The following is an 84,788-nucleotide window of genomic DNA, read 5'->3' as shown; positions in this document are numbered from 1 at the left end:
CCTCTCAGCCAGCCCCCTCCCCTGCAGCACCCCGCACGCCCAAACAAGTGGGCGTGGTTTTTGGCTGTATCGCTCTGATTGGAGGATTATGTGGTGCGGGCGTATGGTATTACTTTGCGCACAAAAATGATCTGCCGCAGAATATTGTCGTTAGTAACGGTCGGCTGGAAATGACCCGTCTGGATGTTGCCGTAAAATATCCCGGTCGCATCGCGGAAATCACATTCCATGAAGGAGACAGCGTTCAAGCTGGGCAGCCCCTAGCCTACGAAGATAATGCTGAACTCAAAACACAACTTGATGGCGCCCATGCAAATTTTGCACAGGCACAAGAAACCGTAAGTCGTGCCAAAGCGGAGCAGGCAGCCGCACAGGCAGCGGCCATTCTTGCCAGTCAGGAATTGCGCCATGCCAGACAAATGGCGGCGCAACATCTGGTATCAGATATGGAAGTGCAGGAACGCCAGACCGCTTATACAACTCGCAGCCTTTCGGCACAGGCGGCAGAACATGCAGCAGCCTCTGCCCAGGCTGCAACACAGGCCGCTGCATCGCAGATAGCCCGACTTGAAACCATTCTGAACGACATGACGGTCAAAGCTCCTGTCAGTGGCTTGATCGAATACAAAATTGCTGAACAGGGGGCCGTGTTGGCAGGCGGGGGGCGTATTGCGTCCCTGCTTGACCCTTCTGATACCTATCTGACAGTCTTCTTTCCGTCTGAAACCGCTGGCAAGCTGCATGTGGGAGATGAAGCCCGCATTCAGCTAGACGCTCTCGGCAAGGACTTGATCGCGGCCCGCATCTCTTTTGTTTCTCCAGAAGCACAGTTTACGCCCAAATATGTGGAAACCGCCACCGAACGGGAAAAACTGGTCTACCGTGTCAAATTGCGGATCATGCCAGATACGGCCCAAAAACTGACCGGCGCACTTAAAGCGGGCATGACAGGAGAAGGCTATGTACGCACCAGCACGTCTGCCCTCTGGCCCTCTCCCGCACAGGAACAGGACTGATGTCTCCGTCCGCCCCCCTGCTCGCCAATGCAGATCACGCAGACATCCTGATACAGTCCCTCACGCATCGCTATGGCCAAACAGAAGCATTACGGGATGTTTCCCTCTCGCTCCCTGCGGGCACTACCATTGGGCTCGTCGGCCCTGATGGGGTGGGCAAATCAACCCTTCTGGGTCTGATTGCCGGGGTCCGCCGCATTCAAAGCGGCATGGTTACAACCCTTGGGGCAGATATGCGAAACACCCGCCAGCGTGAGGGCATCCTGCCGCAGGTCGCCTTCATGCCGCAGGGGTTGGGTCACAATCTTTATCCAACGCTTTCCGTGCGTGAAAATATCGATTTCTTTGCCCGTCTGTTCGGGCTCGACGCAGCCTACCGCGAAGCGCGGATCAAACAACTGCTGGAAGCCACGGGGCTTGCCCCTTTTCCTGATCGACCAGCCGGGAAACTGTCTGGCGGCATGAAGCAGAAAGTCAGCCTGTGTTGCGCCCTGGTGCATGACCCTGATCTGCTGATTCTGGACGAACCCACCACCGGCGTAGATCCCCTGTCACGTCAACAGTTCTGGACACTGGTGGATACACTCCGCGCTGCTCGTCCTTCGATGACTGTTCTTGTTTCCACAGCGTACATGGAAGAAGCCGCCCGCTTTTCCTGGCTAGTGGCAATGGACGATGGGAAAGTTCTGGTCAGCGCCCCTACAGCCGATATTCTCAAGCAGACCGGACAGTCTACGGTTGAAAAGGCCTATATTTCCCTTCTGCCCGAAGAAAAACGTTCACGCGCCAGCGGGTTTTCCATTCCCCCGTATCAGGACCCTGGCGGAGAACCCGCGATTGAGGCTACCGGACTCACACGGCAGTTTGGATCCTTTGTCGCGGTAGATCATGTCAGCTTCAGAATAGGCCGGGGAGAAATTTTCGGTTTTCTGGGCTCCAATGGCTGTGGCAAATCCACAACCATGAAAATGCTGACCGGCCTGCTGGATGCTACCAGCGGCACAGCCAAACTGTTTGGCAAACCGGTCTCCGCCAATGATATCAATGCCCGCATGCGCATTGGCTATATGTCGCAGTCATTCTCTCTTTATGAAGAATTGACTGTCCGGCAAAATCTGGTTCTACAAGCCAGACTCTACCGTGTTCCCGCAGCAGAGGCAGAAACACGGGTCGAACAGGCGCTGGATGACTTTGAACTCCGCCCCTTCGCCAGTGCCAGCCCTGCTGATCTCCCGCTTGGCATCCGCCAACGCCTGCAACTGGCCGCTGCGTGCATCAACACGCCTGATATCCTTATTCTGGATGAACCAACCTCAGGCGTGGACCCTGCCGCGCGGGACATGTTCTGGCGGCATCTGATTGACCTCTCCCGCAACAAGCATGTCACCATCTTCGTTTCTACACACTTCATGAACGAAGCCGCCTGTTGTGACCGTATTTCCCTTATGCATCGGGGTCGCGTTCTGGCCGTTGGCACGCCGGCAGATCTGACACGCAAACGCGGAGAAACATCTCTGGAAGCGGCCTTCATTGACTATCTACGCGATGAAGAAGCCCGCACAGACCCACAGCCGCCCACCGCTGCGTCCACTTCTCAGGCAGCAAGTGTGACACAGCATGCTGCATCGTCTTCAAAACTGGTGACATGGCTTGCGCGCACGTGGGCATTTGCGCGCCGTGAAACCATAGAACTCCTGCGCGACCGCCTGCGGCTGGCCTTCGCCATTATGGGGCCGGTCGTTCTGCTGCTGGTGTCAGCTTACAGTATTTCCTTCGATGTCAACAAAATCAGTTACACCGTCCGCGATCATGACCACACCCATCACAGTCGGGAATTGATCGAAGTTTTCCAGGGTTCAAGTTACTTTACTGAAACTGCGCCCGCTACCAGCGATGCCGACATGGCACAGCGGCTCCAGAAGGGAACAGTGCAGATGACACTGGATATCCCGCCTGATTTTGGGCGTGACCTTGATGCCGGGCGCCATCCCTCCGTTGGTATTGGCATCAGCGGCGCCATGCCCTTTCTGGGGGCCAATATACGGGCCTACGCAACGGGTGCCCTGCTTCAATATGCGTCTTCTGCCGGAAAATCCCTGCCACGCGGAATGCTGCCCGCATCTCCTATCAGCATAGAGCCCCGATTTGTCTATAATCAGGAATTCCGCAGTATTTACGCCATGACGCCGGGCACCATCATGCTGGCGCTCATTCTTATCCCCACCATGCTGACAGCCCTGGGTGTCGTGCGGGAGAAGGAAATCGGCTCCATTGTCAATCTATACGCCTCCCCTGCCTCGGTTGGAGAATACCTGATTGGCAAGCAGACCCCTTACGTTGCCCTCGCCACGCTTTCCTATCTGGCGCTGGTTGTGCTCTCGGTTGTTGTCATGGGCGTACCACTCAAAGGGTCTTTTCTGGCGCTGTCTCTCGGGGCCATCCTCTATATTTTCGCCTCAACCGGTTTCGGGCTGCTGATCTCGGTTTTTGTGCAGTCTCAGGTTGCGGCCATATTTGGCACAGCCATTCTTTGCCTGATCCCCGCCGTCAATTTCTCAGGGCTTCTTTACCCGGTTTCCACCCTTACCGGTATTTCCTACCAGGTGGGCAAGTTGTTCCCCGCCTCATGGTTTCAGCTTATCAGTCTGGGCAGCTTTACCAAGGGGGTGGGCTTTTCCGGGTTTCTCCCCATGTATGCGGCGTTGGCGGCTTTTGCCGCGAGCTACATGGTTCTGGCCCGCCTGCTGCTCCGTAAACAGGAGCGCTGAGGCATGAAAAACTGGCTTACAAATATTGGCCTTCTCTGCGGCAAGGAAATACGCAGCCTGTTGCAGGACCGTGTGCTGATAGCCCTGATTGTGTTTGCATTCACCGCAGGTGTTCTGGCTGTGGCCAATGGGGTCAAGGTCGAAGTGTCAAATGCAACGGTTGCCTTCATTGATCATGACCATTCCACGCTTTCCCTTAAACTGCGTGATGCCGTCTTACCGCCCTACTTCAAACCACCGGCTCTCACCACGCCAGAGGCCGCAGAAAGCGGTATGGACAAAGGGGACTTCATTTTTGTTGTTGATATCCCGCCATCTTTTGAACGGGACGTTCTGGCCGGTCGTTCCCCTGCGCTGCAAATCCGGGTAGATGCCACAGCCATGACACAGGCCGGACTTGGCACATCCTACCTGACACAGATTTTCATGAACGAGGTGCAGGCCGCAACACATGCCCCCGCTTTGACTGACTTCATGCCCTTTCAGATCAAAAGCAGGGTTTATTACAACCCGAACAGTGAATCCTTCCCGTTCATGTCGGTCATGCAGATTGTCACCAACATCACCATTCTCTCCATCATTCTCGTTGGGGCCGCCATTATCCGTGAGCGGGAACATGGCACGATCGAACATCTGCTCGTCCTCCCTGTTACCGCCAGTGAAATTGCACTCGCCAAGATCATCACCAACGGGTTGGCCATTTTCATCGCGGCCATGCTGTCTCTCTGGCTGGTTGTGCATGTCTGGTTAGGCGTGCATCTGGCCGGCTCCATTCCATTGTTTGCCTGCTGCACCCTGCTCTACCTTTTCTCCGCCACGGCGCTGGGGGTTATGCTGGCAACAGTTGCCCCCACCATGCCGCAGTTTGGCCTATTGGCGGTTCCGGTTTACGCCGTGGCATATCTGCTGTCCGGGGCAGCAACGCCGGTTGAAAACATGCCCACGCTTATTCAGAATATTGTCCGCTTTTTCCCCACAACTCAATTTGTCACGCTGTCCCAGGCCATTCTTTATCGGGGTGCCGGGCTGGATGCGATCATAATCCCGCTCCTTGCCATTACAGCAGCGGGCATCGTCTTTCTTGCCCTCGCCCTTATGCGCTTCCGTTCCATGCTGACGAGCCAGTCCTGATGCCAATGCACCTTTTCACGCCCCACAGGTTCCTCCGGCCCAAGCCTTTATTGACCTTTGTTCTGCTGCTTGCTGGATGTTCTCCCTTCTCCACCCACGCGCCACCCTCCAGGGTGGCAGTCCCTGCCCATTTCACACAGGATCCTGCCGGGGAACCGTCTGACCTGTCAGCATGGTGGCGCGCATGGCATGATCCCGCCCTGACATGGGCTATTGAAAACGCGCTGAAAGCCAATCCGGACCTTCGCATCGCCCGTGATCGCATTCTGCAGGCAGAGGCTACTCAAGCAGTCGCACGTTCCACCTTAGGACCGACGCTTGGCATTACGGGCAATATTGCAGGTGGCGGGATGGACTGGCGTAATCCCTACGATATTCCTGCGCGGGATGCCGGAACAGATGGCCACCTTGCAGGGCTTGCCGCCACTTGGGAACCTGATCTGTTTGGCGGGCGTCATGCTGAAACCAAGGCCGCGCATGCCGTGGTTCTGGCTGAACAAGAAAAACTACACGGCGTCCAGATGGCCATAGCGGCAGATGTGGCAACACACTATGTACAGGTTCAGTCCCTCCGCAAGCAACTCACTCTTCTGAAGGAGAGCCTTGCCACACTCAACCGTCTGAAAACGTATGCACAGGCACGCTTTGCAGCCGGACAGGCTGTTTTATCCGATATTCAAAGTGTGGACGAAAAGATCAACACGCTTCAGGCCCGTCGTCCTCTCCTGCAAACCGCACTCAATGCATCCTTGCGGCGCATGGCCATTCTGGCCGGGCAACCGCCCGAAAGCGCGACCGTTCCGGTCTCCACCACATTCCTTATAACTCCCCCTGCCCCCGCAGGAGAACTCCCCGATACCGTCCTGCGCCGTCGCCCGGATGTTGCTGCTGCGGAAGACCTTGTCTCGGCCCGTCTCTATCATCTGAGAAGCACCAAGACTGATCTACTCCCCCGCTTTGGGCTACAATTTTTTGGAGGAGATGGCCGCCTGCGTTTTGATGGCATTCCAGGCCTTTCCGGCACAGGAGGCCTTGTAGCGCTGACCAGCTATTTACCCATTTTCACATCAGGCCGTATTCACGCCCGTATTGCGGCTGCCGATGCGCAGCTTGATGAGGCCGTTGCCACTTACGACAAAACCCTGCTTTCCGCTCTCGCAGATGTAGAAAACGCCTATGAGGCACGAACCAGCCAGGATCAGCGTATTCGGGACCTTTCAGCCGCCCTCAGCCAATCACGCTCCAATGAAACCGCCGCTCGCGGGCTGTACGAAGGTGGGCAGCGCACCTTGCGTGATATTCTGGATGCCAAACTGGATACACTCTCCGTAGAAAATGCCCTCACGCAGGCCGTAGCCCAACAGCAGATTGCTACGGTTACGTTGTCTTACGCTCTTGGTGGCGGTTGGCATTAAACTTTCGCGGCTTGCAATAAAAAAGGGGATGCTTGTGCGCCCCCTTCTCTCCAGACATTCAGTCTGACTGACAATACCACGAGGGTACCATCCTCTTGGCGGCTGCTTTCTTTAACTGCTTTGCTCTGTTTCAACATGATCAAGAGTGCGGGGAAAAGCGCCGGGATTAAACGCCGCCAGCATGATCCCCACAAGAGTGATGATAACGGCCGCCGGACACAAAACGGCAAAGCCCAAAGTGCTCAGCAAATGCCCACCCACGGCAGAACCGAGTAAAATGCCAAAATTGCTGGCACTGTTAATGGCAGCACCCGCCACATCTGCACTGGTCGCACGGGCACGAATGGCCCCAGACATCACAAAGGGAATAACGCCAGCATACCCCGCACACCATATCCCTACAGCCGCTACGGCGGCCCAGGCAGAAAGCAGATGCCCATATACCAGCCCCATGCCAACAAGCATGGCCAGCCCCCCACCAAACAAGCCTGCCGCAGGCCAGCGATCCACCACTTGCCCTGCACCCCATAGGCCCAGAACACTTACCCCGCCTGTCAGAAGCAAGGCTACACTCAACATGCTTTCCGACAGACCATGCTGAAGCAGGAGCGGAGAGACATACGTATAAAGGAGGTTATGGGCAAAAAAGAATACGGCATCCACCGCCACAACCACTAGAAAAATACGCATGGCGTAGCGTGATCTTACCGTTGGAAGCTGCGGGCTGCCGCCAGCAGGTGCCCGGACGCGCGGAAGGTAGAGCGCAATAAAAAGCGTCAACAGCAGGGAAAGCCCGGTCATGATATAAAGTGCCACGCGCCAGCCCGCAAAATGCCCGATGGCCGCAGCCCCCGGTACGCCCAGCACAGACCCCAGGGACGTACCTCCATACACAAAGGAAATGGCGCGCCCGGTCATTTTCTCCGGCACCAGATAAGCGGCATAGGCTGAGGCAATGGACATCAGCAACGCATGGGCGGCTCCACCAAGCGCCCGGCCAAGGCACAGCACCAGAAATGAGGGAGCCAGAGCCGAGATAAGATTGGAGACAACATACCCAATCAGGCACAGGAGCATCAGAAACTTACGGTCCATCCGCCCTGTCAGGATCGTCAAAGGCACGGCGCCAAACGCAACCAGAAGCGCATAAGCGCTCACGGCCAGTCCGGCATGTCCTTCACTGATCTGAAATGCCTGTGACATATCAATCAGAAGTCCCACAGGCGCGACTTCTGTTGTTACGGCAATAAAAGTCGAGGCAAAAAGTGCGCACAGTCCCGCAATGGCTTGCCCTGAAAGCGTTTTAAACAGCATGAATGTCCTGACAGAAACAATGACCTTATCCGGCCAGATGAGCAGGGGCTTTTGGCATGTTTAAAAGCTGACGGGAAGCCAGAAGAAATCAAGTTTTCCGGCTGCCCTCAAGATCACATCAGAAAATAATGCGCTCTATTTTTTATGGAACGTCTTTACCTGATCTGCCGTCACGTGGGGGTTACCGCTGCCATACTGCGCCATCACGTAATTGACCACATCGGCAACTTCACCATCGCTCAGACGCTGCACATCCGAGCCCCCATCAAATCCGGGCATGAAAGCCTCTGTCTTGCCTACTGTACGATGCACACCATACAGTACCGTCATAATCAGGTTATCCGGGCGGGAAGCCCCCACGACTGAATTAGCAAACAGAGACGGTACATACTTGTTGCGGGCCCCTGCTCCATCATCCCCATGGCAGGCCGCACAATTTGCACCGTAAACCGCGCCACCTTTAAACGCAGTTACATCATCAATTCGCGTAAGATCACCACGGCGAATATCCGGCTGGACCGTGGCTTCGCCAAAGCTGTCTCTTGGCTTGTGTGCCGTGTCCTCATCATAAGGAGAAACCTGCAAGATATAGGCAGCAATAGCGTGAAGATCAGCGTCTGTCAGATGGCTGGTACTGTGCTCCACGGCCTCAGCCATTGGCCCCGCGGCCTGACTGCGGCCCGAAACTGCGCCGGTTTGCAGATAGCGCACCAAATCATCCTCGCTCCAGTCTCCAATCCCGCTTGTTTTGCTGGATGTAATATTGGGCGCATACCAGCCGTCAAGCGGTCCGCCCCCCAGATACTGGTCCTGCTTTTCGCTCAGAATGAAGTTTCGCGGTGTATGGCAGGTGCCGCAATGTTCCAACGCGTTTGCCAGATAACGCCCTCGGCGCATTTTATCAAAGCTGGCGGAATCCCCAGTCTCAGCCTGATTATGATTGGCCAGCATATTCCAGCCTGCCATGGCAGTTCTGACACTAGCCGGAAAGGAGAGAGATGTTTGGGGTGGTGTTTCCGCTACTGGTTTCACCGCATGCATGAACCATGCATACAGGGCCTTCACATCCCCATCTGTCAAACCCGAATAAGAAACGTAGGGCATGGCGGGGTAAAGATAGGAACCATCTTTACGGATGCCGTGCCGCACACTTTTTTCAAAGTCTTCTTCAGTATAAGCACCAATCCCATGCTCAGGGTCCGGCGTAATGTTAGTGGAAACAATATCCCCCATTGGTGTGGCAATTTTCAAACCACCGGCAAAGGGCTTGCCTCCCGGCTTGGTATGGCACGCAACACAATCTGCCGCCGTGGCCAGATACCCACCGCGCTCAATCAAAGCAGCATCTGGCGTATCCGCCGCTTTACTGCGAGAAGGAACGCCTGCCAGAACAGTGCCTGCAACCAAAAGGGAGACAAAAACTTTACGGACGGTATCAGGCATGTGTCAGTTCTTTTTTAAGCGTATCCGCAACGCGAAGAGCAAGCGCCGCAACCGTTAACGTAATATTGCCTGTTCCCACTGATGAAAAAACGGAAGAACTGGCAATAAACAGGTTTTCATGATCATGCGTACGGCACTCACCATCCACGACAGAATCCTTGGGGTCCACCCCCATGATTGTGCTGCCTGCGGGATGATCCTGCGGAAAATAACCCGGTGTCCATTGCTCATCCCGGCCATGCATCAAGCCGATCAGATCCTTGAAAAGCCCGCGCGTATGATCACAGCTTTTTACGGTATACTCTGGCAGTTTGTAATATACTTCCGGATGCGGAATCCCCAGAATATCCTTATAGGTTTTGCTGAGTGTCAGCCTGTTTTCAGGGTCCGCCAGTCCTTCATTGTGGCTGAACAACCTTACGGTATGAGACGCAAGATACCGGATCTGCTCTTCCAGTTCCTTGCCCACATATCCTTTTGAAATTGCCAGAGAAGTCGCCAGATCAACCTGATTGTCATCCACCATATGCACAAGATAGGCACCGCGTTCCGAACGCCAGTCTCCATCTCGGAAATTGTCAATCACATTGGTTTCCAAAGGCCCACGGCCCGGCCACAACGCTTCATCGCCACTGATAAACGTTACCTGTACGCCCGTATGGTCCATCATGTTGCGGCCAACGTGGCCGGAACTGTTCGCCACGCCATCCGGGCTTTTATCATCTGCTGAAACCAGAAGCAGTTTTGCGGTTTCAATGCAGTGCGCCGCAATAACAAAATATTTGCCCGTTACACGATGAGATCCTTTATCAGGATCAAAGTAATGCACGGCGGTTACGCGCTTGTTGGCATCATCACGTTCTATTTTGTACACAACGGCGTTTGGCACAAACTGCGCACCCGCAGCCTCTGCATGATAGACGGAATAACTGCCGTTATACATGGCCCCGATAGGGCAAATGGGCATGCAGTTGTTATGGCCCTCGCATGTAGGCCGGTTATCATACGGGCGTGTATTCCGGGCCTGCGGTTCATGCACAACCCGTAACGGTGTCTTCTCGGAAATCAGTTTCCGGAACTGCTGGGCGGCATAGGAAATGGGCAACGCGTCCATGGGGTAAGGCTGCTTGCGCGGAGAACCCAAATCTTCCTTAGCCGGATCAGGACCGCACACCCCCATCATGACCTCGGCCTGATAGTAAAACGGCTCAAGATCATCATATTTTAGGGCCCAGTCCCGCCCCTGCCCATAACGTGACCGCAGTTCGAAATCAGAGGGGAGATATCGCCATGCACACCCAGCCCAATGCCACGTGGTTCCACCCATCATCCGTAGATAGACCTGCTGATAGGCTTCAGCATCCGGCCCAGTCGTATGCAGATACTCATTCGGCGTCATCTGGTTAGGGGGATGTCTGGCCCACGGCACAGCCGGAAACGGCCCCTGATAGGACGGCTTGTTTTCCAGGTTGCGAAAATTTTCCACAAAATGCTGACGATCCACCCGAGGACCGGCTTCCAGCACAATCACGGAAATACCCGCCCGCGCCAGTTCATTCGCGATGGAACTTCCCGCAACACCGGAGCCGACAATCACCACATCGGCGCTAAGAGTCTGTTCAGAAGACATATTTCAAATCCGGTTTATCAGGTTGGTTCCACAACAAATTTGGACGGAGAAAGCCCCGGCTCACCCGTGGGAAGCGGCACTTCAGGCGGCTTTGATGTCCAATAGAACGGCCCACCCGTTGCGTAGGTCTTGGGGTAGACGGCATCTTTCGTAATGTCGAACATCAGGGCGGACCGATAGACAACCACCTTCTGGGCTGCCACCCCGCGATACCATCCTGTCATGATATCGTGAATCACATTCTTAAAGACAGGATCAGCCTGTTCGGCTGCTTTCGCCAGTGCCTGCGCACTCTCAAAGTGCTTTTGCTGTAAAAGCGCGTGCAATCTGCTGATCTGCTCTTTTCTCTCCGGCACAGCTTGCACAATGCGGGCATAAAGAGCGTTGCCAATAGCAGGAGAAAGCGTTTCCCGGTCTGTCAAACGGAGGGAAAGCGTAAGAAACTGCGCAGCATCGGCCACACCCGGCGCAGATGCCTCTGGGGGCTCGGCAGCGTGCGCAGTTACGGAGACCACAGCCGCCCCCATTCCCGCCAGAAGAACATCCCGACGAGACATCCTCAGCATACGGTTCATCCGCATACCGTTGGGGGAACTGTGATGCACATCCACCGGGAAACTATATCGCTCTGCCGCCACGTAGCACGCCTTCTCTCAAGTGATGTGCCCGTTAACAGCGTTTTCGACGACTGGACACAATACAAGCCCCCTCGTTACCCTCGTTCAGGGGCATGCGACAAGAAGGGCAGTGAGATTGTTGCTATACGGAAAGGTCATATATGCTTGAAAAGCGCACTCTACTGCGCCTTATCAGGCATAAAAAACAGAAAATGTCTGATTCTAAAAATATAGACAAGCCAGTTCAGGCACCAACAATACGAAGAATGCTCTCTACATTAAATTCAATTCGTTTTTCCAGCATTTCAGGCGCCATAAGATCACATCTAAAAACAATGGACCCCGTATATCTGTTTGTCAGGTAATAATAGCCAAGTGCCGCTATGGAAATATGCAACTGCATGGCATCTATGCCTTTGCGGAACACACCACTTTTCTGCCCTCGGGCCAACAGGTTTTCCAACATGTGCAGCCGGTTTCTGCTCACACTTTTCAGAACACCGGAACTACCCAGATGCACTCCCTTATGCAGGTTCTCACTATTTACAAGCGTAATAAAATCCGGGTTTTCTAGGTAATAAGTCCATGTAAATCTTACAAAACGCTCCAACGCCACTCTGGGTTCAAGATGATCCAGCTTCAGCTTGCGTTCCGCCTCATACAAATCACTATAAGCTTCTTCAAGAACCTTGGTAAAAAGCGCTTCCTTGCTACCAAAGTAGTGGTAAATCATCCGCTTGTTGGCTTCAGCTTTCTCAGCAATGACATCAACCCGGGCACCAGCCAGTCCACTCATGGCAAATTCATGCTTTGCGGAGGAAAGAATACGTTTCTGGGTGGCTTCCGCATCCCGTTTATGGGGAGTACGCGCAGACGCAGCGTTCTTACCAAGCAGACTATCGTTGCCTTCCTTGCTTTCTGCCTGCGTCATGCCATTTCCTCACTTAAAGTGCATGCAAATCAATCATCACTCAGATACATTCTGGAGCAACGTGTAAGGATATCGTGATTTCCTCTAAGTAACAAGATATTTACCTAAAGCCACAGCTCCAGACCATAAAACAACACGCACATGAGTGGTTCAAAAAAGAGGTTTTCTCGCCCTCGCCACCCCAATCACACCGCCAATGGTTGCCTCCGCCCAGACAAAACAAGATCAGGGAACAGACCTCCATCGCCTGCCCCCCCCTCCTTTTAATCTGGCGCAACACCTTCCAACTGTCAGGCCGCTTCTTTGTTCCGTGCCAGCTCTGCTACCATAGACGGTTGAAAAAGAGCCCCATCCATTTCTTTCAGAGAGGATGACACGAGAAGCGGCACTTCCGCCTGATCAAGGAGCTGGCTTTGCAGATCAATACCCGGAGCAATTTCCGTCACCATCAGGCCCTGAGATGTTAATTTCATGACACACCGTTCCGTCACGTAAAGAATTTCCTTCCCTTCCGCGATCGCCCTTGGGCCGGAAAAGGATGTCTGATCCAGTTTCTCAACTATTTTTGGCACGTGGCCTTCCCGATCCACCCGCACCTTACCATCAGCAATGCCCAGCTTTGCGCCTGCATTGAAATAGCCTGAAAAAATGATGCGCTTGGCATGAGACGTAATATCCACAAAGCCGCCCGCCCCCGCCGTAACATGAGGGCGCGCCGCCAGATTAGAAACATTGACAGACCCCATGCGGTCAATTTGCAGGAAAGACATCAGGGAGACATCAAATCCACCGGCCTGAAAATAGGTAAATAACTGCGGGGAAGCGACAAAACATTCTGCATTGGAAGAACAGCCAAATTTGAAATCAAGCAGCGGGATACCACCAACGGCTCCTTGCTCAATCACCCATGTCACCTCCCCATGTCGGCCTTCTTCAAGCAGGATTCTGGGCACATTGGCGGAAATTCCAAAGCCGATATTAACAGCCCAACCCGGCTTCAACTCCTGCGCCACCCGCCGCGCCATCACCTTGGCGGCATCAAACTCAGGCAGACTAAAACTGTCCAGAGGCCGAAACACTTCACCTGAAATAGCTGGATCATACGGGGTTGCGGTTGTTTGCAACTGCTCAGGCGCTTCTACAACATAATCTACCAGAATACCGGGCACACGCACATCATGAGGCCGCAATGTACCAGACTGCGCAACACGCTTCACCTGCGCAATAACAATCCCTCCACTATTGTGCCCAGCAAGCGCAATCTCCATCGCACCGATATAAGCCCCCTCATTCTCAAAGGTCAGATTGCCGCGTTCATCCGCCGTACTCGCTCGAATAATAGACACATCGGGCCGCAATGCATTGAAATATAGCCACTCCTGCCCTTTGAAAGTAATCCGCTCCACAATGGGCTTCTGTCGAGCCGCTTCATTTATGGCGCAACCTTCCAGTTGCGGATCAACAAACGTTTCCATCCCTACCTGTGTCATCACACCTGGCCGTAGGGCCGCGCCCTCCCGCAGCATATCAAAAATAATGCCACTCGGCACATTGTAGGCAGCAACCTGATTATCACTGATCATCTGCCGAATAAGGGGTGGCTCCATGGAAGACGGACCAGAAGGAAACGACCCCCCAATAATAGTGGAAAGAAGGCCGGGCTGCGCAACATGATCCACGCCTTTGGTACCAAACATGTCCCCTGCGGCAATGGGGTGAATGGTGGTTATGCCTCTCGGTACCCCTTTATCCCGAAACCTGGCACCAATTGCCGCCAGAACTTCATCAGGGCAGCATAAGCCGCTTGATGAGTTGACGGCGATAACGGCTCCGTCCTTGATAAACTCAGCAACTTCTGCGGCGCTTTTGATCTTGGACATCTGTTTTCAGCTTTCCAGCTATTTTTAACTATCTGGTTATTTATATTTTGAGCCATTGTAACCCGCAAGAACAATCTGTTCCGCTTTGGTCGTTACAGCCCTTTTCCCCTCTTTGTGATGACACACTTAGAGTTTTTGGGTAAGCTCGGGAAGAACGGTAAAAAGGTCTCCCACAATGCCATAATCCGCAATCCGGAAAATGGGAGCTTCTTCATCCTTATTGATGGCAACAATCACCTTGGAATCTTTCATTCCGGCAAGGTGCTGAATGGCGCCAGAAATACCCGCCGCAATATACAGGTCTGGCGCAACTACCTTCCCTGTTTGCCCTACCTGCCAATCATTGGGAGCATAGCCAAGATCGACAGCCGCACGGCTTGCGCCAACGGCTCCGCCCATCTTGTCCGCGAGACTGATAATACACTCAAAATTTTCTCTGGACCCAATTCCACGGCCGCCAGATACCACCACCCGGGCAGACGTCAGTTCAGGCCGCTCAGAGATAACAGACTGATCTTCCACCCATTGAGAAAGACAGGGCAGCGTCTCCTCATCCAGCGTCTCAATGGGGGCCGCTTCAGTCTGCGCCACGGCAGAAAACACAGATGTTCTTATTGTAAATACCTTTATCTTATCAGTGGACTTTACTGTCTGAATGACATTCCCGGCAAAAACTGGACGTTCAAATGTTTCTGCATCCTGCACGGCAGTCACATCCGTCAGAACCATAACATCCAATAAAGCTGCAACCCGAGGAAGAACGTTTTTAGAAAATGCCGTGGCGCCCGCAGCAATATGGCTATAGTGCGGAGCCAACCCGACAATCAGAGCCGCCACAGGTTCTGCCAACCCATGCTCCAATGCATTGTTACGGGCAACCAGGACCTTGGACACCCCCTCCAAATGCGCCGCAGTGCTGGCAGCATTTTCAGTCACGTCTCCCACCAAAAGAAGATGAACCTCCCCCAGCGGTTTGAGAGCGTCCAGCGCTCTGGCAACCGTATCAGTCGCAAGCTGGCCATTTAAGCTTTCACCAAGCAATAAAACAGTCATCAGATCACTCCTGCCTGATTTTTTAGTTTCTCGATCAGTTCATCAACAGAACCTACTTTTACCCCCGCACTCCGCTGGGCTGGCTCCACCGTACGCACCACCTGCAAACGCGGCGTGATATCCACACCAATGTCTGAAATTTTCTTTTCTTCCAGAGGCTTTTTCTTGGCCTTCATGATGTTGGGCAGAGAGACATAGCGCGGCTCATTCAAGCGAAGGTCAGCCGTTACAACTGCGGGCAGATTTACCCTGATTGTCTGCAAGCCACCGTCCACTTCACGCGTGACCGTGGCTGCCCCATCTTTAATATCCACTTGAGAGGCAAACGTTGCCTGCCCCCACCCCAGTAAGGCCGCAAGCATCTGGCCCGTGGCATTCATATCATTATCAATGGCCTGCTTGCCCATCAGCACCAGATCAGGTTTTTCTGTCTCAACCAGCTTGGCAAGGATTTTTGCAACCGCCAAAGGCTCAAGGTCGTCATTCACATCGGTGGATGTCTCAACCAGTATCGCGCGATCTGCTCCCATCGCCAGAGCTGTGCGTAAAGTATCACGTGCCTGCCCCACGCCGGCAGAAACAGCTACCACCTCTGTAGCCAGCCCTTTTTCCTTAAGGCGAACAGCTTCTTCCAGAGCTATTTCGTCAAATGGGTTCATGGACATTTTCACACCGGACAGATCAACTCCACTGCCATCTGCCTTCACTCTCACCTTAACGTTATAGTCAACAACCCTTTTTACCGGAACAAGAATTTTCATCACACCCTCGTATTTCAACAAACAGTACGAAAACGTTCAACCATGATATCCAGCACGTCTTCCGGGTTTCGTTTCCACCAATTGTTTGCAGAGAAGATTTCCACTTCACAAAATCCGTTATAACCCGCCGCTTCCACCGCTGCCCGAATGGGTTTCAAAGCCACCACCCCATCCCCCATCATTCCGCGGTCAAGCAGGATATCGCTCGTCTGGGCCAACCAGTCACAGAGGTGATATCCAAAAATGCGCTGACCAGCCCGTTGAATCTGGTAGCGTAAATCCGTATCCCACCAGACATGATAAACATCTATGGCAACACCCAGGCCCGGAGCCTCCACCATGTCACAGATATCCAGCGCATCTCGGGTGGTTGTCAGGCACGAGCGATCTCCGCCATAGGCTGGATTCAAGGGCTCCAATGCCAGCTTAACCCCACATGCATCTGCATACGGGACAATTTCCTCCAAATAGCCTGCTACCAGCTTAAGGCTATCTTCCACCCCTTTTGTTCCGGGCTGAACGCCTCCTGTCACAATAGTTAAAACTGGCGCGCCTATTTCCGCAGCCAGATCCAAGGCTGAACGAAAGTCATCAATCACAGCCTGCTTTCCCACCGGCGCCATTGGCCCTACCAGAAACGGCGACCGGCATAGCCCGGCCACATGGACGCCAACCTCGCGCGCACGGCGCGCTATGTCAGCACCACGCCCCGCCACCTCCCGCCTCCAAAAGACAATGCCGCCAATCCCGCGCCTGGCGCATGCATCCAGGGTTCGCTCAGGCGACCAGCCTGCCCCTGCACCGGACACATTATGCCCCAAGCTGGCGGTATTCAGCGCGAATGCGGAAAGATCATGCGTGAAATCCCGCATTTCAGGCTCCGTAAACCGCCAGAAGTGACGTCATGCGATGCACTGCCTTTTCCGGATCACGTAACAGGCCACATTGATCAGCCTGCCTGAAAATTTCGGTAAAATAGGGCAAAGGCCGAAGAGCCTGAGCACCGTTCACCATAACAAAATGATCCTGAAACCCATTCAGCCAGGCAAGAAACACTACGCCAGTTTTATAATATTGCGTGGGAGCCCGAAAAATTGTGCGGGCAAGAGGTACTGTAGGGTCCAGAGTGGAACGGAAAGCAGCTTTGTCTCCCTCTCCAAGCTTAGAGACAGCATACGCAGCAGCAGGTGCCAGAGGATCAAAAATACCCAGAAGGGCATGACTGAAACCCTGATCATCTCCTTCAATCAGTTCCGGATAATTGAAGTCATCTCCGGTATACATTTTCACACCGTCAGGCAGGCGTCGCCGCAGAATGATTTCTTTCTGTTTGTCCAGAAGGGAGATTTTTATACCATCGACCTTGCTTTTGTTGGTCTCAATAATTTCCAGAACAGTTTCCAGGGCGGTCTCAAAAGATGTGCTTCCCCAATATCCCGCCAGTGCAGGGTCAAACATTTCCCCTAGCCAGTGTAGAATAACGGGATGATCACAGGCGGAGAGAACATCTGAATAAACACGCAGATAGTCCCCCGCGTTGGTGGCTACTTTCACAAGAGCGCGGCTTGCCATAAGGATCAACCGGCCACCTACGGCCTGAATAGCCTCAACCTGCTCCAGATAAGCCCGAACCACATCGTCAATTGATCGTGCATCCTGCGGCGCCAAATGATCTGTGCCGCATCCGTTCCCCACCAGCGCATCTGGCAATTCTTTACGTGTCTGTGTAACCAGTTCCAACGCCCTGGGCCAATCCAGCCCCATACCACGCTGCGCTGTATCCATAGCCTCCGCAATGCCAATCCCTAAATCTGCAAGGTACCTGCGGAATTCAAGAGTTTTCTCCCAATCTATCGCAGGTGATCCGGATGGATCATTATTCGTAAAGGGATCAGCAACCACATGCGCGGCTGAATAAACAATCCGTGCCGGATGAGAAGGAAGAACGGCCTCTGGTAACGGAACACCCGTCAGACAATAATCCGTCTTCTGACCACTGATATCTGGAAGAGCTATTTTCATGGTCATCCTCAAAAACGAGGGATCAGCATTCCGGCATCTGCCGAAATTGCCTGTCCTGTCACATAGGGAAGTTTGCCAGTTGCAAGGCTTGTGATGATGGCCCCAATCTCCGCAGGTGTGCCAACACGCGGGAAAAGGGTCAGGCCATCCTCAGCCCGTTTCTGGTAGCTCTCAATAACCGGCGCTGTCATTTCTGTGGCTATAAGCCCGGGCTGCACATCATAAACCGCTATGTTTTCAGCCCCCAGCCGCACGGCAAGAGTGCGTGAAATCATGGCGGCCGCCGCTTTTGATGCACAATATTCGGAGCGCTGAACAGCAACGGCTACCGCGTTGGAAGACGTTACATTCACAATGGAATAAAACCGCTCGTCGTCCCGTTTTCGGGAAACTAAACGCCGTGCAAAAGATTGAGAGAGAAAAAAGAGTGCCTTGGCATTCACGTTCACGCAACGCTCCCAGCTGGCTTCCGTCACATCCAGCAGGTCTCCACGTTGAAGAACTCCTACCCCCGCATTGTTCACCAATGTCGTCAACGGCCCCAAAGTGTCTTCAATGCAGGAAAGCTTTGCTGCGTATTCTGTGCAATCCGTTACATCAAAGGGGGCTGCTACCACCGGCCCACCATATTCTGAAACTTTCGCAACCGCGCTCTTAAGCTCTTCATTATCCTCTGGGCCATTGAGTGCAACAGCAAAACCGGCTTTGGCAAGAACCTCAGCCGTGGCCAGCCCTATGCCACGGGAAGATCCTGTAACAAGCGCGACCTGCCTCATGAGCGTGCGCCTTTACGCAGCAATTCACGCGCAATAATCATACGCTGAATCTGATTTGTTCCTTCATAAATCTGGGTGATTTTTGCATCTCGGTAAAGACGTTCAACTTCAAAGCCACGGATATAACCAGAGCCGCCAAAAACCTGCACCGCGTCAGCCGTCCGAGCCACTGCCATATCCCCGGCAAAACATTTCGCCATGGAACAGGAACGCGTGGCATCCAGCCCACGATCAATCTTGCTCGCGGCGGAATAAACAAGCAGGCGGGCTGCTTCAATATCCTTTGCCATATCTGCCAGTAGCCACTGCACGCCCTGGAATTCGGAAATATGCTTTCCAAACTGTTTGCGCGTACCGGCATAATCCACGGCGGCTTCCAGTCCTGCCTGCGCAATACCTACGGCAAGGGAAGCAATCCCCACGCGTCCTTTATCCAGAACACTCATCATCATATGGAAACCACGGCCTTCTTCCCCCAGAAGCGCATCTGGGCCTAACCGGACATCCTGAAAATCAAGCCCCCCTACCTGACTGGCTCTTTGTCCCATCTTGTGCTCTTTGGGGCCGCGATCCACTCCCTGCGCATGAAGATCCACAATAAATATGGACATACCCCTGTTACCGGCATCCTTGTTGGTGCGCGCCAGCACAAAGCCCGTATCTGCTACGGGAGCATTATGAATCCAGATTTTACCACCATTCAGCACCCAACCGTTTCCATCACGCTCAGCAGTTGTACGAATGCCTGATACATCTGTTCCGGCTTCCGGTTCTGTTATGCAATAAGCGACTTTCCGCCGCATGGAGAGTATTTCAGGTAGGATCTTACGCTGGCTCTCCGTCCCATGGCGCACCAGAAGGGTTGAAATCAGTTCCACCAACCCACATTGGTCCGCAATACTGGCGTAACCGCGGGACAGTTCTTCCATCACCACGGCATAGGTCAGCGTATCAAATCCGGGCCCGCCCAGTTCTTCCGGTACGCCAATACCGAATAGCCCAAGCTCAGCCATCTGATCATAAATTTCGGAAGGGAAGCGCTCTTCCCGGTCAAGCGCTTCCGCTGCGGGGCGGATTACTGCATCTACAAAAGACCGAGTGGTTTCCAGAACCTGTTCCTGCACTTCATTAAGAAACATCTTTGAAATCCTACTTTATGAACTATCTGGTTACATACATTGAGTGGCACGATAAGATCAAGAAAAGAGAGCAACAGACTGCTCAAAAACCGCTGAACATTTCGTGTGGTGCGTTTACTAAAGTTAGAAGATGATAGCGGTCTCAAAATCGAGCACAGTTGCATTCGGATAACGGCGCGTGCCACCTGGTCTCCAGACATATTGCAACCCCGGCCTGACCAGAAGCCACGGTGCAGGACGCCACCCGTAATTGACCTCAAAACTATGCTCAAACGTGGGAGTAGAAATATTCTGCCCGGTTGAGTTGAGATACCGCGCATAGCGGGCAATTTTAGAACTCACTACCATCAATTTACCGCCAATACTTACCGTATCATCTGGTCTGTTGGGAAAAGTCCCTTTGCGGATAAAGCCCCACGTTGCAAAATAAGGGAAAGGAGACGTTTGCGTATCGCCCCATACAAAACTGCCAAACGCCACAACGCCCCGTTTATGATCGCTTTGGTCGCGTTCTATCATCTGGTCTCCTTCAAACCAGGCTCCATAACGCCCTTTTATGCTCTCACTCGGCCAGTTTTGATAAACTGTACCCGCGGGAGCAAACATCGTTATTTTCTGGGTAACTGTTTTAACCTTGGTTGTTTCCCAGTATCCGCCTATTCGTATATTTCCTGGATAGGCACCTGCTAAATCTGTACCGCCGTGCTTCCACCCCAACTGCACTGGAAAATACGTTCCTACAGTATTATGAAGCCACATTTTCCAGCCATTATGGCTGTTGGCTATGGTGTTATCCACATTATAGACACCAAAAGAAGCCAGAAAATCATCTTTGCCCGTAGGATATAATTTTATATACGCCCCGGGATGCGCGCTTGGATAATAACCGTAGCCAGAATTGAAAGCGAGCGACTGCGGCATACCGCAAATAGCATTGCTCTGAAACTGGCAGTAAATAGACATCCCCCAGTGTGTTGTTGACTGGGCAAAATCATTTTCCGTGTTGACCCATCCGAGCTCCGTATTCACGTAATTTGTAAATTTGTGCTCCAGAGAAAGCCTGGTCAAACGCACCGTCTGTCCGGTTCCGTAAATTTCCTGCACGGAACTCAGTGCGGGCATAACCATATGCAGCCCTAACCCTGAACGCTGGGTGACCAGAAAGTGAAGAATTCCGATATCATATCCAATCCATTTTCTGAAATCGATATCAAGGCCCCCGGCAAATTCATGTGCATAACGCACCGCCTGCGCTTTCCCCCCTACCGGGTTCCCGGCAGTATCCTGCACATAATGCCCTTGAAACAAAATGCCCCTGCGGGCCAAACGTGTGCGCAGTCCGCCCCAATCTCCCGTCATGGTATCCTGATGTAACCAATTGGGCGATAACGGGCGCGGTGTAGAACGCAAAACTCGGGAAACGCGGCTAGGCCGCCTTATAATATTGTGATGGTCGTCATAGAAAAAGAAATCATCTTCATTGTTGGAAAGTTCTTCCTCCACCACATCGGGATTGCTCACACAGATAACATCCGGGTCCCATGGAGTCATGGCAACACCAAAACATTCTGACAATTCAGGCCTGCGTGTGCGGGCCTCACTTGCTGCAGGTATCAATGCAAGGCACGCGACCGCACTTACGGTACGAGATATTTCCCACATGACAGCTTCCTTTTTTATTTTTTTACTGCTGCTTATGCTTAGGAAAATACTTTATGGTGAAAATAACGGGAATAAATTCCGAAAAATATAACAACCAGATAACAAAGCGCCGGTATGATGAACGCAATATTTAAGCTGGTAACATCCGCAAACCGTCCTGTTAGAACAGGAACAAATGCGCCACCGACAATCGCCATACAAATCAAACCTGAGCCTTCAGAAGCACGATGCCCAAGATCCATGGAGGTCAGTGAAAAAATCAAGGGGAACATGACTGAATTACACAACCCAACCGCCAACATTGCCCATCCAGCGACACTTCCCGTTGACACAATGGAGAGAATAACCAGCAAAAAAGCGAAGGAACCGTAAACTGCCAAAAGAATGGAAGGTGCTATGGCCCGTAGGAACACAATACCCAGTAAACGTCCACACAGCAGGCCGCCCCAATAAAAGGCAAGATGTTTCCCTGCCTCTTCAGATGTTAAATGTAACGTATCTGGCAAAACAAGATAATTAACCAGAAGGCTCCCAATAGTAACTTCTGCGCCGATATAAAAAAACATGGCCGCAACGCCGAAGCTGAAATGTTTATCCCTGAATAGCTCAATGGCTTTCAGAACACTCCCTTCATGAAAATAGTTATCTTTGAGTTTACTGCGGTTTACCCAGGTCAATAATGACCAAAAGAAAATAAAAACAGAGACAATCAGATAACAGATGCTAATATCTATTGCGCCTTCAGACATGTTCTGAGCAGAAAAATACGCCGCTATCTTTCCCAGAAAACTCTCTTCTGGGTGATGGCGCAAGATAATCATGGCCCCAAGATAAGGCGCAACAACTGTCCCCAGTGAATTACACGCATGGGCGAATGTCAGCCGTGATGAGACATTTCTTTTGTTGCTAAGGGAAATGATAAGCGGGTTTGCCGTAACCTGAATAATTGTGATACCCGCCGCCACCACAAACAAAGCTAACAGAAAAACCAAAAAGCGCGCTGACCATGTAGCGGGAATAAAGCACAGACACCCTAATGCGATCAGAATAAGACCTATAACAAGAGTCCTCATATAACCATTTTTTTTGATCATATGAGAAGCTGGAATAGAAATAAGGAAATAGCTGGCAAAAAAACAGAACTGAACAGTCGTCATCTGAGTATAGTTCAGGTCAAAAACTTCTTTTAGTTTTGGCATAACCACATCATTTAGACTGGTAATGCCTCCAAACAGGAAAAACATGGAGAAAGACAGAAAGTCCAAAACCCCTGATTTCTCTTGCATATTATCCTTTATCGCAACTGAACACTCCATAGCAGCACTCCTTTGGCGGATGTACATGACCCAATGGTAGTGCAGAAATGATATTTCGGTATCATTTCTGCTTTAATATATACGAATGATTTTTAGTAAGAAGAAGAAATGATATCACTTGCTTTTTCTGATATCATTACAGTAACAGCATTTGTATTGGAGCCGATAAGGCTAGGAAGGACTGAGGAATCACAAATCCTCAACCCGTCAACTCCCCGCACTTTCAGGCTCGGATCAACAACAGCCATCTCATCCGTCCCCATTTTGCAGGTTCCATTGGGATGGTAAGATGTTCTGCCATACTGCCGTGCGTAGCGAACCAGATCTTCTCGAGTTTTTACTGTATTATCCGGAAAATGAGCCCGTTTGACATGCTTCTGCATATTCGGCTGACTCATGATCTCACGGCTGATGCGCACCCCTTCCACGGAACTGCGCACATCTTCAGGCTCTGCTAGAAAATTCGGATCAACCAGAACACGATCTTCAGGGTTCGCACTGTTCAGCCGGACGGTTCCCCTACTCTTGGGGCGCAACACATAAGAATTCAGCGTGCAGCCAGAACCAGAGGGTATATTGGGCACACCCGCCTCTACTCCTGCCCCTGCCAGAAAGTGGAATTGCAGGTCAGGCACACTCTCCTGGCTATCAGAGTGCCAAAATGCGCCCCCTTCGACCACATTGGATGTCACTGGTCCGGATTTGAACAGAAGATATTGTAAACCAGCCCACATCATCATGTGAGCTTTATTGTAACGATCAAGGCTTATCGGATTTTTAAGTTCATAGACGATATCAATGCCATAGTGATCGCTCAGGTTGCTCCCAACACCGGGCAGGTCAGCAACAACAGGTATGCCATGATCTTTCAAATGAGCCGAAGGCCCAATACCAGAGAGCATCATGATCTTGGGAGAACCTATGGCCCCCGCAGTAATAATAACTTCTGCATCGGCATACGCGACGTGTTTCTTGCCCTTTTGGATGTACTCCACACCGCTTGTCCTGTTATTTGAAAAAAGGACACGGGTGGTTAAACAGTTGGTTTCCACTTGCAAATTAGGACGCTTGATTACGGGCCGCAAATACCCCACAGCCGTAGAACATCGCCGCGCATTCCGGGTGGTTGTTTGATAAACTCCTGCTCCTGCCTGCAATGCACCGTTAAAATCCGGATTATAAGGAATGCCATATTGCTGACAGGCCTGCACAAACGCCCGCGTTACCGGCATGGGCGCCGCAATGCTGGATACGCCTAAAGGGCCATCCGTGCCATGATATTTTGTGGCAAAGAACTCTTTTCCTTCGGACCGGAGAAAATACGGCTGCACATCCTTGGCAGACCAACCTGCGCATCCCTCCTCATTAGCCCATCGATCGTAATCTTGTGCAACGCCTCGTGTAAAAACTTCAGCATTGATAGAGCTTCCGCCCCCCAGCACACGCGCCTGCACATAGGGGATTCTACGGTTTTGTGCGTGTACCTGTGGTACAGTGTGAAAACCCCACGTGTAAGGACCACCTGTCATTTTCGCAAACCCTATGGGCATGTGAATAAACGGATGATTGTCGGCTTTTCCTGCTTCCAGAAGCAATACCCGCGCACTAGGATTTTGACTCAGCCGGTTGGCCAGCACGCACCCAGCTGTGCCGCCCCCCACAATAATGAAGTCATAACCAGCCGACATCACGACACCCAAGGGGTACGAGGACCAAAGGCAATGTGCGTCGCTTTGATTTCGGTATATTCCTCTACACCGTAAATGCCGGTCTCCCGGCCAATGCCTGATTGCTTGAACCCACCAGCCGGCAGCTCTGGTCCACCAGAAATAGTGGTATTAACCCACACACGGCCCGCACGGATACCTCTTACTGCATCCATGGCATGAGAGAGATTCTGGGTCCAGATTGTCGCTGAAAGCCCGTAAATGGTCGTATTCGCTATGGTAATCGCCTCATTTACCGTTTCAAACGGCAATATACTCAGAACAGGCCCAAAAATTTCGTCTGTTGCAATATCCATCTCAGACGTAACGTCAGAGAAAATGGTTGGTTGAACAAACAGTCCCTTAACGGTTGTGCTAACACTTCCCTGTGTCAGTAAACGTGCGCCCTGTTTTGTGCCACGTTCAATATAGTCACAAATCGTTTCGTGTTGCTTGTCACTAACAATTGCGCCAACCTGCGTTTCTGGGTCCAGCGGATCTCCCACACGCAAACGCCCAAGCTTTTCAACGAGAAGATGTTCAAACTCTGCCTGAATGGATTTTTCAACAAGCAGCCGGCTTCCACCCACACAACATTGCCCTGCATTAAAACAGAAGCCAAAGATCACGCCATCCACGGCCTCTTCAAGCCGTGCATCGGCAAATACGACATGCGGATTTTTCCCACCAAGCTCCAGGCTTAGTTTTTTGAAGTTCCCAGCGGACGCAGCCAGAACCCGCTTGCCAACAGATGTCGAGCCCGTGAAAGACAGCATATCAATATCTGGATGATGTGAGAGCACCTCCCCCACCACACTTCCAGCACCCGTCACTACATTGAATACCCCATCTGGCAGGCCTGCCTGTGTAAGGATTTCGGCCATGATCAAAGTTGTGGCGGATGTCAGATCACTCGGCTTCGCAACAACCGTACAGCCTGATGCCAGAATGAAGGGTAGACGCTCCGAGAGAATGAAAAAAGGGAAGTTCCACGGTGTAATCAGCCCAACCACACCAATCGGCTCTCTGGTGACAAGCCCAAACACGTTATCACCAAGGTTATTAAAGCTGTCGCCATGCAACATGCGGGCCGCCCCGGCTGCGTACTCGTAAATACCAGCACTGGCCTGAATTTCCCCACGGGACTGTGTGATGGGCTTGCCTGTTTCCAGAGTTTCCAGCACCGCCAGTTCTTCCGCACGATCCCGAATAAGATTTGCCGCCTTCAAAAGCACATCCGCACGCTGTTGGCCGGATAATCCTGCCCAACTGCGGTTCTCAAATGCCTTTCTGGCTACGGCAACAGCCTCATTAACATCCTTTTCCGTGCCACCGGTTGTTTTCGTCACAAGAACGCCATGCGCAGGGCTATAGCGTTCCATAACTTTGCGGCCAGCAGTCTCAACCCAACGACCATTGATATACAACCCGAAGTGACGTGGGTTTTCGGGCAAAGAAAGCTTTTGAGTGTTCGTAGTCATTGCACCGCCCTGTTTTTGATTATGTGTTATTGCAGTTGGAAATCGGTGTTACTAACCAGTTAGTGTATTAAAAAATGAGTGTCAATCACCATTCTCTTCGCCGGCCAAACGCAGAAGCTGCCCTCACCTTAACTTGATGGCTTTGTAGATATTTCAGTCCCCCATAAAATGACCGGATTGCATTTTGACAAAAAAGTGTCTTTTGGTGGCAAACGAAGTTCTGGCCCTACATTTGTAAAGAACGTAGCCTCATTTCTTCTCCTCCGTCTGGAGAAATGAGCCGTACTAATTCTTCAAGGAAGCCTGCCAAAACCGCTTCATAAACTCCATAATCAGTAAAGCAATCAGACTGACAAAAATGCAAATTCCCACATCACGCAAAGTAACGCTCCCCAATCGGAAAAGATTGCGTGTTGGTGAAAAACTCAGAATTAAAGTCAGCAACACGGCATCAAAGGCAAGCACACCCCACAAAACAGGATTAGGTCGGACCAAAGCACGGAAGGGAGAGGTATCAAAGGAGCGGTTTACCAGAACAAGAACAACATCCCCCAGCATAAGGGTTACAAATACCAGAGAGCGCAGCGTTTCTTCTGCCATTCCCCGCCATGTCCCCATAAACAGAACCAGACACAGGGCTATGAGGACTATACCTCCCTGCACTCCACTCCAGAGCATAAGTGAGCCAGAAAACAACGGCCGGTAAGAGTCACGCGGTGGCCGCACCATCAGATCGGCCTCCTCAGGCTCCGCCTCAAACGCGATAGAGCAGATAGGATCGACAACAATTTCAAGAAAAGCGATATGCGCAGGAAGAAGAATAAGAGGCAGACCTGAAAACAGGGGAATAATGGCCAAACCAGCTATAGGCACATGGGCCGCCAAAATAAATCCCATGGCTTTGTGCAGATTATCATAAATCCTGCGTCCAAGGCGTATGGTTTTTACAATAGAACTGAAGTCATCATTCAGGAGTACAATTGCACTGGCTTCACGTGCCACATCGCTGCCTCTCTGCCCCATGGCAATACCAATCTGGGCGGCCTTCAGGGCTGGGGCATCATTCACGCCATCACCCGTCATGGCAACAACATCACCATTACTTTGCAAGGCCTGCACAATCTCCAGTTTCTGCGCGGGTCGAATGCGGGCAAAAACATCAATGTCTTTCACGCGGTCCGATAACGGTAGCCCACTTGTATCTTCAAGGTCTGCCCCCGTTAGAACCTTCTCAGCCCGTATTCCTGCCTCTCTGGCAATAGCTTGCGCTGTCAGCGGATAATCTCCCGTGATCATGACAACACGAATTCCAGCAGTTTTACATTCCGCAATAGCATCTCTCACATTGGCGCGCAGGGGGTCCGTCAGCCCCACAAGACCGAGGAACGTGAAAGAAAATCCGGATTGTGCTTCCGGCAGAGGCTTTTCTTCCTCATGCAAGGCTTCTGCTACGGCAAGAACACGCAGACCACGGGCAGCCATCTCATCCACCTTCCTGCGCCATGCTGCGCGCGCATCAGACCCGAGATGGGAGAGCTCCATCACCGCTTCAGGCGCGCCTTTACTGGCAACAAGAAGCCGACCATTTTCCAGCTTCCAGACATTGGCCATAGCCAACACTTCGTCCCCAAACGGATAATCCCGGACAAGGTCAACACTCAGCGGTTTCTCTTGTCCTTGTTCATGTCGGGAAATCTCATGAAATGCCTTTTCCATTGGATCAAACGGATCAGGCTGACACGCATACCGTCCAACATGAATGATGCGTGTTACAGTGCCATCCAGAGAAGATGGATCAGAACTTCGCACATCAATCATACCTCCCGCGTCAGTCTGAATTTCGGTAACTGTCATACGGTTTTCCGTCAGTGTGCCTGTTTTATCCGTACACAAAACCGTTGCAGACCCAAGACTCTCAATAGCTGCTGCGCGCCGGGTAAGAACACCTGCCCGAGTAATGCGCCACGCCCCCATCACCAGGAAGACTGCCAGAACAAGCGGGAATTCTTCTGGCAAAAGAGCCATACTTAAGGCTATCCCCCCCAGAAAAGCCGTCATCCACCCGCCACGTATCAGTCCGTGCAGCACCACAAAGATAGCGCTGGTTCCAACCCCCACCAGCGCCAAAACCTTGACCAGCCTTGCCGTCTGTCGCGCCAGATGCGGCGCTTCACTCTGGATATTTTCCAGCGCCACCCCTATGCGCCCTATTTCGCTCCGCGCCCCCGTTGCGGTTACTTCCGCCATTCCCTGCCCACGCACAATCAGGCTACCGGCATACAGAAAAGGGCTCTCATCTCCACCGGGGGACTGTGGTTCCGGATACGTTTCAACCGCACTTTTACGAACAGGCACAGATTCGCCAGTCAGTAACGATTCATCTGCTTCCAACGAGTTTTCAGATCGTACCAGAGCATCCGCAGCCACACGATCCCCTTCTCCAAGAACAATCCAGTCTCCACGCACGACGTCCTTACCCGCAATTCTCTGCTGTGTTCCGTCTCGCACAACAAGGACACGGGGACTGGTGAGGTCACGTAGCGCATCAAGAACCCGTTCACTCCTGACTTCCTGCACCACCGTAATAAAAACAGACGCAGACCCCAGAGAAACAAGCAGCAAAGCCTCATGCCAGTCTCCCAGCGCAATATAAATTCCTCCAGCCCCCAACAGCATCAGAAATAAAGGTTCTTTCAGAACACCCAGTACCACCCGCCAACGCGACCTATTGCCTGAACGCGCCAGATCATTCGGCCCTTCCTCACGTAATCGCTTTCTGGCTTCTGCATCTGTCAGGCCATTGGGTAAGGTGGACATCCTGATAAGCCTCTGCAAAGAAAATGGGGGGGGAATGTGGCCAGATCATCCTCCGCTCACCTATTCCCCTGAAATATTAGAATAGTATTCGGGATAAACCCTGCGTATTGTTTTTGCCCTAACAGGCTATTGCGCTGTGTAGCCGCCATCTATTACCAACTCGCTCCCCGTGACGAATTTTGATTCGTCGGAAGCGAGGTAAAGAATACCATAAGCAATATCGTCAGGTTCACCCAGATGCCCAATAGGATGAAGATCAACCAGCCTCTTGCGCGCTGCCTCATCTTCCTGTGTCAGGCCAGCCACCATGGGCGTCCAGATATACCCCGGGTGAACGGAATTAACCCGAATTTTATATCCCGCTTTTGCACAATGTAATGCTGAGGATTTTGTAAAAATACGCACTCCGCCTTTGCTGGCATTATAAGCTGCGAGTTCAGGGTCACCAATCAGCCCTTCAATTGAAGAAAGATTGATAATAGATCCGCCTGCACCATGTTGCCGTATCCCCTCAATGGCATATTTCGTACCCAGAAAAACACCATCCAGATTAATTGATTGCACTCGCCGCCAGTCTTCCAGCGTAGTGCTTTCCACGGAACCACTGTAGGCAATGCCAGCATTATTCACCATGATATCAAGCCGCCCGAAACGGGACAAAGCCCCCTCGATCACGGATTTCCAGTCTTCTTCCTTCCGCACATCAAGGAGGAGGAAAAATGCCTTTCCACCCTTCCCCTCAATTTCAGAAACTGTTTTCTGTCCTTCCTCTTTATTAATATCACCGACAATAACTGAGGCTCCTTCCTGCGCCAGAAGGAGTGCTGCAGCTTTACCAATACCAAGTGCAGCCCCACTCACAATGGCAACTTTCCCGTCCACGCGGCCCATGGGCTTTTCCCTTTCATGATGATGAACTAAGTTAAAAGCGCAAAGAAAGAGCACCTTTATCAACAGAACAACGCCTGTAAGCGGAGAGAGACGCATCTTCTCCCTACTGTTTTTTGCTCTTCGTTTTCCACAACGATTCACCAGTTCCGCAACTACGGGATGGCGAAGAAGGCTTACTGTGAACTCCTGCTGTCTTTTCTCCGGGGAACTTCCGTTTTCACCAAGCGTATAAGGCTCGACAGCACATGTCGCTGCTCCTTTTTCAAGTCTGGAGCAAAGCGCCGTTAGTATGCGCTGAGTACAAGCAGAAATTGCCAATCCATATGTAAGACAACTCCGTGCGGATAATAATCAACATAGGCGGAAGGTCGTGAAATGGTAGATTTTTCTCAAATCCGCTCCCTTGTTGTTTATGCGTTGGTTATCGGCGTTCTGCTTATTTGCATGTTGGGCTTGGGCGCATTCACAGGCATCAGGCGTACTCGAGAGCACATGGGGCGTGCCCTCTCAACTCCCTTTGAATCCGGCATAATCCCAACAGGCTCCGCTCATCTTCGGCTGCCGGTTCAGTATTATCTGGTGGCCATGTTTTTCGTCATTTTTGACGTGGAGACAGCGTTTCTCTTTACCTGGGCAATTGTCGTCACAGATGTAGGCTGGATTGGATACAGCGCTGCCGTGCTCTTCATCTTCTTTCTGGCTGTTTCTCTCGCCTATCTGTGGCGTGCAGGTGGATTGGACTGGGGGCCACTCCCCCGCCGTATTCCACAATCACCAACCGGCATGGAGCATGCATCATGATCTGGTCTCTTTCTTCGCCCACATCCAAACCTGAACATAAATCATCTATTGAAAATGCAACGTTTACCGAAACAGTTCGGCGTAATCTGGTGATCGGTCGTCTTCAGGATTTTGTGTCGTGGGGGCAGAAAAATTCCATTTGGCCTCTCAATTTTGGGCTCTCCTGCTGCTACGTTGAAATGGCAACGGCTTTCACAAGCCAATTCGACATTGCCCGTTTTGGCTCTGAAGTGCTCAGGGCCACCCCACGAGAAGCCGATCTTATCGTCATATCCGGAACGGTTTTTGTAAAAATGGCACCCATTATCAAACATCTGTACGATCAAATGCTTGAACCTAGGTGGGTTATCTCCATGGGGTCCTGCGCCAATTCTGGTGGCATGTATGACATTTACAGTGTCGTGCAGGGGGTAGACAGTTTTCTCCCTGTAGATGTGTACGTTCCCGGCTGCCCGCCAAGACCTGAAGCTCTTCTGGAAGGGCTAATGCTTTTACAGAAATCCATAGGGAGCCAGAGACGCCCATTAAGCTGGATGGTTGGTGAGCAAGGCATTGTTCCGGTTACGCCCCCAAGCCTGCGAGACGCCAAACGCAGCATCCGCCAGACCACACAAACCCTGCGTTCACCAGACGGGATCTGACACCATGAGCGCAACCGTCCTCCCGCCCCCACCCCTTCAGTCAGAACGCCCCTTACTGAAAAAAATCCTGGAACAGACAAACGCCTCTCTCAGCCCTGTTCTGGAAATAACGCGGGATAATATAGCTGTTGTCTGGATATCCCCTCTCGCTATCCGCCTCACTCTCCAAATGCTGAAAGAAGATTCTCAAAACTGCCTGATGCTTTTTGATCTCACGGCCATAGATGAGCGGGACCGTATTCACAGGGAGGGGCAACCAGCCTCTTCTTTTACTGTCGTCTATCACCTGATGTCGCTCCAGAGCGCAGCAGATGAAGTCCGTATCAAAGTCGCCCTGCCCGATCATTCTCCATCCCTCCCCAGCATCAGTGATATCTGGCCTAACGCCAACTGGTATGAACGGGAAATATGGGATCTGTTCGGCATCCATTTTGACCAACACCCTTTTCTCCGCCGTATCCTGACACCGCCCACATGGACAGACCATCCATTACGCAAAGACCACCATGCTCGGGCAACGGAAAAGCTGCCATATAGCCTGACAGAAGATCAGGAAAAATATGAACAGGACGCATTATGTTTTGATCCCTCCTTATGGGGCATGAAGCGACATAGCGACCATAGTGACTTCATGTTTCTCAATCTCGGCCCCAACCATCCGAGCGTGCATGGCGTGTTCCGCATTGTCCTGCAACTGGAAGGGGAACGCATTGTAGATGCCGTGCCTGATATTGGTTTTCATCACCGAGGCGCTGAAAAAATGGGGGAACGCCAGTCTTGGCACACTTACATTCCCTACACGGATCGCGTGGATTACCTCGGCGGGGTTATGAATAATTTCCCCTACGTGATGGCGGTTGAAACTCTGGCAGGCATCAGCGTGCCTCCACGCGCGCAGATGATTCGGGTTATGCTGGCGGAACTGTTTCGTATTGCAAGCCATCTGGTTTTTTATGGAACAATGGCACAGGACGTTGGGCAGCTTTCTCCTGTTTTCTATATGTTTACCGATCGAGAGAAAATTTTCAGGATTATCGAAGCCATCTGCGGTTTTCGTATGCATCCGGCATGGTTTCGTATCGGCGGCGTGGCCATGGACCTCCCCGTTGGGTGGGAAGGGCTGATCCGCTCCTTTCTTGATTACCTTCCCAAACGCCTTGACGAATATGATGCCCTGGTCATGCGCAATCCTATCTTCCGGGCTCGTACGCAAGGGATTGGCGCTTACACAAAAGCCGAGGCTGTAGAATGGGGTGTAACAGGGCCAGGGTTACGCGCCTGCGGGCTGGAATGGGACTATCGAAAACACGCTCCCTATGCCTGTTATGATCAGCTTGAATTTGATATTCCAAACGGCCAGAACGGGGATTGTTATGACCGCATAGTGGTTCATATCGAGGAGATACGGCAAAGCCTGCGTATTATCCGCCAATGCGTGGACCTTATGCCATCCGGGCCGGTCAAAGCGGAGCATTCTCTTACCACACCTCCCCCCAAAGCCCGGACGATGCATGATATTGAAACCCTCATTCACCATTTCCTTAACGTCAGTTGGGGGCCGGTCATCCCTCCGGGTGAAGCCCGTGCCTGTGTTGAAGCCACAAAAGGCCTCAACAGTTACAGCCTGATTAGTGATGGAGGAACCACCTCTTACAGAACCCGTATCCGCACGCCGTCCTTTGCACATCTGCAAATGATCCCTCTGCTTAGCCGTGGCATCATGATCGCTGATCTGATAGCCGTTGTTGGCAGCATTGATTTTGTGATGGCCGATGTTGACCGCTGACGGCACCCTCCCTGCCGACATCAAGGCAGAAATTCTTGCGCTGGCGCAGGAAGAGTTGCACCCGCAGGGAGCAAGCGTTGCCGCATTGCAAGTTGTACAATCCCGTTTCAGATGGATCAGCACGCAACATGTGAAAGAAGTCGCACAGTTGCTTGATATGTCGCCTGATGCGCTAGATGGCGTAGCAACCTATTTCAATCTGCTCTTCCGTAAACCTGTTGGCAAACACGTCATCCTGCTGTGTGACAGCGTATCCTGCTGGGTGATGGGCCGTGACCGTCTGTGTGCCCACCTGTGTAAGAAATTAGGCATCCAGCCGGGTGAAACTACAGCAGATGGAGCCATCACGCTTTTGCCCACAGTCTGCCTAGGTCATTGCGATCATGCGCCCGCCCTTCTGGCGGATGAGAACCTACATGGTAATCTCAATACGGACACCCTGGACCATCTGGTGGATAGCCTGAGGGAGAAACCCTGATGTCGGCCACACCGACCCCTCTTACAGCCATGATCACGCCATCCGCCCCCCCGCCGGATTGCGCTACATATGAACGGGCCGGAGGCTGGCAGGCCACCCGCAAGGCTCTCAAAACCCTTGCCCCGGCTGATGTAATTGACATTGTCACACGCTCCAAACTGCGCGGTCGTGGTGGGGCTGGGTTTGGAACCGGCCAGAAATGGAGCTTCGTCCCCAAGGAACTGGCGTCTGAACGGCGGAAATACCTTATTGCCAACGCAGATGAGATGGAACCCGGCACGTTCAAGGATCGGTGGCTCCTGGAAGGTAACCCGCTGCAACTGGTGGAAGGTATGATTTTAGCCGCATACGCCATTCAGGCCGGGCACGGTATTATTTTTCTACGTGGAGAATACCATCTGCCCCGCAAACGCCTCACCCAAGCGATTAGCGAAGCACGCGAGAAAGGCTGGTTGGGGGACAATATTCTTGGCTCTGGTTTCAGCTTTGATATTCATCTTCATTCCAGCGGTGGCCGTTATATATGTGGCGAGGAAACGGCTCTCCTCACAGCATTGGAAGGCCGACGGGCCACACCGCGCAGCAAACCCCCCTTCCCTCAGTTCAGCGGTTTGTGGGGGGCCTCCAGTGTCGTCAACAATGTTGAAACACTTAGTAATCTGCCACATATTATCGCCAATGGACCTGAATGGTTTATCAGCTTGGGCACTGGCCCGGATAGCGGCACGAAACTGTATGGTGTGAGTGGACGCGTGCGGAAACCCGGTGCATGGGAGCTCCCCATCGGCACCCCGCTTCGGCAGATCATTGAAGACTATGCGGGCGGCATGTTGCCCGGTTACAAACTGCGTGCACTTTTACCCGGAGGCGCATCCACTGCGTTTCTTGATGAAGCAGCGCTGGATGTTGCAATGGATTACGGCTCCGTGGAAAAAGCCGGAAGCCGACTGGGCACAGGCATGGCCATCGTTCTTGATGACCGGACATGCCCCGTAGGTATGATCCTGAATCTGGAACATTTCTTTGCTCAGGAATCCTGTGGGTGGTGCACCCCATGCCGGGATGGTCTGCCATGGGTGGAACGCTTGCTGAGCGCCATTGAAGAAGGCTCTGGCGAAACGGAAGATATTGAACAGCTTGCCCGTCATGCACGCATGCTCGGCACCCCCGGCCGGACGTTCTGTGCCCATGCTCCTGGGGCCATGGCCCCCCTCGCCAGCGGCCTGAAACTATTTGCAGATGATTTTTCCGCCCACATTTCCCACCACGGCTGCCCCCTCCGGCATGCGGCCTGATGGCAGGAAAGGAGCAGAACCATGATAACCTTCCAGCTAGACGGACAGTCTTGCTCCACCCGCACGGATATCAATCTGCTTCAGGCCTGTCTGGAAGCGGGGGCGAACCTTCCCTATTTCTGCTGGCACCCAGAATTAGGCTCCGTTGGCGCATGTCGCCAATGCGCTGTCAAACAATTCAGTGGCCCGGAGGACAAAACCGGCCGGATTGTCATGGCGTGCATGACTCCCGCCACCGAAGGCGCGTTGATTTCAATTGATGATGCGGAGGCAAAAGAGTTCCGTGAAGGGGTTATTGAATGGATGATGGTCAACCATCCGCATGATTGCCCCGTCTGCCCGGAAGGCGGGGAATGTCATTTGCAGGACATGACCGTCATGGCCGGACATAATACGCGCCGCTATCGTTTTACCAAACGCACCCATCGCAATCAGGACCTCGGACCTTTTATAAAACATGAGATGAACCGGTGCATTGCCTGTTATCGCTGCGTGCGTTTTTACAGGGATTACGCGGGTGGTGATGACCTTGCCGTGCTGGGAGCACATGACAACGTTTATTTCGGGCGGGCGGAAGATGGCACGCTCGAAAACGCCTTTAGTGGCAACCTTGTGGAACTCTGCCCCACAGGTGTTTTCACGGACAAGCCATTTTCTGAAACCTATACCCGCAAGTGGGACTTACGGGGCGCACCCTCCGTCTGCGTACATTGCGCAGTCGGTTGCAACACTTTTGTGAATGCACGTGAAGAAAAAGTAAGGCGGCTACTCAACCGTTATAATGATGAGGTCAACCGCTATGTACTGTGTGACCGTGGACGATTTGGACACGGCTTTGTCAATGCAGCCTCTCGGCTCAACACACCTCTTTGCCTCTCTGATGAACAACCCACTCCCGTTCCCACACAGGCCGCCATGGCGCAATTCGCACGCATGGCAGCCTCCGGGCCCATTGCCGGAATTGCCTCTTCCCGTGCTTCCCTCGAAACCTGCTTCAGCCTGCGCAGCCTCGTGGATCCAGACCTGTTTTCAACCGGTCAGACACAGCAGGAACAAACCTGCACGGAATTAGCCTATGCGCTGTTGAGAGATCATCCGGGGGCCATTCCAACCTTGCATGAAATGGAAAGTGCAGATGCCGTCCTCATACTGGGGGAGGATGCCTCGGCCACCGCGCCACGGCTTGCCTTGGCCGTGCGGCAATCAGGGCGTCAAAATGCCTTCCTTGCGGCTGATGCTGCCAAGGTGCCCCGCTGGATGGACGCGGCTGTCCGCACAATCGGGTCTGAGACACTCTCCTCTCTTTTTGTTGTCAGCCCCGCCCCCACGGATCTGGATGGAATAGCCAGAGATGCCATTCGTGCCGTGCCAGATAATGCCGCACGCCTTGGTTTTGCCATTTGGCATGAACTTGATCCAACTGCCCCGACTGTTCCGGACCTAAAGGAGACAGAAGCCGAACAGGCAAATCGTATTGCCACCGTTCTTGCGGCAGCAAAAAAGCCTTTGGTGGTCTCGGGCATGCAGTATGGTTCGATTGCTCTCATGCAGGCTGCAGCTGGCATTGCCAGAGCCCTTACCCGGAACACCTCTGAGGCAGGTTTGTCTCTGGTGCTGCCTGACTGCAACAGTATGGGATTGGCCATGATGGGCGGCGCGCCCCTTGAAACCATCATAGCGCGAGCCAAAGCGGGCGCGATTGGGACTCTCATCATCATAGAAAATGATCTGACCCGCCGCCTTGATCCCCCAGAGATTGTCGACCTACTGGAAGCAGTGCCCAACATCGTTCTGATTGATCACACAGCCACGCCCCTCTGGCAGAACGCCAATCTGGTGCTTCCCGCCGCAACTTTCTCTGAAGATACCGGCACCCTGATCAGTCAGGAAGGACGAGCACAGCGGTTTTTCCCTGCGGTTTTTCCTCCGGCTCCCATTCAGGCTAGCTGGCGATGGGTACAAGACCTTGCTCGTGCTCTCCCTTCCAAGCAAGGCACTCCAGCCTCGCCGGCCTCTACAAATCTCTCGGAATGGAAAAATCTTGATGAGGTAATTGCTGATCTTGGCAAAGAACTCCCCGTCTTTGCGAAAATCATAAATGCCGCTCCAGATGCCAGCTATCGGCTGAATGGCCAGAAACTTCGGAGCCAGACTTATCGGGCCAGCGGACGCACCGTTATTCGCTCTTACATCAGTGTGCGGGACCAACCGCCCCCCACCAATTCAGACACTCCCTTCAGCAGTTCAATGGAAGGCGCTTACAGGACTGACATGCCTGCCGCCCTTGTGCCTCATCTTCATGCACCGGCATGGAATTCGGTTCAGGCACTCAATCGTTTCCAGCAGGAAATCGGCGGCCCTCTGCGGGGCGGAGAAGCTGGCATCCGCCTTTTTTCCAGTGCTACAGCAGAAGGGAAAGATAGCGTGCAACCGTCTTCTGCACCGGATATCCCGCCACCGTTCATACCGCAGCCTGATACCGTTCTTCTCCTTCCGGAAGCAAGGCTCTTCGGGGGTGAAGAACTCAGCATGTTCTCGCCGCCGCTTGCAGCCCGCGCTCCGCCTCCTGATTTGCGCCTCCCCACAAGCGCCGCACTACAACCACGCATGACCCTGCATTTGAAGGGATATGGGCCAAAAACTCTTCCTGTGCGGCACCTTGCAGGATTGCCCGATGGCGTTGCGTTGTGCCCGCCACACATGGTTGCCGCAGCGTTCAGGTTCCCTCAGATAGTCCGCCTTACTCCAGACCCAGCAGAAGGAGAAGGAGAAGGAGAAGGAGAAGGAGAAGAAACATGAGCCACTTACCCCTTCTTGCCATTTTTCTGATCCCGGCGATTATCCTGGCATTGGCAACCTTGTTGACATGGGTAGAGCGGCGGCTGTTGGGCCTGTGGCAGGATCGGCACGGCCCAAACCGGGTTGGACCGGGCGGCCTGTTTCAAGCTGTGGCTGATGGGATCAAAATCCTTTTCAAGCAGGATTGGATACCTCCTTTTGCTGACAAAACGGTTTTCGTTCTGGCTCCCTCTATCGGCATGATGACCGTCCTGCTCTCTTTTGCCGCCATTCCTTTCACGCCCTTGAGCGGTATTGCTGGCACCCTGAACATTGGGCTGCTGTTTATTCTGGGCATGATGGGCCTTGGCGTTTACGCGGTAGTGCTCGCGGGGTGGGCCTCCAACAGCAAATATGCCTTGCTGGGCGGCATGAGAGCCGCCGCCCAGATGATCAGCTATGAAGTCTTTATGGGCCTCTCTCTTCTGGGGGTTGTGATGATTGCCGGTTCCTTCAACCTGCATGATATCGTCACGGCCCAAACGCACTGTTGGTTTATCCTTCCACAATGTCTTGGATTTTTCATTTTTCTTCTTGCCGGTATTGCCGAAACACACCGTCTTCCATTTGATCTTCCTGAAGGAGAAAATGAACTGGGAGCCGGTTTTCATACCGAATATTCCGGCATGAAATTCGGCATGTTCTTCATTGCCGAATACGCTGGCATTATTCTTATTTCCTCTCTGGTCACCACTCTTTATCTAGGCGGCTGGCTGGGGCCTGTTCTGCCTGCGGTAGTCTGGTTTGTGCTCAAAACCAGTGGGGTTGTTATTTTTTTCATTCTTCTGAGAGCCGCTCTCCCTCGCCCTCGTTATGATCAATTGATGGCTCTGGGCTGGAAAATCCTGCTTCCGCTTTCTCTGCTTAATGTCACCGCCACCGGCACTGTTCTGATGCTTCGCGCAGCCGGATAGTACGCTCCATGGAAAGGCACGTGTCATGCTCAATACTGTTCGCACACTCTTCCTGACTTTCCTCCATGCCTTTCAGGCACGCGCAACTGTGCAGTATCCTGAAGAGCAACCCTATTTACCCTCACGCTATCGGGGGCGCATTATTCTCTCGCGTGATCCGGATGGCATGGAACGCTGTGTTGCCTGCAATCTCTGCGCTGTGGCCTGTCCTGTAGATTGCATCAGTTTGCAGAAAACAGAAGAAAATGGACGCTGGTATCCAGAATTTTTTCGTATCAATTTTTCCCGCTGCATCTTCTGTGGCTTTTGTGAGGAAGCCTGCCCAACCTACGCCATTCAGCTCACACCAGATTTTGAAATGAGCGAATATGCACGCCCCAATCTTGTTTATGAAAAAGAAGATCTGCTGATCAACGGAACAGGGAAGTATCCAGATTACAGTTTTTACCATGTTGCAGGTATAAGCATTCCCGGCAAAGACCGAGGCAAGGCCGAGCGCGAACGCCCCCCTGTCGATCTTCACACCCTTCTGCCGTAACGCGCCATGAACACGCTGGCCCTCCTTTCCGGCAGCCTGACCCTCTTGGGGGCCATTATGGTCATAACCCGGCGGGTGGCAGTGCATGCCGTGTTGTATCTGGTGGTCACGTTGCTTGCGCTGGCGACAGTCTTTGCCCTTCTTGGCGCACCTTTTGCCGCAGTGCTTGAGGTGATCATCTATGCAGGGGCCATCATGGTTCTCTTCGTGTTTGTCATCATGATGCTCAATCTGGGGCAACCGGATCGCGAACGGGAAAAAGAGTGGCTCCGGCCCCGTATCTGGGGTGGCCCAGCCCTGCTTTCCACCATTCTCTGCGCGGAACTGATCTACAGCCTCAGCACATTGCCCCAACAAACAGACAGCTTTTCCCCTCTTTCCGCACGAGATGTGGGGTTAAGCCTGTTCGGCCCATACGTGCTTATGGTGGAACTCGTCTCCTTTCTGCTTCTGGCTGGACTGGTCACGGCCTTTCATATTGGCAGACATCGCATGGAGAACCGTTGAAATGCCCCCCACCACCTTTAATGCGGTTCTGCTGCTGTCAAGCTTCCTGTTTACCATTGGCCTTACGGGAGTGCTGATAAGGCGCAATCTCCTATTCATGCTCATGGCACTTGATATCATGCTGAATGCGGCCGCTTTGCTGTTTGTTGCTGCAGGAGCGCATTGGCACGATGCAACCGGCCAAGTCATGTTTTTGATGATTTTGGCACTCGCTGCCGCAGAAACGGCTGTCGGATTGGCCATTATCCTCGCTCTGCACGCCAGAGGCCGCCCTTCTCTTGATGCCGATACCGGCAACCTGCTGCGAGGATAAAACCATGTCCTACCTTCTTCCGCTGCTGGTTTTTCTTCCCCTGGCGTCAGCACTCTTTCTCTTCACCACGGCGGGGAAGATTTCTGCACAGACCGTTGGATTTGTGGCAGCCAGCGCTATCGGGCTTTCCGCACTTTGCAGCATTGTGCTTGCAGGTGCTTTTCTCACTTCGGCTCCTTCAACTCCCCTTCAGATCACGCTTTGGGAGTGGATGCACACGCAAGAGTTTTCTGCTGATATTGCCTTTGCTCTTGACCCCATTTCCCTTCTGATGATCCTCGTTGTCACGATCGTCGGATTTCTGATCCATCTTTACGCTATACGCTATATGGAAGAAGAACCGGGCATAGCACGGTTTTTTGGCTGCATGACTCTGTTTGTCTCAGCCATGCTAGTTCTGGTGCTGTCTTCAGACCTGCTCTGTCTCTTCATTGGATGGGAAGGCGTTGGCATATGCTCCTACCTACTTATCGGCTTCTGGTACGAGAACCCGCGCAATACTGCCGCAGCCCGCAAGGCGTTCTACATGACACGTATCGGAGACGCCGCCATGCTGTGCGGTCTCCTTATTTTGGCGACATCAACAGGCTCGCTCCAGACACACACTGTTCTGACCGCTCTGGGCGCAGGTACTATCGCTCCGCAGACTTTGACCGCCGCCGCATTATTTCTTCTGGTAGGAGGCTTGGCTAAATCTGCCCAAATTCCATTCCAGACCTGGCTGCCCGATGCCATGGCAGGCCCCACACCTACCTCCGCCCTTATCCATGCGGCCACAATGGTAACAGCCGGTATCTATCTTATTGCCCGGCTACATTTGCTCTTTGCAGCGGTCCCCCTTGTCATGATGCTAACGGCCATTATTGGAGCTTTGACAATCCTGATGGCTGCCTGCACCGCGCTTGTACAAACAGATCTCAAACGTATCCTTGCCTGGTCTACCATCAGCCAGCTTGGCTATATGTTTCTCGCCCTCGGCACAGGGATCTGGCAGGCCGCCGTTTTCCATTTGATGACCCATGCCTTTTTTAAAGCGCTTCTGTTTCTTACAGCAGGTGCCATTATCGCACGCCTTCATCATGAGCAGGATATTTTCCGCATGGGAGGGCTATATCGTAGCATGCCCGGGCTTACCGCAGCGTTTCTGGCTGGGGCTGCCGCTCTGGCGGGGCTGCCTCTGGTTACATCCGGTTTTTACAGCAAGGAAATGATCCTCTCCAGCATCTGGAGCGCCCATTTTCCTCTCGCCCCTCTGTTCCTTCCACTTGCTCATATTCTGTGGGGTATGGCTCTTGCAGGTGCGTTTCTCACAGCACTGTATATTTCCCGTTGTGTTTTCATAGTGTTTTTCGGCCCTTCTCGTACAGCCGCATCCGGCTCGACCCCGCGTCTTATGGCTATTCCGCTTGCGTGCCTCTCCTTTCTTTCCCTATTTGGAGGAGTCATCGAAATGCCCGACACACTTGCCCCAATTCACCTTTTCACTCGGTTTCTTTCCTCCCCCTTTCCCCATGCGGAAGAACCAGTCTGGCTTGTTCTAACTGGCGGCTCAGTGCCCATTGCGGGCATTGTCATTGCGTGGATATTGTGGGGCCGCGCCACTCCCGTCATGCAGGAGATTCCCGGCCAGAGTACCATTATCCGCATGGCCAAAGAAGGCTGGGGCGCCGATGCCTTGTATGATTTTCTCTTCGTGCAGCCTTTCCGGTTTCTGGTCTGGCTTACCCGGCATGATATTCTGGACTACCTCATTCTCGGCATAGGCAGAATGACCCGCGCTATCAGCACTTTTTTTGAGACTGCCAGAACGCGCTCTCTCACCCTCTTTTCCGGAAAAACCATACTATTCTTACATGAAGGAGATGCTCTTCTGGCCAGGTTTCAAAACGGACGTGTTCGCTGGTATGCCGCATGGATTGTCGCAGGTCTCTGCGCGGCTCTGGTCTCGGGAGTTGTATCATGAGCCCGCTCCCGGCCCTTGTGCTTCTGCCCTTGCTAGGGGGCGCGGTTGCCTGGCTGGCTGACCGTTCAAGCACCACCGGCACCTCCTCTGCCAGAAAGATTTCCTGGCGCATTACCCTGATGGTGCTCACATTGGAAACAGTGCTTTTGCTCATTACCACCTTTGGGCAACACTCCTATCAGGGACCATGGCTGGATCATTTTTCTATCCCGTGGATACCCATCATGGGCATTTCGTTCCAACTGGATATGGACGGTCTTTCCCTTTCCTTGCTGTGGCTCACTCTCATTCTCTCATTTCCTTGTGTTCTTCTGGCTACGCGCAAAATAGACACCAATGCTGGCGCTTTTCATTTTCTGTTTCTGGCGGCCCTTACCGGCATTACCGGGACTTTTCTCGCCACGGACCTTTTTTTATTCTTTTTCCTTTGGGAACTGATGCTGGTTCCCATGTTTGTTCTGATCTCCGCCTGGGGGCATGAAGACAGACACCGCGCCGCAATCCGGTTCTTTCTTTTCACTCAAGGCAGCGGTCTTCTCATGCTCCTGTCTATTCTTGGTCTTGTTATCACGCATTATCGGCAAACCGACGTACTCACGTTCGATTATTTCACGCTTGCCCACACCCACCTTTCCTCTTTTCTTTCCATGGTGCTCATGCTGGGGTTCTTTATCGCTTTTGCGGTGAAGCTTCCCGTTGTGCCGGTCCATGTCTGGCTGCCAGCCGCCCATACGCAGGCTCCTACAGCCGCCAGTGTGCTCCTTGCAGGCCTTATGCTCAAAACTGGTGGCTACGGCATGATCCGCTTCAATCTCATGCTGTTTCCAGAAACAGCACTCCGCTTTGCTCCGGTTGCCATGGGGCTTGGTGTTGCAGGCATTCTTTACGGGGCGTGGCTGTCCTGCGCTCAAAATGATGTCAAACGCCTGATCGCCTATAGCAGCATCAGCCATATGGGTTTTGTTATGCTCGGTATTTTTACCGGGTCAAATACAGGGCTTCAGGGCGCTATTGTGCAGATGCTGGCGCATGGCCTGAGCACAGGCGCTCTCTTCCTCATCGCCGGGTCCATTCAGGACCGTCTCCATACACGCGATATGGCACAAATCGGCGGCCTCTGGGCCTCCTGGCCACGCCTTTCAAGCGCAGGACTATTTTTTGCTGTGGCATCGCTCGGCATGCCTGGTTTTGGAAACTTCACCGGTGAATTTCTAGTGTTGCTGGCAACATGGCACGTCAACTCCATTGTTGCCGCACTCACAACAGCCGGATTGGTGCTTGCCGCCATTTATTCCCTGCGGATGGTAAACCGTATCTTTCTGGCCCCTACCAGAACCCCACCACTGCACGCCACAGATTTCTCCATAGGGCAGATGTCCGTGCTGGGTGTACTTATGGTCCTTCTTGTCCTGCTAGGCGTACATCCCCAACCTGTCATGACCTTGTCTTTGCCATCTTCTCTTTCCACCGCAGCGCCATCTAGTGGAGGAGATTACGGACAATGATCACTCATGATTTGTTCCTTCCCTTGCCGCTTCCTATCCTGTCTCTCGGCACCATGCTTCTCCTAGGGAGTATCGCATGGCACCGCTCTCTTACGCGCAGTCTGGCAATTGGCTTCTTCACTCTCGTTCTTGCTCTTGGTGGCCTCAATTATCATCTGGGCTCCCCACAGGTGGAAGGGGCATCGCTCTTCGTTCACGATCGCTGGGGAAACTATACGGCTCTTCTGATCCTGCTTTCCTCACTCTGCATTCTTCTCATGTCATGGCGTGATTTACATCACGACAAAACGCACCCAATGGATGAATATCCTCTCCTGCTTGTTCTCGGCACACTGGGGGCCATCACTATGGTCTTCAGCACAAATTACCTCCCCTTTTTTCTGGGGGTGGAAATACAGGCCCTCTCCCTCATGGGGCTTGTCGCTTCCCGCCCCTACTACTTTGCACAGGCCACTGAAGCATCCATGAAATATCTTATTCTTTCTGGTGTGTCTTCTGCCATTCTTCTTTTTGGTATTGGCTTGGCCTACGCCACAACAGGCTCCCTGTATTTCAGCCCTCCCCCTGCCAGCCCTGATAATACCATACCCGCTATTGCCACCATCATGATCCTTGTTGGAGTTTTTTTTAAACTCTCTGCTGTTCCTTTCCATATGTGGCTGCCGGATGTAATGGAAGGCTCCCCTCCCCCAGTTGCGGCTTTCATGGCCGTTGTTTCAAAAATAGCTATTTTCTCGTCACTCGTCCGCTATTTCGGAACAGAAGAAACGCCAGTATATCTACACGGCATCTTGTTCACCGTCATCATTCTGACCATTCTGGGCGGCAATATACTGGCGTTGCGTCAGACCAATCTCATTCGCCTTCTGGCCTATTCCTCAATCGCCCATGTCGGTTATTTACTGATTGCTTTTTTCTCCCCAGGTCAGCTCAGATCAGAAGCCATCACCCTTTATCTGGCAGCCTATGCCGCCAGCACATTAGGAATTTTTGCCATCATTTGCGCATTTTCTTGGGCCGAGAACTCGAATGGCAGCCACATTCCAAAATGGAAAGGACTGTTTTACACACGCCCTTTTCTCGCCACAACCTTATCCCTGATGCTTCTTTCCCTTGCGGGCATTCCTCCTGGAATTGGTTTTTTTGCAAAATTTGAAGTTGCTGCAACAGGGGTGGAACGTCAGCAAACGCTTCTTCTGGCCACCCTTGTAGTCGGAAGCATTATTGGCCTTTACTATTATCTGTATGTTATCCGCACTCTTATGGGAGCACAGAACACACCCTCTTTGCCCGTTAAAGAAGGCCACTCCCCGGAACTGACAACCCTTATTGTCGTTTTAACTCTTATAGTGGTTGTAGGTGGAATTTTCCCTGCACGAATGATTCCCCAAGTTTTGCCTTCACCCACATCCCCTCAAAACGGGTTGATAAACGATCCGGTTCACGAGCCTGAAAATTCTTAAACGCCTGATATAAAAATAAGGCTTACTTTATCTAAGACAAAACAATCTGGAGTCACAAAAAATACAGAAGGAATAGGTCGATGTCTTATCGTGTTTTTCATATTCTGGCACAAAAGGGAAATGTGGTCCTTACCGTCAAGGAAAATGATCCTGTCCTCTCCATTGCCAATTTACTGATCCGCCATAATATTGGTGGCGCTCCCGTTGTTGATACAAATGGCGCTCTGGTCGGGATGATCTCTGAACGAACCATTGTGTCGGCACTTTCCCAACATGGGCCGAGCATTTTTTCCCTGACAGCAAAAGAGATTATGTTGACAGAGATACCAATAGCGTCTCCTGATGACAGTATATTTGATATCGCCTGCCGGATGACATGGTCACGCAGCCGCCACGTGCCCGTTGAAGAAGAGGGTAAACTCGTCGGGTTGATCAGTATTGGTGATATCGTAAAACTGCGCGCCGAAAACGCAGAGCAGGAAGTGCAGGAACTTCAGGACTACGTTACTGGTAGTAACCACGCTGCAGTTAACCCACGCAGCACTATGATCCCTTCCGCTTGCGAAACGCCAACTGAAAGGCTTAGTAAACACAAAAACTGAACCACAAAACCTGTTGAACAGAAAAGCGCACTCTGAGCCCAAAATTAAACGTGTAACACCCTTAATAAAACCCCTTGGTTCTTGTCATAGAGATACAAAAGACCGAACATTCATTAAATCCATTGTACTTTCTAATCTTATTTTTCTTATTCAAGATAAAATTCTATTGGAACTGTCAGTGTAATAGGGTCTCCCTCCACACTATCAGGAGGGATGGGAAGCGGCTCTGCCCGATGTACGAGCGCGACTGCTTCCTGATCCAGAAGAGAATGACCTGAACTATTTTTGATCTGCGCCGATAATACATGCCCTTTCCTGTCCATGGCAAAATGGAGCATAGGAACACCTTCCTGATGTTCCGCCATCGCTACTGCCGGATAACGCTTGTATTTCTCCAATCTGGCCAGCAGGTCACTTTGCCATGTAGCCGGGCTTTGAGACGCATGTGAAGAAGACGCACCTGCTGCCGGAGCAGCCTGAGCCGGTGCGGGCAGCGCTTCCGTAGACGGGGGAGCCGTAGTCTGCTCTGCGGGTGGTGTCCTGTCCGGTACCGGCTTTTTCTGGTGCGTCGCGGGCTTGTGCGTTTTTACAACCTTTCGCTGCTTTTCAGGTTTGGGTACGGGTACAGGCGGGGTAGGCGCAGGAGACAGTGGCGCAGCTATCTTTGGCGGCTCTTCCGGGGCCGTATCCGGTTCAGAGAGGGTCTGTTTCGGACCCGGCGGCACATCCGTTGGTAGAGAGGGCGCAGAGGCAGGCACTGGCGCCAGATCAATGGCAATCGCCGCTGGCGGAGGTTCGGGCACCGGCACCGCAACTGGTGGCAACCGCGTGATCCATGCCACCGCCCCCCCCGAAACCATCAGAACTGCCAGAAACGATACCCCCCAACGAAAAACTTCCTCCCGTTGGCTGCGGCGCGCCTGGGCGCACTCCCACTCCATAAAGGACACCGGCAAAAGGGATATTTCCCCCGTCCCTGCCGCAACTTCCTTATTCATTGACTACTCCCGGATGGAGGCGCCGCCCCCTCCTCCTGCCCTTGCAAATTGACAAGAGCGACCTTGAGGTATCCGGCAGTGCGTAGATTATCCATCACGCCCATCAACGTTCCATAATCTACCGTCTTGTCCGCACGCAGAAAAATACGTTCATCCTTGTTTCCTTTTGTCGCAGCCTCCAGTGCTCCGGTAAGGGCCTCGGCTTGTATGTCTTCCTGACCAAGAGCCAGCCCATGATCGGCCTTGACTGTCAAAAATACAGGATCATCCGGCCGGGGTGTGGGTTTTTCAGTAGAAGACGGAAGATCAACTGGCACATTGACCGTTGTCAGGGGGGCGGTGACCATGAAGATCACCAGCAGAACCAGCATCACATCAATAAACGGTGTGACATTGATCTCGTTTACTTCATGAGGGGTCTCATCAGTATGCCGAATGCGGATCATGCACCGTCACTCCCCAGCCATGCGGCTGACATCCAGACGCACCACCTGCCCGGTCTCCCCTTGTGCCTGCATCCGGCCCAGATCCCGCGAGACCAGCCGCATGACCAGTGATGTGAGATCTGCCACCTGTGCCCGGCATGCGGCAGACTGCCGGGCCAGATGATTATAAATGACAACTGCCGGGATGGCCGCAACAAGCCCCAACGCCGTTGCCAACAAAGCCTCGGCAATACCGGGTGCCACCACCGCAAGGCTGGTCGCCTTACTGGCGGCAATGCCGGTAAAGGAAGTCATAATCCCCCACACCGTACCGAACAGACCGATAAAAGGCGATGTTGCACCAATAGTTGCCAGTAAACCCGTGCCCCGCATCAAACGGCGGCCTTCAGCAGCTTCCAGACGTTCAAGATGCAGAACAATTCGCTCCTTCAAACCATCACGATCCTCAGGAATATCTTGCGAGCGCACCCGCTCTGTCTCTGCAGCCATCACCAGCGTATGCGCAATCCCTGCACCACGCGTATGCTCCTCCCCCAGATCCAACGTTCCTGCTTCTTCCAGCGCACGCTCCGCCTTGCCCAGCTTTGACCTCAGCCGTACTAGCTCAACCGATTTGGCAATAAAAACAGTCCAGGTAATTACGGACGCCAAAGCCAGAAGAATCATGACACACCGAACAACTGGCCCGGCATTCAGAAACATGTCCCATGGAGAAAATGAAACATTGGTCAAAGATGAAGACGCTGATATTGCCATGAGAAAACAAGCACTTTCGCAAGTATAGGAAAATACGATGACATAGAGGGATTACGGGATGCAGGTTTTAGAACCCACACGCCAACACAGCCCTGTTGCTCACGCACAGAGAAAATTCCAGACAGCAGATAACAAATGCTTTCAAAAGACGAAAGTGCGAATCACTATCATTATTACCATATGTGAGATGCTCACCCCTAAGCAGCAAGATAGATAAGACTTTCCTTCAAGAAATTTCGCACGCAATATCACTATAACCTATTGAAAAATTTGATATTTATAGCAGTCGCGTTTGAAGCACTCTTCTCCGAAGCAATTTTTCCTGTGGCGGCAAAAACACACTGCTCCCCGCGGCTTTGTTCCCCATTGATAATCGTTTGCTTTTCTTTATGCGAATGATTATTAAAAACATAACTGACAGTTATTCAGTGAAAGATGAACCTGCGACCCCGATCAGCGAGAAGACAATCATAAGAGTTGATCCCAAAAACAGGAAAATAGAGAGAAATAAACATAGATTTTGCGTCAAAAACGTCCAGTTACATAAAATACTGTAGGAAAACACATCAGTATGCCCTTTTTATTATCGCATTCAGATAAAACCTCATGCGATTTTAAGGACCAATACCATGTCGCCGCGTCTCTTGCGTATACTGACACCTTCCCCACGATATCCTTTATCAACCCAAAAACCGGCATTTCCCTTCATGACCCCTGTTTTTTCTTGTAGAAACTGCCATGAAGCCCTCCTTGCATAACACTCCGACAGACAACACACTCCCCCCTCCGGAAGTGACCGCTCCGACAGCATCCAGCAAGACGCCTCTATGTGAGGTCAGTGTGCAACTCCTCTTGGCGCAGATCCATGTTAACAATGGTCGCCTGACGGATGCATTTAATATGTTTGAAGTGGCGGCGCGGTCAGCTGATCCTCGCGCACTAAACATGCTTGGCCGCGCTTACGAAAGAGGCTGGGGTGTTACACGCAATCCATCAACCGCCGCCACCTATTTTTCCCATGCAGCCTCATTAGGGGATGCGTGGGCTATGTTTAACCTTGCTGATCTTTACATGGCGGGTGACGGTGTTCCCTTCGACATCCCAAAAGCTTATGACTTGTATCTATCGGCCGCGCAAAATGGTGTCACCAAAGCCTTCACTATGCTTGGGCTTATTATAGAAGATGGTGCCATCCCCAATGCTGAACCGGACGCTGCCGTAAAACTGTTTGAGGCTGCCGCAAATGCTGGAGATTGCTGGGGTTATTTGAATATGGCACGGCATCATCTTTCCTCCAATAACATTGATCCTGCATTACACTGCTTTTCTCGTGCGTTGGATCTTGGGTTTCATGATGTCTTCCTCGCAACAGAACGTCTTCTTGCAAACAGGAAAGAACCTCGTTTTCAGAACGTTGTTGATAGAGCAAAACACTACTTGAAACGTCCATCAGCAGAAAGATAACCCTCTGTCTTCGTTATTTCTGGAATGCTCCTGCGACCATGCCCCTAAAAATCTTGAACCCCGCCAGGATGTGCTTGATCCTATATTGTTCTGGACAGTCGCCTCCCCCCCCCTATGGCAAACCCGAAACTCAGGATATCTTACCTCGTAAAGGCATTCCTGGCTTCCAGAACATATTTGATGGCAACCAACACGCTCCAGTCAGCCTTGGACCTGCGGTAAAAATCTTCAGGTCACCTCAGGATGCTGCCGCACATAGGTGCACGACACACTTCCTCTAACCCACACAGAAAAATAGCATGCTTGTTCATATTCCCAATCTACTCACCCGCGAAGAAGTCTCTTATTGCCTCACCACATTGGAGCAATCACAATGGATTGATGGAAAGGTGACGGCAGGAGACCAGTCAGCCAAGGCAAAATTCAACCTTCAAGTTCCGCAGGAAAGCGTCGAAAGCCGAGAACTGGGAGATCTGGTTTTACGCGCATTAGGGCGTAACCCTCTTTTCAATAGCGCGGCTTTGCCCTTACGGGTTTTTCCTCCCCTTTTTAATCGATATGATGAAGGAATGCGTTTTCACACGCATGTAGATAATGCCATCCGCCCCCTGCCCGGAACCGGCTTCCGCATCCGCACAGATGTCTCCTCCACGTTATTTTTAAGTGATCCTGCTGACTATGATGGTGGAGAACTGATTATTCAGGATACCTTCGGCACCCAGAAAATCCGCCTCCCCGCAGGAGATATGGTGCTCTACCCGTCCACCAGCCTGCATAGCGTAAGTCAGGTAACACGCGGCAGCCGCTGGGCTTCCTTCTTCTGGTCCCAATCCATGGTTCCAGACAACACGCAGCGCACACTCCTCTATCAGTTTGACATGTCGATCATAGAAACCCGCAAACATCTGCCAGATGATCATCCTGCCGTCCTTGGTTTGACAGCCACATATCATAATCTTCTCCGGCAATGGGCAGAACTCTGAACTCCTGTTTGAAGCACCATTTGGTGTTCAAACAGGTCAACAGTACATTACCAAATCTGGAAAATTCCAGACAAACCATTTGACCTGGTTACAAGAGAAATCCGCCAAGGGATTTTCGGTGGCATAGACAGGAAATGAAGGCTGCCAGAGCACCCACAACAAACAACAGTAGCCTCTGCTGTTACCTCCCTGCTTAACAAATCACGATCACACAGCCTTCTAACAACTCTGTGTTCTTAAAGGACAGCAGGAGCCGGTCGATAGGAACATTTCCTTTTTCACCTTGCCCCTTCAATTCGCAGAAAAGCGCATCAGTTCCTTTCAGCCATCAAAAATCTTTCCCTATATGTGGCATCTTCCGCATGCCAGACGAACACACCCCTCACCCATTCGATCAAAATCAACAGTTCATAACTGTTTCGGGAAGAGAGGGAGCTATTCGGTTTAAGGCGCACGACGCCTCATATTCCGACATAATTGTGCATTATTTTTTGTGGAACTAATTTTTTATGTGCTTTTATGTTTGACTCATTAACATTCGTTGTTAATATAAATTATATACTATTTATTATAGTTGTTTATGGGATTCTGCCGTGCTGCCGTTGTTGTATTTACCTTCTTTGGCATCTTGCCACACCGCCCGTCGAGCGCCGTCTTTGCTACCACGCGTGATGCCCTGCCCTCACCACCATCCATAAGACACACTTCTTTCAGCGTGAGCCAAAGTCATGAAACAACTGCACGTAAATCTGTTTGAAATGGCTTGCGTGAGCCACATTGTGCATGGCATGTGGCGCGCGCCAGGCAATAACCGCCATCGCTATAGTGAAATGGACTACTGGCTAGAAACAGCTAAATTGGCTGAACGCGGGCTGTTTGATGCCGTTTTTCTAGCTGATGTGGTCGGCACGTATGACAGATTTGGTGAAAGCAATGATGCGGCCCTACGGGGAGGGGTGCAGATCCCTAATCTTGACCCCCTCATGCTTGTTCCCGCCATGGCGGCTGTTACCAAAAATCTTGGCTTTGGCGTAACATTCTCCACCACCTATGAACCTCCCTTTGCCTTTGCACGGCGTATGGGAACCCTTGATTTGCTGACAAAGGGCCGAGTGGGGTGGAATGTCGTCACCTCCTATTTGAAAAGTGCAGCCCAGAATTTTGGTCTGGACGATGAAATCCCGCACGATAACCGTTATGCCATCGCCGATGAATACATGGATGTCCTCTACAAACTGTGGGAAGGCAGTTGGGATGAAGACGCAGTCCTGAAAGATGCCACCACCGGGGTTTATACAAACCCGGCCTCCGTCCGGTCCATTCATCATACAGGCCAACATTTCCGCGTTGCGGGGCCTCATCTGGTTGAGCCTTCCCGTCAGAGAACCCCTGTTCTTTTCCAGGCAACAGGTTCACCCGCAGGATTGGAATTTGCGGCACGTCATGCAGAAGTCGTATTTATTGGGGGCCGCACAACCGAGGAAGTGCGACATAACATCGCCACCACACGCCAACGTGCCGTTGCCCATGGCCGCCAACCTGATGATATCCGCTTCATCGTGATGGCAGGCATTATTGTGGATGAAACCGATGCGCAGGCAGCCAGAAAACTGGAGCATTACCGCAACTACTATAGCGTCGAAGGCGCTCTGGTTCATGCGCAGGCCGAAATTGATTTACGCCACTATGATGTCAATGAACGGATTGGCGATGTACTCCTCCGTGAGGGGCTCAGCTTTGGGAATATGGGGCGCCGCTTTCGTCCGGAGCAAACAATTGGCAGCGCGCTCAAACAGATTGCCTCTTTTGATGAAGGCCGTTTTTTTGTTGCCGGCTCCCCGAACACCGTAGCCAACCAGATTGAAAACTGGCTGGACGTAGATGGTATTGATGGCATCAACCTCCGCCAATACCACTCTTTTGATACCGCACAGGATTTCATCTCCCTCGTCGTGCCGGAACTGCAAAAAAGAGGCCGTTACCGTACAGCCTACACGCAGGACGAGACCCTGCGCGAACGTCTCTTTGAAGCGGGCAGAGCCAGGCTCCCAACGCAACATTTTGGCAGCCGCTACCGTAACCCGGATAATCTGAAAGCACCTGCAGCTCCCCTCTTTTCTTCTTTGCCCTTTTCTAAGGCGTCCTGATATGTCTTTTTCTATTCCCGATAAAATCAACGTTCTATGGTTTCTACCTACCCATGGAGATAGTCGGTATCTGGGCACCCAGAAGGGAGGACGCCCGGTCGATCTCCCTTATCTGCAACAGGTCGCCAAAGCCGCTGATACCCTCGGCTATTACGGCGTTTTGATTCCAACCGGTCGGAGTTGCGAAGATAGTTGGGTGGTGGCTTCCGCTCTCGCCCCCATCACGGAACGGTTGCGCTACCTTATTGCCGTGCGCCCGGGCCTGCTTTCCCCTACCCTTGCTGCGAGAATGACGGCCACCCTTGACCGTTTTTCAGCAGGTCGTCTTCTGATCAACATTGTGACCGGTGGGGACCCTGCTGAAAACGCAGGTGACGGTTTTTTTGCAGATCATGCAACACGCTATGAAATCACAGATGAGTTTCTCGACATCTACCGCGCACTACTGCGCGGAGAACACGTCAATTATATCGGTAAGCATTTCAAAATAGAGGATGGCCACATCCTGTTCCCCTCTTTTCAGAAAAATGGGCCGCCTCTCTATTTTGGTGGCTCCTCTGAAGCCGGAGCACACGTTGCCGCCAAACATATTGATAAATATCTGACATGGGGTGAGCCTCCAGCGTTAGTCGCTGAAAAAATAGCCAAAGTGCGTAAGTTGGCAGAAAAGCAGGGCCGAGACATATCTTTTGGCATTCGCCTTCACGTTATTGTTCGGGAAACCGAACGTGAAGCATGGCAGGAAGCAGACCGCCTGATCAGCCATCTGAGTGATGAAACAATCTCCAAGGCTCAGAAGGTTTTCGCCCGCATGGATTCCGTGGGTCAAGCGCGCATGAGCGCTCTCCATGGAGGCAAGCGGGACAAACTTGAAATCAGTCCCAATCTGTGGGCGGGCGTCGGTCTCGTGCGTGGCGGAGCAGGTACTGCCCTTGTAGGAGACCCTGCTACCGTTGCCGAACGCATTGATGAGTATCGTCGGCTGGGTATAGATAGTTTCATATTCTCCGGCTATCCCCATCTGGAAGAAGCCTACCAGTTTGGCGAACTGGTCCTTCCGCTTCTACCAACAGCACACCCCATCAGGGCAACTTCCAACCTGAGCAACATGGGTCCTTTTGGTGAAACCATTGCCGGAGATCACCGGCCCGGCTCTCACGCAGCCTGACCATGAGTACGCAGCCTACCAAGATTATAGCCATTATCGGCGGCGGCTTCAGTGGCGCAGCGCTGGCGTGGCATCTGCTCCAGAAACCGCATGCACCGCTTAAGGTTCTGGTGTTTGAGCCTCGCCCAACACTTGGCAGTGGCGTTGCCTATAGCGCCACGGACCCCAACCACCGGATCAATGTGCCTGCCAGCCGCATGAGTATTGATACGGCTCACCCTCTTGATTTTCTTGAATGGTTGGAAAAAACGGGGAAAAGTCAGCACGATCCTGATGCTCGGCAACCTGATGGCCACCTTTATCCTGCCCGTAAGGTCTTTGGTCAGTATGTAGCCGCCAGATTGGCTCCCCTTCTGGAAGCTCAACACCTCAGGCATATCCCCAGCGTGGTTACAGCCGCCCGTAAAACACCCAAGGGGAAATGGGGGCTGACAACTCAGGCCGGAGATATATTTGAGGCTGATATTGTCGTTATTGCTACAAGCCATCCTTCTCCTCGCCCCCCTACAGAACTTGCGGCACTCGAGCGCACTCTTTCTGCCGCTACACACCCGGTTCTGGTAACTGACCCGTGGAAGCCTGACGCCTTCCGCACAATCAAACCCGCAGACAGGGTATTGATTATCGGAACAGGCCTAAGCATGGCGGATACTGTAGCCACCTTAATAGCTCGAAAACACAAAGCGCCTCTTCTAGCTATCTCCCGGCGCGGGCAGCGGTCAAAAAGCCATAGTCGCACCCCGACCACAGCCATCGGAGATTTTCTATCCCCTCCTGCGTCGCTCACCAAAACACTGTTGCAGAAAGTGCGCGCAGCAATTGCCGCGCATCCCGATATTCCCTGGCAGGCGTTTCTTGATCGCGTACGCGAACAGGCCCCTGAAATCTGGAGCGCGCTTAACCACACCGAGCGGCAGCGGCTTATTCGTCATTTACGCCCCTTTTGGGATACGCATCGCTTCCGCATTTCGCCGCCAACAGAAAATTTTGTAGATGCTGCCATTAACAGTGGTCAACTCCGCATTCAGGCGGCGCGCCTGATAAAAGTTGAAATAAAAGGAAAGCACTTTTCCATCACCCTGCAACACCGTAATGGCCATGTGGAACGTCTGAAAGTCGAGGCCATCATTACAACAACTGGCCCCGCCCATAACAGCATTTTAAACTCACAACCCGTTTTAAAATCTCTTGCTGCTGATGGTCATATCGAAATGGACTCATCCGGCCTGGGGTTACACGTAACTACGGATGGTCATGCTCAGGTCGGCCCAAACAAGGATTCGTCTCTGTTTATTGCAGGCCCCTTGGCACGCGGACGATTTGGCGAACTGATGGGTCTGCCAGAAGTAACCGCATACGCTGAAAAACTGGCCAGAACCATTTCTACTCAGGCAGACCGAAGCGTGCTCGAAGACGCAGCTTCTCTCTCCTGATTTTATCGCTCTTTTTTTCTGTCTACGGGAAATCCGATGAACCAGTCTCTTGATCCTGCACTCCTTGAGCCACATCACACTCTCTCCTCTCAATCTTTCCGGGATGGCATGGCCCTCTTACCAGGTGCAGTGACGATTGTGACGACCGATGGAACGGCAGGACAATATGGATTTACCGCGTCTGCCGTGTGCAGTGTATCTGACGCTCCTCCAACATTGTTAGTTTGCGTCAACAAAAACACAGGTGCACACGATCCCATTCTAAAAAATGGTGTTCTTGCGGTTAATGTTTTGACCCATGCTCAACATCCTCTTTCCAATATTTTCAGCAGCCGTTCAAAACCACAGGAAACCCGCTTCGCGCAAGCAGGCTGGTCAGCACATGCCACAGGCGCTCCTCTTTTAGAAAATGCGCTGGTCGGTTTTGATTGTCGCATTGCAAATGTTGTGGATGCAGGCTCTCACTCAGTTGTTTTTGCCCATATTCTTCATGTTGAATCATCAGATGCACAACATCCGGGCCTGATCTGGTTCCGGCGCAATTATGCACACACCCATATTCCAGAATAAAACAGGACAATCAGCATGCTTCATATTTCTTTTCTTTCTGCTCTTACGCAAATTTTTACGCAGGAGATGTGTTGATGCGGCCAGTTTCTTTCTCCCCGCACATCTTATATTCCCTTGCTGACAGAAAGTATCTCCATGCTCAGGCTTTCTTTCTCACCTCTTAAAAATCATCTTTATGTCAATAGACGACTGCGTCCCAACCACGCAGTTCTGGCGTATGCGTTTCTGAGCATTCTTCCATCCTCAGCACACGCGGCTGAAGCCGGCCTTCCTCCTGTTGATCCCTCGAAACAGGGGCATCAAACGCAGCCAACTCATGCCGGCAAAGCGAGCAGCCCTACTAGGGCAACAGCCAAAGAAGAGATTTCTGTTTCAACACGGCGCCGCTCTGATGCTCAAATTGCTGAGTCTCATCTCCGCAGCATTCCTGGCGCTGCAACAGTTATTGATGCCCAACAGGTTTTAAAAGGGCGTAACCTGACCAACGCTGACGCACTGGCGTTTCAGCCCGGTGTTTTTGCGCAGGCTTCTGGTGGAGGAGATGGGCTGCGTATTTCTGTTCGAGGTTCAGGCATCCAGACAGGCGTAAACTATTTCCGTTCTGGTATGCTTATGATGTTTGACGGCCTGCCCGTTACCACCCCAGCCGGAACACCTTATGAGCTTTTTGAAAGCCTGGGCTTGCAGTATACGGAAGTGCTTCGCGGCGCAAACTCCTTTGATTATGGAGGCCTGCAACTCGGCGGTGCAATCAATTATGTTACTCAGACAGGTTATAACTCTCAAAAATATCAAGCACGCGCAGAAGCAGGCAGCTTTGGTTACGTTAAAGAACAGTTGAGTTCCGGGCAGGTTCTTGGAAAATTTGACTATTACATCAGCCTGACCAATTCTTATCGGGGCGGCTATCAACATAATACAGAAGCAACCAGCTTTGGCGTGAATGCCAATTTTGGTTATAAGTTTAATGATCGTGTGTCCACTCGTCTGTTCTTCCGTTACCGCCAGACCCGCAATGGCTGGGCCGGATTTTTAACACGAGATCAGATCCTCAAAAATCCTAAGCAAGCGCAGCAACCTTATCAGGAATGGGGCTCTGATCGTATTCAGCCCGGCACCAAATATTACGCGGATATGACCACCATTAAAATTGACGATAAATCCAAAATTGAGCTTGGATTTAACTACCAAGATGCTCCTATTGATATCCAGTACGCTCGCTTTTCGCAGGTATGGGGTTATAAAACCGTCGCCGGTGTTCTCAATTATGATCGGCATGATATTCTGGGCGGCCATAAAAGCGATACCCGCTTCGGCATTCTCACCTATACTGATCTGGAAGCCTGGCAGACAAACCGAGTACGTGTGCAGTCGGGAAATTTCGCCGGATACCCCATTGGCACATCGCTAAGGCACGTAACGTATGGCGGAACAGAAAATTATTTCCATCTTCGCAATAATACAGAACTGTTTCATAATTTCTGGCTGACAACAGCAGGCGCTCTTGCCTTCATCCAGAAATCTTCGGATGTTCCCTCTCCCGGCCCAAGCAATCCTTTTAAAACGTCTTCCATCAATTTCATTCCGCGCGCTGGTTTCCGTTACCAGCCTGACAAGCATGTCGAAATTTACGGAAATGTCAGCCGTAGCCTTCAGCCACCTAATGATTGGAACTACAACTATGCAGGTTCTTATTACCCGAGCACATCCCCGCAAGCGGGTATGAACGCAACAGCAGGAAAACTCCGTAACCAGACAGCCACCACGTTTGAAATTGGTACCACAGGCCATTACGCAGGCAACCAGTGGGCCCTAACCTATTACCATTCCTCTGTGCATAATGAATTGCTGGCTGTCATGACGCCTGAATCCGCCGCACAGGGCACATCCATTTACGGCAACGCTTCCCCTACAGAACATCAGGGCGTGGAATTTTCTCTCGATACCACACTCTACAAATGGAGGAAAAACCGTCTTTCCCTCCGCAATGCCTACACATGGCAGGATTTTCATTACAAGCATGATTCCGTCTTCGGAAAAAATCGACTCCCCGGTATTCCGGAACATTTCTACCAGGGCGGTATCAATCTGGATCTCGCCAACGGGTTTTATGCCGGATTTGATGCGCAGGTCTCCTCCAAGGTCGGCGCTGCGTATGACATGACGTATTTTGCACCCTCTTATCATATCTTTAATGCCCACCTTGGTTATTCCTGGCCGAACAAGCACAGGACTGTTTTCCTGAACTTTAATAATCTGGCCAATACCCATTACGCCTCCATTGTCGTACCCGGATATATTGCTGGCGGGTCACAGCTTTCCGTCATGCAACCTGGTGATGGGTTTGGTGTGTTTGGCGGCATTTCTCTCGGCTTTAACTGAACGGGAAAGAGAAGAAACATGGCCGAGATACGCCTGAATGCTTTTGATATGAACTGCGTGTCCCATCAAGCCAGTGGCTTATGGCGACACCCACGAGACCAGTCAGCCAACTACCGTTCACTCCGTTACTGGACTGATCTGGCCCGCACATTGGAACGCGGATTATTTGATGCCCTGTTTCTGGCAGACGTGCTGGGCGTTTATGATGTGTATGGGCAAAGCCCAGATGCTGCCTTGCGCAACGGTGCACAAATTCCAGTGAATGATCCAGCCATGCTTATTTCCGCCATGGCTGGCGTCACTGAACATCTCGGTTTTGGACTAACGGCAACTCTCTCCTACGAACACCCCTTCCCGTTCGCGCGGCGCATGTCCACGCTGGATCACCTGACCGAGGGACGTATTGGCTGGAATATTGTTACAGGTTATCTCAATAGTGCTGCCAAAAGCACGGGAAAACCGGCCCAGACAAAACATGACCAACGTTATGCCATAGCCGATGATTATCTGGACGTTGTTTATAAGCTGTGGGAGACAAGTTGGGAAAATAATGCTGTCTTACGCGACAAGCAAAGCGGTATTTTTACTGATCCCTCAAAAGTCCACCGTATTCAGCATGATGGCCCTTTTTTCTCGTTAGATGCCATTCATCTGGCCGAACCCTCGCCACAACGCACTCCTGTACTCTTTCAGGCAGGAGCCTCCCCTCGCGGGCAGCAATTCGCGGCAACACACGCAGAATGTGTGTTTATTGCTGGCCCTTCACAAGAGACTGTCACAAAGACGGTTCGCTCCTTACGTAATGCGGCACAGCAGGCAGGCCGCCCCTCCAATACTCCTTTGGTTTTCTCTCTCCTCACCATCGTCACGGCCCCGACAGAAGAAGAAGCTTTCGCAAAATATCACGATTATCAAAGCTATATTAGTGAGGAGGGCGCACTGACTCTTCTGTCCGGCTGGACCGGAGTGGATTTTTCCGTTTACAAACCCACAGATCCTGTTCGCCATATCCGCAATGATGCCATCCATTCCGCCATTGATTCTCTGACGGTCATGAACCCCGGTAAAATCTGGACGGTAGGTGAACTGGCACGGCATGCCGCTATTGGCGGTATGGGAATCACGTTTGTTGGCAGCCCAACCCAGATTGTCGATCAAATGGAACAATGGATTGATGAAACCGGCGTTGATGGTTTCAACCTGGCATATGCCGTCGCTCCCGAAACATTCGAAGATATAGTAGAGCTTATTATCCCAGAACTTCAACGGCGAGGGCGCTATAAACGCGCCTATCAAGCAGGAACCTTGCGGCACAAGCTATTTGGCGCGGGCGATCATCTTCCCGCCCAGCATGCTGGCCGTCAATTCCATGCGGCTCCTCCTTTTGCCTCTGCGCATTGATCTCAGATTTTCCAAAAAGGTTTTTCCATGCCGTCATCTGATCCATTTGTTATCGGTTCTGGCTTGCCAGTCCCTCCTCCGGTCTGGCCCCGAACCACGCCTACCGTGCGCATAGAAAGCGATATACAAGCCATTCAAATTGCGCAGGATTTTGCACATCATCTGAAACAGAACGCTGCAGAACGTGAACGGTCGGCTCGTTTTCCTTTGGATGAATTGAACCGATATTCCGCGTCTGGATTATGGGGCATCACGGTCCCTCGCGCCTATGGGGGAGCAGGTGTATCCTACGCCACCCTCGGCACAGTTGTGCAGACCATTGCCGCCGCAGATGGAGCATTAGCGCAAATAGCCCAGAACCACTGGGCTGCCGTTGCGGTGATCGCTTCCTGTGGCACACCGGAACAGCAAAAAGAACTCTTCAGCCTTATTCTTGACGGAAAACGTTGCGGTAATGCGTTTTCTGAACGAGGAAACAAAAAACTGACAGACCTCAGCACATATCTTGTGCCGCAAGGGGATCATGTCCTTATAAATGGGAAGAAATATTACTGCACGGGTGCTTTAGCTGCGGATCTGGTACCGATTGTAGCCGTTGATAAGGACGGCGTGGCGTGGCTGGCCATAGCAGACCGAGTCACGGACGGATTAACTGTCTTGAATGACTGGTCGGCCTTTGGCCAACGCCAGACAGGAAGCGGCACGGTTCTTCTTGATAATGTAAAAGTGCCGCTTACCCGCGTCTTACCGGCATGGAAGGCCTATATTCCCAAATCCCCCCGGCCCGACAGTGCAATTTCCCAGTTTATTCAGGCTGCCATTGATGGCGGGATAGCGCAGGGCGCTCTTGAAGAGACTGTTTTCTTTGTAAAAAACCGTACCCGGCCATGGATAGATAGTAACCAGGACAACGCACATGAAGATCCCTACACGCGCCATATTCTAGGGGGATTGTTTGCGCGCCTGAGTGCCTGCCGTGCCCTACTTGATGTAGCAGGAAAGAAGATTGATGCGGCACTTACTCATCCCACGCCAGAGACAGTCGCATCTGCACAAGTTTCCGTAGCTGAAGCAAAAATTTTTACCACCGAACTGGCCATAGATGCCACAAACAGGCTGTTTGAATTAGCTGGAACCGCTTCCACCGATACGCGCTATAACTTTGACCGCTACTGGCGAAACGCTAGAACGCATACGTTGCACGATCCAATACGGTGGAAATATGCCATTGTCGGAAATTATTATCTCAATGGCACAGCCCCTCCCCTGCATGCATGGAGCTAAAAAAGGGGGCTAACTTTTGAAAACAAAAGGCTTCAGAACATAAACCGCAAAACGGACATTGTAAAAAACCTATTGTTTTTCATAGACTCCCCATACAAACGAGATGGTCGTGTGAAATTTTGTTGACTATCATATTAATACGACAGATTATAGTTTTATGATCATTAATCGTATTTTTTATGTTATATAGCGAGACACGCCCCATGGTTCAGTCAACACTCCCCTCCCAATCAGGTACCGCCTCTTCCCGTTTTCAGGCGGTGTTTGACCACATAGCGGCAGGGGCTATCAACCGCGAACAAAACCGTATTCTGGCTTATGATGCCGTAGAGGAACTCCGCCAAAGCGGTTTCACTGCCCTCCGTATTCCCGCAGAACTGGGGGGGCAGAATGTCTCGTTGCAGGAAACATTTCGACTGCTGGTTAAACTCGCAGCAGCAGATTCCAATCTGCCACAAATAATACGCGCTCATTTTGCCTTTGTTGAAGGCGAACGCCAGCATCTGACCGCAGCGGCAACGCGCCCTTCAGCTATAAAATGGCTCGAAACAATCCAGGCCGGTGCGGTATTTGGTGCCGCCATGGCAGAGCTGGGTAACGCAACAGAAACCACAACCACTCTCACCCATAAAGACGGAAAATGGTACCTAAACGGTACCAAATATTATTCCACCGGCTCCATTTATGCTGATTGGATTGCCGTTGTCGCTTTACATGATGATAAACGTTACCGCGTGGCTGTGCCCACAACCGCTGCGGGGGTCACCCGTGTGGATGATTGGGACGGCTTTGGTCAGCGTCTGACAGGCAGTGGAACAACTCTCTTTGAAAATGTTGAACTGTCTGAAGAGCAGATTTACCATATCCTCCCTAAAGATGACTCTCCCATAGATCGGTTTTTTACAGCGTTCTATCAGAATTTTCACCTTGCTACGCTTGCAGGAATCGCTCAAGCGGCCTTGCGTGAAACAATAGAATTTGTGCGCCCCCGCACACGAGTCTTTGGTGTTCCGGGCCAGTCTCTCCCGCGTGAAGATCCCTTGGTGCAGGCTGTTGTTGGTCGCCTCTCCAGTCTGGCATTTGCTGCGGAAACTTTGGTCGATCGGGTGTCCGCCACGCTTGAGCAAGCGTCTCGCCTCCGTGAACAAGGGCTGCCAGACACAGTCTCTCAACAGGCAGAACTGGAAGCCTTCAAAGCCCAACAAGTTATTATTCCTCTGGTTCTGGAGGCAACCACCAGTCTGTTTGAAGTTGGCGGCGCATCTGCGAGCTCCGAAAAAAGACGGCTGGATCGGTTCTGGCGCAACGCACGTGTTCTGGCCTCACATAACCCAGCCATCAAACGGGCCCGCGAACTGGGAGATTGGGAACTAAACGGCACTCCCCTTGATTCCAGTTGGACCACCAAGGCGAAGGCGGATGCGCAAGCCACGCCGCATCTAGCTTCTGTCTGAACATCTTTTCTTACTGGCCACACGACATGCTTTCCGGACACACAGTCTCTCAGTCAGGCAAAACGCTTCTTCTGGGAGCTTTACTGGTAACTGTGTGTCTGCCTCTGGGAGCATGCCATAAAAACAAACACGCACGGCGTGCTGGCTCCCCGGTTTCGGTGGGCACCCTTATCTATGCAACAGACCGTGAACCTGTTTGCCTGGACCCGCATGTGCAGGGCGACATGCCGCAAGTTTTTGTGGCCCAGCAATATCTTGATTCGCTTGTCTCCATGGACAAGGCGGGCACTATCCATCCTTGGCTTGCGTCCAGTTGGGATATTTCGCCGGATGGATTGTCCTACACATTCCATTTAAGGTCTGATGTTACGTTTACAGATGGCACCCCTTTCACGGCAGAAGCCGTAAAAGCCAATCTTGACCACATGGTTGATCCTGCCACGCAGTCAAGCACGGCGGGTGGCTATATCCGGCAATATCATTCAACCGAAATTGTTGATTCTCATACGGCTATTGTGCACCTCAGCCGCCCTTACGCCGCGTTTCTGGAGGTGCTCGCCCAAGGTTTTCTTGGCATTGAATCTCCCCAAGCTCTTACCCGCCCGCGTGACCTGAACTGCCAGGCTCCTGTTGGCTCCGGCCCATTCCGCATTGTCAGTTGGGACCGCCAGAACAAGATCGTGTTTGACCGGAACAACGCTTATCACTGGGCTCCTCCTACGGCGCTACATGACGGCCCAGCCTATCTGGAACACGTGGAGTGGCGCTTCATCCCGGAGCCTTCTGCGCGCTTTGCCGCTGTGCAGGCCGCTGAAGTTGACGCCATTGATAGTCTGCCACCAGAAGCCGAGACACCCGCCCGCCATAATGCGGACCTGTGGGTTTTAATGGCGGATCGTCCTGGTAACCCCACCAATGGTACATTGAACATCCGACGCGCCCCTTTCAATGATCAGCTTGTAAGAGAAGCGTTTATTCGATCGACTGACATAGAAGGGGCTTTGAGCAGCGTCTTTTTTCATCATTATCGTCGCGCAGGAGGCCCGCTCACAGCGACAACACCGTTCTATTCACCCGACTTTGAACATGCGGCAGATTACAACCCCGATAAAGCAAATACTTTGCTTGATCAGGCTGGCTGGACCACCAAAGATGCTGACGGTATCCGCAAACGAAACGGACAACGCCTGACGGTTCATATCCCTCTGCGCGCCTCTCTTTCAAATTCTGAGCGGACGTTGTGGGAACAGGTACAGGCCACAGCACGCGAAACCGGATTTGATGTTTTGCTGGAAAATGCGGATGATACATCCGTCAATGCCCGCGAAGGTCAATGGGATTATGATGTGCGGGTTGGATATTGGAACACCAATACCGCAGACGTGCTGCGTATCGTCTTTTCTTCCGAATTTCTTGGTGCTGCCGGAATAGCAGGGCATCATCAGAATGAGTCCGGCTTCAGCAACCCGGAGTTTGACAGGATTGTCAACGCAGCGCTCCTGACAACAGATTCCGAACAACGACGTGACCTGTACTATCAGGCTCAGAAAATTGTTTCGGCAGCTTTCCTGCAAATCACAACCTATCCGCAAACCACACGACTGGCCATTTCAAAGCGTGTCCATGACATACGTCTGGTGCCCTCTCTGAACGTAACCACACTCTATGATGCATGGGTGGAACAATGACCCTCTTCCAAGAGACAGGCTGGTTCTTCTTGAAAAAAGCCCTCATCCGTATTGGTGGAGCCTGTCTGGTTCTCTTTGCCGCGGCCACGCTCACCTTTATTGCTCTGCATCTGGCCCCCGGAGATCCGGTTACAGCCATTCTGGGTGGCTCCGCCAACCCTACTCCCGAAACGATTCAGGAAATCCGGCAGGAATACGGGCTGGATCAACCCATAATGGTGCAATACGGGCTACATGTTTGGCGTGTTCTGTCAGGTCAGCTTGGCTCGTCATTTTCTCAGCACATGCCGGTTACGGATGTTCTGTGGCAACAGGCCCCGCACACCCTAAAACTCATGCTTGCCTCTCTGATCACCGCATGGGTGTTTGCTGTTCTTTCTGTAACGCTCTCTGCCCGAAAGCCGATATTTGACTCTGCCTTTTCCTCTCTGGAAACCCTGTTTGCAGGACTACCGCAATTCTGGATTGGCATCATGCTGCTCTGGCTATTTGCCTACCAGCTTGGCCTGCTTCCGCCGGCTGGCACACATGGCTTTTCTTCCCTCATTCTCCCTACCCTTTCTCTGGCCATTCCTCTGGGCGGTTTTCTGGCCCAGGTCATGCGTGAGTCTTTCAAAACAACACTTGATCAACCTTTTGTCCTGACAGCCCGTTCTCGCGGAGTATCTGACAACAGTGTGCGGTTTCGTCATGTTTTACGCCACGCTCTGTTACCAGGAGTCAGTTTGTCCACATGGGCTATCGGCGCTTTGGTCGGGAATGTTGTTCCCGTTGAAGTAGTGTTCTCTCGCCAGGGGTTAGGGCGTCAGTTGTTTCTGGCCGTCAGCATGCATGATATGCCGCTGGTCACCGGCATCATCCTGTTCATTGCTCTCGTGTACGTCCTCGCTTCCTTTCTGGCAGATGTTCTGTATGTGATCATTGACCCACGGATACAGGAGGCACGCGTATGAGTGCAACTCACTCTATGCCGTTGGCCATCACTACCCCTGCGCGCCTTTGGCAACCATTTGGACGCCATATCGGGTTGACGGTAGCCGTTCTCTACATAACTCTTCTGGTTCTTGCTGCCGTTGCGCCTCATCTTCTGACTCATGGCAATCCTTACGGCATCGCTCCGCGTGAGGCTTTTTCCCCTCCAAGCTGGGTGCATCCCCTCGGCACGGACCAATCTGGACGAGATATCTGGACACGTCTTGTTTTTGGTACGCGTAACTCGCTGGTGATTGGAATAGGGTCCATTCTGTTAGCACTTTCCGTTGCCCTCACCCTTGCCATACCCGGAGCATTCGGTGGACCTGTTGCGGAACAATCTGTAAAATGGATTTTTGAAATCCTTTTTTCTTTTCCCTCCGTTGTCCTTGCCCTTCTCCTTACTGCCATTTTTTCGTCCGGCACATTCCCTCTTATTATCGCCGTTGGTATTGGGGCTGCGCCGGGATACGGGCGCATGCTGTTCGGGCAGTTTCTGGCCATTCGCAACGCAAGTTTTATTGAAGCCGCCCGTTCAATGGGGCATTCTCCAAGCCGAATTTTAAGATCCCACCTTATTCCCAATGCTTTCCGACCGCTGCTCATTGCCGGTGCCATGGGTGTGGGCCAGACCATTATCTGGGCATCTGCTCTCTCGTTTCTAGGGCTCGGCGCGCCGCCTCCCGCCGCGGAATGGGGAACCATGCTCTCCATGGGCCGCGACTACATTGCAGAAGCCTGGTGGATCACGTTTTTCCCCGGAGTTGCCATTGTGCTGACCATGCTGGCCACCACCACCATGGGGCGGTTCCTGAAAACTCATTTTGAAACAAACGTCTCATGAGCCGTTCCCATGACGCAGAGGCCTCTGGCCTCCTTGTCAAAAACCTCTCTGTGAAATTTCAAACAGGCGGTTTTTCTCATACCGCAGTACATTCTATTTCTTTTTCCCTGAAACCGGGAGAAGTTGTCGCCCTTGTTGGGGAATCCGGTTCAGGAAAGACCGTTACCGCCCGTTCATTACTGGGGCTTGCCGGATCCAATGCCCAAATCTCTGCCGACCATCTGTCCCTCAACAGAAGGTCTCTTCTGACCAACACAGAACAGGAATGGCGCAAAATACGCGGAGCAAAAATCGGTTTTGTGCTTCAGGATGCGTTGGTAGCACTAAACCCACTGCGGCCAGTTGGGGCCGAAATTACGGAGGCTCTGACAGCCCATAACTGGGGCACACGCACCAGCCGCAAAAGCCGTGTGTTGGAGTTATTGGCAAAGGCCGGTATCCCCTCAGCACAGGACCGTGTCCATCTGCGGGCAGATCAGCTTTCGGGCGGACTGCGTCAACGTGCTCTGATTGCCAGCGCTCTGGCAATGAACCCTCCTTTTCTGATTGCCGATGAACCAACAACAGCCCTTGATCCTTCCGTGCAGGTTCAAATTCTGGAACTGCTGAAACAGTTACGTGCCGCTGGTCATGGTATTCTTATCATCAGTCATGATCTGGGCTTTGTCTCACAGCTTGCTGATCGGGTTATTGTCATGAATCAGGGGCATATGGTGGAGGAAGGCCAAACGGCTGACCTGCTCACGCGCCCCTGTCACGCCTACACGCGCATGCTTCTCGCAGCCGAACCTGGCAGAAGGCCACCACGCCCTACCATTCCCCCGTCCGCCACACACGCTCCTCTTCTGGAGGCTCATCATCTATCCTTCTCTGTAAAACAGCAGAATGGTGCTACAAAACAGATTGTGCAGGATGTCAGTCTTTCTCTTTTGCCCGGTCGCACATTAGGCTTGATTGGGGAATCCGGTTCCGGAAAAACATCCACCGCCCGGATGATCATGGGGTTTCAGAAACCTTCTTCCGGTTCTGTCGATTTTCAGGGAGAACCTTGGGTCCGATCGGGAAAAGCCAATATTCCAGAAGCCGCACGCCGTGTCCGAAGGCCAAAACTGGCCATTATCTATCAAGACCCGTTAAGTTCGTTTGACCCTCGATGGACCGTACAGACCATCTTGAATGATGCGCTTTCCGTCATTCATGTTCCAAAGTCCGAAAGGCTATCACGCATTCATGCCCTTCTGGCTCAGGTGAGGTTGCCTGATAGCCTCTTGACCAAAAACCCTCTCTTCCTTTCGGGCGGCCAGAGGCAACGCGTAGCAATAGCCCGCGCATTGGCAGTTGAACCCTCTGTCATTCTCTGCGATGAACCCGTCTCCGCATTGGATGTATCTGTTCAGGCACAGATCCTGGATCTTCTGGGCGATCTTCAAAAACGTCTGCATCTTTCTTATCTGTTCATTTCTCATGATCTGAACGTTGTGAGAAATATTTCGGACGATCTAATTGTGATGAAAGAGGGAAAAATTGTTGAAAGCGGCGCGGCTGAACAGATTCTGAAGCATCCTCGCCACCCCTTCACTCAGAAACTGGTTGCGGCAGCGCATCTTATGGGTGATGCAAGCACGGCTCGCTCTGCCTAAGAGCAGCCCGTTTGATGGGCTGGTTTGTTTCCTTGCCACCAGCAGAAAACCAAACAAAAAAATAGGCTTCCGTATAATCGGGAGCCGTATACTCTTTAAAGACCCAGTGCCTGACGCCCCGCTTTGTTCCGTAAAAGTTCAGCATGAGGCGCATGAATACGCCCACACAATGCATCCCGATGGCAACGCTCCAGATCATTGCGTGCAGACAGACCAGCATTTCCTGCAATTGCCAGTAATGTCTGTGTCAGTCCTGCTGCACCATCCACTGTCTGCGTCTTGAGCAGCACTGCCTCTTTCTGCACGCGGTCCTTATCTTTCAGTGCAACAGCTTGGGCAAAAGACCGTAAAAGAGTTTGATTGAGATCCAATGCAATCCGCATGCCACCAATCACATCCTGCATGGCTGGAAGTGTAGCAAGAGCAGCCCCTAGATTAGATGGTTTACGTTCTTTAAGAAAATGCTCCGTCCAGCCAACCGCTGTCCTGACAACGCCATCATAAAGCGCGCCGAGCAATCCCTGATTCCATACACCTAGCACTTTTCCAAAAGTGGAGGAATTTTCTGGAGATGCTTTGAAAACAAGGTGATCGTCAGGCACAGGAACATCCTTCATCACAATTTCCTGGCTCGCTGATGCCCGCATGCCAACGTGATCCCAAGTGGACAGCACTGTTATTCCAAGGGCCTCTCTTGGCACCAGAAAAAATGCAATCTCTGGGTCTGAGGCATCTGTTCTGGCCCTGACCAATAACCATGAGAGTGCCGGTATACCCGTTGCGTAAGCTTTGCGCCCCGTAAGCCTCCACCCCTGCTCCGTTTTATGCGCCACGGTGCCGGGCAAACCACCCCGTGAGGCTGAGCCCTGATCAGGTTCAGCCAGCAATGCATTGATCAGTTTCCCTTGTAGAACCTGCTTGTTCTGAAGGGGCGCAGGATAAGAGGGTAAGGCACGCAATTCTGCGTGCACCATATAATGATTTACCAAAACAAGGGCGGAAACAGGATCTGCCTGTGCAATCGAACCCACTAAGGCCTGGGCCGTTGCCAGATCACATTCCGCCCCGCCATATGCTTGCGGCAACACCACATCAAGGGCGCCCGCTCGCGCAAGAGCATCCAAAGCGTCAAAGGGGAACTCTGCAGTTTTATCCGCGTCCCGCGCCCAGCTTTTCAAATCAGAAAGTATTTCAGAAACACGCTTCTGAACAGAGACAATCTGCGGGTCCGTATCCTGCCCAGTCATGGAATGCTGTTTTCCTTCATTGTCAGTCTGTTATTTTAACTATTAATTTTAGTTATTTAATAGCTTATCCAAATTCAATACATATTAAAAGCAATCCCCTCACCTTCTCTCGTCTGCCCCTTTCTTTTTAACTTTCTGCCTTGTCCATAGAATGATGAATAATAAGGATGTCCACTTTCATGCTACCTCCATTTACGCACAGATTGCGCCGTAGATCATTCCTTACGGCAGCAATCGCAACTGCGGCTAACGCAACCCTTCTGTCAGCTCACAAATCAGTGGCCCAGAGTGCAGATAAAACCCTCCGGGTTGGTTACCAGAGATACGGCACACTCCTCATTCTCAAACAATCGGGACTACTGGAAAAAGCACTCTCGTCTGCCGGGTGGCATGTGAAATGGTCTGAGTTTATCGCCGGACCTCAAATGTTACAGGCCCTTTCAGCCGATGCCATTGATCTGGCTGAAACAGGGGATGCTCCCCCTATTTTTGCCCAATCCAACTGGCCTGACAGATTGGTTTATATTGGCCACAGTGGCTCTGCTCCGTTGGGAGAAGGCATACTGGTTCAGGCAGACAGTGGCATTGAAGCCGTAAAAGATCTGAAAGGCAAAAAAGTCGCCTTTAACAGAGGCTCAAACGTCCATTACCTGCTTCTCAACGCCCTGACTCAAAGTGGCTTGACGATGCAGGATGTTCATCCAGTCAATCTGACACCTGCCGCCGCACGGGCAGCGTTTGAAACCAAACATATTGACGCCTGGGCCATCTGGGACCCTTACCTTGCCGCTGGGGAAGCTCTTCCCTCAGCTAAACTTCTCACAAGCGCAGAAAACCTTTCTCCCAACCGCCAGTTTCTACTCTCGCGTCGCGCCTTTATAGACCAAAATGCAGATATTGCCCGTAAAGTTGTTACCACCTTTTCCGGGCTCGAACCTTGGGTAACCCAGAACCAACAAGACCTGATCCACACACTTGCCGAGAGCACGGGCCTTGCAGAAGGCGTTATCAAGACCGCCCTCTCGCATCTTTCACTGGATGTAGGTTTTATGGATACGACCACACAGGCCGAACAGCAAAAAGCTGCTGACCTGTTGGCTCAGAATGCCCTTATTCCTGGCGCACTCCGCGTAGAGGATATGATTTGGAAAGGTTAATCCTCACGCGGCGGAAAACGCCCTTCAAAAGCTAGTTCTGTTAAAGGCCGGCGGCCGGAGGGCGCTTCTTTCCCCTGCAAGGTTTCCGGCAGAGTAGCTTTTTCACCCTGCTGCCCGATAACGATGGCTGCGTGCAAAGCGTAATCGTCCGGCAATTCCAATCCTGCACGCGCCAAAGCATGATCAAACCCGCTAATGGGATGCGTTGCCCACCCAGCATGAGAAGCCTGCAACTGAACCAGAACAGCCGCCGCCCCAGCATCAAAGGCATGAGTAGGCGCAGGTACGGGCTCTCCGGTGCTACTGGAAAATGTTACGGTATGAGACGCCACAAATACCAGCGCAGACGCATGCTGCGCCCAGGATTGATTGAACGGAATGAGCCATGACAGAAAACGGTCCCAGTCTGGCGTGTCCCGTCGGGCGTACAGAAAGCGCCATGGTTGCCCGTTATAAGCTGAAGGAGCCCACCGTCCTGCCTCCAGAAATGCTTGCAGCGTTTCCTCTGATATAGAAGCCGGCGTAAAAGCGCGCGGAGACCAACGATCAACAATAAAAGAGTTGGCAGACGTTTCTGCCGACCGTTCAGATGCCTTTGTCATAGAGGCTTCATCCTTTTTTCAAAATGGACACTCTTACGCATTCTGCACACCTAATGCGTGCAGAAGCTCACTCCGCAACTGCTCAAAGACTGGATGAGCATGCCGCCGCGGGCGCGGAAGGGTAACAGGCAGATCAACCTTAATCCGCCCGTGTTCCAGCACCAGAACACGATCAGCCAGAACCAGGGCCTCATCTACATCGTGTGTTACCAGTAAAGCCGTGCACTGATGTTTTCTCCACAATGAGAGAACAAGATTCTGCATGTGAATGCGTGTCAAAGCATCCAAAGCAGCAAAAGGTTCATCTAACATCAGGAAAGATGGATTTCGTACAAGCGCGCGTGCCAGTGCCACTCTCTGCGCCTCGCCTCCGGAAAGGGTCAGAGGCCACGCCTCCACCCGATGCAATAAACCCACTTCCTTGAGCACCTGAAGCGCGCGTTCTTTTCCTTCCGGCCCCTTTTGCCCCAACACCACATTTTGCCAGACCCGCTTCCATGGTAACAAGCGGCTTTCCTGAAACACAACAGAAACCGCTTTTGGACGCGCCACCTCTCCATATTCTACTGAGTCCAATCCTGATAGCGTCCGCAACAAGGTAGATTTTCCGGAACCACTGCGCCCCAGCAGCGCAACAAACTGTCCGGATGGTATGTCCAGAGATAAGTGATCCAGAACAGCAGGTCCGTCTCCAAACCGTCTGGTTAAACCCGAGACATGAACCGAGCGTGTCGTGTCAACCGCACGCGGCTCGCCATTTTCCGGTTCTGAAAAAAAGGTGTTCATACGCGCTTGCCACCATCCACTTGCCACGCAAGCAACCAACGTTCTCCGGTTCTTACAACCCAATCAGAAATCAGCCCCAGCAAACCATACACAATCAGCCCGACCAAAATGATATCTGTGCGCAAAAAATCTTCCGCATCCATCATCATATGGCCAATGCCACTTTCCGCATTGACCTGTTCCGCCACAACAAGCATTAACCACGCAACACCCAGCGCATAACGCACTCCAAGTAGCAAATCCGGCAAAGCACCCGGCAGAACCACCTCTCGGATTATCTGACTCCGAGAAAGCCCAAGCGTGCGAGACATCTCCAGAAATTTGGGGTCAATACTGCGAATGCCCTTGTGCAAATTCAGATAAATTGGAAACAAAGCCCCCAGAGTAACAAGAAGAATTTTTGGCTCCTCTCCAATACCGAACCATAGGATGAAAAGGGGAGCCAAAGCCAGAGCAGGCAGAGTGCGCAGGATTTGAAGAGGGGCATCAATTATGTCCTCTCCCAAACGGGAAAGACCAGAAATCAGGGCCAGAATAACGCCAATACCCAACGCAAGACCAAATCCTATGCTTGCGCGCTCCAGAGATACCAGAAGATTAGTTGGGAGCGACCCATCCTTGATCAGCCCCCACGCCGTATGAGCAAGCTGCGCTGGAGAGGGCAATATCCGCGCGGACACAAATCCGCCAGCGCTTGCAATCTGCCAGAACAGAACCAGAAGAACGGGAGAAAGAAACCTGCGGCTCTCCTTCCAGACGAAGCTAAGTTGTCGCCCCCTTAATTTCTGGACCGACCGGGACCTAGAACCGCTTTCTGACATCAAACATCCTTCTGTTTCTGCGTCATCCACAGACAGCCCAAAACTCGAACTGGGTCGTTGTTTTTATTTTATGACTTATTTTTTTGTTATTTCAACTGCCCGTAGAAAAAATGTGAAATCCACTTCGTTCTCGTCTTATCTGCCAGTCACCTTGACCCTCCCTCTTTCGGAAAGCCAGTGCAGGTTACATTCGCATCTTCCACACCATAAAATCTAAAATTCCTATAAGTTCTTGTTTTTTAATATATTAAATAAAGAAAACAACACACATCTGAACCTCAAACCCGTTTCCACATACTTTTTCGTGTCTAATTTACAACATACATTATATTTTGTTGAATCGCAGTTTACCGATATCACATGCTGATATATTCCACATTGTCGACATATGTAATTATCTTACTCTTACGGATTAAAAATATGGATCACCTCGCCGCACCACTTCCTGCCCTTATGGTTCGTGCTTCCCGTGTGTGTTCCTTTTTTATGACTTCCCCTGTCCGGGTGAGTGCTCTCCTGACAACCACAGCATTGGTGACAACCTCTACCGCAGCTTTCGCCACCCCTATGGAGATGACGCACCAGCCTTCAGCCGCCGCAGCACATCATATCTCGGCCACCCATAAAGGGTCTGGTCATGTACATACCCATACGCATGGTGCCGTATCAGACAGTATGGAAGGCATGCATCATGACCACGGCCCCGCTCACAGTCACACTGCCGAGCAGATAACGGTAACGCATCATCATACCCCTGCGGTTATGCAGGCAGAACGCAGATTATCCCGTATTCCCGGCGGTACCAGCGTGATTGATGCGTCCGTTATGTTACGTGGCCGGAGCGCGACAAATGCTGACTCCTTCAAATATCAGGCTGGCGTATTCGCTCAGGCACCCTGCGGATCAGATGATCTGCGAATTTCCATCCGTGGCTCTGGTATCCAGACGGGCCTGAACGCCACACGGTCCGGTATTCTTTTCCTGTTTGATGGCCTACCTTTAACCACGCCAATTGGAACCGTGAACGAACTGCAGGAGCCATTGGGCATAAAATACACTGAAGTGCTACGGGGCGGAAATGGTTTTGACTACGGCTCCCTCATGCTGGGCGGCGCCATCAATTACGTGACCAATACTGGGTATGACGCTCAAACCTATCAGGCTCGTGTTGAAGCTGGCAGCTTTGGCTACGTGAAGGAACAGCTCAGTTCCGGCAAGGTTATTGGCAAACATGACTATTATCTTAGCGTGACAAATTCCTATCGTTCAGGTTATCAGGAAAACACAAAATCCACCAATTTTGGCGTTAACTTCAATTATGGCTACAAATTTAATGATCGTGTTGATAACCGCTTTTTCTTCCGGTATCGCCAGACGTCTGAAGGCAACCCCTACTATCTGACACGTGCCCAGGTCGCACAGAACCCCAAACAGGCACAGGAACCCTATCGTTACTGGGGCACAAAAACCATAGAACCCGGCACAAAATATGCTGCGGACCGCCTGAGTATCCGTGTAGATGATAATTCCAAGATTATGCTTGGTTTTGTTTACATGAACGCGCCTATGGATCATGAACTGGGCAACACATCCTCCCTGTACGATATTGACTACGCCTCCGCAGTTCTCAGCTACCAGCGGCATGACAAGCTCTTCGGTCACCAGAGCGATACAGATGCGGGTGTCTATACAACCCATGATCTGCACGCCACCATCGAAAACCGTGTCAGACGCTCGCAAGCCTATCCAAATGTGCCTTTTGGCGCGTTGGTCACCCGTTCACATCTGGGCGGCAGCGACAATATTTTTCATGTTAGCAATAATACGGAACTTTTCCATAATTTCTGGCTGACTGTTGCGGGCGCGCTGGATTACTCCCCCCGCTCTGGCAGCCAGACCTATCCGGAAAAAAGCCGTTTCAGTCAGGATGCCTTGTATTTTTCACCGCGGGCCGGTTTCCGCTATGTCATCAACCCGCATATTCAGGTTTACGGAAATGTCAGCCGCAGTGTGCAGCCTGCTCAGGACTGGCAGTATCTTTCTGGAAGCCTCTATACGTCAGGCATCGCGCAAGGATTAACCAAAGACTGGGCCATGCTGAAACCCCAGACAGCAACCACATTTGAAGTGGGTACAAGCGGAGAATATGCCGGCACGCAGTGGAGCCTATCCTATTATCACTCTGCGGTTCATAATGAACTACTCTCCGTTATGACCCCCACATCCCAGCTTTATAACAACGCAACGTACGGCAATGCTTCACCTACCACTCATCAAGGGGTGGAATTTGCGCTGCATTCAACCCTCTACCAGTGGAGTGGAAACATCATTTCTCTCCGCCAAGCCTACACTTATCAGGATTTTCGTTTTAATCATGATCCGGTTTGGGGCCATAACCATATACCTGGTATCCCGCAGCATTATTACCAAGGCGAATTGCATCTTGATCTGAAGAACGGATTTTATGCTGCCGTTGATGCAGAAGTCGCATCATCCGTTCTTGCATCTTATAATAACCAGTATCGGGCTGCCCCTTACCATATTTATAATTTTAACATGGGGTATCAGTGGCCTAAAAAGCATCGTCAAGTATATCTGAGCTTCCATAACCTTGCGAACAAGCATTATGCAACCGGCGTCGTTCCCGTTTATGGAAGTGGCAATGCACAACCTTCAGCTCTTCTTGTAGGCGATGGATTTGGTATATTCGCTGGAATATCATTTGGGTTTGACTAACTTAGAGTTCTACTTTTCTTAAAATTAAAAAACATGTCCTGCTTACTGGGAGCATCCCGAAGCAGGACATGTTACGGTATCTCTCAATAAAAAATTACTAATGATGCGTTGCGCTTAACCAAGCATGAATTTGCGATTGTGCAGCCTGCATGGCTTCTTTACGTGCGCTAATTTCACTCAATGCTTTGGCCGTTGCAATTTTTGCACCCGTTGTTTTGCCTGATTCAGGATCATTTTCCAGCTCGTGTGCAATATGTGCACTATCTGAATATACGGCAATCCCGGCCAGAAACCCATCTTGAGACCATGGAGCCAGATGCGTTCTGATATCTGCTTCATGCTGCTTTACAAGCTTCCATACCAGATCAGGATTTTCGCTACTGTCAGCCACTCTTGCTAGCGCCGAGGCAATACGTCCGTTAGGAATGGCACCGCTATAGGCTAACGCTACATTCTGCTCAATCAGTGCAGGGCTTGTGGCTCCCGCAATGGCATTAAACAGGCGCAACTTCACTTCCGTGGCCTGTGTGCTACGAACTTTTCCTGCCATGATGTCATACGTTTTCTGATCTGGGTGTTTCATGGCAATCCCCGCTACCACGCCCACAATATCCGGGCGCAGAGAATCCGGATTATCCAGCCATTGTGCGAAGCGGGTTTTAGCATCTGCCATTATCGCCGGGTCTTCAAACTTGCCCAAGGCGGAAATAACAGAAGGCCGCAGCATGGTATCCAGCACATTTTCATCTGGCTTCTGATCCCACCCAAGACGAGCAAAAACAGGTGTCAGACTTTTACGTGCGTAGACCCGAAACGCGTCACGATCTTCCGACCCTTTCAGGTAGTCATCCAGAACGTCAAATTTTCCAATAATTTCCTGAATGACTGCAATATTACTCTCATTCGCTTCCAGAATATGATCCGCAAGCGTGAGGTAAGAGGACAATTGTGCCTGCCCTGAACGGAAAAGTGCAAACTGGTCTCCCAGCAGGTTTGCCTTATCAACCGCAGAAAATGTGCTGATAATCTTTAGCAAAGCCTCAAATGCTGAGGACTCGTAACGGACACGGTAGTATCCGCTTTCCCCCAAATTCATTTTCACTGGCACATTGCATCCCGCCACAGAGAATGTCTGTGGGGCTTTACCCAGAACCAGCTTGTGGACCGGCAAACCGGGAGCCCCCGCCACAACAGGAATGTTCCATACCTGATCTTTTGGCGTGGGATCATGGATGGTAAAGCGGGATTGGCTTAGAGTGTAAACGGTTTTTCCGCTCTGGCAGGACGTGGCAACATTCACCAGCGGAATACCCGGCTGTTCAGTAAAACTACGCGCAACCGTACCGACATCCTGTCCAGATGCGCCAGACAACGCGTTCCACAAATCCTGGCTTGTTGCGCTACCATAGGCATGAGCTTTCATATACGCCCGCATACCCTGGCGAAAACGATCTTCTCCCAACCAGCCTTCCAACATACGGATAACCAGTTCACCTTTCCCATAGCTGATCCCGTCAAACGCGGAATTTGCTTCGCTTACGTTGTGAATGGTTTGCTGAATCGGGTGGGTACTGGAAAGCGCATCCGTACCCATGGTTTCTTCTCGCGTTTCGTGCTGACGGGGCCAGATCTCCCATTGCGGGTTCATCTTGTCTGTCGCCTTGATTTCCATCCAAGAGGCGAACCCTTCGTTCAACCAGATATTGTCCCACCAGCCCATGGTCACCAGATCACCAGACCATTGATGCGCCATTTCATGAGCGACCACTTCATAAATCAGTTCACGCGTACGGGGGGTACTGTTTTTTGGGTCAAACAGGAGCACGTTATCAATGTAGGTCAGAAGCCCCCAGTTCTCCATGGCTCCAGCTTGATAATTGCCAGGAATGGCCACCATATCCATTTTGGGAAGCGGATATTTCACACCAAAATAGCTATTATAATACGGCAGTATCTTTTCTGCGGCATGAAGTGCGAATTCCCCCTGCCCTTCCAAACCTGAGGGGGCGTAAACAGCCAGCGGTGTTCCATCAGCTTGCCCTCGGACCGCCTTCATGTCTCCCGCAACCAACGCCAGAAGGTAAGTGGACATACGGGGTGTGGTTGCAAACGAAACCTGTTTTTGCCCCTGCCCTTCGGTCTTGGTGGCTGTAATCGGCATGTTGCTCACCGCCACATAATCCGCTGGCAAAGCCACATTCAACTGAAAGGTCGCCTTAAAGGCCGGCTCATCCCACCCCGGAAACATGCGCCGTGCATCTGCCACTTCAAACTGGGTGACAAGCATGCGTTTTGCTTCACCGTTGGGAGAAGTGTAGTCATCCACATAGATACCATTCGGGGTTTTCAGGATGGGCCCAGAATACCTGATGGCAAGCGTATGTACGCCCCTGGCAACATTTTGGGGAAACCGCAACGTCACGGTCTCGGCTGTGTCATTCTGGCTGATATCCGCTTTGATACTGTTATCCAGAACAGCGTCAGACAGCTTTAGCCCTGCCTGATTCATAGTCATTTCCGCTGTGGCGGAAAGCACGTTGACCTTGATTGTCTCTTGGCCGGTTAGGGAGAGACGGTCCATGTCTGTTGCAACATGAATAACATAGGACAATGGAGCAACAGTCTTAGGCAGTTCTCCTGCCGTCTGCTGAAATGAAAATGTCTGCTCGGCATGAGCAGGAATAACGAGCGGCAAACCTGCAAGCAACGTTGTAAAAGATAGAAACCTACGCATAAAAACGTCTCTCTCCAGAAAGCAGGCACGACGAGGCTCTTCATGCCCCTGATTTTCAGTGCATGTATCGTGGCATAATCCCGAGGTCTCTAGAAGTGGACTTGCACTGATAATGCGCCCACTTCGGACAGAGGCACTTACGCGTGCGTCGTTTCTGCTGCTCCGGAGCCAAACAGGCGCGTCAGTGTCTTCCGTCCGGCCTCTTCCAACCACCCCAAAACCATCATATCCTTCATAATCCAGTCCAGATCAGATAGCTGGAGGCTTCCCCCGGTAAAGGTAATAACATCATTAGCTCCTCCACCGGGGAGAATCGCACGAGTTGCCCCTACGGGGAGGGTCAGCCCCCCCTCTGATACGGGAAGAGCAAGTATCCTCGCTATATTTTCTGCTTGTTCTGGTTGCTGGCAGAAAGAAAGAGCGTCCTCAACAGCACGGGACACACGGTGCACCACGTCTTCGTCTAGAGAGAATTTTCCGGATGTGACAAGGATTTTTTCAATATGATTTGGTAGAACAGTGGCTGAGCCACCTACCTGAAAGGCAAGCCCCAACAGTTCCGCCTCTGTTCCCCAAGGCGGCCCCACACAACACCCATCAATCGTTTTTTCAGAAAGAGCATGGATCATGTCTGTGGGGGGCATGACGCACAAATCAGTCTCTTTCTCCATCTCGACTTCAATACTCTCTAGAAATCGTCGCAGAATGAGAAGATGCGTTGAATACATGTGCACAACAGCCAAACGGGGCTTGCGCCCAAGGGCGGCGCGCCAGACATCAAAAGCCTGCCGCCCTGCCAATCCAGCCTGCCATACCGCACGAACCGGAGCGCTCCCCCGTAGCATAATGGTGTTACCACCCCGACTAACCCGGCCCAGAGGACGAAGCATTGTGTCAGGGCCGCGTCGCCCCAGCGCCGTCATCATAGCCAAAGGCGCGAACATGACGGCCGCATCCAGACGATTCCATGCTAGGCCATCGGCAATGTTCGCCCAGGATGGAGAAACAACAATCTCGGCTTCCAGACCATACTGTGCAAAAAGCCCCTGCTGCCGCGCCATGATGACCGGCGCACTATCGGCCAGTTTCAACACTCCGATGCGGACCGCTACAGTCATGATGCATTATCCTTCCTCTGCAATGCCAGATAGTCTGCAGCCACAACGGCAATGCGGCTTGAAGTCTGCATGGCGCGCCGCTGGAGCCAGCGGTAAGCCTGAGGTTCGCTGGCTTTCTCATTCTTCATGAAGCACCTTTTCGCCTGTTCGATCATGCTGCGTTCCGCCAGAATACGCTGAGCCTCGGTCAGTTCATTTCGCGTGCGATGGAAACGGGTATAAAGCGCAATGGCTGCCCGCAGCAGAGGCTTCACATCCCGTGGGGGCGCATCTACCACGTTGTAGGAACAGATGCCCGTATCAAAAGCTGTTTCCATCAACTCCACGTCGTCTTCGTCCACAAACAGGGCAACCGGTCGCTCCAGCGCTGATCCTGATAACGCCCGAATACTGTCCAGTGCATCACGATCTGCTCGCTCCATATCTACGAGCACAACATCAGGTCCGTGGAGCCGCACAGCCTCAATCAGCGCCATACCGGGGGGAACAGTCAGCACTTCAAGAGAGTCATCCGCCCTGAGTGTTTCCAGAAGAGCATAGCCGCGTTTAGGGTTCTCATCCGCGACGAGAACCTTAAGCGACGGACGTGACAAAGCGCCTTCAGTCATCAATAAACATCACGCAGATAGCGCCCTTCACCCGTCAGGCCTGCAACAAATGCCTCCGCTGCCTCCATGGACAGATTGCCGTGACGCACAACAATTCTGCGAAGTGCAGCATCCACATCTCGCGCCATCCGTGTAGCATCTCCGCAGACGTACACAGATGCCCCCTCACGCAGCCACTGCCAAATGTCCGCTCCTACCTGTTCCATCCGGTCCTGCACATAGATCTGCTCCGCCTGATCCCGAGAGAATGCCGTATCCAGACGTGTTAGAAAACCTTCGTGCAGGAAGGTTTCCAATTCATCGCGATAATAGAAACTCTCTTCCGCATGGCGCTCGCCAAAGAAAAGCCAGTTTTTCCCTTGAGCTTTCCGGGCGGCACGATCCTGCAAAAAACCTCTGAATGGCGCAATTCCAGTGCCAGGGCCAATCATAATGATGGAAGCAGCATCATCCTGTGGAAGCCTGAAATGTGTGGTTGGCTGCACAAAAACCGGAACGTTCATGCCCTCTTCCAGTCCGGCAAGCCAGTTAGAGCATACGCCAGGCCAAGGTGCGGAGTTAACCCCCACGGTCAATTCTACCACACGCCCGGACACGAAGGGGGAGGACGCAATGGAATAAAGACGAGGCTGCATGCGCCGGAACAGCGCCGGAACATCCTGCGTCGCCACCCGCAGAGAAGCTCCCTTCAGAAGATCAGGAAGAAAACCCGGCGCAGGGTCTCCAAGAGCAGCCAGCATGGCCGGATGAGGACGGGACAGATCAAGATGACGCAAAAGCGCCTCTTTCAATACCACCGTACCATGGCCCCGCAGAACAATGGGAGTTTCCTCGGGCAGATTAAGCGCTCGGAGGGTCATCTCCACATGAGATAGGGGATTACAGGGCCAGACCCCCAGTGCATCTCCCGGTGCCCACACCAGTTCCGTCTCACTCAGGTCCAGACCAATGCGGCGCGTGTCTCTTTCACACCCAGATGCACAGAGACGTTGATTGATCTGTAACCGTGCCATTACGGGCATGTCGCGTGTGCCAGCCACCGGTTCTGCAACACGTTCCGCAACAGCCGTCACCGCCCCGCTTTCCCGTTGGCCGAGAGATGTCAGAACCGCGCCACGCCAAGTTTCGACTACATCTTCAAAATCTGGCTCACAGTCCATTCGGTCGAGAAACGGCATTGCGCCCAACTCCCGCAAGCGGCTATCCAACATCCGCCCAAAACCGCAAAAATTCGCATAAGAAGAGTCGCCTAATGCCAACACGGTAAATCTGAGGTCGGCTAAGGATACTTCCCGTTCCCTCAGCATGGTCCAGAACGGTCCCGCACAATCTGGAGGATCACCGTCCCCAAATGTAGAGACAACAAAGAGTGCTGTGCCGGAAACGGATATGTCTGGATCAAATTCGCTTAAACATCTGGCCGTAGCCGTGTGACCTGCCTCTTGCAACCAGGCCGCCACCGTACCCGCAAGTTCTTCCGCTCTACCGGTCTGCGAGGCCCACCATACAGTTATACCGGATATTGGCAGAGAAACATCTTGCTCCCGACTGCGACTATAAAGACCGGCAAGAAGGCCATCAATCCGGGAACGTACGTCTGCTGGCACAGGAGCCGAAGGCGGCAACACGGGTAACTCTCCAGTGTGAGGGGGAGAAATTTCCAGCCCCTCAAGAAACCCGGAAAGCCATAAATGCGCTTCGGCTGGCAAAGAGGCAGCGATTGGCAACGCTGGGCTCTTCAACCCAAGGTGACTGACAAGAGCGTGCACCCCCATGGCATGGCCCCCTTCACTCCCCAGTTCCTTACTGCCACTCTCTCTGCCCGGCTGCTTGTCCACACGTTCGAGCGTTACTGCGCAGAGCTTGAAACCCGGCTGCAACGAGATGGGATCAACGATGTCTGACGTAATGGTATTGACCGTCTGGCCCTCTCCAAACCGATCATTCCAGTGAAACGGAGCAAAACATGTGCCGGGACTGACACGGGAAGACACTTCTACCGGCAGCACAATTTTGCCCCGTCTTGAGGTAATCCGTGCACTGTCACCCTGTACAAAACCGAGCGGTCCCGCATCTTCCGGGGCAATCTCTACAAACGGGCCGGGACTAAGCCGATTCAGACTTTCCACCCGCCCTGTCTTGGTCAGTGTATGCCATTGATGTTGCAAACGCCCACTATTCAGCACGAAGGGAAACTCTTCGTTCGGCCATTCATCAGGACGCAGCCACGGGCGCGGATGAAAAATGCCTCTGCCATCCGGTGTTGGGAAAACAGGCCCGTGTCCATCGGGCTGAAGATAGCGGATAGGGTGACGGGCCTGCCTATCACCAGATGGAGCAGGCCACTGTACCGGCCCCTCGCGGAGCCGCGCATGGCTTACGCCTGCAATGTCATAACCGGTTTTCGGGTTGGTAAAACGGCTCGCTTCGGCAAACACCTCGGCGGAGGAGGAGTAGGAAAAATCCTTCTTAAAGCCCATGGCTTGCGCGACACGTGCAATAATCTCCCAATCCGCCATTGCCTCACCCGGAGGCAGAACAGCCTGGCGTGCAAGTGTGATTGTACGGTCGGAATTAACCTGCACACCATCAGCCTCGGCCCACAATGCGGCAGGGAGCACAATGTCAGCAAAGTATGCGGTTTCGCTGTCAGCAAATGCGTCCTGCACAATCACGCATTCCGCGACCTCAAGCGCCCGGACAACATGTCCACGGTTGGCCACGGTCGCAACAGGATTGGTACAGATAACCCAGCATGCCTTGATCTCTCCACGCTCTATTGCATTGAACATGCCTATGGCACCATTCCCTTCGGCCTCCCGGAGGGTGCCGGGCGGTAGAGACCACTGCTCCTCGGTAAACGCACGGTCAGCGGCAACAAGCGCACTGCGCTGCCCCGGCAAACCGGGCCCCATATAGCCCATCTCCCGTCCCCCCATCGCATTGGGTTGACCCGTCAGAGAGAACGGACCGCTGCCAGGGCGGCAGATCGCCCCGGTGGCGAGGTGAAGATTGCACAAGGCGTTGGTGTTCCACGTCCCGGCAACACTCTGGTTCAGCCCCATGGTCCACAGGCTTAGCCACTCACCGGCCTCAGCTATCCAGCGCGCGGCAGTCAGAATATCGTCCACCGGCAGGCCGGTAATGTCGGCCACCCTTTCCGGCGTGTATTCTTCCACAAAAGGCACCATCGCATCCCATCCACTGGTGAAACGCGCAATGAAGTCCCGATCAATAGCCTCATTTTTTACTAAAAGATGAAGCACCCCATTCAACAGCGCCAGATCCGTTCCGGGACGAATAGGAAGATACAAATCCGCTTTTTCCGCTGTGGCTGTCCGGCGGGGATCGACAACAATCAGCTTCGCCCCCGCCCGCTTACGGTCCAGCAGACGCAGAAACAGGATAGGATGACAGTCCGCCATGTTTGCACCGATCACAAAAAACAGATCGGTACAGTCGAAATCTTCATAACTACCTGGAGGAGCGTCCGCGCCAAGAGAGAGTTTGTAGCCTGTCCCCGCGGCAGCCATGCAAAGGCGGGAATTGGATTCAATATACTGGCTGCGGACAAACCCCTTCGCCAGTTTGTTAATGAGATACTGCGCTTCCAGCGACATCTGTCCGGAAACGTAAAAGGCAATGGCGTCTGGCCCGTGTTCTTCCAGAATGGAGCGCAGCCTCGCTGCCGTGACCTCAATGGCTTCCTGCATGGGAAGCGAAACCGCCTTCCCCCCTCGCTCAGAACGGAGAATAGCCTGTTTCAGGCGCTGATCGGAAAGAAGAGGCTTGTCGCAGCTACTCCCTTTAGTGCAAAGACGACCACCATTTGCAGGATGCGCGGCATCCCCGCGCACCTTGGCAATGCGGCCGTTTTCAACCTCCATAATGATCCCGCACCCCACGCCACAATAGGGGCATACGGTGCGAATTTCCTCCTTCGCCATAGCAGCCTCAGACAGACACAAGGTCTGATACGGCCTCCACTGTTTTCGCTTTAATCTGGACCTTTCCGCCTTCCAAACGGGCATCCCATGTGCGCAGTCGGACAGCAGGATCTTCCAGACATTGACCATCCTCTAAGCGGAAATGCTGTTTATAGAGCGGAGATGCCACCACCAGATGGCCTTTCAGGTCACCCATGATCCCGCGACCAATCACATTAGCATTCGAGAACGGATCATGGTTGTCGATCGCATAGACACGAGATGACTTGCCCTCCGTTTCCGGCAGGTAGAACAGCGCAATCTGATTGCCCTCATACCAAGCCACAACACCAGATTTTTCTACCAGATCATCCTGCTTACACAGGCTGGCCCAGTTTGATGGGCCGCCAGAGGTGATGGTTTCTGGCAGGTTGTCTGCTGGCCGAACCTGATCGCGCTCGGGCACAGTGCGAATATTCGGATCAGGCCGACTGTCATTGACAAAGGTGCGAAACCTTTTAAGCTTTTCACGGTCAGTCAACGCGTTGCGCCATTCGCACTGGTATCGATCAACAACCAGTTGCATCTGCCGCTCCAGTTCCTCACAAATGCCCAGGCTGTCCTTGATGATCACATCTTTCAGATAATCCAGGCCACCTTCAAGGTTTTCGCGCCAGACAGATGTACGTTGAAGTTTATCTGCCGTCCGGATGTAAAACATCAGAAAACGATCAATATATTTTACAAGCGTGTCCGCATCGAGATCTGTCGCAAACAGTTCTGCATGACGCGGCCGCATGCCGCCGTTGCCGCAGACATACAGATTCCAGCCATGTTCGGTAGCAATCACACCCACATCTTTACTCTGCGCCTCCGCACATTCGCGCGTGCAGCCAGAGACAGCAAATTTCAGTTTATGCGGGGCCCGTAGCCCCTTGTAGCGGTTTTCCAGATCAAGCGCCTTACCCACGCTATCCTGCACACCATACCGACACCATGTGCTTCCCACGCAGGATTTCACGGTTCGTGTCGATTTTCCGTAAGCATGTCCGGTCTCGAAGCCTGCGTCGAGAAGCTCGTTCCAGATATCCGGCAGATGATCCAGTTGGGCACCGAACAGATCAATCCGCTGGCCGCCGGTAATTTTGGTGTAGAGGTTATATTTCTTTGCAACCTGCCCAAGAACAATCAGTTTTTCCGGTGTAATTTCACCGCCTGCAATCCGGGGGACAACCGAATATGTTCCATTTTTTTGCATATTGGCCATGAACGTATCGTTCGTGTCCTGCAATGGAATGTAAAGCGGGTCTGTAATAGGTTTATTCCAGGCCGACGCCATGATCGACCCGACAACAGGTTTGCAGATGTCACACCCCAAACCACCATTGCCGTACGGAGCCATCAACTCTTCAAAAGTCTGAATACCATGCACCCGGACGAGGGAATAAAGCTCCTGCCGTGTATAAGAAAAATGCTCACACAGACTGCGGTCTACAGTAATGCCACGTGCTTCCAGTTCTGTTTCGAACACACTTTTGAGGAGCGCCGCACATCCACCACATCCTGAGCTGGCTTTGGTAGCCTGTTTCAGCGCGCCAAGCTCCGCACAGCCCTCATCAATGGAAGAACAGATCGCGCCTTTGGTCACATTGTGACACGAGCAGATCATGGCCGTATCGGGGAGCGCATCCGCACCAAGCAGTTCAGCCCCTTCGCCTCGCGGTAGGATCAGTACCGCAGGGTCCTGTGGTGGTTTGACTCCATTCTGAACATATTGAAGGATGGTATCGTAATAAGCATTATCCCCCACCAGAACCGCACCAAGCACGCGTGTTCCGTCCGCTGAAAGCACAAGCCGGCGGTAGGACCCGTCTGCCTCTCCAATAAAACGATAGCTGCGACTGCCCGGTGTTGCGCCGTGCGCATCTCCAATAGAGCCCACATCAACGCCCAGCAGCTTGAGCTTGGTGGACGGTAATCCCCCCATAAAAAGAGTGGCTTTTGAATGAG

At 52.2% G+C, this 84,788-nt stretch carries 64 protein-coding genes; 34 read left to right on the top strand and 30 right to left on the bottom strand.

All coding sequences use genetic code 11. The annotated features are described in order from the left end of the window. The 4 genes from AD944_RS12215 to AD944_RS12200 form a co-directional block, all read left to right on the top strand. Nucleotides 1-1,016, top strand: a 1,016-nt coding sequence (locus AD944_RS12215) for an HlyD family secretion protein (RefSeq protein WP_061474867.1), incomplete at its 5' end; no start/stop codon positions are given. After that, nucleotides 1,016-3,784 (top strand): ribosome-associated ATPase/putative transporter RbbA, encoded by a 2,769-nt coding sequence (gene rbbA / locus AD944_RS12210; protein WP_045543641.1) that lies wholly within the window; start codon nucleotides 1,016-1,018, stop codon nucleotides 3,782-3,784. The genes AD944_RS12215 and rbbA, both read left to right, overlap by 1 nt. 3 nt (nucleotides 3,785-3,787) lie before the next feature. Further along, nucleotides 3,788-4,915, top strand: a complete 1,128-nt coding sequence (locus tag AD944_RS12205; protein ID WP_045543642.1) for an ABC transporter permease — start codon at nucleotides 3,788-3,790, stop codon at nucleotides 4,913-4,915. 50 nt (nucleotides 4,916-4,965) lie between these two features. After that, the gene (locus tag AD944_RS12200; protein WP_236709336.1) at nucleotides 4,966-6,330 is read left to right on the top strand and encodes a TolC family protein; all 1,365 of its coding nucleotides are present in this window, start codon (nucleotides 4,966-4,968) and stop codon (nucleotides 6,328-6,330) included. A gap of 111 nt (nucleotides 6,331-6,441) precedes the next feature. Here AD944_RS12200 and AD944_RS12195 read toward each other — a convergent pair whose 3' ends face one another. From AD944_RS12195 to AD944_RS12110, 18 genes are all read right to left on the bottom strand, one after another. Beyond that, complete coding sequence (locus tag AD944_RS12195; RefSeq protein WP_035382174.1) at nucleotides 6,442-7,644, bottom strand: MFS transporter; 1,203 nt, start codon at nucleotides 7,642-7,644, stop codon at nucleotides 6,442-6,444. Nucleotides 7,645-7,779: 135 nt separating this feature from the next. Continuing rightward, nucleotides 7,780-9,087 carry a cytochrome c gene (locus tag AD944_RS12190; RefSeq protein ID WP_045543643.1) on the bottom strand — a complete coding sequence of 436 codons (1,308 nt, stop codon included), beginning with the start codon at nucleotides 9,085-9,087 and terminating at the stop codon, nucleotides 7,780-7,782. Beyond that, nucleotides 9,080-10,717: a GMC family oxidoreductase gene (locus AD944_RS12185; RefSeq protein ID WP_045543644.1), complete on the bottom strand. Its 1,638-nt coding sequence runs from the start codon at nucleotides 10,715-10,717 to the stop codon at nucleotides 9,080-9,082. The genes AD944_RS12190 and AD944_RS12185 overlap by 8 nt, the downstream gene beginning before the upstream one ends. A gap of 17 nt (nucleotides 10,718-10,734) precedes the next feature. Then, nucleotides 10,735-11,355, bottom strand: coding sequence for a sorbitol dehydrogenase family protein (locus AD944_RS12180; protein WP_373317139.1), 621 nt, complete (start codon nucleotides 11,353-11,355; stop codon nucleotides 10,735-10,737). 223 nt (nucleotides 11,356-11,578) lie between these two features. Beyond that, a complete protein-coding gene (locus tag AD944_RS12175; protein WP_082741355.1) occupies nucleotides 11,579-12,265 on the bottom strand; it encodes a TetR family transcriptional regulator in 687 nt (228 codons plus the stop codon). Nucleotides 12,266-12,555: 290 nt separating this feature from the next. Further along, the gene (locus tag AD944_RS12170; RefSeq protein WP_045543645.1) at nucleotides 12,556-14,145 is read right to left on the bottom strand and encodes an acyl CoA:acetate/3-ketoacid CoA transferase; all 1,590 of its coding nucleotides are present in this window, start codon (nucleotides 14,143-14,145) and stop codon (nucleotides 12,556-12,558) included. 126 nt (nucleotides 14,146-14,271) lie between these two features. Then, entirely contained in the window at nucleotides 14,272-15,198 is a 927-nt protein-coding gene (locus tag AD944_RS12165; RefSeq protein WP_045543646.1) for an electron transfer flavoprotein subunit alpha/FixB family protein, read from the bottom strand. Further along, nucleotides 15,198-15,959 carry an electron transfer flavoprotein subunit beta/FixA family protein gene (locus AD944_RS12160; protein WP_045543647.1) on the bottom strand — a complete coding sequence of 254 codons (762 nt, stop codon included), beginning with the start codon at nucleotides 15,957-15,959 and terminating at the stop codon, nucleotides 15,198-15,200. The genes AD944_RS12165 and AD944_RS12160 overlap by 1 nt, the downstream gene beginning before the upstream one ends. A gap of 14 nt (nucleotides 15,960-15,973) precedes the next feature. Beyond that, entirely contained in the window at nucleotides 15,974-16,831 is an 858-nt protein-coding gene (locus AD944_RS12155) for a sugar phosphate isomerase/epimerase family protein (protein WP_045543648.1), read from the bottom strand. Between the two features lies 1 nt (nucleotide 16,832). Then, a complete protein-coding gene (locus AD944_RS12150; RefSeq protein WP_201785461.1) occupies nucleotides 16,833-17,987 on the bottom strand; it encodes a dihydrodipicolinate synthase family protein in 1,155 nt (384 codons plus the stop codon). Nucleotides 17,988-17,989: 2 nt separating this feature from the next. After that, complete coding sequence (locus AD944_RS12145; RefSeq protein WP_045543649.1) at nucleotides 17,990-18,757, bottom strand: 3-ketoacyl-ACP reductase; 768 nt, start codon at nucleotides 18,755-18,757, stop codon at nucleotides 17,990-17,992. Further along, complete coding sequence (locus AD944_RS12140; RefSeq protein WP_035382183.1) at nucleotides 18,754-19,896, bottom strand: acyl-CoA dehydrogenase family protein; 1,143 nt, start codon at nucleotides 19,894-19,896, stop codon at nucleotides 18,754-18,756. Before AD944_RS12140 ends, AD944_RS12145 begins: the two co-directional genes overlap by 4 nt. 123 nt (nucleotides 19,897-20,019) lie before the next feature. Next, on the bottom strand, nucleotides 20,020-21,402 hold the full coding sequence (locus tag AD944_RS12135; protein ID WP_236709337.1) for a carbohydrate porin: 1,383 nt from the start codon (nucleotides 21,400-21,402) through the stop codon (nucleotides 20,020-20,022). Between the two features lie 194 nt (nucleotides 21,403-21,596). Then, nucleotides 21,597-22,874 (bottom strand): glucose/galactose MFS transporter, encoded by a 1,278-nt coding sequence (gluP, locus tag AD944_RS12130; RefSeq protein ID WP_052427300.1) that lies wholly within the window; start codon nucleotides 22,872-22,874, stop codon nucleotides 21,597-21,599. A gap of 92 nt (nucleotides 22,875-22,966) precedes the next feature. Beyond that, on the bottom strand, nucleotides 22,967-24,562 hold the full coding sequence (locus AD944_RS12125; protein ID WP_045543699.1) for a GMC family oxidoreductase: 1,596 nt from the start codon (nucleotides 24,560-24,562) through the stop codon (nucleotides 22,967-22,969). Further along, entirely contained in the window at nucleotides 24,562-26,061 is a 1,500-nt protein-coding gene (locus AD944_RS12120) for an aldehyde dehydrogenase family protein (protein WP_045543651.1), read from the bottom strand. The genes AD944_RS12125 and AD944_RS12120 overlap by 1 nt, the downstream gene beginning before the upstream one ends. A 285-nt stretch (nucleotides 26,062-26,346) precedes the next feature. Beyond that, complete coding sequence (locus AD944_RS12115; RefSeq protein ID WP_045543652.1) at nucleotides 26,347-28,878, bottom strand: cation-translocating P-type ATPase; 2,532 nt, start codon at nucleotides 28,876-28,878, stop codon at nucleotides 26,347-26,349. Nucleotides 28,879-29,004: 126 nt separating this feature from the next. Further along, the gene (locus tag AD944_RS12110) at nucleotides 29,005-29,769 is read right to left on the bottom strand and encodes a glucose 1-dehydrogenase (RefSeq protein ID WP_045543700.1); all 765 of its coding nucleotides are present in this window, start codon (nucleotides 29,767-29,769) and stop codon (nucleotides 29,005-29,007) included. 375 nt (nucleotides 29,770-30,144) lie between these two features. On the opposite strand from AD944_RS12110, the gene AD944_RS12105 reads away from it, so the two are divergent. The 14 genes from AD944_RS12105 (at nucleotide 30,145) to AD944_RS12040 (ending at nucleotide 45,413) form a co-directional block, all read left to right on the top strand. Further along, complete coding sequence (locus AD944_RS12105; protein ID WP_045543653.1) at nucleotides 30,145-30,570, top strand: NADH-quinone oxidoreductase subunit A; 426 nt, start codon at nucleotides 30,145-30,147, stop codon at nucleotides 30,568-30,570. Further along, nucleotides 30,567-31,211 carry an NADH-quinone oxidoreductase subunit B gene (locus AD944_RS12100; RefSeq protein ID WP_035382188.1) on the top strand — a complete coding sequence of 215 codons (645 nt, stop codon included), beginning with the start codon at nucleotides 30,567-30,569 and terminating at the stop codon, nucleotides 31,209-31,211. The genes AD944_RS12105 and AD944_RS12100 overlap by 4 nt, the downstream gene beginning before the upstream one ends. 4 nt (nucleotides 31,212-31,215) lie before the next feature. Further along, nucleotides 31,216-32,997, top strand: a complete 1,782-nt coding sequence (gene nuoC, locus AD944_RS12095) for an NADH-quinone oxidoreductase subunit C/D (RefSeq protein ID WP_045543654.1) — start codon at nucleotides 31,216-31,218, stop codon at nucleotides 32,995-32,997. After that, nucleotides 32,984-33,475: an NADH-quinone oxidoreductase subunit NuoE gene (gene nuoE, locus AD944_RS12090; protein WP_035382190.1), complete on the top strand. Its 492-nt coding sequence runs from the start codon at nucleotides 32,984-32,986 to the stop codon at nucleotides 33,473-33,475. The genes nuoC and nuoE overlap by 14 nt, the downstream gene beginning before the upstream one ends. Beyond that, on the top strand, nucleotides 33,475-34,770 hold the full coding sequence (nuoF, locus tag AD944_RS12085; protein ID WP_145912947.1) for an NADH-quinone oxidoreductase subunit NuoF: 1,296 nt from the start codon (nucleotides 33,475-33,477) through the stop codon (nucleotides 34,768-34,770). The genes nuoE and nuoF overlap by 1 nt, the downstream gene beginning before the upstream one ends. Before the next feature lie 21 nt (nucleotides 34,771-34,791). Further along, entirely contained in the window at nucleotides 34,792-37,569 is a 2,778-nt protein-coding gene (gene nuoG / locus AD944_RS12080; protein ID WP_045543656.1) for an NADH-quinone oxidoreductase subunit NuoG, read from the top strand. Further along, nucleotides 37,566-38,522, top strand: coding sequence for an NADH-quinone oxidoreductase subunit NuoH (gene nuoH, locus AD944_RS12075; protein ID WP_045543657.1), 957 nt, complete (start codon nucleotides 37,566-37,568; stop codon nucleotides 38,520-38,522). The genes nuoG and nuoH overlap by 4 nt, the downstream gene beginning before the upstream one ends. Before the next feature lie 25 nt (nucleotides 38,523-38,547). After that, a complete protein-coding gene (gene nuoI / locus AD944_RS12070) occupies nucleotides 38,548-39,060 on the top strand; it encodes an NADH-quinone oxidoreductase subunit NuoI (protein ID WP_045543658.1) in 513 nt (170 codons plus the stop codon). Nucleotides 39,061-39,066: 6 nt separating this feature from the next. Then, a complete protein-coding gene (gene nuoJ, locus AD944_RS12065; RefSeq protein WP_045543659.1) occupies nucleotides 39,067-39,567 on the top strand; it encodes an NADH-quinone oxidoreductase subunit J in 501 nt (166 codons plus the stop codon). 1 nt (nucleotide 39,568) lies between these two features. After that, complete coding sequence (gene nuoK, locus AD944_RS12060) at nucleotides 39,569-39,880, top strand: NADH-quinone oxidoreductase subunit NuoK (protein ID WP_045543660.1); 312 nt, start codon at nucleotides 39,569-39,571, stop codon at nucleotides 39,878-39,880. A gap of 4 nt (nucleotides 39,881-39,884) precedes the next feature. Continuing rightward, entirely contained in the window at nucleotides 39,885-41,843 is a 1,959-nt protein-coding gene (gene nuoL, locus AD944_RS12055; RefSeq protein WP_045543661.1) for an NADH-quinone oxidoreductase subunit L, read from the top strand. Next, a complete protein-coding gene (locus AD944_RS12050) occupies nucleotides 41,840-43,348 on the top strand; it encodes a complex I subunit 4 family protein (RefSeq protein ID WP_045543662.1) in 1,509 nt (502 codons plus the stop codon). Before nuoL ends, AD944_RS12050 begins: the two co-directional genes overlap by 4 nt. Further along, on the top strand, nucleotides 43,345-44,811 hold the full coding sequence (locus tag AD944_RS12045; RefSeq protein ID WP_045543663.1) for an NADH-quinone oxidoreductase subunit N: 1,467 nt from the start codon (nucleotides 43,345-43,347) through the stop codon (nucleotides 44,809-44,811). Before AD944_RS12050 ends, AD944_RS12045 begins: the two co-directional genes overlap by 4 nt. An 80-nt stretch (nucleotides 44,812-44,891) precedes the next feature. Beyond that, the gene (locus AD944_RS12040; protein ID WP_045543664.1) at nucleotides 44,892-45,413 is read left to right on the top strand and encodes a CBS domain-containing protein; all 522 of its coding nucleotides are present in this window, start codon (nucleotides 44,892-44,894) and stop codon (nucleotides 45,411-45,413) included. Between the two features lie 146 nt (nucleotides 45,414-45,559). On the opposite strand, the gene AD944_RS12035 is transcribed toward AD944_RS12040, so the two are convergent. The 3 genes from AD944_RS12035 to exbB are packed head-to-tail and all read right to left on the bottom strand — an operon-like array spanning nucleotide 45,560 to nucleotide 47,613. Further along, nucleotides 45,560-46,411 carry an energy transducer TonB gene (locus AD944_RS12035; RefSeq protein WP_045543665.1) on the bottom strand — a complete coding sequence of 284 codons (852 nt, stop codon included), beginning with the start codon at nucleotides 46,409-46,411 and terminating at the stop codon, nucleotides 45,560-45,562. Then, on the bottom strand, nucleotides 46,408-46,857 hold the full coding sequence (gene exbD, locus AD944_RS12030; protein WP_045543666.1) for a TonB system transport protein ExbD: 450 nt from the start codon (nucleotides 46,855-46,857) through the stop codon (nucleotides 46,408-46,410). The genes AD944_RS12035 and exbD overlap by 4 nt, the downstream gene beginning before the upstream one ends. Nucleotides 46,858-46,863: 6 nt before the next feature. Beyond that, the gene (gene exbB, locus AD944_RS12025; RefSeq protein ID WP_045543667.1) at nucleotides 46,864-47,613 is read right to left on the bottom strand and encodes a tonB-system energizer ExbB; all 750 of its coding nucleotides are present in this window, start codon (nucleotides 47,611-47,613) and stop codon (nucleotides 46,864-46,866) included. A gap of 852 nt (nucleotides 47,614-48,465) precedes the next feature. Between exbB and AD944_RS12020 the strand changes: the two genes are divergently transcribed. The 14 genes from AD944_RS12020 (at nucleotide 48,466) to AD944_RS11955 (ending at nucleotide 67,043) form a co-directional block, all read left to right on the top strand. Next, nucleotides 48,466-49,077, top strand: a complete 612-nt coding sequence (locus tag AD944_RS12020; RefSeq protein WP_236709338.1) for a tetratricopeptide repeat protein — start codon at nucleotides 48,466-48,468, stop codon at nucleotides 49,075-49,077. Between the two features lie 299 nt (nucleotides 49,078-49,376). Next, entirely contained in the window at nucleotides 49,377-50,060 is a 684-nt protein-coding gene (locus AD944_RS12015) for a Fe2+-dependent dioxygenase (protein ID WP_045543668.1), read from the top strand. A gap of 728 nt (nucleotides 50,061-50,788) precedes the next feature. After that, entirely contained in the window at nucleotides 50,789-52,207 is a 1,419-nt protein-coding gene (locus tag AD944_RS12010) for an LLM class flavin-dependent oxidoreductase (protein ID WP_045543669.1), read from the top strand. A gap of 1 nt (nucleotide 52,208) precedes the next feature. Then, entirely contained in the window at nucleotides 52,209-53,375 is a 1,167-nt protein-coding gene (gene ssuD, locus AD944_RS12005; protein WP_045543670.1) for an FMNH2-dependent alkanesulfonate monooxygenase, read from the top strand. Between the two features lie 2 nt (nucleotides 53,376-53,377). Further along, the gene (locus AD944_RS12000; protein WP_045543671.1) at nucleotides 53,378-54,808 is read left to right on the top strand and encodes an FAD/NAD(P)-binding protein; all 1,431 of its coding nucleotides are present in this window, start codon (nucleotides 53,378-53,380) and stop codon (nucleotides 54,806-54,808) included. A 36-nt stretch (nucleotides 54,809-54,844) separates the two neighbouring features. Then, on the top strand, nucleotides 54,845-55,378 hold the full coding sequence (locus AD944_RS11995) for a flavin reductase (protein ID WP_045543672.1): 534 nt from the start codon (nucleotides 54,845-54,847) through the stop codon (nucleotides 55,376-55,378). 135 nt (nucleotides 55,379-55,513) lie between these two features. Continuing rightward, nucleotides 55,514-57,760, top strand: a complete 2,247-nt coding sequence (locus AD944_RS11990) for a TonB-dependent receptor family protein (RefSeq protein WP_045543673.1) — start codon at nucleotides 55,514-55,516, stop codon at nucleotides 57,758-57,760. 18 nt (nucleotides 57,761-57,778) lie between these two features. Next, the gene (locus AD944_RS11985; RefSeq protein ID WP_045543674.1) at nucleotides 57,779-59,161 is read left to right on the top strand and encodes an LLM class flavin-dependent oxidoreductase; all 1,383 of its coding nucleotides are present in this window, start codon (nucleotides 57,779-57,781) and stop codon (nucleotides 59,159-59,161) included. Nucleotides 59,162-59,188: 27 nt separating this feature from the next. Beyond that, complete coding sequence (locus AD944_RS11980) at nucleotides 59,189-60,445, top strand: SfnB family sulfur acquisition oxidoreductase (protein WP_045543675.1); 1,257 nt, start codon at nucleotides 59,189-59,191, stop codon at nucleotides 60,443-60,445. A 203-nt stretch (nucleotides 60,446-60,648) separates the two neighbouring features. Beyond that, a complete protein-coding gene (locus AD944_RS11975) occupies nucleotides 60,649-61,899 on the top strand; it encodes an acyl-CoA dehydrogenase family protein (RefSeq protein WP_045543676.1) in 1,251 nt (416 codons plus the stop codon). Nucleotides 61,900-61,925: 26 nt separating this feature from the next. Further along, complete coding sequence (locus AD944_RS11970) at nucleotides 61,926-63,587, top strand: ABC transporter substrate-binding protein (RefSeq protein ID WP_052427301.1); 1,662 nt, start codon at nucleotides 61,926-61,928, stop codon at nucleotides 63,585-63,587. Nucleotides 63,588-63,616: 29 nt separating this feature from the next. Further along, nucleotides 63,617-64,540 (top strand): ABC transporter permease, encoded by a 924-nt coding sequence (locus AD944_RS11965; RefSeq protein ID WP_231873734.1) that lies wholly within the window; start codon nucleotides 63,617-63,619, stop codon nucleotides 64,538-64,540. Continuing rightward, a complete protein-coding gene (locus AD944_RS11960) occupies nucleotides 64,537-65,403 on the top strand; it encodes an ABC transporter permease (protein ID WP_082741357.1) in 867 nt (288 codons plus the stop codon). The genes AD944_RS11965 and AD944_RS11960 overlap by 4 nt, the downstream gene beginning before the upstream one ends. Beyond that, nucleotides 65,400-67,043, top strand: a complete 1,644-nt coding sequence (locus tag AD944_RS11955; RefSeq protein WP_045543679.1) for a dipeptide ABC transporter ATP-binding protein — start codon at nucleotides 65,400-65,402, stop codon at nucleotides 67,041-67,043. Before AD944_RS11960 ends, AD944_RS11955 begins: the two co-directional genes overlap by 4 nt. Before the next feature lie 95 nt (nucleotides 67,044-67,138). Here AD944_RS11955 and AD944_RS11950 read toward each other — a convergent pair whose 3' ends face one another. After that, nucleotides 67,139-68,290, bottom strand: coding sequence for an acyl-CoA dehydrogenase family protein (locus tag AD944_RS11950; protein ID WP_052427302.1), 1,152 nt, complete (start codon nucleotides 68,288-68,290; stop codon nucleotides 67,139-67,141). Between the two features lie 179 nt (nucleotides 68,291-68,469). On the opposite strand from AD944_RS11950, the gene AD944_RS11945 reads away from it, so the two are divergent. Next, nucleotides 68,470-69,447 (top strand): aliphatic sulfonate ABC transporter substrate-binding protein, encoded by a 978-nt coding sequence (locus tag AD944_RS11945; RefSeq protein ID WP_052427303.1) that lies wholly within the window; start codon nucleotides 68,470-68,472, stop codon nucleotides 69,445-69,447. Here AD944_RS11945 and AD944_RS11940 read toward each other — a convergent pair. The 3 genes from AD944_RS11940 to AD944_RS11930 are packed head-to-tail and all read right to left on the bottom strand — an operon-like array spanning nucleotide 69,444 to nucleotide 71,656. Then, complete coding sequence (locus AD944_RS11940; protein WP_045543681.1) at nucleotides 69,444-70,049, bottom strand: nitroreductase family protein; 606 nt, start codon at nucleotides 70,047-70,049, stop codon at nucleotides 69,444-69,446. The two genes, AD944_RS11945 and AD944_RS11940, sit on opposite strands and share 4 nt — an antisense overlap. A gap of 33 nt (nucleotides 70,050-70,082) precedes the next feature. Then, the gene (locus tag AD944_RS11935) at nucleotides 70,083-70,835 is read right to left on the bottom strand and encodes an ABC transporter ATP-binding protein (RefSeq protein WP_045543682.1); all 753 of its coding nucleotides are present in this window, start codon (nucleotides 70,833-70,835) and stop codon (nucleotides 70,083-70,085) included. Then, on the bottom strand, nucleotides 70,832-71,656 hold the full coding sequence (locus tag AD944_RS11930) for an ABC transporter permease (RefSeq protein WP_035382215.1): 825 nt from the start codon (nucleotides 71,654-71,656) through the stop codon (nucleotides 70,832-70,834). The genes AD944_RS11935 and AD944_RS11930 overlap by 4 nt, the downstream gene beginning before the upstream one ends. 486 nt (nucleotides 71,657-72,142) lie before the next feature. On the opposite strand from AD944_RS11930, the gene AD944_RS11925 reads away from it, so the two are divergent. Next, a complete protein-coding gene (locus AD944_RS11925; protein WP_045543705.1) occupies nucleotides 72,143-74,392 on the top strand; it encodes a TonB-dependent receptor family protein in 2,250 nt (749 codons plus the stop codon). Nucleotides 74,393-74,489: 97 nt separating this feature from the next. Here AD944_RS11925 and AD944_RS11920 read toward each other — a convergent pair whose 3' ends face one another. From AD944_RS11920 to nirB, 5 genes are all read right to left on the bottom strand, one after another. Then, complete coding sequence (locus AD944_RS11920; protein ID WP_045543683.1) at nucleotides 74,490-77,126, bottom strand: M1 family metallopeptidase; 2,637 nt, start codon at nucleotides 77,124-77,126, stop codon at nucleotides 74,490-74,492. 137 nt (nucleotides 77,127-77,263) lie between these two features. After that, nucleotides 77,264-78,244 carry an ABC transporter substrate-binding protein gene (locus tag AD944_RS11915; RefSeq protein ID WP_045543684.1) on the bottom strand — a complete coding sequence of 327 codons (981 nt, stop codon included), beginning with the start codon at nucleotides 78,242-78,244 and terminating at the stop codon, nucleotides 77,264-77,266. Further along, complete coding sequence (locus AD944_RS11910) at nucleotides 78,241-78,852, bottom strand: ANTAR domain-containing response regulator (protein WP_045543685.1); 612 nt, start codon at nucleotides 78,850-78,852, stop codon at nucleotides 78,241-78,243. Before AD944_RS11910 ends, AD944_RS11915 begins: the two co-directional genes overlap by 4 nt. Beyond that, the gene (locus tag AD944_RS11905; protein WP_045543686.1) at nucleotides 78,852-82,799 is read right to left on the bottom strand and encodes a bifunctional nitrate reductase/sulfite reductase flavoprotein subunit alpha; all 3,948 of its coding nucleotides are present in this window, start codon (nucleotides 82,797-82,799) and stop codon (nucleotides 78,852-78,854) included. The genes AD944_RS11910 and AD944_RS11905 overlap by 1 nt, the downstream gene beginning before the upstream one ends. 7 nt (nucleotides 82,800-82,806) lie before the next feature. Continuing rightward, a partial coding sequence (gene nirB / locus AD944_RS11900; RefSeq protein WP_061474865.1) for a nitrite reductase large subunit NirB occupies nucleotides 82,807-84,788 on the bottom strand: 1,982 nt, incomplete at its 5' end.

This window comes from Acetobacter tropicalis, assembly GCF_001580915.1.
Classification (GTDB): domain Bacteria; phylum Pseudomonadota; class Alphaproteobacteria; order Acetobacterales; family Acetobacteraceae; genus Acetobacter; species Acetobacter tropicalis.
This window is presented reverse-complemented; position numbering and strand designations above follow the sequence as displayed.

Excerpts from the sequence above, each read along its gene's own strand:
- AD944_RS12015 (WP_045543668.1), top strand. The coding sequence starts at position 49,377 with ATGCTTGTTCATATTCCCAATCTACTCACCCGCGAAGAAGTCTCTTAT.
- AD944_RS12105 (WP_045543653.1), top strand. The coding sequence starts at position 30,145 with ATGGTAGATTTTTCTCAAATCCGCTCCCTTGTTGTTTATGCGTTGGTT.
- AD944_RS11905 (WP_045543686.1), bottom strand. The coding sequence starts at position 82,799 with ATGGCGAAGGAGGAAATTCGCACCGTATGCCCCTATTGTGGCGTGGGG.
- AD944_RS11910 (WP_045543685.1), bottom strand. The coding sequence starts at position 78,852 with ATGACTGAAGGCGCTTTGTCACGTCCGTCGCTTAAGGTTCTCGTCGCG.
- AD944_RS12050 (WP_045543662.1), top strand. The coding sequence starts at position 41,840 with ATGAGCCCGCTCCCGGCCCTTGTGCTTCTGCCCTTGCTAGGGGGCGCG.
- AD944_RS11935 (WP_045543682.1), bottom strand. The coding sequence starts at position 70,835 with ATGAACACCTTTTTTTCAGAACCGGAAAATGGCGAGCCGCGTGCGGTT.
- nuoJ (WP_045543659.1), top strand. The coding sequence starts at position 39,067 with ATGAACACGCTGGCCCTCCTTTCCGGCAGCCTGACCCTCTTGGGGGCC.
- nuoF (WP_145912947.1), top strand. The coding sequence starts at position 33,475 with ATGTCGGCCACACCGACCCCTCTTACAGCCATGATCACGCCATCCGCC.
- exbB (WP_045543667.1), bottom strand. The coding sequence starts at position 47,613 with ATGGCAATATCAGCGTCTTCATCTTTGACCAATGTTTCATTTTCTCCA.
- nuoE (WP_035382190.1), top strand. The coding sequence starts at position 32,984 with ATGTTGACCGCTGACGGCACCCTCCCTGCCGACATCAAGGCAGAAATT.
- AD944_RS12145 (WP_045543649.1), bottom strand. The coding sequence starts at position 18,757 with ATGAGGCAGGTCGCGCTTGTTACAGGATCTTCCCGTGGCATAGGGCTG.
- AD944_RS12115 (WP_045543652.1), bottom strand. The coding sequence starts at position 28,878 with ATGTCCACCTTACCCAATGGCCTGACAGATGCAGAAGCCAGAAAGCGA.
- ssuD (WP_045543670.1), top strand. The coding sequence starts at position 52,209 with ATGTCTTTTTCTATTCCCGATAAAATCAACGTTCTATGGTTTCTACCT.
- AD944_RS12170 (WP_045543645.1), bottom strand. The coding sequence starts at position 14,145 with ATGTCCAAGATCAAAAGCGCCGCAGAAGTTGCTGAGTTTATCAAGGAC.
- AD944_RS12100 (WP_035382188.1), top strand. The coding sequence starts at position 30,567 with ATGATCTGGTCTCTTTCTTCGCCCACATCCAAACCTGAACATAAATCA.
- AD944_RS12205 (WP_045543642.1), top strand. The coding sequence starts at position 3,788 with ATGAAAAACTGGCTTACAAATATTGGCCTTCTCTGCGGCAAGGAAATA.
- AD944_RS12120 (WP_045543651.1), bottom strand. The coding sequence starts at position 26,061 with ATGACTACGAACACTCAAAAGCTTTCTTTGCCCGAAAACCCACGTCAC.
- AD944_RS11915 (WP_045543684.1), bottom strand. The coding sequence starts at position 78,244 with ATGACTGTAGCGGTCCGCATCGGAGTGTTGAAACTGGCCGATAGTGCG.
- nuoG (WP_045543656.1), top strand. The coding sequence starts at position 34,792 with ATGATAACCTTCCAGCTAGACGGACAGTCTTGCTCCACCCGCACGGAT.
- AD944_RS12150 (WP_201785461.1), bottom strand. The coding sequence starts at position 17,987 with ATGACCATGAAAATAGCTCTTCCAGATATCAGTGGTCAGAAGACGGAT.
- AD944_RS12155 (WP_045543648.1), bottom strand. The coding sequence starts at position 16,831 with ATGCGGGATTTCACGCATGATCTTTCCGCATTCGCGCTGAATACCGCC.
- AD944_RS11920 (WP_045543683.1), bottom strand. The coding sequence starts at position 77,126 with ATGCGTAGGTTTCTATCTTTTACAACGTTGCTTGCAGGTTTGCCGCTC.
- AD944_RS12035 (WP_045543665.1), bottom strand. The coding sequence starts at position 46,411 with ATGAATAAGGAAGTTGCGGCAGGGACGGGGGAAATATCCCTTTTGCCG.
- AD944_RS11955 (WP_045543679.1), top strand. The coding sequence starts at position 65,400 with ATGAGCCGTTCCCATGACGCAGAGGCCTCTGGCCTCCTTGTCAAAAAC.
- AD944_RS12195 (WP_035382174.1), bottom strand. The coding sequence starts at position 7,644 with ATGCTGTTTAAAACGCTTTCAGGGCAAGCCATTGCGGGACTGTGCGCA.
- AD944_RS11945 (WP_052427303.1), top strand. The coding sequence starts at position 68,470 with ATGCTACCTCCATTTACGCACAGATTGCGCCGTAGATCATTCCTTACG.
- nuoI (WP_045543658.1), top strand. The coding sequence starts at position 38,548 with ATGCTCAATACTGTTCGCACACTCTTCCTGACTTTCCTCCATGCCTTT.
- AD944_RS12000 (WP_045543671.1), top strand. The coding sequence starts at position 53,378 with ATGAGTACGCAGCCTACCAAGATTATAGCCATTATCGGCGGCGGCTTC.
- gluP (WP_052427300.1), bottom strand. The coding sequence starts at position 22,874 with ATGGAGTGTTCAGTTGCGATAAAGGATAATATGCAAGAGAAATCAGGG.
- AD944_RS11995 (WP_045543672.1), top strand. The coding sequence starts at position 54,845 with ATGAACCAGTCTCTTGATCCTGCACTCCTTGAGCCACATCACACTCTC.
- AD944_RS11940 (WP_045543681.1), bottom strand. The coding sequence starts at position 70,049 with ATGACAAAGGCATCTGAACGGTCGGCAGAAACGTCTGCCAACTCTTTT.
- AD944_RS12125 (WP_045543699.1), bottom strand. The coding sequence starts at position 24,562 with ATGTCGGCTGGTTATGACTTCATTATTGTGGGGGGCGGCACAGCTGGG.
- exbD (WP_045543666.1), bottom strand. The coding sequence starts at position 46,857 with ATGATCCGCATTCGGCATACTGATGAGACCCCTCATGAAGTAAACGAG.
- AD944_RS11990 (WP_045543673.1), top strand. The coding sequence starts at position 55,514 with ATGCTCAGGCTTTCTTTCTCACCTCTTAAAAATCATCTTTATGTCAAT.
- AD944_RS11980 (WP_045543675.1), top strand. The coding sequence starts at position 59,189 with ATGCCGTCATCTGATCCATTTGTTATCGGTTCTGGCTTGCCAGTCCCT.
- AD944_RS11970 (WP_052427301.1), top strand. The coding sequence starts at position 61,926 with ATGCTTTCCGGACACACAGTCTCTCAGTCAGGCAAAACGCTTCTTCTG.
- AD944_RS12110 (WP_045543700.1), bottom strand. The coding sequence starts at position 29,769 with ATGGGCCGCGTGGACGGGAAAGTTGCCATTGTGAGTGGGGCTGCACTT.
- AD944_RS11975 (WP_045543676.1), top strand. The coding sequence starts at position 60,649 with ATGGTTCAGTCAACACTCCCCTCCCAATCAGGTACCGCCTCTTCCCGT.
- AD944_RS11985 (WP_045543674.1), top strand. The coding sequence starts at position 57,779 with ATGGCCGAGATACGCCTGAATGCTTTTGATATGAACTGCGTGTCCCAT.
- nuoC (WP_045543654.1), top strand. The coding sequence starts at position 31,216 with ATGAGCGCAACCGTCCTCCCGCCCCCACCCCTTCAGTCAGAACGCCCC.
- AD944_RS11950 (WP_052427302.1), bottom strand. The coding sequence starts at position 68,290 with ATGACTGGGCAGGATACGGACCCGCAGATTGTCTCTGTTCAGAAGCGT.
- AD944_RS12010 (WP_045543669.1), top strand. The coding sequence starts at position 50,789 with ATGAAACAACTGCACGTAAATCTGTTTGAAATGGCTTGCGTGAGCCAC.
- AD944_RS11930 (WP_035382215.1), bottom strand. The coding sequence starts at position 71,656 with ATGTCAGAAAGCGGTTCTAGGTCCCGGTCGGTCCAGAAATTAAGGGGG.
- AD944_RS12165 (WP_045543646.1), bottom strand. The coding sequence starts at position 15,198 with ATGACTGTTTTATTGCTTGGTGAAAGCTTAAATGGCCAGCTTGCGACT.
- AD944_RS12185 (WP_045543644.1), bottom strand. The coding sequence starts at position 10,717 with ATGTCTTCTGAACAGACTCTTAGCGCCGATGTGGTGATTGTCGGCTCC.
- AD944_RS12040 (WP_045543664.1), top strand. The coding sequence starts at position 44,892 with ATGTCTTATCGTGTTTTTCATATTCTGGCACAAAAGGGAAATGTGGTC.
- AD944_RS12160 (WP_045543647.1), bottom strand. The coding sequence starts at position 15,959 with ATGAAAATTCTTGTTCCGGTAAAAAGGGTTGTTGACTATAACGTTAAG.
- AD944_RS11960 (WP_082741357.1), top strand. The coding sequence starts at position 64,537 with ATGAGTGCAACTCACTCTATGCCGTTGGCCATCACTACCCCTGCGCGC.
- rbbA (WP_045543641.1), top strand. The coding sequence starts at position 1,016 with ATGTCTCCGTCCGCCCCCCTGCTCGCCAATGCAGATCACGCAGACATC.
- AD944_RS12045 (WP_045543663.1), top strand. The coding sequence starts at position 43,345 with ATGATCACTCATGATTTGTTCCTTCCCTTGCCGCTTCCTATCCTGTCT.
- AD944_RS11925 (WP_045543705.1), top strand. The coding sequence starts at position 72,143 with ATGACTTCCCCTGTCCGGGTGAGTGCTCTCCTGACAACCACAGCATTG.
- nuoH (WP_045543657.1), top strand. The coding sequence starts at position 37,566 with ATGAGCCACTTACCCCTTCTTGCCATTTTTCTGATCCCGGCGATTATC.
- nuoL (WP_045543661.1), top strand. The coding sequence starts at position 39,885 with ATGTCCTACCTTCTTCCGCTGCTGGTTTTTCTTCCCCTGGCGTCAGCA.
- nuoK (WP_045543660.1), top strand. The coding sequence starts at position 39,569 with ATGCCCCCCACCACCTTTAATGCGGTTCTGCTGCTGTCAAGCTTCCTG.
- AD944_RS12140 (WP_035382183.1), bottom strand. The coding sequence starts at position 19,896 with ATGTTTCTTAATGAAGTGCAGGAACAGGTTCTGGAAACCACTCGGTCT.
- AD944_RS12175 (WP_082741355.1), bottom strand. The coding sequence starts at position 12,265 with ATGACGCAGGCAGAAAGCAAGGAAGGCAACGATAGTCTGCTTGGTAAG.
- AD944_RS12190 (WP_045543643.1), bottom strand. The coding sequence starts at position 9,087 with ATGCCTGATACCGTCCGTAAAGTTTTTGTCTCCCTTTTGGTTGCAGGC.